This is a genomic window from Streptomyces sp. WMMB 322 (assembly GCF_900090145.1).
Taxonomy (GTDB): Bacteria; Actinomycetota; Actinomycetes; order Streptomycetales; family Streptomycetaceae; genus Streptomyces.
In genome coordinates this window covers 55573-170915 of sequence record NZ_FMHI01000002.1, presented here as the reverse complement: position 1 = coordinate 170915, position 115343 = coordinate 55573, and the positions used below count along the sequence as shown (strand labels likewise).

At 70.1% G+C, this 115343-nt stretch carries 97 protein-coding genes, 2 tRNA genes, 3 pseudogenes and 1 CRISPR repeat array (1 of these 103 running past the window's edge); of the genes and pseudogenes, 61 read left to right on the top strand and 41 right to left on the bottom strand.

The annotated features are described in order from the left end of the window. The first annotated feature begins 98 nt into the window (after nt 1-98). The 4 genes and pseudogenes from H180DRAFT_RS04280 to H180DRAFT_RS04265 all read left to right on the top strand — a co-directional run. A complete protein-coding gene (locus H180DRAFT_RS04280; RefSeq protein WP_055484629.1) occupies nt 99-830 on the top strand; it encodes a 2OG-Fe(II) oxygenase in 732 nt (243 codons plus the stop codon). A 56-nt stretch (nt 831-886) separates the two neighbouring features. Beyond that, nucleotides 887-1660, top strand: coding sequence for an aspartyl/asparaginyl beta-hydroxylase domain-containing protein (locus H180DRAFT_RS04275; RefSeq protein ID WP_055484628.1), 774 nt, complete (start codon nt 887-889; stop codon nt 1658-1660). Between the two features lie 121 nt (nt 1661-1781). Then, complete coding sequence (locus tag H180DRAFT_RS04270; RefSeq protein WP_159033557.1) at nt 1782-2369, top strand: O-methyltransferase; 588 nt, start codon at nt 1782-1784, stop codon at nt 2367-2369. 42 nt (nt 2370-2411) lie between these two features. Then, nucleotides 2412-2834: pseudogene (locus tag H180DRAFT_RS04265) on the top strand (tyrosine-type recombinase/integrase); the annotation flags it as partial. A 116-nt stretch (nt 2835-2950) separates the two neighbouring features. On the opposite strand, the gene H180DRAFT_RS29465 reads toward H180DRAFT_RS04265, so the two are convergent. Then, complete coding sequence (locus H180DRAFT_RS29465; protein ID WP_055484626.1) at nt 2951-3451, bottom strand: hypothetical protein; 501 nt, start codon at nt 3449-3451, stop codon at nt 2951-2953. Nucleotides 3452-3525: 74 nt separating this feature from the next. On the opposite strand from H180DRAFT_RS29465, the gene H180DRAFT_RS04255 reads away from it, so the two are divergent. Together H180DRAFT_RS04255 and H180DRAFT_RS04250 are read left to right on the top strand one after the other, a co-directional pair. Continuing rightward, nucleotides 3526-3939 carry a MerR family transcriptional regulator gene (locus H180DRAFT_RS04255; RefSeq protein ID WP_254665899.1) on the top strand — a complete coding sequence of 138 codons (414 nt, stop codon included), beginning with the start codon at nt 3526-3528 and terminating at the stop codon, nt 3937-3939. 293 nt (nt 3940-4232) lie between these two features. Then, the gene (locus tag H180DRAFT_RS04250) at nt 4233-4643 is read left to right on the top strand and encodes a MerR family transcriptional regulator (protein WP_055484624.1); all 411 of its coding nucleotides are present in this window, start codon (nt 4233-4235) and stop codon (nt 4641-4643) included. A gap of 1217 nt (nt 4644-5860) precedes the next feature. On the opposite strand, the gene H180DRAFT_RS04240 is transcribed toward H180DRAFT_RS04250, so the two are convergent. Continuing rightward, nucleotides 5861-8737, bottom strand: a complete 2877-nt coding sequence (locus H180DRAFT_RS04240) for a TIR domain-containing protein (protein ID WP_055484622.1) — start codon at nt 8735-8737, stop codon at nt 5861-5863. A 256-nt stretch (nt 8738-8993) separates the two neighbouring features. On the opposite strand from H180DRAFT_RS04240, the gene H180DRAFT_RS04235 reads away from it, so the two are divergent. After that, nucleotides 8994-9611 carry a hypothetical protein gene (locus H180DRAFT_RS04235; protein ID WP_254665870.1) on the top strand — a complete coding sequence of 206 codons (618 nt, stop codon included), beginning with the start codon at nt 8994-8996 and terminating at the stop codon, nt 9609-9611. A gap of 36 nt (nt 9612-9647) precedes the next feature. Here the strand turns inward: H180DRAFT_RS04235 and H180DRAFT_RS29695 are convergent, their stop codons facing one another. Further along, on the bottom strand, nt 9648-9809 hold the full coding sequence (locus tag H180DRAFT_RS29695; RefSeq protein ID WP_159033556.1) for a hypothetical protein: 162 nt from the start codon (nt 9807-9809) through the stop codon (nt 9648-9650). A 2071-nt stretch (nt 9810-11880) separates the two neighbouring features. Between H180DRAFT_RS29695 and H180DRAFT_RS04230 the strand changes: the two genes are divergently transcribed. After that, nucleotides 11881-12504 (top strand): helix-turn-helix transcriptional regulator, encoded by a 624-nt coding sequence (locus H180DRAFT_RS04230; RefSeq protein WP_055484620.1) that lies wholly within the window; start codon nt 11881-11883, stop codon nt 12502-12504. Between the two features lie 633 nt (nt 12505-13137). Here H180DRAFT_RS04230 and H180DRAFT_RS04225 read toward each other — a convergent pair. Continuing rightward, entirely contained in the window at nt 13138-14169 is a 1032-nt protein-coding gene (locus tag H180DRAFT_RS04225) for a methyltransferase (protein WP_055484619.1), read from the bottom strand. An 89-nt stretch (nt 14170-14258) separates the two neighbouring features. Further along, a complete protein-coding gene (locus H180DRAFT_RS04220; protein WP_055484618.1) occupies nt 14259-15161 on the bottom strand; it encodes a phytanoyl-CoA dioxygenase family protein in 903 nt (300 codons plus the stop codon). 545 nt (nt 15162-15706) lie between these two features. Here H180DRAFT_RS04220 and cmdF point away from each other — a divergent pair. Genes cmdF through H180DRAFT_RS04200 form a run of 4 tightly spaced genes read left to right on the top strand, consistent with a single transcriptional unit; the run spans nt 15707 to nt 20986 of the window. Then, on the top strand, nt 15707-17314 hold the full coding sequence (cmdF, locus tag H180DRAFT_RS04215) for a tyrosine 2,3-aminomutase (RefSeq protein WP_055484617.1): 1608 nt from the start codon (nt 15707-15709) through the stop codon (nt 17312-17314). 49 nt (nt 17315-17363) lie between these two features. Then, a complete protein-coding gene (locus H180DRAFT_RS04210) occupies nt 17364-18464 on the top strand; it encodes an AMP-binding protein (protein ID WP_055484616.1) in 1101 nt (366 codons plus the stop codon). Continuing rightward, nucleotides 18464-19909: an aldehyde dehydrogenase family protein gene (locus H180DRAFT_RS04205; RefSeq protein ID WP_055484615.1), complete on the top strand. Its 1446-nt coding sequence runs from the start codon at nt 18464-18466 to the stop codon at nt 19907-19909. Before H180DRAFT_RS04210 ends, H180DRAFT_RS04205 begins: the two co-directional genes overlap by 1 nt. 33 nt (nt 19910-19942) lie before the next feature. Continuing rightward, nucleotides 19943-20986 (top strand): alcohol dehydrogenase catalytic domain-containing protein, encoded by a 1044-nt coding sequence (locus H180DRAFT_RS04200; protein WP_055484614.1) that lies wholly within the window; start codon nt 19943-19945, stop codon nt 20984-20986. 136 nt (nt 20987-21122) lie between these two features. On the opposite strand, the gene H180DRAFT_RS04195 is transcribed toward H180DRAFT_RS04200, so the two are convergent. Continuing rightward, complete coding sequence (locus H180DRAFT_RS04195; RefSeq protein WP_074466624.1) at nt 21123-21401, bottom strand: hypothetical protein; 279 nt, start codon at nt 21399-21401, stop codon at nt 21123-21125. A 313-nt stretch (nt 21402-21714) separates the two neighbouring features. Between H180DRAFT_RS04195 and H180DRAFT_RS04190 the strand changes: the two genes are divergently transcribed. Continuing rightward, nucleotides 21715-22161 (top strand): hypothetical protein, encoded by a 447-nt coding sequence (locus H180DRAFT_RS04190; protein WP_055484613.1) that lies wholly within the window; start codon nt 21715-21717, stop codon nt 22159-22161. 356 nt (nt 22162-22517) lie between these two features. On the opposite strand, the gene H180DRAFT_RS04185 is transcribed toward H180DRAFT_RS04190, so the two are convergent. Then, nucleotides 22518-23180 (bottom strand): response regulator, encoded by a 663-nt coding sequence (locus H180DRAFT_RS04185; protein ID WP_055484612.1) that lies wholly within the window; start codon nt 23178-23180, stop codon nt 22518-22520. Then, nucleotides 23177-24304, bottom strand: a complete 1128-nt coding sequence (locus H180DRAFT_RS04180; RefSeq protein WP_055484611.1) for a sensor histidine kinase — start codon at nt 24302-24304, stop codon at nt 23177-23179. Before H180DRAFT_RS04180 ends, H180DRAFT_RS04185 begins: the two co-directional genes overlap by 4 nt. A 257-nt stretch (nt 24305-24561) precedes the next feature. Here H180DRAFT_RS04180 and H180DRAFT_RS04175 point away from each other — a divergent pair, with 257 nt between their 5' ends. Both H180DRAFT_RS04175 and H180DRAFT_RS04170 read left to right on the top strand, forming a co-directional pair. Further along, nucleotides 24562-24942 (top strand): DUF6223 family protein, encoded by a 381-nt coding sequence (locus H180DRAFT_RS04175; RefSeq protein ID WP_055484610.1) that lies wholly within the window; start codon nt 24562-24564, stop codon nt 24940-24942. Between the two features lie 297 nt (nt 24943-25239). Then, nucleotides 25240-25554: a hypothetical protein gene (locus tag H180DRAFT_RS04170; RefSeq protein ID WP_139151358.1), complete on the top strand. Its 315-nt coding sequence runs from the start codon at nt 25240-25242 to the stop codon at nt 25552-25554. A 653-nt stretch (nt 25555-26207) separates the two neighbouring features. Here H180DRAFT_RS04170 and H180DRAFT_RS04165 read toward each other — a convergent pair. Next, nucleotides 26208-26846: a DUF4142 domain-containing protein gene (locus H180DRAFT_RS04165; protein ID WP_055484608.1), complete on the bottom strand. Its 639-nt coding sequence runs from the start codon at nt 26844-26846 to the stop codon at nt 26208-26210. 688 nt (nt 26847-27534) lie between these two features. Here H180DRAFT_RS04165 and H180DRAFT_RS04160 point away from each other — a divergent pair. The 5 genes from H180DRAFT_RS04160 (at nt 27535) to H180DRAFT_RS04140 (ending at nt 34608) form a co-directional block, all read left to right on the top strand. After that, nucleotides 27535-28440: an SCO1860 family LAETG-anchored protein gene (locus H180DRAFT_RS04160; protein WP_368073108.1), complete on the top strand. Its 906-nt coding sequence runs from the start codon at nt 27535-27537 to the stop codon at nt 28438-28440. A 454-nt stretch (nt 28441-28894) separates the two neighbouring features. Continuing rightward, entirely contained in the window at nt 28895-29284 is a 390-nt protein-coding gene (locus H180DRAFT_RS30260; RefSeq protein ID WP_254665869.1) for a TraR/DksA family transcriptional regulator, read from the top strand. A gap of 442 nt (nt 29285-29726) precedes the next feature. Beyond that, a complete protein-coding gene (locus H180DRAFT_RS04150) occupies nt 29727-32159 on the top strand; it encodes an ATP-binding SpoIIE family protein phosphatase (protein ID WP_055484606.1) in 2433 nt (810 codons plus the stop codon). A gap of 207 nt (nt 32160-32366) precedes the next feature. Continuing rightward, nucleotides 32367-32981, top strand: coding sequence for a dihydrofolate reductase family protein (locus tag H180DRAFT_RS04145; RefSeq protein ID WP_055484605.1), 615 nt, complete (start codon nt 32367-32369; stop codon nt 32979-32981). Nucleotides 32982-33300: 319 nt separating this feature from the next. After that, a complete protein-coding gene (locus tag H180DRAFT_RS04140) occupies nt 33301-34608 on the top strand; it encodes a hydroxyacid-oxoacid transhydrogenase (protein WP_055484604.1) in 1308 nt (435 codons plus the stop codon). Nucleotides 34609-34780: 172 nt separating this feature from the next. Here the strand turns inward: H180DRAFT_RS04140 and H180DRAFT_RS04135 are convergent, their stop codons facing one another. After that, nucleotides 34781-35371: a GNAT family N-acetyltransferase gene (locus tag H180DRAFT_RS04135; protein WP_055484603.1), complete on the bottom strand. Its 591-nt coding sequence runs from the start codon at nt 35369-35371 to the stop codon at nt 34781-34783. Between the two features lie 79 nt (nt 35372-35450). Then, complete coding sequence (locus tag H180DRAFT_RS04130) at nt 35451-36665, bottom strand: Gfo/Idh/MocA family protein (RefSeq protein WP_055484602.1); 1215 nt, start codon at nt 36663-36665, stop codon at nt 35451-35453. 199 nt (nt 36666-36864) lie between these two features. Here H180DRAFT_RS04130 and H180DRAFT_RS04125 point away from each other — a divergent pair, with 199 nt between their 5' ends. The 6 genes from H180DRAFT_RS04125 (at nt 36865) to H180DRAFT_RS04100 (ending at nt 43816) form a co-directional block, all read left to right on the top strand. After that, nucleotides 36865-38154: an ROK family transcriptional regulator gene (locus H180DRAFT_RS04125; RefSeq protein ID WP_254665868.1), complete on the top strand. Its 1290-nt coding sequence runs from the start codon at nt 36865-36867 to the stop codon at nt 38152-38154. A 186-nt stretch (nt 38155-38340) separates the two neighbouring features. Next, the gene (locus H180DRAFT_RS04120) at nt 38341-39609 is read left to right on the top strand and encodes an ABC transporter substrate-binding protein (protein WP_055484600.1); all 1269 of its coding nucleotides are present in this window, start codon (nt 38341-38343) and stop codon (nt 39607-39609) included. Nucleotides 39610-39613: 4 nt separating this feature from the next. Beyond that, nucleotides 39614-40609: a carbohydrate ABC transporter permease gene (locus H180DRAFT_RS04115; RefSeq protein WP_074466623.1), complete on the top strand. Its 996-nt coding sequence runs from the start codon at nt 39614-39616 to the stop codon at nt 40607-40609. Continuing rightward, the gene (locus H180DRAFT_RS04110; protein WP_079099826.1) at nt 40602-41531 is read left to right on the top strand and encodes a carbohydrate ABC transporter permease; all 930 of its coding nucleotides are present in this window, start codon (nt 40602-40604) and stop codon (nt 41529-41531) included. The genes H180DRAFT_RS04115 and H180DRAFT_RS04110 overlap by 8 nt, the downstream gene beginning before the upstream one ends. Before the next feature lie 141 nt (nt 41532-41672). Then, complete coding sequence (locus H180DRAFT_RS04105; RefSeq protein ID WP_074466622.1) at nt 41673-42797, top strand: Gfo/Idh/MocA family protein; 1125 nt, start codon at nt 41673-41675, stop codon at nt 42795-42797. After that, a complete protein-coding gene (locus H180DRAFT_RS04100) occupies nt 42794-43816 on the top strand; it encodes a Gfo/Idh/MocA family protein (protein ID WP_055484599.1) in 1023 nt (340 codons plus the stop codon). The genes H180DRAFT_RS04105 and H180DRAFT_RS04100 overlap by 4 nt, the downstream gene beginning before the upstream one ends. A 485-nt stretch (nt 43817-44301) precedes the next feature. Here the strand turns inward: H180DRAFT_RS04100 and H180DRAFT_RS04095 are convergent, their stop codons facing one another. The 5 genes from H180DRAFT_RS04095 to H180DRAFT_RS04075 form a co-directional block, all read right to left on the bottom strand. Next, nucleotides 44302-45987 (bottom strand): glycoside hydrolase family 13 protein, encoded by a 1686-nt coding sequence (locus H180DRAFT_RS04095; RefSeq protein WP_055484598.1) that lies wholly within the window; start codon nt 45985-45987, stop codon nt 44302-44304. Nucleotides 45988-46155: 168 nt separating this feature from the next. Beyond that, entirely contained in the window at nt 46156-47796 is a 1641-nt protein-coding gene (locus H180DRAFT_RS04090) for a glycoside hydrolase family 13 protein (protein WP_055484597.1), read from the bottom strand. A 46-nt stretch (nt 47797-47842) separates the two neighbouring features. Then, nucleotides 47843-48676, bottom strand: a complete 834-nt coding sequence (locus H180DRAFT_RS04085) for a carbohydrate ABC transporter permease (RefSeq protein WP_055484596.1) — start codon at nt 48674-48676, stop codon at nt 47843-47845. Next, nucleotides 48673-49596, bottom strand: a complete 924-nt coding sequence (locus H180DRAFT_RS04080) for a carbohydrate ABC transporter permease (protein ID WP_254665867.1) — start codon at nt 49594-49596, stop codon at nt 48673-48675. The genes H180DRAFT_RS04085 and H180DRAFT_RS04080 overlap by 4 nt, the downstream gene beginning before the upstream one ends. Nucleotides 49597-49754: 158 nt before the next feature. Next, nucleotides 49755-51059 carry an ABC transporter substrate-binding protein gene (locus H180DRAFT_RS04075; RefSeq protein WP_254665866.1) on the bottom strand — a complete coding sequence of 435 codons (1305 nt, stop codon included), beginning with the start codon at nt 51057-51059 and terminating at the stop codon, nt 49755-49757. A 676-nt stretch (nt 51060-51735) separates the two neighbouring features. Between H180DRAFT_RS04075 and H180DRAFT_RS04070 the strand changes: the two genes are divergently transcribed. Further along, entirely contained in the window at nt 51736-52854 is a 1119-nt protein-coding gene (locus tag H180DRAFT_RS04070) for a LacI family DNA-binding transcriptional regulator (RefSeq protein ID WP_368073107.1), read from the top strand. Nucleotides 52855-53139: 285 nt separating this feature from the next. Here the strand turns inward: H180DRAFT_RS04070 and H180DRAFT_RS30255 are convergent, their stop codons facing one another. Continuing rightward, a complete protein-coding gene (locus tag H180DRAFT_RS30255) occupies nt 53140-53511 on the bottom strand; it encodes a hypothetical protein (RefSeq protein ID WP_254665865.1) in 372 nt (123 codons plus the stop codon). Between H180DRAFT_RS30255 and H180DRAFT_RS30250 the strand changes: the two genes are divergently transcribed. From H180DRAFT_RS30250 to H180DRAFT_RS04045, 5 genes are all read left to right on the top strand, one after another. Then, nucleotides 53510-54172 carry a DUF1906 domain-containing protein gene (locus tag H180DRAFT_RS30250; RefSeq protein ID WP_254665864.1) on the top strand — a complete coding sequence of 221 codons (663 nt, stop codon included), beginning with the start codon at nt 53510-53512 and terminating at the stop codon, nt 54170-54172. The genes H180DRAFT_RS30255 and H180DRAFT_RS30250 overlap by 2 nt on opposite strands. Before the next feature lie 217 nt (nt 54173-54389). After that, a complete protein-coding gene (locus tag H180DRAFT_RS04060; RefSeq protein WP_079099823.1) occupies nt 54390-55010 on the top strand; it encodes a SigE family RNA polymerase sigma factor in 621 nt (206 codons plus the stop codon). 374 nt (nt 55011-55384) lie between these two features. After that, a complete protein-coding gene (locus H180DRAFT_RS04055; protein WP_055484594.1) occupies nt 55385-55786 on the top strand; it encodes a peptidase inhibitor family I36 protein in 402 nt (133 codons plus the stop codon). A 62-nt stretch (nt 55787-55848) separates the two neighbouring features. After that, nucleotides 55849-56736, top strand: a complete 888-nt coding sequence (locus H180DRAFT_RS04050) for a hypothetical protein (protein ID WP_055484593.1) — start codon at nt 55849-55851, stop codon at nt 56734-56736. Between the two features lie 167 nt (nt 56737-56903). Continuing rightward, complete coding sequence (locus H180DRAFT_RS04045; RefSeq protein WP_055484592.1) at nt 56904-58556, top strand: long-chain fatty acid--CoA ligase; 1653 nt, start codon at nt 56904-56906, stop codon at nt 58554-58556. Between the two features lie 131 nt (nt 58557-58687). On the opposite strand, the gene H180DRAFT_RS04040 is transcribed toward H180DRAFT_RS04045, so the two are convergent. Then, the gene (locus H180DRAFT_RS04040; RefSeq protein WP_055484591.1) at nt 58688-62485 is read right to left on the bottom strand and encodes a PAS domain-containing protein; all 3798 of its coding nucleotides are present in this window, start codon (nt 62483-62485) and stop codon (nt 58688-58690) included. Between the two features lie 510 nt (nt 62486-62995). Between H180DRAFT_RS04040 and H180DRAFT_RS04035 the strand changes: the two genes are divergently transcribed. Beyond that, a tRNA-Ser gene (locus H180DRAFT_RS04035) sits at nt 62996-63087 on the top strand. Nucleotides 63088-63352: 265 nt separating this feature from the next. Then, a tRNA-Arg gene (locus H180DRAFT_RS04030) sits at nt 63353-63425 on the top strand. Nucleotides 63426-63479: 54 nt separating this feature from the next. Here the strand turns inward: H180DRAFT_RS04030 and H180DRAFT_RS04025 are convergent. The 4 genes from H180DRAFT_RS04025 to H180DRAFT_RS04010 all read right to left on the bottom strand — a co-directional run bounded on the left by H180DRAFT_RS04025 (nt 63480) and on the right by H180DRAFT_RS04010 (nt 66195). After that, the gene (locus H180DRAFT_RS04025) at nt 63480-63668 is read right to left on the bottom strand and encodes a hypothetical protein (protein ID WP_055484590.1); all 189 of its coding nucleotides are present in this window, start codon (nt 63666-63668) and stop codon (nt 63480-63482) included. Between the two features lie 128 nt (nt 63669-63796). Next, entirely contained in the window at nt 63797-64639 is an 843-nt protein-coding gene (locus H180DRAFT_RS04020) for a hypothetical protein (protein ID WP_139151357.1), read from the bottom strand. Next, entirely contained in the window at nt 64639-65187 is a 549-nt protein-coding gene (locus H180DRAFT_RS04015) for an RNA polymerase sigma factor (RefSeq protein ID WP_254665863.1), read from the bottom strand. The genes H180DRAFT_RS04020 and H180DRAFT_RS04015 overlap by 1 nt, the downstream gene beginning before the upstream one ends. Before the next feature lie 480 nt (nt 65188-65667). Continuing rightward, nucleotides 65668-66195 carry a hypothetical protein gene (locus H180DRAFT_RS04010; RefSeq protein WP_139151356.1) on the bottom strand — a complete coding sequence of 176 codons (528 nt, stop codon included), beginning with the start codon at nt 66193-66195 and terminating at the stop codon, nt 65668-65670. 167 nt (nt 66196-66362) lie between these two features. Here H180DRAFT_RS04010 and H180DRAFT_RS30760 point away from each other — a divergent pair, with 167 nt between their 5' ends. From H180DRAFT_RS30760 to H180DRAFT_RS04000, 3 genes are all read left to right on the top strand, one after another. Continuing rightward, on the top strand, nt 66363-66485 hold the full coding sequence (locus H180DRAFT_RS30760; RefSeq protein WP_368073109.1) for a hypothetical protein: 123 nt from the start codon (nt 66363-66365) through the stop codon (nt 66483-66485). Next, nucleotides 66455-66676 (top strand): NUDIX hydrolase, encoded by a 222-nt coding sequence (locus H180DRAFT_RS04005; RefSeq protein WP_055484587.1) that lies wholly within the window; start codon nt 66455-66457, stop codon nt 66674-66676. The genes H180DRAFT_RS30760 and H180DRAFT_RS04005 overlap by 31 nt, the downstream gene beginning before the upstream one ends. A gap of 234 nt (nt 66677-66910) precedes the next feature. Then, nucleotides 66911-67870, top strand: coding sequence for a hypothetical protein (locus H180DRAFT_RS04000; protein WP_139151355.1), 960 nt, complete (start codon nt 66911-66913; stop codon nt 67868-67870). A gap of 102 nt (nt 67871-67972) precedes the next feature. Here the strand turns inward: H180DRAFT_RS04000 and H180DRAFT_RS03995 are convergent. Both H180DRAFT_RS03995 and H180DRAFT_RS03990 read right to left on the bottom strand, forming a co-directional pair. Beyond that, nucleotides 67973-68185: pseudogene (locus H180DRAFT_RS03995) on the bottom strand (cation diffusion facilitator family transporter); the annotation flags it as partial. A gap of 217 nt (nt 68186-68402) precedes the next feature. Continuing rightward, nucleotides 68403-68738, bottom strand: coding sequence for an STAS domain-containing protein (locus H180DRAFT_RS03990; RefSeq protein WP_055484584.1), 336 nt, complete (start codon nt 68736-68738; stop codon nt 68403-68405). A 327-nt stretch (nt 68739-69065) separates the two neighbouring features. Here H180DRAFT_RS03990 and H180DRAFT_RS03985 point away from each other — a divergent pair, with 327 nt between their 5' ends. Then, nucleotides 69066-70109: a PP2C family protein-serine/threonine phosphatase gene (locus H180DRAFT_RS03985; protein ID WP_055484583.1), complete on the top strand. Its 1044-nt coding sequence runs from the start codon at nt 69066-69068 to the stop codon at nt 70107-70109. A gap of 103 nt (nt 70110-70212) precedes the next feature. Here H180DRAFT_RS03985 and H180DRAFT_RS03980 read toward each other — a convergent pair whose 3' ends face one another. The 4 genes from H180DRAFT_RS03980 to H180DRAFT_RS03965 all read right to left on the bottom strand — a co-directional run bounded on the left by H180DRAFT_RS03980 (nt 70213) and on the right by H180DRAFT_RS03965 (nt 75415). Then, nucleotides 70213-71280, bottom strand: coding sequence for a hypothetical protein (locus H180DRAFT_RS03980; RefSeq protein ID WP_175437715.1), 1068 nt, complete (start codon nt 71278-71280; stop codon nt 70213-70215). A gap of 345 nt (nt 71281-71625) precedes the next feature. After that, a complete protein-coding gene (locus H180DRAFT_RS03975; RefSeq protein ID WP_055484581.1) occupies nt 71626-73854 on the bottom strand; it encodes a xanthine dehydrogenase family protein molybdopterin-binding subunit in 2229 nt (742 codons plus the stop codon). Then, nucleotides 73851-74849, bottom strand: coding sequence for an FAD binding domain-containing protein (locus H180DRAFT_RS03970; RefSeq protein ID WP_055484580.1), 999 nt, complete (start codon nt 74847-74849; stop codon nt 73851-73853). Before H180DRAFT_RS03970 ends, H180DRAFT_RS03975 begins: the two co-directional genes overlap by 4 nt. Next, nucleotides 74846-75415, bottom strand: coding sequence for a 2Fe-2S iron-sulfur cluster-binding protein (locus H180DRAFT_RS03965; RefSeq protein WP_074466621.1), 570 nt, complete (start codon nt 75413-75415; stop codon nt 74846-74848). The genes H180DRAFT_RS03970 and H180DRAFT_RS03965 overlap by 4 nt, the downstream gene beginning before the upstream one ends. 295 nt (nt 75416-75710) lie before the next feature. On the opposite strand from H180DRAFT_RS03965, the gene H180DRAFT_RS03960 reads away from it, so the two are divergent. From H180DRAFT_RS03960 to H180DRAFT_RS03950, 3 genes are all read left to right on the top strand, one after another. Then, the gene (locus tag H180DRAFT_RS03960; protein ID WP_055484579.1) at nt 75711-76616 is read left to right on the top strand and encodes an AraC family transcriptional regulator; all 906 of its coding nucleotides are present in this window, start codon (nt 75711-75713) and stop codon (nt 76614-76616) included. A 161-nt stretch (nt 76617-76777) separates the two neighbouring features. Further along, nucleotides 76778-77527, top strand: coding sequence for an SDR family oxidoreductase (locus H180DRAFT_RS03955; RefSeq protein ID WP_055484578.1), 750 nt, complete (start codon nt 76778-76780; stop codon nt 77525-77527). A 181-nt stretch (nt 77528-77708) separates the two neighbouring features. After that, nucleotides 77709-78746 carry a uroporphyrinogen decarboxylase family protein gene (locus H180DRAFT_RS03950; RefSeq protein ID WP_055484577.1) on the top strand — a complete coding sequence of 346 codons (1038 nt, stop codon included), beginning with the start codon at nt 77709-77711 and terminating at the stop codon, nt 78744-78746. Nucleotides 78747-78874: 128 nt separating this feature from the next. Here the strand turns inward: H180DRAFT_RS03950 and H180DRAFT_RS03945 are convergent, their stop codons facing one another. After that, on the bottom strand, nt 78875-79519 hold the full coding sequence (locus tag H180DRAFT_RS03945; RefSeq protein WP_055484576.1) for a dihydrofolate reductase family protein: 645 nt from the start codon (nt 79517-79519) through the stop codon (nt 78875-78877). A gap of 457 nt (nt 79520-79976) precedes the next feature. Between H180DRAFT_RS03945 and H180DRAFT_RS03940 the strand changes: the two genes are divergently transcribed. Beyond that, a complete protein-coding gene (locus tag H180DRAFT_RS03940; protein ID WP_055484575.1) occupies nt 79977-80726 on the top strand; it encodes an alpha/beta hydrolase family protein in 750 nt (249 codons plus the stop codon). A 144-nt stretch (nt 80727-80870) separates the two neighbouring features. On the opposite strand, the gene H180DRAFT_RS03935 is transcribed toward H180DRAFT_RS03940, so the two are convergent. Together H180DRAFT_RS03935 and H180DRAFT_RS03930 are read right to left on the bottom strand one after the other, a co-directional pair. Then, nucleotides 80871-82310 (bottom strand): amidohydrolase family protein, encoded by a 1440-nt coding sequence (locus H180DRAFT_RS03935; RefSeq protein ID WP_055484894.1) that lies wholly within the window; start codon nt 82308-82310, stop codon nt 80871-80873. A 62-nt stretch (nt 82311-82372) separates the two neighbouring features. Further along, the gene (locus tag H180DRAFT_RS03930) at nt 82373-83638 is read right to left on the bottom strand and encodes an MFS transporter (RefSeq protein ID WP_055484574.1); all 1266 of its coding nucleotides are present in this window, start codon (nt 83636-83638) and stop codon (nt 82373-82375) included. 195 nt (nt 83639-83833) lie between these two features. Here H180DRAFT_RS03930 and H180DRAFT_RS03925 point away from each other — a divergent pair, with 195 nt between their 5' ends. From H180DRAFT_RS03925 to H180DRAFT_RS03900, 6 genes are all read left to right on the top strand, one after another. Then, complete coding sequence (locus tag H180DRAFT_RS03925; RefSeq protein ID WP_055484573.1) at nt 83834-84646, top strand: IclR family transcriptional regulator domain-containing protein; 813 nt, start codon at nt 83834-83836, stop codon at nt 84644-84646. A 172-nt stretch (nt 84647-84818) separates the two neighbouring features. Continuing rightward, complete coding sequence (locus H180DRAFT_RS03920; protein ID WP_055484893.1) at nt 84819-85994, top strand: CaiB/BaiF CoA transferase family protein; 1176 nt, start codon at nt 84819-84821, stop codon at nt 85992-85994. A 45-nt stretch (nt 85995-86039) separates the two neighbouring features. Continuing rightward, complete coding sequence (locus H180DRAFT_RS03915) at nt 86040-86861, top strand: citryl-CoA lyase (protein ID WP_055484572.1); 822 nt, start codon at nt 86040-86042, stop codon at nt 86859-86861. A 19-nt stretch (nt 86862-86880) separates the two neighbouring features. After that, entirely contained in the window at nt 86881-87744 is an 864-nt protein-coding gene (locus tag H180DRAFT_RS03910; RefSeq protein WP_055484571.1) for a DODA-type extradiol aromatic ring-opening family dioxygenase, read from the top strand. After that, on the top strand, nt 87741-88100 hold the full coding sequence (locus H180DRAFT_RS03905) for a hypothetical protein (RefSeq protein WP_055484570.1): 360 nt from the start codon (nt 87741-87743) through the stop codon (nt 88098-88100). The genes H180DRAFT_RS03910 and H180DRAFT_RS03905 overlap by 4 nt, the downstream gene beginning before the upstream one ends. A 7-nt stretch (nt 88101-88107) precedes the next feature. Beyond that, nucleotides 88108-89121 carry a quinone oxidoreductase family protein gene (locus H180DRAFT_RS03900; RefSeq protein WP_074466620.1) on the top strand — a complete coding sequence of 338 codons (1014 nt, stop codon included), beginning with the start codon at nt 88108-88110 and terminating at the stop codon, nt 89119-89121. 99 nt (nt 89122-89220) lie between these two features. On the opposite strand, the gene H180DRAFT_RS03895 is transcribed toward H180DRAFT_RS03900, so the two are convergent. Further along, the gene (locus H180DRAFT_RS03895) at nt 89221-89409 is read right to left on the bottom strand and encodes a hypothetical protein (RefSeq protein WP_055484569.1); all 189 of its coding nucleotides are present in this window, start codon (nt 89407-89409) and stop codon (nt 89221-89223) included. Between the two features lie 420 nt (nt 89410-89829). Between H180DRAFT_RS03895 and H180DRAFT_RS03890 the strand changes: the two genes are divergently transcribed. Both H180DRAFT_RS03890 and H180DRAFT_RS03885 read left to right on the top strand, forming a co-directional pair. Beyond that, the gene (locus H180DRAFT_RS03890) at nt 89830-90351 is read left to right on the top strand and encodes a M23 family metallopeptidase (RefSeq protein WP_055484568.1); all 522 of its coding nucleotides are present in this window, start codon (nt 89830-89832) and stop codon (nt 90349-90351) included. Between the two features lie 250 nt (nt 90352-90601). After that, nucleotides 90602-91657, top strand: a pseudogene (locus H180DRAFT_RS03885) (N-acetylmuramoyl-L-alanine amidase); the annotation flags it as partial. A 535-nt stretch (nt 91658-92192) separates the two neighbouring features. On the opposite strand, the gene H180DRAFT_RS03880 reads toward H180DRAFT_RS03885, so the two are convergent. Further along, nucleotides 92193-93023 (bottom strand): YceI family protein, encoded by an 831-nt coding sequence (locus H180DRAFT_RS03880; RefSeq protein WP_055484566.1) that lies wholly within the window; start codon nt 93021-93023, stop codon nt 92193-92195. A gap of 271 nt (nt 93024-93294) precedes the next feature. Continuing rightward, nucleotides 93295-95826 carry an MFS transporter gene (locus H180DRAFT_RS03875; protein WP_175437714.1) on the bottom strand — a complete coding sequence of 844 codons (2532 nt, stop codon included), beginning with the start codon at nt 95824-95826 and terminating at the stop codon, nt 93295-93297. A gap of 807 nt (nt 95827-96633) precedes the next feature. On the opposite strand from H180DRAFT_RS03875, the gene H180DRAFT_RS03870 reads away from it, so the two are divergent. Then, nucleotides 96634-96858 (top strand): hypothetical protein, encoded by a 225-nt coding sequence (locus tag H180DRAFT_RS03870; RefSeq protein ID WP_055484565.1) that lies wholly within the window; start codon nt 96634-96636, stop codon nt 96856-96858. A gap of 171 nt (nt 96859-97029) precedes the next feature. Here the strand turns inward: H180DRAFT_RS03870 and H180DRAFT_RS03865 are convergent, their stop codons facing one another. The 4 genes from H180DRAFT_RS03865 to H180DRAFT_RS03855 all read right to left on the bottom strand — a co-directional run bounded on the left by H180DRAFT_RS03865 (nt 97030) and on the right by H180DRAFT_RS03855 (nt 100408). Then, entirely contained in the window at nt 97030-97890 is an 861-nt protein-coding gene (locus tag H180DRAFT_RS03865; protein ID WP_055484564.1) for an RNA polymerase sigma factor SigF, read from the bottom strand. A gap of 198 nt (nt 97891-98088) precedes the next feature. Further along, on the bottom strand, nt 98089-98880 hold the full coding sequence (locus H180DRAFT_RS03860) for an RNA polymerase sigma factor SigF (protein WP_055484563.1): 792 nt from the start codon (nt 98878-98880) through the stop codon (nt 98089-98091). 426 nt (nt 98881-99306) lie between these two features. Next, nucleotides 99307-99471 (bottom strand): hypothetical protein, encoded by a 165-nt coding sequence (locus tag H180DRAFT_RS29690; protein ID WP_175437713.1) that lies wholly within the window; start codon nt 99469-99471, stop codon nt 99307-99309. A 349-nt stretch (nt 99472-99820) separates the two neighbouring features. Continuing rightward, nucleotides 99821-100408 (bottom strand): hemerythrin domain-containing protein, encoded by a 588-nt coding sequence (locus H180DRAFT_RS03855; RefSeq protein ID WP_055484562.1) that lies wholly within the window; start codon nt 100406-100408, stop codon nt 99821-99823. A 297-nt stretch (nt 100409-100705) separates the two neighbouring features. Between H180DRAFT_RS03855 and H180DRAFT_RS03850 the strand changes: the two genes are divergently transcribed. The 5 genes from H180DRAFT_RS03850 (at nt 100706) to H180DRAFT_RS03830 (ending at nt 105915) form a co-directional block, all read left to right on the top strand. Beyond that, nucleotides 100706-101008 carry a hypothetical protein gene (locus H180DRAFT_RS03850; RefSeq protein ID WP_055484890.1) on the top strand — a complete coding sequence of 101 codons (303 nt, stop codon included), beginning with the start codon at nt 100706-100708 and terminating at the stop codon, nt 101006-101008. Nucleotides 101009-101152: 144 nt separating this feature from the next. Beyond that, on the top strand, nt 101153-102142 hold the full coding sequence (locus H180DRAFT_RS30920; protein WP_074466619.1) for a DUF6098 family protein: 990 nt from the start codon (nt 101153-101155) through the stop codon (nt 102140-102142). A gap of 395 nt (nt 102143-102537) precedes the next feature. Further along, on the top strand, nt 102538-103200 hold the full coding sequence (locus H180DRAFT_RS03840) for a HemK2/MTQ2 family protein methyltransferase (RefSeq protein ID WP_055484561.1): 663 nt from the start codon (nt 102538-102540) through the stop codon (nt 103198-103200). Between the two features lie 172 nt (nt 103201-103372). Further along, nucleotides 103373-104872, top strand: a complete 1500-nt coding sequence (locus H180DRAFT_RS03835) for a glutamate--cysteine ligase (protein WP_074466618.1) — start codon at nt 103373-103375, stop codon at nt 104870-104872. Continuing rightward, a complete protein-coding gene (locus tag H180DRAFT_RS03830; RefSeq protein WP_079099821.1) occupies nt 104869-105915 on the top strand; it encodes an iron-containing redox enzyme family protein in 1047 nt (348 codons plus the stop codon). The genes H180DRAFT_RS03835 and H180DRAFT_RS03830 overlap by 4 nt, the downstream gene beginning before the upstream one ends. Before the next feature lie 206 nt (nt 105916-106121). On the opposite strand, the gene H180DRAFT_RS03825 is transcribed toward H180DRAFT_RS03830, so the two are convergent. Next, nucleotides 106122-106991 (bottom strand): MBL fold metallo-hydrolase, encoded by an 870-nt coding sequence (locus tag H180DRAFT_RS03825; protein ID WP_055484560.1) that lies wholly within the window; start codon nt 106989-106991, stop codon nt 106122-106124. 191 nt (nt 106992-107182) lie between these two features. Next, the gene (locus tag H180DRAFT_RS03820) at nt 107183-107809 is read right to left on the bottom strand and encodes a hemerythrin domain-containing protein (RefSeq protein ID WP_055484559.1); all 627 of its coding nucleotides are present in this window, start codon (nt 107807-107809) and stop codon (nt 107183-107185) included. Nucleotides 107810-108342: 533 nt separating this feature from the next. Here H180DRAFT_RS03820 and H180DRAFT_RS03815 point away from each other — a divergent pair. The 4 genes from H180DRAFT_RS03815 to H180DRAFT_RS03800 all read left to right on the top strand — a co-directional run bounded on the left by H180DRAFT_RS03815 (nt 108343) and on the right by H180DRAFT_RS03800 (nt 113546). Continuing rightward, nucleotides 108343-109161, top strand: a complete 819-nt coding sequence (locus tag H180DRAFT_RS03815) for a SigB/SigF/SigG family RNA polymerase sigma factor (protein ID WP_055484558.1) — start codon at nt 108343-108345, stop codon at nt 109159-109161. Between the two features lie 538 nt (nt 109162-109699). Further along, nucleotides 109700-111035: a CRISPR direct-repeat array (repeat unit 29 nt; unit sequence GTTGCGAGCCCTCCAGGGCTGATGACGAC). A 426-nt stretch (nt 111036-111461) separates the two neighbouring features. Then, nucleotides 111462-112700, top strand: coding sequence for a helix-turn-helix domain-containing protein (locus H180DRAFT_RS03810; protein ID WP_055484557.1), 1239 nt, complete (start codon nt 111462-111464; stop codon nt 112698-112700). Nucleotides 112701-112872: 172 nt separating this feature from the next. After that, entirely contained in the window at nt 112873-113205 is a 333-nt protein-coding gene (locus tag H180DRAFT_RS03805; RefSeq protein ID WP_055484556.1) for a hypothetical protein, read from the top strand. After that, nucleotides 113202-113546, top strand: coding sequence for a hypothetical protein (locus tag H180DRAFT_RS03800; protein WP_055484555.1), 345 nt, complete (start codon nt 113202-113204; stop codon nt 113544-113546). The genes H180DRAFT_RS03805 and H180DRAFT_RS03800 overlap by 4 nt, the downstream gene beginning before the upstream one ends. A gap of 510 nt (nt 113547-114056) precedes the next feature. Here the strand turns inward: H180DRAFT_RS03800 and H180DRAFT_RS03795 are convergent. Further along, complete coding sequence (locus H180DRAFT_RS03795; RefSeq protein WP_139151354.1) at nt 114057-114671, bottom strand: hypothetical protein; 615 nt, start codon at nt 114669-114671, stop codon at nt 114057-114059. A 162-nt stretch (nt 114672-114833) separates the two neighbouring features. Here H180DRAFT_RS03795 and H180DRAFT_RS03790 point away from each other — a divergent pair, with 162 nt between their 5' ends. Then, a protein-coding gene (locus H180DRAFT_RS03790; protein ID WP_055484553.1) for an FkbM family methyltransferase crosses the window boundary here: on the top strand, nt 114834-115343 show its 5' portion. The gene runs 411 nt beyond the window's last position; the window shows 510 of its 921 coding nt (coding positions 1-510); the start codon lies at nt 114834-114836; its stop codon lies beyond the right edge, outside the window.

Genomic DNA, 115343 nt, shown 5'->3' with positions numbered 1-115343 from the left:
GAAACCGGCCGGACGATCAGGAATTCGGTGCGGAAGAACAAATCCAGAGACTCGAAATGACGATACGGACGTCTTGACGATCCCGGCAGGAGTGAACCATGAAGACTGTGGCCCGTGGTGAACGGTTCCGCGTAATCGACGATTTCCTGGAAGCCCCGGATCTGGCTCAGATCCGGAATCTCATGGCTGATCAGGACTTCCAGGAGACGCCCAGCGTCGTCTATCCAGAATCCGACGGGTCCGCCTTCAGGTCACGAGGAGCCGTGCTGCGCCACGACATGGAATCGGAGTCGGCGCAGGGGGGCACGGTCGAACTTCCGCGCGCCTACGGGCGGGTCGTGCGCGAACTCCACTCCCATTCCGACATGTTCGGCGTGCCCGGCGAGGACTGGTCGATCGTCGGGTTCAGCTTCTGGAAGTACTCCGCCGGAAGCCGGCTGGGATGGCACAACGACGTTGCGGCGGGCCGGCGGGGCGAGTTCGTCTTCTTCCTGCACGACGAATGGAAGGCCTCGTGGGCGGGGGAGCTCCTCCTCCTGGACACCGATCCGGGTGCCATCGAGATTGATGAATCCGGAATGTCGCCCTTGGAGATCGTGGAGGCAAAGGTCAGCGTGGCGCCGCCCTGTCTGACGGCCATCGTGCCCAAGCCCAACAGACTGGTACTGGTCGAGGAAGGCACCATCCACTGCATCCAGCGGGTCGACCGGACCGCCGGCCGTGCGGTGCGACGGACCATGACGGGCTTCGTCGCATCCAAGTCCCCGGGTGAGACGGGAAGCGAGAGCCGGAAGATCGACCGGCTCGTCTCTCTGCTCGGCTCGGAGTGACCCGCGGCATCGAGTGCTCGTGGCCGCCCTACGCAGACCGGATGGAGTCGTGACGCATGGAGAAGCTGTGGATCACCGAAGGGCCGCGCGAGTTCGAGAAGTGGCTCTCCTTGGGAAAGGTCGACCCGAAGGACGTCGAGAGGATTCGTGAAGGCCTGGACATCACGGCTCAGGGTCGTATCCGGGAGTTCTCCGGCTCCCAGGACCCGACGATCTTCTTTCCAGGGCTCACATCCCGGCCGTGGTGGGGCCGACACGATTTTCCGTGGCTGGAAGACCTCGAAGGGGCCGCGGAGACCATCACGGACGAGCTGCGGGCGGGGGGCCGCGACACGAGCAGCTCCGTACCGAGTCCGGAACTCGCCGAAGCCGGGCACTGGCGGGCGCAGTACCTGTGCTGCATCGGCAGACCGTATACGAGGAATCTTCCGGAATTCCCGAGGACGTTGAAGGCCCTGGCGCCGATTCCGGGTGCCACTGACAGCGGCATGACCTACTTCTCGACCGTGCTCGGCGGCACCCATATCGCCCCGCACTCGGGGTTCTCGAACGCGCACTTGAGGTGCCACCTTTCGCTGATCACAACCGAGGGGTCACGCATCCGCGTGGCGGACGAGGAACGTGTGTGGCAGGAAGGAAAGGCTTTCGTCTTCGACGACTCGTTCGAGCACGAAGTGTGGAACGAGGGAAGTGAGCGCAGGACTGTCTTGCTGTTCGACTTCTGGCACCCGGATCTCTCCGCTCCGGAGATCGAGGCGCTTCAGCACATGATGGGCGTGTGGCGTCGGATGTTTTCGAGGCAGTTCTGGACACGGCAGATGAATGCCTGATGCGAGCCGGACGGAATACCTACGTTTACAGATTGGTGGAAGTGTGGATTCAGCTGTGTGGGCGGAGACTGAAGCATTTCTGACCCGTTTGATGTGCCCTCCGGACCCTGATCTGGAACGGGTGCTGCAGGTGTCCGCGCAGGAGAACCTGGCCCCGATCAACGTCACCGAGCTCCAGGGCAAGCAGATCAGCCTCCTGGCACGCCTCATCGGGGCCCGTCGCATCCTCGAGGTGGGCAGCCTGGGCGGGTACAGCGCTCTGTGGCTTGCGAAGACGCTGCCCGCCGACGGACGGATGGTGACCATCGACAACAACCCCGTGCACGCCCTGGTGGCCGCGGGCAACATCAAGGAGGCGGGGCTGCACGACCGCGTCGAGGTCCGCATGGGGAACGCCGCGGAGCAGCTGGAGGAGATGATCGAGGAAGGGGCCGAGCCGTTCGACTTCTTCTTCATCGATGCCGACCAGCACAACAACGTGGCCTACTTCGAGAGTTGCCTCCGGCTCGGGCACTCGGGAAGCCTCATCGTCTTCGACAACGTTGTGAGGTCCGGTGAGGTGCGTGACCCTGAAGCCGCGAACCCCGCCGTGCGGGCGACGCAACAGGTGATGGAGTTGGTCGGAAGCCGGGACGACGTCGACGGCGTCGTCTTCCAGACCGTGGGCAAGCGAGGCCACGACGGCATGCTGGTCGCACGGATCGTCTAGCCGCGCCGGCGAGCATGACCGTCCATGCGGCGTTGGCCGGCGCTGAGGATTGCTGCCCTGGCCACACGCCTCGGGGCGTACTTGGAGGGTTTGCCGGAGGGTGCGGACAGGCTGCTATTCACCAACGGGGAAGGGAGCCCCCTGCGCTACAACCAGTGGCGCAAGGCGCACTTCAACCCCGTCGTGTCCGCTGCTGGGCTGACGGACGTTACGCCTCATGACCTCCGGGCGTCGCACGGCACGTGGGTGGCTGATCGGTACGGCGTCATGACCGCCGCTCACCGGCTGGGCCACTCGAATGCAAGCGTGACCACTCGGCACTACGCCCGCCCAGTGGCCGGCCGCGATGCCGAGGTGGCTGCCGCATTCAGTGCCTGGTCCGAAGGGCACGACCGCGCCGAAAGGGCACGCGAGGGGCACGAAGGAGGCTCAGCCGAGGTCCAGAAGCCGAATCCAGTCTCCTGACCTGCGAAAACCGTCCGGCGTCGGACTGTGCTCTGCCTCGTGACGGAGGCCCAGCTAGCAGAGGACATCCGGCTGACGGGCATGACGTGTACGTGTCTCGTGGTCAGGCCGCAGGATCAGGCGAGCGCGACGACGAGGCTGGTCACAGCGATCGTGGCCAGAGCCGCGCGCAGGACGTGGCCGGACTCCCAGCGGTTGCGCAGCGTCGCCCATGCTTCGTAGGAGGCATCGCCGCCGGGTGGGTGTCGGCTTCCGAGCGCGAAGAACCCGGTGCTGAGGCGGTCCAGGTCCTGCTCCTCGAGCCAGATCCGGTTCACCGGGTGCACCCGCAGCCAGTAGACCGCCTGCACGCCGGAGAGGGCCGCGAGCGCGACCGACCGCAGTACGAAGTCGGCCGTCCCGGCATCCGTCACGGCAAGCGCGGCAGCCGCCACCAGCACTCCCGGAATCTCGGCGATGCCTGCTCTGGTGAAGCCCGGATAGTAGATGCGCTGTACCACGGTGTACTCGGCGCGGCTCAGGCGCAGCTTGCCCGGCAGCTCGAGGGCGTGCGCCTCGGCCGGGGCCATCACGACGGTGGCCAGCAGGGCCGCGAGCACGCCGAGGGTGTCGGTCATCGGTTCACTCCTTCCCTCCGCTGCTCACGTTGCGGGTTCAAGCGGCCTTGAAGTCAACTGGAGGTGTGGAGCTGATGGGCATCGGTGAGGCTGCGGAGCGGCTCGGTATGAGGACCTCGGCGCTGCGCTACTACGACGAGCGCGGTTTGGTCCGGCCGGCGCTGCGTCGCGGCGGGCGGCGCATGTACGGGCCGGAGGAGTTGCGCAGGCTGGCTTTCCTGAAGATTGCGCAGTCCTTGGGCATCCGCCTGGACGCTGCTGCGGCCGTGCTGGACGAGCCGGGCCGGCGCTGGCACCGGGTCCTGTGGGAGCAGGCCGTGGAGCTGGATCAGCTCATTGCGCGGGCGGAGGCGGCGAAGCGGTTTCTGGACCATGCCCTGGCCTGCCCCTCCGAGCATCCGGCTCGCGACTGCCCCGATCTGACGGCAGCCTTGGACCGGGTAGTGGCCGGCCTGCCCGTAGAGCAGCTCGACCCCGACCGTCCCTGAGTTGTCACCGTCCCTGAGTTGCCAGGGCCGCGCCTGCTGCAGTGGCGTCGTCCGGCAGGGTGCACCCAGGAATGATCGCGCGGGATACGTCGACGGAGTCTTCCCTCCTGCCCCAACTTGGGCGCGGCTGTTCAGGAGAGAGCGAATCAGCCGTTTGTGCGGGCGTCCCGGGAGAGGGCACACCGTCCTGAGTGCGCCAAGGAGCCCATTCATCGGACGGGCCGTTCACTGCGGGCCGTTGGCCGAACCCGGCCCTTGACCTGGTGTGCACTCCAGGTTGCAAGGTGTCCGCCATGACGACGTCCGAGAGATACGTGAGCATCGGTGAGGCAGCGCGGCAGTCGGGGCTGACCGTGGACACGCTGCGCTACTACGACCGCGAGGGTCTCCTCGGAGAACTCCCCCGCGACACGGGTGGGCGGCGCCGTTTCGACGCCGACGCCCTCGGACTCCTGGACGTGCTGGTCGCGCTGCGCCGCACCGGGATGCCGATCGAGTCCGTGCGCGAGTTCAGCAGGCACGCACGCAGCGGAAACGACGCCACGAGGGCCGCTCGGCTGGCGCTGCTGCGTTCCCACGGCGAACGCGTACGGGCGGACCTGCGTCAGCTCCAGACCGACCTCGAACTCATCGAGTGGAAGGTGGCTGCCTACACGGCGGCCGAGAACGGGGAGGACCCGCCTCCGAGGAAGGACTTGCCATGAACAGGACGACGGCTGCTGTGAACTCATGGTTCGGGCACAGACCGGGCCGCCACCCCATTTCATCGGCTTGGAGGAGAGGGCATGATCCCCATCGAAGGCCCCATGATCGTGAATGCGATGCGCGAGGCGAATTCTGCCCTGCCGAACGCACCCGTAGCTGACGAAGCACCCCGCAGACCACGACGCTCACGGCGATGGCTGGCGCGTTCGCTGCGCTCAGTGGCTGATCGGCTGGAGCCCCCGCGCCATGCAGAGCCCGCATTGCGGCCGGATCTGATGGCGACGAAGTGCCCGGGGTGAATGTTGCGTACGCGCCCTGGCAGCCGAGCACCCCGACATTTCGTCGAACAGTGTGGCCGCCCACAGCTGCGGATCACCGGCCAACCGCTGACGGCAACGCCCGACAACGCCGAAAACCCGCCCCGGATCTCTCCTGAGCGGGTTGCCCGGCTGGCACGCGACCTTCATCTTCAGGGGGCGCCTTGGCAACCGAGCAGGGTTTTGACAGCCTGACGCCCGGAAACTCCGGTTTGCTGTCTTCATCCTCCTCCGGTCCACCTGCCCCGTGTGATGTCTCAGGACATCGGAAATTCCCGGACTCACGGTTGGGGGTTCGGGGGTTTCGTTATGTGCCGTTGCTGTGGGGTGGTCGGCGGGTGGGCTGGTGGTCGCGGGTGGGGTCGATGGTCAGTTCGCGGAGGAGTTCGCCGGTGGCGGCGTTGATGACGCGGACGTGAAGGTCCTGGATGAGCAGGATGGGGCGTGGGTTCGTCCGATGCCGATGTGGCGTAGGCGGCCTGCCACGTGGAGGGTGACGGTTCCGTTAGTCGATGCGGTCGTGGCAGACGCGGTCGTGGGTGTCTGCGCGCTGAGGCCCTGGGATGGCTTTGGGGCCTGCCCTCTACGGCGACTGCAGTGATGATCAACCTGGCTTTCGACACCGTCGAACATCGACCGGGCCTGCTCGAGCTTCGTGGCTCAGCCTGATCGACCGTCAGCTGCCAGGGTGGCTCGAGCTGCTCACCCAGCCGACGGCGTACCTGCGGAGCAGGCGATTCGCTGGCGTTGCCACATGGCCGGGCCCTGGTCGCCCGTGGAGCGAGTCGGGCCGAGGGAGCCCGTAAACAGCGGGCGTTCGGCTTCCAGGTCGTTCGGAATCCGTTTCCGCCTCCCCGCCGGCCTTCCGAAGATGAGGTGGTACGAGGTTCTCGAGTCCCTCAGCGGCAGGGTGCCTGCACGTCCAGGCCGTTCAGGTAACGGTCCTGCTCCCGGGCGGGCAGGGGCTGACTAACCAGGCCGCACAGCAGGTCGTGCCACGCTTCCACACCGACCGTGCGGCGGACGATTTTGTGGTCGGGGCCGAGGGTGAGGATGTCGTTGGCGGGGCCGGGGACGACCTGCATGCCATCTGTGTTCTGTACGGCGCCGGCCGGGGGGTCCGTGGTCCAGACGTCGAGCTGATCGCCGCTGTCCGCGTCCAGGACGCGCACACCCTGGGTGTTCTCGTTCATGAAGCCCTGAAACAGCAGACTGCCGTCCCGGCTGAATGCCACGTCACTGGTGTCGTGCGGTAGGGATCCGGTGGCGCGCACGCGCTGGCCGGAGTCGAGCTGTACGACGTATACATGGCTCTCCCAGTCGGAGAAGGCCGCCTGTTTTCCCTCGTGGTCGACGGCCACGCCCCTGGGCTCGGCTTCGGGCGGCAGGGTGGTATGGGCCGCGTGCTTGAAGGTGTGGTCGCCGTCCCAGTGCCAGGTGTCGACACCACTGTCGGTCTGTAGAACAAGGGTCCTGCGGTCCCCGCTCAGGGCCAGGTTGCCAGAGTCCTTCGTGATTGTGCGGCGGGTGCAGGACCGGGTATCGAGTAGGTGGACGGCGCCGTTCCAGTCTCCGACCACGTATCGGTCGCCCGGGAGGAAGAACACGCCGGGGCGGAGGAGTTCGTCGGAGACTTCGTCAACGGCCACGCGGCAGTCAGTGCGCTTGCCTGTGCGCAGGTTCCAGATGTCGAACCACCCTTTGTCCTCGAACATGTCCTGACTCAGCATGCCGACGTATCGCTTGTCCCCACTGAGCGTGTATGCCGTTTCCTCCAGGTTCACCGACAGGTTGGCGTACGGGATCTCGCCGAGCCGGCGGCCGCTGCCGGGATCCCAGAACTCGGTGCGCCCTTTGGTCCGGCGCACTGCCATCCGTCCGTCGGCCGTCAGGTCCCCGAAGGTGAAGTCCTTGTTATCCAGGGGAACTTGCTGCCCGCGTCGGACTCCGGTGGCGAAGAGGTTGAACTCGCCTCCGTACGAGGCGACGGCCACCTGTGTGCCGTCATCCGACATGGCAATGGTGCTGGCCGGCCGGACCAGTCGGCCCAGTGTCTTGTCCGGCCGCAGCGCGGAGTCGTAGAGCCGGACCGTGCCGTCCTGTCCGCCCACCGCGAAGGTCCCCTTGTCGTCGGCGACCGTCATGTCCTCGTATGGCCCCAAGGAGCGGGCGGCGATGCGGCGGCGTCCGTCCAGGTCCCACACCTCTGCACGCTTCGACGTCCGGGTCAGGGCTTTGCGGGCCCCGTCGAACAGCAGGACCTCGCTGTGCTTCAAGGCTTCTTGGGTGCTCGCTGGTATTCCAGGCAAGGACCGGGCCGCTTCCCACCGCGCCGAATCCGTCAGGAACTGCCGGACCTCCTCACGGTCCCTGTCAACCAGGGTCATCCGGGAGCCGTCAGTGGAGAAGCCGAGCCCCACCCGGGCCGCGCTGACGGGAAGCCGGGTGATTTCGCGCCCGTCGGACACGCTCCACACGACCACGAACGCCTTGCCCTTGGGCGTGTGGTGCGAGGCCGCCACCCAACGTCCGTCAGGCGAGAGGCTGAAGGCATGAAGCCCTGCCAGGGCATTGGGAAGGTCCTTTGTGTGTCCCGTGGACATCGTGCGCAAGAGTTTGCCGGTCCGGGTGTCCCACAGCTGGACTCGGTTGAGGTAGACCTCCGTGGCCAGGACCCGGCCGTCGCGGCTCAGGGCCAAGGGCGTGCCCCCGGTGCGCACCACGCGCGACTGCCGGGCGGAGCGCACGTTATAGAGGCGCACGCGCGGGGTCTTGTCGAACACAGAGAGGTATGCGGCGGTCCTGCCGTCCCCGCTGAGGATGACGTCCGTAAAGGCTGGTCGGGTCGCACCCTCCTGGCCCGTTACGGAGTCGGCGTCCGCCTGCAGCCGTCGTCTGGCGTACGGGGAGGCGGCCACAGCCTGGGCCAGGGCGCGTCGGGACTCTGGGGTGGACCGGGTCTCCTGGGCATAAAGGGCGTACTGCGCTGCCTGGTTGGGACTGGTCTTGAGCAGTTGCCCGGAGCGGGCGGCGAGGGCCTGCGAGGCGGAGATGCGGGCTTGCGCCACGGCCTCGTCGCGCTGTCTGCTGGCGTCGAAGAATCCGTAGACCGCAAGGAGGAGCAGCGTCACGAGCAGGGCGACGCCCGACCAGCTCAGCCGTTTGACGAACCGGACCTGCCGGAAGTCGTCATGCTCCAGCTCTTCCTTGGGACGGCCGTGCAGCGGCGAGGCGAGGGTGGCGACGGCGGCACGGAACGGCGGGTAACGCAGGGAGTGATGGCCTCGTTCCTCGATCTCCCGCAGGTCCACCCACAGCGGCGCGGACGTGAAGTGGCCTGCCAGATTGGATGGCAGGGACGTGGTCTTCTGCCAGTCGAAGTCGCCGGTCTTGTCGTCCCACTCGACCTGACCGCTTGCGACGGCGATCAGCAGGTGCTCTGTGTCACGCTCGCGCAACCAGTAGTCGACTTCCTTGGCTACCCAGGGCGAGGCGGCGGCCTCTGGAGAGGCGAGCAGGATGAGGTAGCGGGAGCGTGCCAGTTCGCGCTGGATCGACTGCCACAGGTCATGGCTTGCCGACAGGCTGATGACGTCGCGGAACACGCTCATCCGCATGGGCCGGAAGCGCGAGACGGCCAGCCGTTCCAAGCCTCGCTGAAGCGCTTTCGCGAGTGGCGCGTTCTTGCTCTGGCTGTACGAGATGAAGGCGTCGCGCTGCTTCACCCCGCCCGGTAACGCGGCTCGCGCTTCAGCCTGTTCCACGGCATCACTCATGGCGCCCCCCGTGCTCCTACTGCGTGTTCAAGCCGTCCTCGACGCGCTGAACCAACTGCCATACGTATCATGCCCGTTGAAGCCGTAAGAGCCCGTCGGCGACAGCTGGCCCGAAACGGGCGTAGCGCCCGGCTTCCGCTAGATTGCTGATCAGTGACGAGGGAGGGCTGGGGGAGCGATGAATCGGTGGCATCCTTTGGTCCGCCGGCTCCGTACTCCCGCCGCGCGAATCTGCATCTCTGTCCTCATAGGTGCTGTGGCCGGACTGGTCGTCTTCGGGGTCACCCAACTGTCAGGCAGAAATCTGTTCGTTGTCACCGGCGCCTTCGCGGGGGCGGTCAGTGTGCTGGCCTTTCAGGTGTACGGACGTGCTGCCAGGCTGACCGAGGTGCGTGTCACTGTGCCGCAGCTCAGTGAGTTGACCTTCGTCGTGAACAACGAGGCCAAGCAGGTGGCTTGGCGGTTGTTCGTCGAGACCGTCACCCGGGTGTCGACCCAGCCGCTGGCCCATGACGGGGGCCTGCTGCGGGAAGCCCTCACGTCGCTGTACGGCCTGTTCGGCACCGCTCGGGAGGCATTGAAGTCTGCGCGTCCCTCCGTGCAGGTCACGGGCGAGCAGACAGTGGAGTATCTCGCCATCACCATGCTCAATCGTGAGCTGAGGCCGTTCCTGTCCACTTGGCATCCCCGACTGCACGCATTCGAGCAGGAAGATCCCAACCGGCCCGAATCGGACTGGCCGGAAGGCGCTGACTGCCGTGCGGAACTCCGCGTCGTACAAGCCAACCTGCGAGAGTATGCACTTGGTTTCGCACGGCTGGCCGGCGTCAAGAACGCCAGGGCGCTGGTGGATGGCGCAATGCAGGGAGAGTGACCCGCGGCAGCGACCGACACGTGGACACGTTTCCCGCTAGGGCACCGGTTCCACGTCGACGGTCGCGCCGGGACAGCAGGCGGCTGGCTGCTCGACCTTCATGAGCTCGGCATGGTCGACGTTCAACTCCAGCGCAGGGTCGTGCTGACCCAGGACCCGGCGTACGTACAGAGCCCGCGCTTCGCCTGCGGCAGCCACTCGGCCGGGCCTTGATCGCCCCCAGAGCCGGGGGTGCCCAGCGTGAGGTGACGAGAGAGCGCTCGGCCCCATGGGCCGTTGGCGTAGGGGACTGATGCAGGGTCTGGTGACACTGTCATCTACCCGTGCATCAGTCCCGTCCATGGCGATCCGGACTGTCCGGCGCCGCCCTGAATCGGGGAGCCCCTGTTCGCCATGTGTGCACGCCGGCGGTCGCCGTGGAGTAGCCGGCACGGCAGGGGCAGGGCGTGTCGTGCCAGGATGCGGTGGGGTTTGCGTGACGGACCGCTCGAATCATGACAGCCGGGGGGAGTTGAAGGTGAGTCAGTTACCACCGAACGTTGGGGTCACCGTCAGGCGCAGGAAGTCATGGGTACGCGTCGCTGCGCGCACCCCGGGACGGCCTCGCAGACTCCTGTGGGCAGGCGTGTTGTTGAGCCTGCTGTTCGTCACCTTTACTGCCAGCATCCCCTACACCGCGTTGCGCGCCGGGTGCGCGCCAGGTGTTGGGTGTGATTGCCCAGGCGTGCCTACGCCGGGCAAGCCCCGACCCGACTGCTCCCAGGCAAGCGAAACGGCCGAAATGATTTCCGCGGTCGGAACGGCGGCGAGCGGGCTCGGCGCCTTGGTCGCTGTGGGCCTCTCCTGGTACGCGACGCGCCGCCGCACACCGCCGATGCCGCAGACACCCCCGGAACCGCCTGAGCCGCCGGGGAGCGAGGGCTACTTGTAGGCGCGGCGCTGGACGGTGACCCGTGCGCGCTGCTGCCTCCGCCGTGCACCTCCAGTGGCGACGCGGGGTGTGCAGGGAGGCATTCACCGATGTGCTGTTTTCCTCGCACCAATGCATTGAAGCAGTCCGATGTCTGCACCGTGACTCCGAGCTGTCCGTGGTGAACGATTCGACGTAAGAGGTCGTGAGCGCGGGCTCAGGGAAAGCTGAGGCTGCGCTTCGCGCCGAGGAACGCGCGGGGGCGGCGGAGACGGGCCGGTCGGGGAGGAGGCCGGCGGTGTCTCCTTCGGGGGCGGCAGGAATATCTCCGGGAATCGGGAAACCGGAGGCGCGGCTTGTTGTTGAATTCTGGCCGACCGTGGGTTCACGGGATTATTCCGTTCCCGGGCGGTTCGGTCCAGCGGTGCCTGATTTCTTCCCTCTCGAAGAATGCAGGGAGTTTTCCGTCCTGCGGTCCCGTGATTCCGGCGTGCTGCAGTGGCGGAAAAATGGCGCGACAGGGGTCGGCCCCGGGCCCGCTCGGGCGCCAGCCATGCCCGTTCGTCCTGCTCAAGTGCCCGTTTGCTGTCCGAGACGGCGCGCCGGCCGACCACTCGTCGAACTGGACATTTCCAGTCCACCAGGGTCATGTAATCGTTTCCCCGAGTCCGCAGATAAACCTGGATGTCGAAGACGGATATTCGGTGCGGCCTTCCAGGCGATGATTTCAGCCAGGCTCTCGGTGAGCGTCCTGCTTTTCCTGGAACGGCTTGGATCGCTGTGCCGGCGAGGGTAGCCTCCTCGCAGGACCAGACCAGGAGGTACTTTGGTTGCCGTTTCTCGCGCCGCGGTGCCCCAGCCGTGGCCGTGTGAGCCCGCGCGGCTGTTTCCAGTGCCGCTGCCGGCATTTTCGGCCTGTTGCAGATCCGTTTTCCGGCATCCCGTTCGGCACGGTCCGCCGTGTCTTTCCATTCATTGAACAGTCGGTGTCGGAGGTCGAAATGTTCCGAGAACTGGTACCGCTGGAGCTGCTCGTGGGCACAAAGCGGTGAGGCGCCCACGAGCAGATCAGGACCGGCATGTGGCGTCGGCGGTCCCCGCCGGCGGCGGGTCGTCCACGGCCGGAAGCAGAAGAGCCCGGGCGGGGTGCGAGCCCGGATCCCCCACAGCATCGTGGCCTGCTCGCGCCCGTCGGCGGCCCGGCTGCCGCGGGGCCGGGGAAGTCCGGCCCCCGGTCTCTCGTCGGTGGCGCACCCAGGGATCTTTACGCGGAGGGGAGGAACCCGCTTGTCCAGCCTGAGCATCACAGAACCCGCAGGACCGGAAGATTCCGCGCACTCCTCAACTGCGCGGCTCGGCTTGCCGGTTCCCGTGGCCGTGCACGCCCCGGACCCCATCTCGCGGGAGGGCGCCCTGAGTCAGCTCCGGCCGCACCCGCACATCGAACTGCGTGAGGAGCCAGGGCCGGGCACCGTGGCTCTCCTGGTGGACGACGTTCTCGACCGTGCCGGGCTCACGCGCCTGCGCCGGGCCGTACGCGGGCAGGGAGCACGAGTGGTTCTCGTGGTGCGGAGGCTGCGGGAGGAGGAGTTCCGCGATGTGGTGGCGTGCGGGGTCGGCGCCGTCGTCTGGCGGCACGAGGCCACCCAGCACAGCCTGGTTCAGGCTGTGCTGGCGACCGCACGCGGCGACGGACACCTCCCCGCCGACCTACTCGGCCGCCTGATCCGCCAGATGGGAACGCCTCCGTCGCGCTCCGCCACCAGCGGCGGCCGGCCCGGCATCCCCGCCCCGGTGCTCGGGGCCCGTGAGGTCGACGTCCTGCGCCTGATCGCCGAGGGCTTCGGCACCGCCGAGATCGCCGCCGACCTGTCCTATTCCGAACGCACGGTCAAGAACGTGATCCACCGCCTCACCACCCGCCTCCACCTGCGCAATCGCGCCCACGCGGTGGCTTACGCGCTGCGGCAGGGATACATCTGACGGGCACATGTGCACGTGCTGGTGAACTCCCGTACGCCGGTGCCGTGATGGGCCGCGGCCTCCTGGTGCGGGGCGGCGTCCCCGTACCTCCGGCGTCGGACCGCCGGACCGGTACCCCGCGGGCGTCGTGGATCCGCAGGCCGAAGACGACGACGCAAGGGGTGAGTTCGGGTCGCAGGTGCGAGCCACCGGCGATGCCGACGGTTGCCGAGGAAGAGGAGGCAAGGATCGCTGCCGACACGGCCCCGGCGATGGGGGCGTCGAGGCGGGCAGTGGCGCACGTGCTCGCTCGGTCCGGCAGCGGTCCCGGGCAACGGACGCCGAAGGAGGTTCGATCGCCCGCCGGAATGCCCGCCGGAATGCCCGCCGGAGTGCCCGCCGGAGTCGCCCGCCGGGCGTCCGCGATGCGGAGCGGCCGTCGACCGTGGTCTGGTCGGGGCGCGACCACGAGAACCGCCCCGGGCGCCCCGACCCGTGCGAACAGAGTCTCCGACTCCGCGGCCCGCACATCGACTCGGCGGCCCGCACGCCGACTTCTCAGCCGCACGCCGACTTCGTCAACCGCACGCCGACGTCGTCAGCCGCACATCGCGGAACATCGTCCCCGGCGGGACGGCCCCCTGCCCGTTGTACTCACGGCTTCCGGCCGATGACGACGCCGTTGGCGGCCGGGGCCTCGAACGGGCGGATCTCGACGTCCGTGAAGCCCGTCTCCAGCAGCCAGGAGCGGTATTCGGCGCCGGTGTAGTTCCGGCCGAACGTCTCCACCAGCATGGACAGGCTCATGAGGGTGGCGTCGAGAGGGCCGTCCTTGGTGTCGGCCACCAGGAGTTCGCTGATCAGCAGGCGCCCGCCGGGGGCCAGTGCGTCGTAGCAACTGCGCAGGATCTGCCGGCACTGGTCGACGTCCCAGTCGTGGAGGATCATCGAGAGCAGTACGACGTCCTGCCCCGTGGGCAGGGGGTCGCTGAAGAAGTCGCCGGCGGCGAAGGAGATGCGGTCCGCGAGGCCGGCCTGCTCGACCTTCTTCTGCGTCAGGTCGCAGACGAAGGGCAGGTCGAAGACGGTCGTGTGCAGGGAGGGGAAGGCGCGGCTCAGTTCGGTCGCGTAGGCGCCCCCGCCGCCGCCCACGTCCAGCAGTGACAGCCCGCCCGACAGGTCGACGGTCTCCGCCAGGGCCCTGGCCGTCGGCCGGGAGATCGCGCTCATGCCCTCCCAGAAGGACTCCACGACCACGGGGTTCTCGTCGTCGAACAGCGAGTCGCGCTGCTCGCTGTCCCAGGCGGTCGGACGGTTGGTGCGCAGCGCCTCGTCCAGCCGCAGCCAGCCCGGGTAGTCGTGGCGGGAGACGATCTCCACCCAGCCGCCGACGTAGTGCTCGCCGCCGCGGAGCAGATACCGGTCGGTCATCTCGGTGTTGCGGTATCCGTCACCGTCGCGCCGCAGCAGACCGAGCGCGGCGCAGGCGGTGACCAGTTGCTCGACCGGACGCTCCTCCAGGCCGAGGACGTCGGCCAGTCGGGCCGGGGTCATGCCCGGGCGTCGGGCGAAGTGCCCGAACACGTCGCGTTCGTGCGCGGTCACGAGGGTCTGGGACACCCACAGGCCGTAGACCATGTTCATGATCGGCATAACGGATACGGGTTGTTCCTGCGAAGCAGTCATCGTCACCTTCTCGGCTCGGCGCGGGTCTCGTCGCGGCCGGTCCGTCCACAACTGTGTCCGGCCGCGGGCTCGTTCGGTCGGTCGGCGTGTCAGACGGTGCGATCGACGACGTCCTGGCTCCACTCGCGTGCCGTTGCGTTGGCGGCGTTGCGCGTGGCCTCCGACGGGACGATCGGGGTGGCCGCCTTGCGGCCGAAGAGAACGTCCATCGGCTCCTCGATGTCGCCGGCGTAACCCATGGCGAAGCAGCCCTGCTGATAGCCGATGACCTTGAGCAGATCCTCGGGGAACGTACGTGCCAGCTCCGGCGGTGCCACGAGGTACTGGTTCTCCTCCTGGCGGACCCAGCCGGAGCAGTAGCTGAGGATCAGCCCCTGCCGGACGGCGTCGGTGCGGTTGTGGCCGCCGCCGTGCACGACCTTCCCGTTGAAGATCAGGACCGAGCCCTTCGGCATTTCGGCGGGTACGGAGTCCTCGTGCCCCACCTCGTCCGGGGAGAGCGCGTTGCTTCCGGGCACCATGCGGGTCGCGCCGTTCTCCTCGGTGAAGTCGGTGAGCGCCCAGAAGAACTGACACATCACGTGGTGGTCGGCCGCGAACGGGAAGAAGTCCCAGATCAGTTCGTCCTTGTGCATCTTCTGTGCGACGGAGCCCGGGTAGGCGCTGATGAGCTGCGTCTGGGACAGCTGGAACTCGGTGGAGGACTTCAGCAGCTCTCGCGCGACGTCCATGCACAGCGGGTGGGTGATCAGCTCCCGGCCGGTGGCGGAGCGCGCGACGAGGCTCCCGGTCCGCTTCGTCCGCTGACCGGCGAACGCGTCCGGGCCGAAGGGTGTGGCCTCGATCCAGGACTCCATCTCGCCGAGCAGGGCGTCCACCGTCTCGTGCGGCAGCACGTTCTCGACGATGGCGTAGCCGTTCTCGCGGACGCTGTGCACCACGTCGGCGAGATCGGCGTCCTTGTCGAACCGGTCGGTGACTTGGGGTTTCACGGTGGTCCTCCCTGTCGTGGATGAAACGGGACCGCGTCGGCGGGAAGCCCCAGGCACGCGGATGATTTCCGTCGGATTCCGGCAGAGACTCCGCCGGGCGAATTCGGACGGCTTCGGAATTCGAATTGCAAGGGGGCATGCCCGCCTGAGGTGCGCCCGGCGCATGCTAGCCAGCCGCCGGCCCCGGAAAAAGACCGGAAAATTGAGGACCCCGCCGGTGCAGACGCAGTCCACATGGGACGGGTGTGCATCCTTTCCCAGGTCAGAGCCGGTGGCGGGTCGTGCGAAGTGCCCCGTGGGCATGTCCTTTCGGGCGCCCGGGTGTGCCCCGACGGTCACATCCATGCCCTCATTCCTCCGAAGTGGCGGGGCCGGAAAGTCACTTCGAAGTGTCCCTGCGTCTGTTCCGGAGACCGTGGCTGCGGTGATGGGATCGATGGGCACGAGAATTCCGCTCGACCGGTGGCACGCCACGCCCGTCGGGATTTCGTCGACGCACGGCTCAGCGGATCCTTCGCATTTCGATTCCAGGGAGAAAGCACGCGATGACCACGATCGACACGGCCACGGAAGCCATTGCCTTCGACGGAGAGACCCTCGGCATCGACGACGTCCGCCGCATCGCGGAGGAGCACGTCTCCTGCTCCGTGAATCCCGAGGTGCTGACCAAGGCCGCGGCGAGCCGGAAGCAGTTCGAGGACATCGTCCGCAAGGGCGCCTCGGTGTACGGGGTGACCACCGGATACGGCGAGATGATCTACATGCAGGTGGAGCCGTCGAAGGAGGTGGAGCTTCAGACGAACCTGATCCGCAGCCACAGCGCGGGTGTCGGGCCGCTGTTCGCCGAGCACGAGGCCCGCGCCATCCTGGCCGCCCGGCTCAACGCCCTCTCACGCGGCTACTCCGCCGTGCGGCCCGAGGTGCTGGAGCGCCTGGCGCTCTACCTCAACGAGGGGATCATCCCCGCGATTCCCGAGATCGGTTCGCTCGGCGCCAGCGGCGACCTCGCGACCCTCTCCCACATCGCAGTCACCGTCATCGGCGAGGGCTACGTACTGCGCGACGGCGCCCCGGTGCCGACCGGCGAGGTGCTGCGCGAACGGGGCATCCAGCCGCTGGAGATGCGGTTCAAGGAGGGTCTCGCGCTGATCAACGGCACGTCCGGGATGACCGGACTGGGGTCCCTCGTGGTCAGCCATGCCCTCGACCAGCTCCACCAGGCGGAGATCGTCTCCGCGCTGCTGCTGGAGGCTCTCAGCTGCTCCACCAGCCCGTTCCTGGCCGAGGGCCACGAACTCGCCCGTCCGCACAGCGGCCAGATCGACTCGGCCGCCAACCTGCGCGCGCTGCTGACCGGCAGCGGGCTGGCCGTCCCGCACGCGGAGCTGCGCGGGGAGGTGGAGAGCAAGCGCGCGGGTGACGACGTGACCCGCACCGACGTCTACCTCCAGAAGGCGTACACGCTGCGGGCCATACCGCAGGTGCTCGGAGCGGTCCGGGACACCCTGCGGCACGCAGCCGGCACCCTGCACACCGAACTCAACTCCGCCACCGACAACCCCCTGTTCTTCCCGGGCAAGGAGGTCTTCCACGGCGGCAACTACCACGGCCAGCCGGTCGCGTTCGCGATGGACTTCACCACGATCGCCCTCACCCAGCTCGGCGTGCTCTCCGAGCGGCAGAGCAACCGCCTCTTCAACCGTCACCTCAGCTACGGGCTCCCGGAGTTCCTCGTCGCCGGCGAACCGGGTCTCAACAGCGGCTTCGCCGGGGCCCAGTACCCGGCCACCGCGCTGATCGCGGAGAACCGGACCATCGGTCCGGCCAGCACCCAGAGCGTCCCCTCCAACGGCGACAACCAGGACATCGTCAGCATGGGCCTGATCTCCGCGCGCAACGCGCGCCGCGTCCTCGCCAACAACACCAAGATCCTCGCCGTGGAGTTCCTGGCGGCCGCCCAGGCCGTGGACCTGAACCGCTGCTACGACCGGCTCGGCCCCGCGGGACGGGCCACCTACGACACCGTCCGCGCGCTGGCGCCGACCCTCGACCGCGACCGCTACATGTCGGACGAACTGGAGGCCGTCGCCGGTGCCGTCGAGCGCGGCGACTTCCTGCGCGCCGTCAACTCGGCCGGGATCACGCTGCGGTGACCAGGCACCCGCACTCGGCAACGGATCCCCACCGCGCACGGGAGGCAGGATGAATTCGGCGGACGCCCTGGCCGTGCTGGACGCACCGCCTGACGCGGACGTGGACCCGGACGAGCTCGTCCGGGCGGCCATGCAGTGGCACTTCTCCCCGGATACGGGCACGCCGTTCTGGCTGGAGCGGCTGGAGCGGCTGGACTTCGACCCGCGCACCGATGTGCGCACCACCGACGATCTGCTGCTGTTCCCGCAGGTCGTCGACGACTTCCGGCACGTGCCGGTGGAGGATCTGCTGCCCCGGGGCTACGGCGGGAGAGCCGAGGTGATCGGCGTCTTCGAGAGCGGCGGCACCACGGGTGCCCCCAAGCGCGTGCTGTACCTCGCGGACTGGATGGAAGTCGAGATGGCGAACGCCATGCGCGCCATGGACGCGCGGGGCTATCCACGCGGGGTGCACTGGCTGTCCATGGGCCCCGCCGGTCCGCACGACTACGCCGAACTGACCGGCCAGCACGCGCGCCGCCGCGGCGGCGTCCGCTTCGCCGTCGACTTCGACCCCCGCTGGGTGCGCCTGTGTCTGCGGGACGGACGGGCCGAGGAGTCCGAGCGGTACCTGGACCACGTGCTCGCCCAGACCGCCACCGTGCTGAGCAGTCAGCGCATCGGGGCGATACAGGCGCCCCCGCCCCTACTGGAACGGCTGGCACGGGACGAGCGGCTGGTGGACATGGTGCGCGACCAGGTCCAGGTGATCACCTGGTGCGGCGCCAGCATGGACCGGGACACCCGGGACGTGCTGCGCGACGAGGTCTTCCCCGGCATCCCGCTGTACGGGCTCTACGGCAGCACGATGGCGCTCGGCGCCGCCTTCGAGCGGACCGCCACCGATGACGGCGACTCCGTCTTCGACTCGCCCTCGCCGCACGTCTCGTACACGGTCGTGGACCCGGACACCGGCAAGCCGGTCGCGGTGGGGGAGACCGGCCAGGTCGTCATGCACCACCTGAGCAAGTCGGCCCTGCTTCCCAACAACCGCGAACGCGACGCGGCGCGGCGGGTGGGCGCGCCGGACGGCTCCGCGGGTCACTCCGTGGCCGACGTGCACCCGCTGGAGACGTTCACCGGCGTCCCCGTGATCACGGGAGCCTACTGATGACTGTGGCAGCGCAGGAGACGGCTCAACAGAGGGCTGCGGCACCGTACTTCATCGACGCCCTCGCTCCGGACGGCTCGTATCGCGCCGGCAGGCGGGAAACCGTCCGGGACGTGACGGGCGCACCCGTCGCGGAACTGACGCTCGCCCCCGGCCTGTTCGTAGCCCGCACTCTGGACCGGTTACGGCACCGGCCTGCGACCGCGCCGGACGCGGGGGACGCACCGGAGGCGCCGGACCGGCCCCGGTCCGGGCTCGCCGAGCGGCTCCGGGCGGCGGCCGCGCTCTTCGCCTCCGGCACCGTCGGCGGGCTGACGCCCGAGGAGCACCATGTGCGGGTGGCCCGTACGACGGGTGTCCCGGTGGCGGTGGTCCGCGATGCGACGGCGACCGTCGCCGGGGTGCTGGCGAACGCGGTCGACGCCGCCCAGCGGGCCCGCCCCCGGGCGGCGCTGCCGCCGGGCCCGCGGGACGTGCCGGACGAGGGCGCCGTCGTATGGCGCCGCCGGGGACGGCTGTTGAGCGTCAACGCCTCCGGCAACCACCCCGCGGTCCACTCGCTGTGGCCGGAGGCCCTGGCGCTGGGCTACCGGGTGGCGGTGCGGCCCTCGCGCCGCGACCCGTTCACGCCGCACCGGCTGGTGCTCGCCCTGCGGTCGGCGGGGTTCGCCGACGAGGACGTGCTCCTGCTGCCCTGCGACCACGGCGCCGCCGACGAGCTGGTTCGCGGCGGCGACCTCGCGATCGTCTTCGGTGGGGACGAGACCGTGAACCGGTATGCCGGCGGCTGGTCCCGGACACCAGTGCTGCCGCAGGGCCCCGGCCGGGTCAAAGTCCTGGTCACGGGGCCGTGGGAGCCGTATCTCGACGTCATCGCCGACTCGGTCGGCGGACTCGGAGGGGTCTCCTGCCTCAACGCCACCGCGGTGCTGGTCGAACGTGACGTCCGGGGCTTCGCCGAGGCCCTGGCGCAGCGGCTCACGAAGCTGCGGCCACTGCCGCCGGAGCGGGAGGAGGCCGGGCTCCCGTGCCTGCCGCTCGCCGAGGCCCGCGCGCTCGGGGACGCCGTGCGGCAACGCGCGGCCGGTGCGGAACCCGTGCTCGGCGGCGGCGTGCACGACCTCGGGGACGGCAGCGCCGCCCTCCTCCCCGCCGTGCATCTGCTGGACGACGCCATGGCCGAACAGACCGGCGTGGAGCTGCCGTTCCCCTGTGCCTGGGTCGCGCCGTGGTCCCCGGAGCAGGGCGCGGCACCGCTGCGCGGTTCGCTCGTGGCGGGCGTCGCCACCGAGGACGCAGGACTGGTGGACGCGCTGCTGGAGGATCCGTCCGTCCGCAACGTCTACGGCCTGGACCGTCCCACCTGGTGGCTGCCGCCGGGGATGCCGCACGACGGGTTCCTGGCCGAGTTCCTCATGCGCAGCACCGCGCTGACCCGAATCTGAAGGGCTCACCCCTATCTGAAGGGAGGACACGCTGTGCGAGCCGTGGTCATTCACGCCCCGGGCGACGTACGTGTCGAGGAGGTGCCCGAACCCCGCGTCGAGGAGCCGACGGACGCGCTGGTGCGGGTGGTGGCGGCCGGCGTCTGCGGGTCGGACCTTTCCGTGCTGCGGGGCCTCTCGCCGCTGCCGCGGCCGGTCCGCAGCGGTCACGAATTCGTCGGGGTCGTCGAGGAGGTGGGCGCCGATGTGGCCGGCCTGCGCCCGGGGCAGTTCGTCCTCGCCCCGTTCAGCACCGCCGACGGCAGCTGCCCGCACTGCCGCCGCGGGGTGCCCGTCGCCTGCGAACGGGGCCAGTTGTTCGGCGAGTTCGGGCCGGACGGCTCGGCGCTCGACGGCGGTCAGGCCGAGTTCGTCCGCGTGCCGCTGGCCGGCACCACCCTGCTGACCGTCTCGGAGCCGCCACCCGACGACCTGGTTCCGCCGCTTCTTGCCCTGACCGACGTGCTCTCCACGGGACACGAAGCCGCCGTGCACGCGGGGGTGGGCCCGGGGGTCACGGTCGTGGTCGTCGGGGACGGCGCCGTGGGCCAGTGCGCGGTCCTGGCCTCCCGCAGGCTGGGGGCCGGGCGGATCGTGGTCATGTCGCGCGACCCGCGGCGGCAGGAACTCGCCCGCGCCCACGGTGCCACCGACGTGGTCGCCGGCCGGGGCGAGGAGGGCGCGGCGGAGGTCGCCGACCTCCTCGACGGCGGCGCCGGACACGTCATCGAGGCGGTCGGCACCCTCCAGTCGGTGCGGCAGGCGATCGGGTGCGCACGGCCGGGAGGCCGGATCGGCTACGTGGGCCTGCCCTGGGACGTGACGCTGCCGCTGTGGGAACCGTTCGGCAAGAACCTCTCCCTCAGTGGCGGCGGCGCGAACGTGCGCGCCACGATGCCCGGCCTGCTCGGCGACGTACTCGACCGCACCCTGCGGCCCGAGCGCGTCTTCGACGCGGTCTTCCCGCTGACCGACGCGCCGAAAGCGTTCCACGCCATGGACGCCCGGCACTGCGTCAAACCGCTCCTGCGCCCCTGACGGGCACGACGCCCGGCGGCGGGGCCGTCGCCGGGTGTCGCCGGGGGGAGCCGGGTGTCGTCGGGGGAGCCGAAGCGACCTGCCGTGCGAACCGGAACGGCCGGCTTGCAGCTGAGGGACGCCGAGCGGGGTCCTGTCAGCCCCTCTTCGCCACCCGGTAGATCCAATAAGAGACAGCCAAGATGAAGTCCACTGCCACCCAGAACGCAACGACGAGACCAGCTCCGATGGTGGCGCCCGCTCCGGCAGCCGCATCCGGCGCTCCGCCGACGACGACCAGTGCGGAGATCAGCCAAATCAGAAAGAGAAGCTGGACAACCAGGAATGTCCAGAGGAAGACCCGGCGCTTCTTACGCTTCGGCGGCGAGGCCGGCGTTTCGGTTCGAGGTGCTGAGGCGCGACTGTCCACCTGCACCGCATGGCCCCATTGAGGCTGAGGGGCTGGGGCCGTTGCCGTGGAGTGTGCGGCATGACGTCCATGGTGACGAACCATTTTGCACTCCGGCATTCGTAAATCCCGAGCAATGCAATTGTAACAAAACGGACAATTATTCCGGGATAGTGACTGCGCGTGAATTGCCGACCTCCGTCCTCCCGTGAGAGCTCAGGATGTTCGTCCTTCCGTGGTAGCTGAGGGGTTACGTAACTGATCGACTCGCGGAACGTAACCGGTTGTCGCACTCTGTGAGCAGGTGTGCTCCGATCAGTGAGCGAGGAAGGAGCGGGCAATGAACCGGACCATCACATCGGGGCTCGCAACTCTGGGGGCGATCGGGGCTCTGACCCTGGGAACGGCGTGCGGCGACGACCAGGACCGGCCCCCTGCACCGGAAGACACCACCAGCGCGGAGCCGTCCCCGACACCGTCGAAGAAGGAGCCGAAGAAGAGCGAACGGGCGGACCTCGTCAGCTTCCGCCTCGACGACCGCTCGAAGGCCGGCGTTCCTGAAATCTGGATCGCATGGACGATCAAGAACAACAGCAGCGAGAAATCCGACTACGAGTGGGACTGGGAGGCAGTCGACGCCAACGGAACTCGGCTGGAGAACAGCACCGAATTGGCGACGAATGTGCAACCCGGCCAGACCACCAAGGGAGAGACCCCCACAACTCTTGAGAGCGCAAAGGGCATCAAGCTCAATATCACTGAGTTCGACCGCACAGCAGCGCTCTGAAGCCCAGGAGTCGGAGGCGCAGTGCACGCCCCGGGCAACACGGCCAGCACCCACACGAGTTGGGCGGACCCGTTGTCGTGGTGCCTGCCCGGCGGGCACCGCGGTTTCCCCGCGGCTTCCTGGTGCCCGGGGCACAGGGCGGGCAGGGGGCTGCTTCGTGCCCTGACTCTCCTCGCCCACCGAGCGCCGCCCACCAGGTCGCTCGGGGATGTGCCTGTTCGCCGGTCTGTTCAACGTCCGTGTCCGTCATGGTCGCTCTCCCGTGCGGGTGACGGTTGTGGATGAGGACGCGGGCACGCTGCCGGCGGTTCGGCGTTGCGACACCGGCTGCGGGGCCCGTCAGAGGATGTGCGCGGTCAGCGGTTTCGCGGGGCCACCAGTCCGGATTCGTAGGCGAGGACGACGAGTTGGGCGCGGTCGCGGGCCCGGAGCTTGGTCATGGCCCGGTTGATGTGGGTTTTCGCGGTCAGCGGGCTGATCACCAGACGCCCCGCGATCTCGTCGTTGGACAGGCCCTGCGCGACCAGTGCGACGGCCTCGCGTTCGCGGCCGGTCAGCTCCTCCAGCCCCGTCCCGGTGCCGGTGGGGAGCGGCCGGCTGACGTACCGGTTGATCAGCTTGCGCGTGATCGAGGGTGCGAGCAGGGCGTCGCCGCGCGCGGCGACGCGTACGGCGTGCAGGAAGTCCCTCGGCACGATGTCCTTCACCAGGAATCCGGCAGCGCCGGAGCGCAGCGCGTCGAAGACGTATTCGTCCAGGCCGTAGTTGGTCAGGATGACGACGTGCACCGCGGCCAGAGCCGGGTCTGCGGCGATGCGCCGGGTCGCCTCGATGCCGTCGACGACGGGCATCCGGATGTCGACGAGCGCGACGTCGGGCACGTGTTCCCTGGCGAGTTCCAGGCCTTCGCCGCCGTCGGCGGCTTCGGCCACCACCTCGATGTCGTCCTCGAGATCGAGAAGCGCACGGAATCCGCTGCGGATGAGCGGCTGGTCGTCGACCAGCAGGACACGGATCACGACGTCCGGTCCAGGGGGAGTTCGGCCTGGACGGTGAAGCCGCCCTCGTCGCGCGGTTCCGCACGCAGCCGGCCGCCGAGGGCGGTGACGCGTTCGCGCATGCCCAGCAGCCCGACGCCGGGAGTCGGCGTGGTCACCGGTGTGGCCTTGCCGTCGTCGTCGATGCGTATCGCGAGGACGTCCGGGCGGCATTCGATACGGACCGACGCCGTGCCGGCGTCCGCGTGACGGGCGACGTTGGTCAGCGACTCCTGAACGATGCGGTAGACGCTCCGGCCCACCGCGGCGGGCACGTGGTGCCGCTCTCCCTCAACCGTCAGCGTCGCCTCCAGGCCGGCCCTGCTTGCCCGTTCCACCAGTTCCGGGACCTCGCCGAGGCCGCGCGGCGGGTCCGTGCCGTCGTCGCGCAGCGCCTCCAGAGTCGCGCGCAGCTCCCGGCTCGCCTCGCGTCCGGCCTCCTGGATCGCCAGCAGGGTCTCGGGCACCTGTTCACCGCGCTTGCGTGCCACGTGGACGGCGACTTCGGCCTGCACCTTGACGACCGAGATCTGATGGGTGAGCGAATCGTGGAGCTCCCGGGCGATGTGCAGCCGCTCCTCGTCCGCGCGGCGCCGCGCGGTCTCCTCGCGGGTGCGCTCGGCCTCGTCCGCCCGCCGCTCGGCCTGCCGCAGCGCCTCACCCGCGGCGCCTGCCGCGATCAGCCAGGCCAGCTCAAGGGCGCCCCGGGCTTGTGCGAACGCCTCGCCCGTGTCGTGCAGGCCCGAGACCATGGCCGCGAGCGGGAGCAAGGCCAGCATGACCACGCTCGCCACCACCGCAGCGGCGTGATGTCCGGCCCGTACGGCCGCGTACACAGCGAACAGGTATGCGACGGCGGGCACGTCGAGACCGGCCGCCTGGTATCCCGCGGAGCACAGCCCGGTGACGGCCAGGACGACGACCGGAGCCCGCCGGCGCGCGGCCGGGGCCAGCCCGCCGACCGTCAGCAGCGCGTACCCGAGCAGATCGGCGCCCGTGGCGGGCTGCCGTACGGACAGCGCGGTGACCAGGAGCGCCACAGTCACGCCGACTGCGATCGCCCAGTCGATGACACCGGCCCGTACACCGGGCCCACCCGCAGGCATGTGCGCACCCTAGCCGGGCGCCGCCGCGGGCGAGTCCCCCTCGCGGACGAGCAACCGCCTACTGCGGACGCGGTATCCGCGCGGCGCCTGCGGTGCCGGCGGCAGGCGGATACCGCCCCGGCGGCAGCGCGAAGTGTCTGCGTCCGCCGGACGACCGGCGGTGGGCCGGACGGACACGATCGGACGAAGTCCAGCCGCAGCAGGAGAAGGCAGCGGGAGATGGCAGCAGGAGAAGCCGGCAGGAGAAGGAGGACCTCATGTCAGTCTCATTCGTGGTCGCCGCACGGGCAGCCGGATACGTCGCGGTCCAGTCCGCCGCCGACCCTGTGTACGGCCTGACCTCCGCGCGGTTCTGGGCCACCTCGGTCGCGTTGCTGGGGCTGGCCGGCGCCGTCGTCGGCGGGCTGGCGCTGGCCCGTTCCGCCCGCCGTACCGGCGACGGCGGGAGAAGGCGCGCCGTGGTGGCCCTGGTGACAGGGGCCATCGCTCTGGCCGGAGGCGCGCTGAACCTGACCGTCGCCGACGGCGGTCCCGGCACCGGGAACGGAGTCGTCGCCGGCGCCCTGGCCCTGGTGCTGGGGCTGACCGGCCTGATCCTCGGCCGGCTCGCCCTCACCCGCTCCCGCCGCACCGGCTGACGGCAACGCATCCGGGCGCGCGTCGGGCCTGCCCCGGGACCGGGCGGACGACGCGGAGCACGGGCGTTCCGGGAACGGCATCGCACCGGTTCGGTGGAGGGTCCGGTCCTCGGACTGGACGGGTGCCCTGGTGCCGGCGCAGCGGGGCGGGGCCCGCGGGGGTGCGGCCCGCGGAGCGGCAGGTGCGCACCGGCACGCACCCGTGGGCACATGAGCGGCCACCTCCGGGGTCGCTGACGCGGCGGAAGCGCTACCGTATGGGCCCTCCCCCCAGACGTGACGCCGGAGGCCCCCGTGTTGAGTCAACTTCTCATCGTCGGCGCGTGGTTGTTCTACATCGTGGGGTTCCTGATGCTGCTGTACGTGCTGGAGTTCTTCCGCAGCAGCAGAACGCTCCTGCGGCTGGTGCTGTGTACGGCCTGCATGATCGTCAGTGGCGCCATGCTCGGCATAGCCGCCCTCACCGAGGTGCCGGACTTCTACTCCGACACCGTCCTGACCCGGGCGCTCGACGCCGCGTCCGGTGTGCTGGCCTACCTGCTCGCCTTCACCGTCCTCGCGGTGTTCGTCGTCGCCGCGGTCAGGAGCCGGCCCGCCTTCCGCTCGCGGTGACGGTGCCGGCCTCCGTGCGTCCTCGGTCCCGGCCCGAACTCTCAGGAAACACCGAGTTCGGCGAGGATCGCCCGGGATTCCGAAGCGGCGGACACTGCCTCTGCCCGGCCCTCTGCTTTCTGCCAGGGACCGGGACCCGTCGGGGCAGGAGCCGTCGGCGGCCCGTCCGGCACGAGGCCCTGGAGAGCACAACAGGTTCAGTCGTGCCCGCACCAGTGTGCTGTCCAGTGCCTCGCCCAGCGCTACGCCCAATCAAGCCCAGCACAGTGGCCGGCACCGGGGGGTCGCCCTCGCCGGAGCCGTTCGTCGCACAGTCGGGCCGAGTGGGGGGAGCCCGACGATGCATGAGCGGGCCGGACGAGCGGCGAGGGCGCCGGCCCCGCACTGCTGCTTCAAAGCGGCCGAAGGAGCAGTGCGGGCCGGCGTTCCGCGGGGTGACCGTGCGACGACCAGCCAGATGCGGAGGGGGACATGAGCAACGGGGGCGGCGCTGATCCGCGGGTCAGCCCGGAATCAGTGAGGCGGGTCATCGACGGCATGAAAGCCGCAAGTCCGCGGCAAGTCCTGAGTGCGGGCCACCTGCAGGTGGCCCGCACTCAGGACATCAGTTCCTCCGGAGCAGTCTGCCGATCACGCCGGCTTCAACGCGCCCGTCACTTCACGTCGTTCAGTTCCTCGAACTTCACCAGGCCCGTGTCCTCCAGGACCGTGATGTGGTCGAGGACGATGGTGTTGGCGCGGGTGGCCAGCGAGCGCACCATCGAGTTGCGGGTCTGGTCGCGTACGAGGCCCACGAGGCCGAAGACGACACCGTGCTGCTTCCGGGTATGGGCGACGAAGATCTTGTCGAAGTCCTTGCCGGAGGAGGTGTCCATGTCGTTGAGGTATTTGCGCTGCGAGCCCGTCGGCTGGTTCGGCAGCGAAACGTTCATCGCACGGCTGCACGCGATGGCGCGCTTGTCCAACTCCTCATGCCCGTCCACGAGATGGTCACCTGCGATCCGTACCGACTCCGTGGTTCCCCGTTCCTGCGCGGAGCGGCCGGCAGGTCCTTCCCACAGACCGGCGGAGCGGACCTTGCGGATGAAGTCACGGTCCATCGGCGTCAGCGGCCCGTACTTCGACTTCCAGGTTCCCCTGCCGTCGTCCTGCCATCCGGCCCTGGCGAGCGCGGTGGCACGGTTTCCCTCGAACCATTTGGAGGGCATCACCAGGGCGGCGAGCGTCGCCACGAGTGCGACCACGATCAGGACGGTGCCGATCGCCCGTCCCGTCAGCATGCTGGACTTCATCGGCCACCTCTCAACGCACGGCTTCCAGTGCGCCTGAGATTAGCGAGGCGGGCGGGGATGCGGCCGGGCATTCTCCCGACCGGACAAGAACTGTTTCCGCCGGGTCCAACGCTGCTATGAGGAAACGGGAATCGGAGGGGCTCCGGGTGGCGACCGGCGCCCGTGCCGACCCGGTCCGCGGCTCCACCGGGATGCTTCCGGGTGTCAGGCCGCGGGCGGCGCGCGGCGGCCGCCGCTCCGAGAGCTGGAGGCCTGCGGATCGTGGCCATGGCAGCGCGGGACGGTAACGATCGGCGAACGGGTACGGAACACGGCCGCCGGACGGGGGTGTTCGAGCAGAAGTCGGCGGCCGTGCCGTCGATGACGGTGGGCCGGCCGACGGGGGGACGCCCGGGCCGGCGGCTCCGGGGCGCGTCCCGCGAGGACGAACAGGGGCCGGTGGGACACGGGGCGACCGGTGGAGGAACGAAGAAGAAAACCGGCGGGGGATGCACCGGTATGCGTCGGGAAAATGGAAGGGCGGGGCGGGCTTCGAAACTACTGACGGCCTTTCACTAAATAGGGTTACCCGGAGTTGCACGGCGATCGCCGGGGCGGCATAGTTCCCCGGACCAAGCCCCGACCGGCCCTGCTGTCCCCTTAGTTCAGCGTCCTCGGCGGCTCCATGTCCCCTGGAAGGTTTCCCTAGTTGATCACGCATGTCTTGAGCCGGCGGGCACGCCGGGCAGCACTCCTGGGTACCGCAACCCTCGTCGGTGGCGCGATGATCTCCGCCCCGGCTCACGCCGCCCCCGCGGACGGGCACTCCGGCAAGAACGGCAAGGCCACCGCCGTCGCGGCCCGCGCAGACCTGAACGTCTCGGTCGTGAACGCCGCCAAGGTTCCGGTCCGGGCCTCCCTCAACTCCGTCAGTGCGCCGCAGGACGCTGACGAGACGCTGCTGACCGCCGAGGTGAACGGCGCCAACAAGGGCCAGCCCCTGAAGCTGGTCCAGGCCGAGGTGGCCCACTCCGGCGCCAAGGCCGGGACCGAGCGGTCCGTGGGCAACGTCAAGCTCGCCGGTCTCCGCGCCTTCGCGCCCGGCCTGCCGACCAAGCCGCTGGTGAGCGCCGACCTTCTCACCGCCACCGCCCTGTGCAAGGCGGGCGAGAAGCCCACCGCCAAGGCCGACCTGGAGAACGTCTCCGTCCTCGGGAAGCCCGTCGAGGTCAACGGCGTCGGCAGCCAGAAGGTCGAGGTGCCCGGCGTGGGAACCGTCGACATCGCCCTGGAGGAGACCACGACGGAGGCCGCGTCGGGGGCCGCCACGGCGCTGAAGCTGTCGTACGAGGTGAACCCGGCCAACCTCAACATCGTGAAGGCGGCCGGTGAGATCGTGCTCTCCGAGGCCACCTGCGAGACGCCCAAGGGCGACGGCGGCGGAGCCGGCGGCAACGACCCCGGCCCGCAGACCGGTGACGACGACGACGGCGGCCTCGCCGAGACCGGAGGCAACTCCGCCACGCCGATCATTGCCGGCGTCGGCGCGCTCCTCGTCGCCGGTGGTGGCGGGATGTACCTGATCCGCCGCCGCAGCGCTGCCCGCAGCAGCTGACACGCAGACGGGACCGGCCCTACCGCGCGGACCGCGCGGACCGCGCGTACCGCGCGGACCGCGAGTCCGCGCGGCGACCGGTCCCCTTCCCCCCGGGGCCCACCGCATCCTTCCCCCGAGGTGCGGTGGGCCTCGGTGTGCGTGGGCGGGCTCTCCGGTGGGCATGCCGGGGCGGGCCCGGCCCGGGATGTTCAGGGGGCTCGCCGCTGTCCTCACTGCGAAGTGCCGGCGGCGGGCACGAAAGTGCCGACGGGCACGAAAGTGCCGTTCCGGCTGTCACGGGGCTCCCGGGGCCGGGGTGGCGCTCCCCGGAGCGAGCCACGGTGCTGCTCCCAGGACGAAGGGTGCCACCGGACTGCCACCAAGGTGCCCCCGGGCTGCCACCAAGTGCCAAGAACCTGCCAAATCCGTGGCCTGCAGGAACAGCGCACAGCAGGGATTTGCTTCTGCCCGTGTGGAGAAACGTCCTGAGAACGCCAAGGATCCCTCGCCGCAGCAGCGGCGGGAGGCGGCCGAGCGGATCGACGAGGCCAGGTCGGGGAACGAGCGGCTGGTGGCCTCGCTGACGCGCCTGTGGGAGGGCGTCGTCGAAGCGTCCGCGCAGGCCAACATCGACGACGAGCACGATCCCGAGGGGGCGACGGTCGCGTTCGAACGTGCTCAGCTGCGGGACGCGCTCAAGCAGGCGCGCGCGGACCTGGCGGAGCTCGACACGGCCGCCGAGCGGCTGCGCACCGGTGAGTACTGGCTCTGCGAACTCTGCGGCCGTCCCATCCCGGTGGCACGGCTCGCCGCACGGCCGACGGCCAGGCGCTGCATCGACTGCGCGGCCAAGCCTTCTTGATCCGGGGCCTCCGAGCCTGGGCCTGCCTGAGCCGCGGCCTGCCTGAACCGGGACCTGCCTGAACCCGGGTCTTCCGAGCCGGAGGCCCTTCGGTCACCGGAGCGAGATGCCCACCCGGTGCGAGTGTCCTCCCCGGGCCGGGCGTCCTCCCCGGGCCGGGCGTCCTACCCGGGGCGAGTGTCCTCCCGGCTTGACCGTCCTCCCCGGGCGAACGTCGTCCAGCGGCGGCCCTCGCCACTGGTGAGCATCGCTCACCCTCCGTACCGGCCGCCCTGCCCGGCCCGGCCGCCGCCCCGGACCCCCGGGGCACGGCTCCACCCCGCGCGGCCAGGGCTTCCCCCGGCGCGGGCTGCCGTTGTCGCAGAGGTGGTGCAGGCTGGAAGCAGCGGCCCGGAGGCGGGCCCTGCCGCCTCGCCCTCCGCGCCGTGGGAAGAGGGCGGTGATGACGCGGCAAGACACGGCGGCTTCGCGACGCGACGAGCCCTGGGAGAGCGACGACGCGGCGACCCCTGCCACGGCCGTACTCGACGAGCGGGGCAGGGTGACCGCGTGGAGCGAGGGTGCCCGCCGCCTGCTCGGCCACCGCCGGGAGGAGATCGTCGGACGGGACGGCGCCGAGTTGTTGGCAGAGCACGCCGACCAGCCGGACGGCCCGGCCCCCGGCACACGAAGCTGGAGCGGGCACGCCGTCCTGCGGCACCGGAACGGTTTCGACGTGCGCGTGGGGCTGCTGGCGCGCCGCCGGGAGACGCCCTCCGGAGCGGAATGGCTCGTGGTGCGCGTCGCGGGCTCACGGCTGATCCCGCACCAGGACGAGACGCTGATGAGGTGGGGATTCGGCGAGTTCCCCTGCATCCTCGCGCTCTTCGACACGGATCTGCTGCTGGTGAGGGCGAACGCCGACATGGAACGCGCCGTCGGCCTCACCCAGGAACAGCTTCAAGGGCTGCGTCCCTCGGAGATGCTCTCGGCGCAGCCCGAACCGGGCAGCGTCGAGGAGGCGATGCGAGAGGCGATGCGGAAGGACGAGCGCCGGCATCTGAGCATGTTCCTGTGGGTGCCGGGCGAGGACCGGGAGCACGCCTGGTCGGTGTGGGTCGCTCCCTCGAAGGACGAGAACGGCCGGCTGCGGGGAGTGTGCTTCAGCGCGCAGGAACAGACGGAACAGTACGCGGCGCAGCAGCGGCTGCTGGTCCTGAACAAGGCCGGAACCCGCATCGGGACCACCCTCGACATCAGCCGCACCGCGCAGCAGCTCTCCGACGTCGCCGTCCCGGAGTTCGCGGACTTCGTCAGCGTCGACCTGCTCACGTTCCTGGAACGCGGTGAGGAGCCGCCCCCCGGTGCCCGCGCGGGGCCTGTCGTGCTGCGCCGTGCGGGCCAGCGGTCCGTGACGGGCGGGAAGCCCGAGGACCTGGTCGTGCCCGGGGACGTGATCACCTATCCGCAGCTGTCGGCCCTCGTCCAGTCGCTGGACGGGAGAAGGACGACCACTGCGGATGCGAGCCGTGACCTGCTGGCGAGGTGGGCGCCTCATGACCCCGAGCGGTCCGCCCGGCTGCGTTCGCAGGGGATCCACTCCGTGATGGTCGTGCCGATGCGTGCCCGCGGGCTGCTCCTCGGAGTCACCGTCTTCATGCGGCACCGGCGCCCGGAGCCGTTCAGCGAGGACGACATGCTGCTCGCGGAGGAGCTCACGGCCCGTGCGGGGGTCTCCCTCGACAACGCGCGGCGCTACATCGCGGAGCGCAACAGGGCCGAGACCCTGCAACGGGACCTGCTGCCGCAGCGGCTGCCGGAGCTGACCGCCGTCGAGACGGCCGCCCGCTACCTGCCCGCCCGGGAGCAGGCGGGTGTGGGCGGCGACTGGTTCGATGTGATTCCGCTGTCCAGCGCGCGCGTCGCTCTCGTCGTCGGCGACGTGGTGGGCCACGGCCTTCAGGCCTCGGGGGCGATGGCCCGGTTTCGCACGGCCGTACGGGCGCTGGCGGACATGGGCTTGCCGCCGGACGAACTGCTCACCCGCCTCGACGACATGGTCACGCGCCTGTCGGACGAGGACGGTGCTGCGGGTGCGAAGTACATCGGCGCGACCTGCCTGTACGCCGTGTACGACCCGGTCTCCCGGCTGTGCACCGCGGCATGCGCGGGCCACCCCTTGCCTCTCGTGGTGGGGCCGTCGGGGGAGGTCGAGGTCGTCGGCCTTCCCACCGGGCCCCCGCTGGGCGTCGGCGGCATGCCGTTCGAGGTGTCCGAGCGGGAGCTGCCGGAAGGCAGCGTCCTGGCCTTCTACACCAACGGCCTGATCGAGACGCGTGACCGTGACATGGACGAGGGGCTCGAACTGTTCCGCCGGACGCTGGCCGGAACGTCCCAGTCCCTCGAAGCGGCGTGCAACCACGTCGTCGCGACGCTGCTCCGCGATCCTCCCCGGGACGACGCCGCGCTGCTGCTCGCCCGCACCCGCGAGCTGAGCCAGGCGCAGGTGGCCACCTGGGACCTTCCGGCGGATCCGGCGGTCGTCGCGCGGATCCGTGACGACGTCGCCTGCCAGATGAGCCGCTGGGAGCTGGAGGAACTGGCGTTCAGCACCGAGCTGGTGGTCAGCGAGCTCGTCACCAACGCGATCCGCTACGGCCAGTCGCCGATCCGGCTGCGGCTGATCCACGACCGGGAACTGATCTGCGAGGTCTCCGACACCGGCATCGCCGCCCCGCACCTGCGTCCTGCCGGTCTCATGGACGAGGGCGGACGCGGCCTGCTCCTCGTCGCCCAGCTGTGCCGGCGCTGGGGCGTGCGGTACGGCGCGCAGGGCAAGACGATCTGGGCGGAACAGAACCCGCCGGGCGACCATTCGCCGCCCCTGGCGATGTGACCGGGCCCGGTGATGTCCGCCGTCCCGGTGTGAGCGCGGTGCGGACGGACCGGCCCGTGACGAAACGGCAGGGCCGTGACGGTGGCAGACCGTGACGGTGGCAGACCGTGACGGTGGTCCGCCGAAAGGCCAAGCCGCCGATGAGTTTTCTTGCGCCGGCCCGTCGGTCTGGGGGAAGGGTCACCACAAGCCGTCCCGGAGGACATCATGAGGAAGATCGCTGCTGGGTTGTTCATCGCGCTGGACGGAGTGGTGGAGGCGCCCGACCAGTGGCACTTCCCTTACTTCAACGACGAGATGGGCGCCGCCGTCGACGCGACAGTCGGCTCGGCCGACACTCTCCTCCTGGGCCGCAGGACCTATGACAGCTTCGCCGGCGCATGGCCGGAGCGTGAGGCGGCGGGCGGTGAGGACGCCGCCTTCGCAAAGAAACTCGGTGACGCACGCAAGATCGTCGTATCGAACCAGAAGCTCCGCTTCGACTGGCGGAACTCCGAGCAGCTGACGGGCGAACTCACCGAAGCCGTCGCGGCGTTGAAGAACGAGCCGGGCGGCGACATCGCCATGAGCGGTTCCGTCTCGGTCGTCCGCCAGCTGCTGGCCGCCGGGCTGCTGGACGAGCTGCACCTCCTGGTGCACCCGATCGCGGTCCGCAAGGGCATGCGTCTGTTCGACGAGGCCGAGACGCCGCTCCCGCTGAGGCTGATCTCGTGGGAGACGTTCCGGACGGGCGTGCTGAACCTCGTCTACGCGCCCGACGCGACGGTCGGCGACGCCACGTACGAGGACGCCAAGGGGCACATGCCGCAGGGCGAGCAGTAGCGGCGACAGCGACGGCGACTGCCAGGAGCCGCGCCCGGGTCTTACGTTCCCGCGCCCAGCCCGCGTTCCCGGCCGGGCCCGCGGTACGGGCGTTCCCGGCCGGTTGCGGCTTCGCCCGAAAGGCGTTCCGCCACGAACTGCCCGTGTGCTCCGCGGAGTCGGGCCGCGCGCACACGTGCGAGCCGCCCGGGTCGCACGGGACGTGGAGCGAGGCCGGAGCGGAGGGTTCGTGTCGCGGTGGTCGCACGGGGGCACCCGCAGTCGAGAGAGCGGAATGGCTGGTTCATTCCGCAACGGCGAGCGTGGAGGCGGACATCCGATGAGCAGTGGCAGCGACGTGGACCCGGTGGACGCGGCCGAGGAGACGATATTCACCTGGGGCGCACCCCCGCTGAAGTTCGGAGCCGGCGCCGCCGACGAAATCGGGTTCGACATGGCGCAGTTCGGGGCGCAACGCGTGCTCGTACTGACCGATCCCGGGATCGCCGCTCTCGGGATTCCGCAGCGCGTGGCCGAGAACATGAAGCGCTACGGCATCAACGCCGAGGTCTTCGACGGCGTGCACATCGAACCCACCGACGCCGCCTTCGAGACAGCCGTGGAGTACGCGCGGGCCCGGGGGCCCTGGGACGGTTTCGTGGCGGTCGGCGGGGGCTCGGCCATCGACACCGCGAAGGCGGTCAACCTGCTCACGTCCTGCTCCGGCGAGCTGATGGACTACGTCAACAAGCCGATCGGCCGGGCCGAAGTGCCCTCGAAGCAGCTCAAGCCGCTGGTGGCGGTACCGACGACCGCCGGTACGGGCGCCGAGAGCACCGCGATGTGCGTGCTGGACATCCTGTCGATGAAGGTCAAGACCGGCATCAGCCACTGGCGGCTGCGCCCCGCGCTCGCGGTGGTCGACCCGCTGCTGACGATGACCCTTCCGCCCGAGGTGACCGCGTCGGCGGGCATGGACATCGTCTGCCACGCCGTCGAGTCGTACACGGCCAAGTGGTACGCCGACTCCGGCCGGCACAGGCCGGAGGAGCGGGTGACGTACTGCGGTTCGAACCCGGTCTCCGACCTGTGGTGCGAGAGGGCGATGGGCCTGATCGCGAAGTCGTTCCGCCGGGCCGTGCACAGCGGGGCCGAGGACGTCGAGGCGCGTACGGACATGATGATGGCGGCGACCTTCGCGGGCATGGGCTTCGGCAACGCCGGGGTGCACATTCCGCACGCCAACGGCTATCCGATCGCGGGCATGGTCAAGGAATACCGTCCCGCCGGCTACCCGCAGGACGAACCGATGGTTCCGCACGGACAGTCGGTCTCGCTGACGGCGCCGGAGGCGTTCCGCTTCAGCTTCCCCTCCGCTCCCGAACGGCATCTGCGGGCCGCGGAGATGCTGGCGCCGCAGACGGAGATGCTTCCCGATCCCGTCGAGCAGCTGCCGCACGTGCTGGTCGATCTGATGCGCGACATCGGCATCCCCAACGGCATCGGCGCCGTGGGTTACGGCGAGAGCGACGTGCCGGATCTGGTGCCGGGGACGATGAAGCAGCAGCGGCTGCTGTCCACCTGCCCCCGCCCCGTCGGTGAGGAGGAGATCGAGCGCATTCTGCTGCGCTCCGTGCAGAACTGGTAGCTCCGCCGCGTCCGTTGACCGCACCGTTGCCCGGTCGACGCCCCGTTGCCCCGCTGCCGGGTCGACGCCGCGCTGCACCGTTGCCCGGCCGCACGTCCTCCCGTCGCCGTACGGGAACCCCGTCCCGTCGCCGTCCGGGAACCCGCCCGCGGGCTTCCGCCCAGCTCCGCCCTCAGCCGGCCTCCACCTGACCGGCGGCGGCCGGGGGCGGCAGGGGCGTGCGGGCGCGCAGGGCCCGCCAGACGACCTCGATGCCCGACTCGCCCGGCGCGGTCGGGCCTTCGATGGCGGGCCGCCGCTCGACCTCGGTGAAGCCGAGGCGCACCGGCACTCCGCCGCTGGCCTCGTTGGCCTCGTCGTTGTGGATCTCGACCACGTGGATGCCGGGCAGGGAGAACGCCTCGCGCAACAGGGCCGCCGCGGCGGCGGTCGCCAGGCCCTGCCGCGTCCACGACGGGTGGATCCAGTAACCGATCTCCAGTCCGCCGTGGCCGATGCGGCGCATCAGGCTGCAGCTTCCCACCGTCGAACCGTCCACCGACACCGCGTAGTTGTACGCCTTGCCCTCGGCCCATTCACGCTCGCACCGGGTCACGAATTCGAGGGACGCGTCAGGGCTGTAGCCGTCGTGGGCCCACGGCATCCACGGCACAAGGTGTGCCAGCGACTCGGTGACCACGCGGTAGTGCACGTCGGCGTCCCGGTACCGCCAGCGGCGCAGCTCCACTCGGTCGTGGCGGAGCCGCTCCGCGGGTCGGTTCATGCGGGGATCATTCCCCGGTGCGGACCGGTCCACAACTCGATTGCCTGCAAAGGCAGTTGCTTTCTCGGCCGGTCCCCTCTCACCGCTGTCCGCGGGTGTAGTACGAGACCAACTCCGCCGGAAGTGACGGGACTTCGACGGGAACGCTCCCGGAGCGCAGTGACTTCGTGGCCGCGTGCCCCGCGGCGACCGCCTCGCGGGCGGCGAGCGGCGACGTCTGCGTCGGCCCGCCTTCCGCGGCGAAGCGGAGGAACTCCTCCACGAGCAGGCGGTCGGCTCCGCCGTGCATTTCCTCCGACCGCGGCACGGGGACGGTGAGGTCGGCGTCGTCGCGGTAGCCGGAACGGCGGGAGTTCCAGACCTTGATGACGGCTCCGTCGAGGTCTCCGAAGTTCTCCAGGCGTCCGTGGTCGCCGATCACCGTGTAGTTGCGCCAGTAGTCGGGTGTGAAGTGGCACTGCTCGTAGCTGACGAGCACGCCGTTGCCGGTGCGGCCGTGCAGCATGCTGATGTCCTCGACGTCGACGACCGGGTTGAGTCCGCGCAGCGCGGTCGGCGGCCAGTTCGCGTCGGGGTCGTTCCACTCCGACATGCGCTCGCCGCCTCGGTCGCGCCGGTCGGATATGCCTCCGTAGACGGCGAGTTCGCCGAGGGCGGTCACCCGGCGCAGGGAATCCCCGGCGAGCCAGTGGATGACGTCCAGGTCGTGAGCGCCCTTCTGGAGCAGCAGACTTGTGGTGTTGCGTCGTTCCGCGTGCCAGTCCTTGAAGTAGAAGTCGCCTCCGTGGCCGACGAAGTGGCGGCACCACACGGCGCGGACGCGGCCGATCGCTCCGTCCAGGACGAGCTGCCGCATGCGGCGAGCGAACGGCGCATGCCGGAGGTTGTGGCCGACGTACAGACGGGTGCCGGTCGTTCTCGCGGTGTGCAGGACCAGGTCGCAGTCCTCGGTGGTGACGGCGAGCGGCTTCTCGACGAAGACGGCGGTCCCGGCGCGCAGTGCGTCGAGCACGCACCGCGCGTGGAGGTGGTCGGGGGAGAGGACCATGACCGCGTCGAGCCCGCCGGCCGCCAGCATCTCCTCGTGCCCCCGGTGCACGGGCACTCCGGGGCCGAAGAGTCTCCGTGCCGCCTGCTGCCCGCGCGGATGCGGGTCGGCGCACGCCACGACCCGTGCCCCGGCTCCGGGGCGGTGGGCGTGCGCTGCCAGCGCCGCCCGCTCTCCCACGCCGACGACGCCGATCCGCAGTTCGTCGCCCGTCAGGCCGCCGCCGGTCCGGTCGTCGCCCGTCATGGGCCGAACTCGCTCATGTTCAGGACTCCTTCGTAATTGCTCGCTCCGAAGCCTTCACGCCCGCTCATATTTATGCAACAGTCCTCAATCAATCAGTTGTACGAGCAGTACGGATCTTCCGGGGCCGGACGGTTACTCCGTTGCCAGGACGGGCCGCAGGCGCCGGAAGGGGCGGGAACGGAAAGAGGGGGTGCACAGGGTGCGAGGTCACGATCTGGCCGCTCTGCGACGGCTGAACACCATCGCCGTGCTGCGCTTCCTGCGCTCCCAGGGGCCGGGCCGCCCGCAGTCGCTCAGTCAGCTCGCCGCCGCCACAGGGCTCTCCCGACCCACGGTCGACCAGGTCGTCGAGGAGCTGACCGCGCAGGGCTGGCTCACCGAGGCGTCCGACCCCTCGGCGGGACGCTCCGGCCGACCGGCCCGGCGTTTCCGGTTCCGGGGCGAGGCGGGACGGGTCGTCGGCGTCGACATCGGTCTGCACAAGGTCGTGCTGCTGCTCTCCGACCTCGCCGGAGACGTCACGGCGAGCCATCGCGAGGAAATGGACCCGGAGATGGGCGGCGCGGAACGCCTGGCCTTCCTCCGCGCCCGCATCGAGCGCTTCCTCGACGACCAGAAGGTGCCCCAGGAGGAACTCTGGGCCCTGTGCGTCGGGGTGCCGGGAGTCGTCGGCGAGTCGGGCCGCATCACTTCCGTGATCGTGCCGGAGTGGTCGGACTTCGAACTGGCGCGACGGCTCGGCGAATCCTTCCCCTGCCGGATACTCGCGGAGAACGACGTCAACCTGGCGACCCTCGCCGAACACTGGCAGGGCGCCGCACAACTCGCCGACGACGTCGTGTGTCTGCTGATCGGCCACCGTTCGTCCTGCGGCGTGATGCTCGGCGGCCGGCTCCACCGCGGTCACCGCGGCTGGGCCGGTGAACTCGGGCTGCACCGCCGGCTCGGCCTGGCCGAAGCCCACGAGGAGCTGTCCTGGCGGGGCGAACGGCCCCTTGCGACCTCTGCACCGGAGGCAGCCGCGACCTCCGCACCGGAGGCAGTTGGGGTCTCCGCACCGGAGGCAGTCGAGGTCTCCCCGCCGGAGGCAGTTGGGGTCTCCCCGCCGGAGGCAGGGGAAGGGTCCGACATCGCCGCCCTCGCCCGCGCCGCCGGCGAGGGGAACCCGGAAGCGCTCGACGTCCTCGACCGCTACGCGGCCCGCCTCGCGCCCGGCATCGGCGCGCTCCTCCTCGCCGTCGATCCCGAACTCGTCGTTCTCTCGGGCGGGATGACCCCCGTCGGGGAGGCGCTGACCCCGCTGCTCACACGGCATCTGCGGGATGTCGCGCTGGACGTGCCGCTGCACGTGCCGCGCATCGCAGTCAGCACGCTGGGCGAGCAGGGCGTGGCGCTGGGCGCCGTGCGCAAGGCGCTCGACAGCGTCGAAGCCCTGCTCTCCGACGCCACCGGTCCGCTGCCCTCCGTGCCGCCGTCCCCGACCCGCTGAGTCGGTCCCGCAGAGCGCGGACCGCCGATCACCACCGGACACGTCCGGACCGACGTCCGAGACCCACGGCCCACGTCCCGACCACGTCCGGCCCCCTCACCCCACGCCGTCGCCCCCAACCCCGTCCCCGTCCCCGTCCCCGTCCCCGTCCCTCTCCGTGCCCACACCGTCCCCCGGGAGTCGCCGATGCGAAGGAGAACACTGCTCGCCGGAGCGCTGGCCGCTGCGCCTGTCGCCGCCGGCGCCGCCACGGGCTGTTCCGCGGGAGGCGCGTCCTCGCGCAATTCCGGCGGCCGCACCACGATCTCGTACGGGATGTGGGACCCGCTCCAGGTCGCAGGCATGGAGAAGATCATCAAGGCGTTCCAGGAGGAACATCCGAGGATCTCCGTCAACGTCCAGGTCACGCCTTTCACTTCGTACTGGACGACCCTCAAGACCGCGATGCGCGGCGGCTCCGCCCCGGACGTGTTCTGGATGAACGCGGTGAACCTCCAGCTCTACGCGTCGGAGGGCGTGCTGCGGCCCCTGGATCCCTTCATCGAGCGCGACGGGTTCGACATGGGCGTTCACCCGGAGGAGCTGCTGCGGATGTACACCTACGAGGGCACGCACTACGGGATGCCGAAGGACTTCGACACGATCGGGCTCTGGTACAACAAGGAGCTCTTCGACAAGGCCGGCATCAAGTACCCGGACGAAAGCTGGACTTGGGACACCGTCCGGGACGCGGCGGCCGAACTGACCGACCCCCGCGCGGGCGTCCACGGCATCGCCGCGGAGATGAGCAGGCAGTACACCTACTACAACACCATTGCCCAGGCGGGGGGTTACGTCATCCGGGACGGCCGTTCCGGCTTCGGCGACCCGCGCACCATTGACGGCCTGCGCTTCTGGACCGACCTGATCGACCGCGGCCACTCCCCGTCGCAGAGCGCGATGACCGACACGAGGGGCCGCCAGCTTTATCTGTCGGAGAAGGTCGCCATGAACTACGACCTCTCCGCGATGGCCTCCCAGATGTACGCGGAGCCCGCCATCAAGGACCACGGCGGCGTCGCCGTGCTGCCCGAGGGGCGCAGGCGCGCCACCACGATCCACGGCCTGGCCGCGGCCATATCCGGCAAGAGCCCCAACGCCGAAGCCGCCTGGCAGTTCGTGAAGTTCCTGGGCTCGCGGAAGGCCGCCGAGATCCAGGCACGCGAGGGGGTGACGATCTCCTCGTACGAAGGCACGCAGGATGCGTGGGTGAAGTCCATGCCGGAGTTCGACCTGAAGGTCTTCACCGACATGCTCGACTACGCCGTCCCCTATCCCGCCTCCAAGCACACGGCGGTGTGGGAGAACCTCCAACCTCAGCTGCTCGGCGGCCCGTTCACCGGCAAGGGCGGCATCGAGGGCGCCTCTCGCACCCTGGCCCGCCAGATGGACCTCGCCCTGGAACAGGAGAAGTGACGAGATGGCTGTCTTTCCCTCCACGGCCGGGGCCCGGAAGGCCGAACGGCGGTTCCGCGAACGAGGGCGCGGGCGCGGCGGCGACGGCACGCGCTCCCCGGCGACGGGTGCCGGTGCCAAGGGGCCGGGCCGCCGCTCGCAGCGGGCCGCGTATCTGTTCATCGCGCCCCTCGCGCTGGGCTTCGTCGTCTTCTACATCTGGCCGCTGCTGGAGACCTTCTGGTTCAGCTTCACCTCGTTCGGGGCCTTCGGCGGCAACTCCTGGGTGGACGGCGAGAACTACGAACGGGTGGTGCGGGACGTCACCGTCGGCAAGGCACTCGGCAACACGCTGCTGTACATGGTGATGGGGCTGATGACGCTGCCCGTCGCCATCGTGCTGGCCGAGCTGATGAACCGGCGCGGGCTGCGCGGCGTCCCCGTCTACCGTGCGCTGTACTTCATGCCGTTCGTGACGCTTCCGGCCGCCGTCGGCCTGGTCTGGAACTGGCTCTACAACGGCGACTTCGGCATGGTCAACGAGGCGCTGTCGTGGATCGGGGTCGACGGGCGCTACTGGGTCTCCGACCCCTCCACGGCCGTGTACGCGATCGGCGCCGTGATGATCTGGTCCCACATCGGCTACTACCTGATCATTTTCACCGCCGGCATCAAGGCCGTCCCGCGGGAGTGCCACGAGGCCGCCGAGATCGACGGTGCCGGGCCCGTGCGGCGCTTCTTCCGCATCACGCTGCCGCTGCTGAGCCCGAGCATCTTCTTCGCGTCCGTCATCTGCGTCATCAACTCCCTTCAGCAGTTCGACCTGATCTTCGTGATGATGAGCCCCGAGAACCCGGCGCTCGGCGAGACGCAGTCCGTCGTGACGCTCTTCTTCAAGTGGGCCTTCGACGAGAACGCCCAGGGCGCGGCCGCGGCCCTCGCCTTCCTCCTCATGCTGCTGACGGCGGCCCTCACGTACCTGCAGTTCCGGCTCCAGAAGAGGTGGGTGCACTATGCCTGAACCGGCCCCCGTGACACCGGCCGCCGCGGCGGCCGCCCTGACGACGGCGCCGCACCCGGCGGCTCCCGCGGCTCCCGCTTCCCGGCACCCGGCGCGCGGCCGGCGGGTCGACCCCGGCTCCGTCGCCACCCATGCGGTGCTCTCGCTGGGCGCGCTGGCGATGGTCTTCCCCTTCCTGTGGCAGCTGCTGACCGCTTTCAAGACCATGCCGGAGGCCGTGCGCGTGCCTCCGACGTTCCTGCCGGAGGCGTGGACCTGGGCCGCGTTCGAACAGGTCTTCACGGCCGTGCCGTTCGAGGAGATGCTGGCCAACAGCCTTCTGAACACCGCCGGCCGGACACTCGGGCAGCTGGTCTTCTGCTCCCTGGCCGCCTACGCCTTCGCGCGGCTGCAATTCCGAGGCAGGAACCTGCTGTTCGCCCTGTTCCTGTCGGTGCTGATGGTGCCGCCGCAGCTTCTCGTGCTTCCGCAGCACGAGATCATGACGAAGCTCGGGCTGCTCAACAGCGTCCCGGCGCTCTTCCTGCCCGGCATGTTCAGCGCGTTCGGCACGTTCCTGCTGCGGCAGTTCTTCCTCGCGCTGCCGAAGGAACTGGAGGAAGCCGCCCGCATCGACGGGGCCGGTCCCTTCCGGATCTTCTGGAGCATCATGCTTCCGCTCGTACGGCCCGCGCTCGCGGCTCTGGCCGTCATCACGGCGATGTGGTCGTGGAACGACCTGCTGTGGCCGCTGGTGGTCAACACCGATCCCGCGAAGGCGCCGGTCAGCGCCGGACTGATCTCCCTGGAGGGGCAGTTCATGACGAACTACCCCGTCATGATGGCCGGTTCGGTCATCGCCAGTCTCCCCATGCTGCTCCTCTATGTGCTGCTCCAGCGCCACTTCGTCCAGGGAATCGCGCTCAGCGGCTCGAAGGGCTGACGGCCCGCAGGGCTGAGCGGCCGGGGCCCCGCCGAAGCGGCCGGGCCCGCCGGTCGGCACAGCCCGGTCGGTCCGCCGAGGGCACTCGACTCCCCTGTGCACACCCGCCATCCGCACACCCGACAAGGAAGGCATTCCCCTATGCCGGAACTCGCAGTGGGGCTCATCGGCGCGGGCGGCATCGCCCGCGCCCACCTGCCCGCGTGGCTCGAACTGGGAGCGCGGGTCACCGTGTTCACCCCCGACGACAGCGGAGGCAAGCTGGCCGCGGAGTACGCGCAGCAGGGCGTTCGGGCGGCGAGCAGCCTCGGCGAACTCCTGGACGAGGCCGAGGCCGTCGACGTCTGCACGCCCACGCACACCCACCGGGAGGTCGCCCTCACCGCGCTGCGCGCCGGGCGCCATGTCGCGTGCGAGAAACCCCTCGCGCTCACTGTGGAGGACGTCGAGGAGATGATCGCGGAGGCGGAGCGCGCGGGCGTACTGCTCTTCCCGGCGCACGTGGTGCGGTACTTCCCCGAGTACGCGGCCATGGCGGATGCCGTCGCCGGGGGTGCGGTCGGGGAGCCGGCGGTGCTGCGGTTCACGCGGACGGGAACCTACCCGGTGTGGTCGCCCTGGTTCGCCGACCCGTCGCTCTCCGGCGGTCTGCTCGTGGACCAGATGATCCACGACTTCGACTTCGCGAGGCTGCTGGCGGGCGAGGTGGCCCGGGTGCACGCGCATGTACGGGGGCATCAGGAGGCGCCCGCGCTCGCCGGCTGCGTCGCCGCGGGCACCGCCGTGCTCACCCACGCGTCGGGCGCGGTCAGCCACGTGCACGGCGTATGGGGGCTGCCCGACACGCAGTTCCGCACGACCTTCCGCATCGCCGGACGCCGGGGAGTGCTCCACCACGACTCCGCTCAGACCAAGGCGTTCCGCGTGATCTCGCAGGGCCGGGCCACCGAGGGCGAGGGCATTCCGGCGACGAACCTCACCGAGAGCCCGTTCCTCACCGAGCTGCGGGAGTTCGCCCGAGCGGTCCGCGGCGGCCCCGCACCGCGCGTGAGCGCACGCGACGGTCTGGCGGCGGTACGGATCGCACTCGCGGCGGCCGAATCGGCGCACACGGGGCGGGCGGTCGACATGGCCGGCGGGAACGACGAAGCGACCGGAGTCCGGGAACCCCGGAAGCATCAAGAGGCGGCTCAAGAGGCGGTTCCAGGAATCCGAGCCGTCCAGGAGGGCCAACAGGCCCACGAGACAGGGGAGGTGACCCGATGAAGGTCGGCGTGCTCTCGTTCGCCCACGTACACGCGGCGGGCTACGCGAAGCTGCTCAGCGGCATGGACGGCGTCGAACTCCTCACCAGCGATCCGGACGCCGGATCGGCGCCCGCGGGCGAGGTGCGCGGCAGCGCGCTGGCCGGGCAGCTCGGGGTTCCGTACGCCGCCACCTACCAGGAGGTGTTCGACTGGGGTCCCGACGCGGTCATCGTCGCCTCGGAGAACTCCGGGCACCGTCCGCTCGTCGAACTCGCCGCCAAGCACGGCGTGGACGTGCTGTGCGAGAAGCCGCTGGCAACCACGGTCGAGGACGGCGAGGCCATGGTCGCGGCCTGCCGCGAGGCGGGAGTACGGCTGGGCGTGGCCTACCCCGTGCGCTTCAGCCACGCCTACGCGGCGCTGCGGGAGGCGGTGCGCAGCGGCGGAACCGGCCGGGTCCTGACCGTCGCCGGAGCGAACAACGGACGGCTCCCGGCGGACGCCCGCGCCTGGTTCACCGATCCCCTGCTGGCCGGCGGCGGCGCACTGATGGACCACACGGTGCACATCGCGGACCTGCTGGACGACCTGTTCGGCGGGGCCCGCGCCGAGGAGGTCTACGCCCAGACGAACAACGTCATGTATGCGGCCGACGGCGTTGAGGTGGAGACCGCCGGCCTCGTGACGGTCCGCTACGACAACGGCGCCGTCGCCACCATCGACTGCAGCTGGAGCCATCCCGACCACCACCCCACATGGGGCGGTCTGGAGCTTCAACTCGTCGGTGAGCGCGCCACGGTGGAGATGGACGCCTTCGGGCAGGTCGTCTCCGGATTCGACGATTCGCGGCGCGAGGGCGTGCTGCTGCCGTGGGGTGGCGACCTCGACGGTGCGATGGTGCGGGCGTTCCTCCACGGGACGGGGCCCCGGTCCGCGGTCCAGGTCGCCGACGGTGAGGCGGGCCTGCGCTCACTGCGCATCGCCCTGGCGGGCTACGCCTCGGCCCGCTCGGGGCAGCCGGTGCGCCTGGAGGGCTGAGCGCGCCCCGCCGGGCGCGCGAACTCCCCGGCCGGGCGCCCGGGTTGTACCGGGCAACCCGGGCGGGCGGCGCGTGCCCACCGGTACCGACGCGACGGCCATGACCTCCGGTGAGCGGCTCTGGCGGGTCCTGTCGCAAGGGTCCTGTCGCAGGACCGCGCGCAGACCGCCGTGCGGTCCGTCATCAGCGGGAGGCTGACCTGGCTGAGTCCCCTCCGTCCGCGTCCCGGCCCATGAAGGAGACCGGTCAGGGGGCGCCGGGCGCAGCCGAGGCGGCGGACGCATGGGACGGAAGCAGCACCGCAACGGAACCGGCACGGCGGCATTCCCCGGGTGGCCGGGGAATGCCGCCGTGCCGTTCATGACGCCAAGCTGCTCGTGCCGCTCGTGCCGCTCGTGCCGCTCATGCCGGGCGAGGCGGAGCCGGGACGCTCAGCCCTGAGGCCCCGGCGGCACGCCCGGCTCCGCGCTGCTTCAGGCGTGCCTCAGCCCTCGGCGGTGCCGCCCCGCAGCCACACCGTCGTCTCCCCGGGGATGCCGTCCCCGGTCAACGGGCCGCTGCTCAGCAGGACTTCGCCCTCGGGCAGCGGCTTGGTGTCCGTGCCGAAGTTGGTCAGGCAGTGCCATCCGTCGGGACGCACGAAGTGCAGCAGCCCGTCCCGCCCCGTCGGCTTTTCGCCGCACCACGTCAGCGTCTCGTCGGTGCCGACGAGCTTGTGCCGCAGCCGCAGCGCCTCGCGGTAGAGCTCCAGCGTGGAGCCTTCCTCGCCCTCCTGCGCCTCCACGGACAGCTCGCCGAAACCGGCGGGCTGCGGCAGCCACGGGTTCTCGCCGCCGAAGCCGAACGAGGCGCCCGTACGCGTCCACGGCAGCGGCACGCGGCAGCCGTCGCGGCCCTTGCGGGTGTGCGAACTGCGCTCCCACGTCGGGTCCTGGAGGTCCGCCTCGGTGAGGGAGGCGACCTCGGGCAGTCCCAGCTCCTCGCCCTGGTACATGTACGCGGACCCGGGCAGTGCCAGCTCCAGCATGGTGGCGGCCCTCGCCCGCCGCAGCCCGCGCTCGGCGTCGGCCTGCGGCTCGGTTCCGCCGCTGAGCAGCCATTCGTTGCTGTCGGCGCCGTCGGGGAGCGCGAAGCGCGAAGCGTGCCTGACGACGTCGTGGTTGGAGAGCACCCACGTCGCGGAAGCCCCGGCCTCCTGGGCCGTGCGCAGCGAGACGTCGATGACCTCGCGGAGCTCCCGGGCGTCCCAACCGGTCTTCAGATAGTTGAAGTTGAAGGCCTGGCCGAGGCCCTCGGGACGTGCGTAGAGCACCAGGCGGTGGTTCTTCACCCACGCCTCGGCGATGCCGACGCGGGGCGGGTCGTACTCGTTGAAGATCTCGCGCCAGTCCCGGTAGATCTCGTGGACCTCGTCGCGGTCCCAGAACGGGTGGCTGCCGTCCTCCATCTCCGCCATCTGCTCGTCGTAGGGCCGCGGGCCCAGGTCGCGCAGCGGGTCCTCGAGGTCCTTCATCAGGGCGTTGGCCACGTCGATGCGGTAGCCGTCCACGCCGCGGTCCGACCAGAACCGCAGGGTCTTGCGGAAGTCCTCGCGCACCTCCGGGTTCTCCCAGTTGAGGTCCGGCTGCTCCGGCGCGAAGAGGTGCAGGTACCACCAGCCGTCGGGCAGCCGGGTCCAGGCCGGGCCGCCGAACGCGGACTCCCAGTCGGCGGGCGGCAGTTCACCGTTCTCGCCCTTGCCCTGGCGGAAGACGTAGCGCTCCCGCTCGGGCGATCCGGGCTCGGCGCGCAGGGCCTGCTGGAACCACTCGTGGTCCTCCGAGGTGTGGTTGGGGACGATGTCGATGATCACCTTGATGCCGAAGCGGTGAGCCTCGGCGACCATCGCGTCGAAGTCCTCCAGCGTGCCCAGACGCGGGTCGACGTTGCGGTAGTCGGCGACGTCGTAGCCGCCGTCCGCCAGCGCGGACGGGTAGAAGGGGCTCAGCCAGACCGCGTCGACGCCGAGCTCGGACAGGTACGGCATCCGGGAGGTGATGCCGGGTATGTCGCCCAGGCCGTCGCCGTCGGAGTCGGCGAAGCTGCGGGGGTAGATCTGGTAGACGGCGGCCTGCCGCCACCAGTCGGGGCCGTCCTGGCGGTGCGGTGCGGCTGCGGTGCGGTCGGTCACGTCAATCCTCGCTCGTGCGGTCCTGTGCGGATCAGCGGTCTGGTGTCGATGGGGCGGGCCGGGTGGCTCAGGGGCTCGCGGAGTCGTCGAGCAGGAGCCGCCGGCGACCTGGACGGCCTCCCGCGCCCGGGGGAGCCCCGGACCCGGAAGCCGTACGGACGGCGGTGCTTACAGTGCGAGCCACACCGCGGAGTCCGGAGCCAGGCAGCCGTCCTCCAGCTCCCGGCTCGCGAGCAGCACCTTCTCGTGCTGCGGCAGCCGGTACGGCTCGGCCGAGAAGTTGACGACGCACGCGAAGTCCGGGTCACGGTCGAAGGCGAGCACTCCCTCGGGGGCGTCCCGCCAGGTCAGGCTGCCCTCACCGAGGGCAGGGTGGTCGCGGCGCAGCTGCAGGGCGCTGCGGTAAAGCTCCAGCATCGATGCGTCGTCACCGGTCTGGATCCCGACGCTGTGCTCCTTCCAGTACGCGGGCTGCGGGAGCCAGGGCTCGCCGGTGGCGTCTTCGGGGCTGAAGCCGAACGGCGCGGTCTCCCCGGACCACGGGATGGGCACGCGGCAGCCGTCACGTCCCCGGTCGGTGTGCCCGGACCGCTCCCACATCGGGTCCTGCAGGGCGTCGTCGGGCAGGTCCTCGACCTCCGGCAGGCCCAGTTCCTCACCCTGGTAGATGTAGGCGCCGCCGGGGAGGGAGAGCATCAGCAGGGCTGCCGCGCGGGCCCGCCGCGTTCCGAGTTCGAGGTCGAGGGGGCCTTCGGGCCGGAAGCGCTCGTTGGCCACCCACTTCTTCACCTGCTCGCGGCCGAAACGGCTCGGGGGGCGCGCGACGTCGTGGTTGGAGAGCACCCAGGTGGCCGGTGCGCCGACCGCGCCGAGCGTGGCGAGTGAGTCGTCGATGACCGCCCGCAGCTGCTCGGCTCCCCAACTGGCCATCAGGAAGTCGAAGTTGAACGTCGTGTGCAGACCGTCCTGCCGTACGTAGGCGGCGAGCCGCTCGGGGGTCTCCGCCCACGCTTCGGCGACGAACGACCGGTCGCCGGGGAACTCGTCGGCCACCCGACGCCACGCGCGGTAGATGTCGTGCACCTCGTCGCGGTCCCAGTGCGGGTGAGGCACCCGTTCCCGGGGCTCCGGGCCGTCCGGGTCGACGCGGGGCGGCAGATCGGGCAGCTCGGGGTGCTTGATCAGGCCGTGCGCCACATCGATGCGGAATCCGTCCACGCCGCGGCTGAACCAGAACCGCAGGATGTCCTCGAACTCCGCCCTGACCTCCGGGTGTTCCCAGTTGAGGTCCGGCTGCTCGGGGGCGAACAGATGCAGATACCACTGGCCGTCGGGCACCCGGGTCCAGGCGGGGCCGCCGAACACCGACCTCCAGTCGTTGGGCGGCTCGGCGCCTTCGGGGCCGCGGCCGGCCCGGAATATGTAGCGTTCCCGTTCGGGGCCGCCCGGCCGCCCGGACAGCGCGGCCCGGAACCACTCGTGCTGGTCGGAGGTGTGGTTCGGCACGATGTCGGGGATGACGCGGAGGCCGTACTCGTGGGCCTCCTCGATGAGTTGCTCGGCCTCGGCCACGGTGCCGAACTGCGGGTCGATCTCACGGAAGTCCGCCACGTCGTAGCCGTGGTCGGCCATCGGCGACTTGTACCACGGGTTTATCCAAATGGCGTCGACGCCGAGCGACTTGAGGTACGGCAAGCGAGAGCGAATGCCCGCGATGTCTCCGACTCCGTCGCCGTTCCCGTCGGCGAAGCTGCGGATGTACACCTGGTAGATGACGGCACTGCGCCACCAGGGTGCGGTGCTTGACATGCTGCTGCATGCTCCTTCGGGTAAGTGATTCGCGGAGAGGACCGGGCTACTTCGCGGAACCGGAGGTGAGGCCGGAAACGATGCGACGCTGGAAGACGATCACCAGGACGACGAGCGGGATGGTGACGAGAACGCCCGCCGCCATCTGGCTGCCGAACGGGACCTCGAACTCCGAGGCGCCGGTGAACTTGGAAACCGCGACAGGAGCGGTCTGCATGTCCTCCTTGTTCGTCATCGTCACGGCGATGAGGAATTCGTTCCAGGCGATGATGAAGACGATGATCGCGGTGGTGAACAGGCCCGGCGCGGCAAGCGGAATGATGATCTTGCGGAACGCCTGCCCCCGCGTGCAGCCGTCGACCATGGCCGAGTGCTCGAGTTCTTCCGGCATCTGCCGGAAGAAGGTCGTGAGGTTCCATACCGCGAGCGGCAGCGCGAAGGACAAGCTCGGCGCGATCAATGCCTGATAGGTGTTGATCCAGCCCAGGTCCGTGAACAGCTTCAGCAGCGGGACCACGATCGCCACCACGGGAAACATCGAGGTGGCGATGATCACCGTGAGCACGACGCGCTTGAAGCGGAACCGCAGACGTGCCATGGCGTAGGCGGTGAAGGTGGCCAGCACCAGAGCCAGAGCCGTGGTGACGCCGGCCACGACGATGCTGTTGAGCATCGCCCTGGTGAACGCCTGGGAGGGGTCGAAGACCGCGATGTAGTTCTCGAAGGACGGGTGGGTCGGCAGCGGCGTCTTCTCGAAGATGTCCGAGGTTCGCCGCAGGCTGGAGACCACCATCCAGTAGAACGGGGCCAGGCAGTAGGCGACCACGACGGCGACACCCGCATACGGAAGCCACCTGCGGATTTTTACCGGGATGTTCATGCCGACACCTCCGTGCGACGTCGTGTCAGCCACCGGCGGCGGCGCTTGGGGGTGGGGGTGCCGTCGTCACGGACGAGATCGGTGCCCAGCAACCGGACGAAAGCGAGCGCGATCAGGAAGACATAGATGAAGAGGACCACCGCGTACGCCGCGGCCGGTCCGAACCGCACATTCGACGCCTCGTCCTGGGCCAGCATGGACAACGTCTCCACAGATGCCTTCTTCGCGCCGATGAGGACGTAGGGAAGTTCGAACATCCGCAGCGCGTCCAGCGTCCGGAACAGCACGGCCACCAGCAGCGCGGGCTTCACCAGGGGCAGGGTGATGTTCCAGAACTGGCGCAGTGCGGTGGCCCCGTCGATCTTGGCGGCCTCGTAGACCTCTTTGGGGATCACCTGGAGGCCGGCCAGCACGAGCAGACCGATGAACGGCGCGGTCTTCCACACCTCGGCGATGATGACCGCGACCTGGGACTGGAATCCCTCCGTGGTCCACAGGACCTGTTCGCCGATGATCTTGTTGGCCACGCCGTTGCTGTTGAATATCCAGCGCCACAGGATCGCGGAGATGGCGGTGGGGATCGCCCAGGGGATCAGGATGCTGGCACGGACCAGCGCCCGGCCCTTGAAGGCCTTGTGCATGATCAGCGCCATGGCCACGCCGATCACCGTTTCCAGCGTGACCGTGGTGACCGTGAAGAACGAGGTGTTCCAGAAGGCGTTCCAGAACCGGGAGCCGGCCTCCCCGAAGATGTCGGCGTAGTTGGACAGGCCCACGAACGGTTCCGTCTTGCTGACGAACCCCGTCTTCGGGTCCAGACCCGCGGTGCCGTAGAGCGAGTCCCTCAACGCCAGGATCGTGGGGTAGAGCACGACGATCGTCAGCACCAGCAGCGTGGGGGAGACCAGCAGTGCGGCCATCCGCGCCGATCCCGACGTCGCCCCGGGCCGCCGGCGCTTGGCCGGCGCCGGCGGCCCGCTGGGCGAACTGCCGCCCGAGCGGTCGTGCGACGACCGATCCGCACTGGCTGTCGCACTGCCGCCGGGGTTATGCGTTTCCACCATGAGCCCGCTGCTCCTTACTGCTGCGCCGTGGGCTTCTGAAGGGCCTTCTGGAGGTCCTTCAGGGCCTCCGCACTGCTCTTCGTGCCCGTCATGGCGGCGTAGGCCTCCTTCTGCATCGCGCTGCTCGCGTCGCCGTAGTTGACGACGCGGGGACGCGGCTGGGCAGTCAGGATCGACTTCTTGAGCGTGGGCAGGTACGGGAACTTCTTCACCATCTCCTCGTCGGTGTAGAGGCTCTCGTAGGGCGGGGCGAGAGAGGCCTCTTCGAGGGCGAAGCGGGCCTTCTCCTCACTGGTGAAGAACTTGATGAAGTCGATCGCCGTGGCCTTGTTCTTCGCCGAGGACGACAGGGCGAGGTTGTGGCCGCCGAGGCTGGAGGTGCCGGGCCCCTTCAGGCCGGGCAGAGGGGCCACGTCGAACTTCCCCGCGACCTTGCTGGAACCGTCGTCCTTCGATGCGAGGGAGTGCACGTACGGCCAGTTCCGCATGAATATCAACTTGCCGCCCTGGAAGGCCTGTCGGCCTTCTTCCTCCTGGTAGGTGGTGGCTTCCTTGGGGATCGTCTTGTCCTTGACGGAATCGGCGAGGAAGTCCAGGCCCTTCTTCGCCTCGGGGGTGTCGAGGTTCGGCTTGCCCTTCGAGTCGAGCACGTCGCCGCCCGCGGAGTTCACGGCCTCGGAGAAGTTGACCGTCAGACCCTCGTACTTCTGGTGCTGCCCCGCGTAGCAGGACATTCCCTTCCCCTCGGGGAGCTTCTTGACCTTGTCACAGGCGTCCTTCATCTCCGCCCAGGTGGTCGGGGCCTTGTCGACGCCGGCCTTCTTCAACAGGTCGTCGCGGTAGTAGAGAAGACCGCCGTCCGAGGCGTGCGGGATCGAGTACTGCCCGCCCCGGTACTTCCCCGTCTCCACGACGGGCTTCATCATCTTGTCCAGCGGGAACTTGTCCGCGGGCAGCCGGTCGATCCACTGATGGGCTGCGAACTCCGAAGTCCACACGACGTCGAGGGACAGCACCGTGTACGCGTCGGACTTCGTCTGCGCGTTCTGGATCATCTGCTGACGCTGCGCGTCGGCGTCCGTGGGCAGCTCGACGAAGGTCACCTTCTCCTTCGGGTGCGCCTTGTTCCATTTGTCGATCACCTTCTGAACGGACCCGCCGGCGTCCTTGCCCGCCACGTACTTGATGGGGCCGCGACCCTTGAACGAGGGGTTCTTCTGAGCGGCGTCATCGCCGCCGGACGAACCGCAGGCGGTGGCCATGAGGCCGGCAAGAACGACGGCCGAGCACTGAACCGCCCTGGTAGCACTGGTCTTCACGTTGTCTCTCCTAACGGTGGAACCGAATCGGGCGGATCGTTCCGGCACGCAGCCGCCGACCCGTTTTCGGCGAACGAGGGCTAGTCCCCGTCGGGACGAAGGCGCACAGTCGTCCGCCGGTCCTCGGCGGTGCGAACTCTGCGGGTGGAAGCAGCGATGACGGCGACATCCGTCCCGTCGTCACGGTTGCCCCGGCGGGTCACGTAGGTGAAGGTCCGGGCAACGAACTCTCCATCGATAACGGCCGGATGCGGGCCATCGGCAGCGGAGCGGTCGCTCCGGGGACAGCGCCGGGTGACCTTCTCGGAACTCGCTGCAGCCATGCGAATCTCATCCCTTCACCGGCCGCACTTTCAGACGGTGTGCATGGACGCTCAAACACCCGATAGAGGCGCTGTCATAGACGGATTGAACGACCGAACTGCAGGTCAAAGCCATGAAGACGCCCGCCATGCGTGCATGGCGTTGACTACTTCAAGACAGCGCGTTCAACGTATGGATGCATATGCGGGAAGTCAATGGGTGTCACGCAGGGATCTCGCAGAACTCTGCTACGAATTGTCCGTTTTGGTGTGAGAAAAGCCAAGCATTCAAAGGTTGAACTGTCGTCAGCTTCCCGTGGCAGCGCTGTCATCAACTGCTGATGAAAGGGGCTTCCCGTGCTAGCGTCCCCGTCATGCCACCAGCACAACGGCACCCCACGATGGTTGACGTCGCCGAACGGGCCGGGGTCTCCCCTTCCACCGTCTCCCGCACGCTGCGCGGACTCTCCACCGTCTCGCCCGAAGTCCGCGTCCGGGTCGAACAGGCGGCCCGCGAACTGAACTTCGCGGTCTCGCGCCAGGCCGCCAGCCTGGCCACCGGCAAGACGGGGGTGGTGGCCGTGCTCACGCCCGTTCTCAATTCGTGGTTCATGGGCTCGGCGCTGGACAGCCTGGCGCCGATACTGCGCGCGGCGGGCATGGATCTGCTCATCTACGTCACACCGGACATGGCCGAACGCGCCGACTTCTTCGAACGCCTCCCGGCCCGGCGGAACGCCGACGCCCTGCTGGTGTTCTCCTTCGACCTCACCGAGGAGGAGGCTGCGCGTCTGGACGACCTGGAGATTCCGGTCATCTATGTGAGCCAGCACGCCGAGGGACGAGCGAGCGTGTACATCGACGATGTGGCCGGGGGACGCCGCGGTACCCAGTATCTGCTCAACCTCGGGCACCGCCGTATCGCCTTCGTGAAAACGGTCGGTCCGAGCGGGTTCAGCTTCAGCTCGAACGAACGGCTGACCGGTTACCGTCAGGCGCTCACCGAAGCGGGAATCCCCCCGGACGACGATCTCGTGGTCACCGCCTCCAGCTTCGGCGACAAGCGAAGAGTCGTGGAGGCGGTCGGGCAGCTGCTCAGCCTGCGGCAGCCCCCCACCGCGATCTTCGCCGAACAGGACCAGGCTGCCGTCTCGGTCCTCTGGACCCTGCGCAAGAGCGGCATCGACGTCCCCGAGCGGATGTCCGTACTCGGCTTCGACGACCACGAAGTCGCCCGTTGGTCGGACCTGTCCACGATCGCCCAGTCGCCCTCCGACATCGGACGTGTCGCCGGCGAACTGGCTCGTTCACTCGTCAACGACCCCGATGCCGACCGGGGCCAGCACATCGTCCTGCCCACACGCCTGATCCTGCGGGCCAGTACGGCGCCGTTGGCGCACGAGGAGACGCCGTCGCCCCAGTGCGGCGCGGACTCGCCCGACGCGGACTCGCCCCACGCGGAGTCCCCCCGTCGCTCCGGCGACGGCCCCTGACGGTTCGTCGGCGAACGGCGCGACCGACCGCCGGAGGCCGCCCACGGTTCGTGCGGCGAACCGCCGTCGCCATCACCGCAGTTGCAGTAGCGGTACGCGCGGCCGCGGGGCGCACCCGCAGGACCGGACGGCGGCAACGGGCCCGGCGGCCCGGCCCGTTCGGGCACCCGGCCCGCACCGCGGCGGCCACGGGGCGGCCCAGTCGGGCGAAACCGCCCGGGATGCGGCGAGCCTGAGCGGTGCCGCCGGCGAAAGCCCGTTCACTCGGCCCATGTGGCATAAAAATCACATCATTCGCAGAGCTGCCGTCTCTTTCGCCTCGATCACCGTGCTCACCGGTCTCGCCGGTGCCGACCAGCCCGCCGCGCACGCCGCGAGCGCCGGGAGCGGACAGTCGCCCGCCCCGGCCTCGATCCCGGCCTCCATTCCGGCCTCGATCCCGGCCTCGATCCCCGTGCCGGCTTCGACTTCGACCTCGGTCCCGTCCTCCACCGCGCCCCGCGCCTTCACCCCGACGGCCACCGCGACCGCCGCTCCGAGGGGCCGAACCGGCTCGGGCTCGAACGGGCGTCTCAGGCGCGACCCCCGCCTGCCAGGTGCCGAGATCTTCCAGGGCGAGGCCTTCGACACCTGCCACACCCCTTCGTCCTCCCTCATGCGCGCATGGCACGGCACATCGCCGTTCGGCGCCGTCGGCGTCTACATCGGGGGCCATGGCCGCGCATGCCCGGACCAGCCGAACCTCACCGACTCCTGGGTGCGGTCCGTGGACCGCATGGGCTGGAAGGTGCTGCCCATCTACGTCGGTTCGCAGTCGCCCTGCGTCGAGGCCGAACGCAAGCGCCGGTACGCGATGAGCCACAAGGCGCCCGGACGGCGCGGCGAGCGCGAGGGACGCGACGCGGTGGCCGCCGCCGAGAAGCTGGGCATGGCCGAGCACAGCGCCATCTACCTCGACATGGAGGCCTACGACAACTCCTCGACCCGGTGCGCGGCCACGACGCTCCGCTTCGTCCAGGGATGGAACCGTGCGGTGCGGAAGGCGGGCTACCACCCGGGCTTCTACAGCAGCGCGAACTCCGGCATCGCGCACATGAACGGAGCGCGCAAAGCCGGCAGCAAGGACCTTCCGGCTGCAGTGTGGTTCGCGGACTGGAAGGCACCGGCGTCCCTGAACCACAAGTACCTCGACGCCGGAGCCTGGCACCCGCACCGCCGCATCCACCAGCACGACGGCAACGTGACCCGCACCTACGGCGGCCGACGCCTCAACATCGACCGCAATCTCGTGGACGCCCCCGTCGCCGTCGTCCCCTGAGCCCCGTCAGAACACCGTCCTGCACCGCTGTCCCCGATCCGCACCACGGCGGGGCGCCCGCAACCCGGAGCCGCGCCCCTGACGCACCCCGAACCCGGCGTACGACCGAGTCCACCCTGCGGAGGTGACTCCGGCACCGCCTCTCCCCCCAGAGGGGGAGGCGGCTTCGGGACCTCGGGGCGATCCGCCGCGGTCCGCCCGCTCCTAGCGTTGGACCATGACCACGCCTGGTACAGCCGGGAAGGCCGGCAGCGACTCTCCGTCCATGACGCCGCTGACGTTCACTTCGTACGTGCGGGCCCGCGGGCCGGTGCTGCTGCGCACGGCGCGCTCGCTCACGGCCAACCCCTGCGATGCCGAGGACCTGCTTCAGACGGCGCTCACCAAGACGTACCTGGCCTGGGAGCGGATCGAGGACCACCGGGCCCTCGACGGCTATGTGCGCAGGGCCCTGTTGAACACGCGCACCTCGCAGTGGCGTAAGCGCCGCGTCGACGAGTTCGTCTGCGACGAACTGCCCGAGCCCGAGCCGCAGCAGGGACCCGACCCCGCCGAGGCGCAGGCCGTGCGCGACGCGCTGTGGCACGCCGTTCTCGGGCTGCCCGCCCGGCAGCGGGCGATGGTCGTGCTCCGCTTCTACGAGGATCTGAGCGAGGTGCAGACGGCCGCCGTGCTCGGAGTCTCCGTGGGGACGGTCAAGAGCGCCGTCTCCCGTGCCCTCGCGAAACTCCGGGAGGACCCGCAGCTCGCGGCGGACGTCCTGGGCGGTGACCTCCCGGAGCCGGCGGAGCCCGCGGGGGCGACTGCGGCCATGGAGCCGGAGGCTGCCGCCGCCTGAGCGGCATCGGGCCCGGCACCGGACGGCGAGGCCGTCCGGTGCCGGGCGCTGCTGCATGTGCATCGCTCTTCCGGGGCGTACGGCCGGAATTCTGTTCTCCGGTGAAATGGCTGACATGCACATTTCTTGTCCCGTCGAATGGGGAATTCCGCATTTTCTGCGTGGCGGATGTGGCGGATGTCGGGCACTGTTGCGGAATTTGAAATTCCCATGCCGAGGTTGCAGTCGTGTGAAATAAACGGCCTTGACTTCCGCGTGCCGATGCCCTTGAGTTGTTCTCGGCCGCAGAAGAAATCGGGGGAGATTCCGAAAATCGGATTTATTGTCTCCGTGCGGCCGGAGTGACGCAATCACATTCGAACAGAGGGGGATGTATGAAGCGCGCAATCGCAACGGCAGTGGGGATCGCCGCGCTCTGTGCAGGGGGAGTGCTCGCGGCGCCGACCGCCGTCGCCGCCCCGGGTGACAGTGCCGTCGCCTCCGAGGCGTCGGTGAATGCCGCGAAGCTGCACATCTACCGTCACGACGACTACAAGGGCGGGTACCACGGCTTCGCCAAGAGCGACAGGGACTTCACCAACAACCTGTGGACCGGCGCTGCGAACAGCGTCAACAACGGCGCCAGTTCCATGAGGAACAAGACCTCGCGCGCCGCCGTCCTGTACGACGGCCGGGGCTTCACCGGCCGCACGTACTACGCGAAGAAGCACTCCAGCGACTCGGACCTCTCCAACAACGGGTTCGACAACCGCGCCAGTTCACTCAGGTTCCTTTGACCGACCGGCGCTGGTGGCCGCTGTGCACAGCGGCCACCAGCGCCTCACGGGAAGGGGGGCCCGTGTCGCGCCGTACGATCGCGGTCGTTTCGCTGCTGTTTCTCACCGTTTCCTGCGGCGGTGTGGAAGAGGGCGGCAAGGCGGCCGAGCGGAAGGAGCCGGCCTCGGCCGGCGGCATGCCCAAGGCGTCCGCCGAAACCCGGCTGCTCGTTCTGCCATTCGACAGATATGTGCTGTCCTTGAAGGAGCATTACACCGTCTCGGATGCTTCCGATCTGCTCATCGAGAAATGCATGCGGAAAAAGGGTTACGAGTGGAAGAGCGTCGAGCGTCCGCCTGATGCGGTCGACGTGAAGAACCGCCGCCGGTACGGGGTCGTGGAATCAGCCGTTGCGGAGAAGTTCGGCTATCACGCACCGGAAGAATTGATGAACCCGTACGAAGTGAAGGAGCGGGAGGCTTCGCGCGAGAAAGAACTCTCACCCGGTGCGAAGACGGCGGCACTCTCGGGCGACGGCTGTGCTGTGAAGGCCGATGAACGGCTCTCGGGCGGCCGCGAGCCGGACTACGACAAGCTGAGCGAAATCGATGCGCGCATATTCGAGAAGTCCCAGAAGGTGCCCGAGGTCGAGCGGGCCATGGAGGCGTGGAGCGCTTGCATGCGCGAGAAGGGCTTCGACTACGACAAGCCGGCCGAGGCGGTGAACGACGCCCGCTGGTGGTCGAAGGGCTCGTCGGACGAGTCCGCCGCTGCCTCCCGGCGGGAGAGGGCCACGGCGTCGGCCGACGTCCGCTGCAAGGACCGGACGGGCCTCGTAGGTCTCTGGTTCTCCGCCGAGAAGAGGCTCGAACGAGAGCAGGTCGAGAAGACCCCCGAGTTCTTCCGTGAACTCGCCTCAGTGAAGAAGGAGAACCTGCGGAACGCGCGTGCGGTCATCGGCCGAGGATGACGGCTGCTGTCGTACCGTCCGCCTGCCCGGGGCCCGGGCCCGCCGGGGGGCGGGGGCTGCGGGTTCGGGTTCCGCCCCGAAGAACTGGCCTCGCAGTAGTGACGTACCGCGCGGTATGCGTCCAGAATCGCAGCACAGTACCCGTCCGTAACTCGGGGAGGCCCCAGGTGCTCAGCACAATGCAGGACGTACCCCTGCTCGTTTCACGCATCCTCCGTCATGGATCGACCGTTCACGCCGAATCACGGATCACGACCTGGACGGGGGAGGGAGAGCCGCGCAGGCAGAGCTTCGGGGAGACGGGTGAGCGCGCCGCCCGGCTCGCCCACGCGCTCCGCGACGAGCTGGGCGTCGTGCGCGAGGACCGAATAGGCACCCTCATGTGGAACAACGCCGAGCACGTGGAGGCGTACTTCGCCGTCCCCTCGATGGGGGCGGTGCTGCACACGCTGAACCTCCGCCTCCCCACGGACCAGTTGGTGTGGATCATCAACCACGCCGCCGACCGCGTCATCGTGGTCAACGGCTCCCTGCTGCCGCTGCTCGCGCCGCTGCTGCCCTCCCTGGAGACGGTCGAGCACATCGTCGTCGTGGGGCCCGGCGACATCTCCGTGCTCGAGGGCTGCCGCCAGCCCGTGCACGACTACGAGCAGCTCCTCGAGGGCCGCCCCACCACGTACGACTGGCCCGAGCTGGACGAGCGCGAGGCCGCCGCCATGTGCTACACCTCCGGCACCACCGGAGACCCGAAGGGCGTCCTCTTCTCCCACCGCTCCATGTACCTGCACAGCATGCAGGTCAACATGACGCAGTCCATGGGCCTCACGGACGCGGACACCGCGTTGCCGGTCGTGCCGATGTTCCACGTCAACGCCTGGGGACTTCCCCACGCGACCTTCATGACCGGCGTGAACATGCTGATGCCGGACCGCTTTCTCCAGCCCGGCCCGATCGCCGAGATGATCGAGGCCGAACGTCCCACGTACGCCGCCGCCGTCCCGACCATCTGGCAGGGACTGCTGAGCGAACTCACCGAGAAACCACGTGACATCTCGTGCCTGCGCATGGTCACCATCGGCGGCTCGGCCTGCCCGCCCGCGATGATGCGGGCCTTCGAGGAGGAGCACGGCGTGCGCGTCTGCCACGCCTGGGGCATGACGGAGACCTCGCCCCTGGGCAGCTTCGGCCACCCGCCGGCGGGGCTCAGCCCGGAGGAGGAGTGGCCCTACCGCATCAGCCAGGGGCGCTTCCCCGCCTCCGTCGAGCCGCGGCTCGCCGCGCCGGACGGCACCTTCGCCCCCTGGGACGGCCGGTCGCCGGGCGAACTGGAGGTGCGCGGCCCGTGGATCACCGGCGCCTACTACGGCGGCGCCGACGGCGAACCCCTGCGCCCCGAGGACAAGTTCAGCCCCGACGGCTGGCTGCGCACCGGCGACGTCGGCGTGATCACCCCGAACGGCTATCTGACGCTCACCGACCGCGCCAAGGACGTCATCAAGTCCGGCGGCGAGTGGATCTCCTCCGTCGAGCTGGAGAACGCGCTCATGGCGCACGAGGCCGTCGCGGAGGCGGCGGTCGTGGCGGTGCCGGACGAGAAATGGGGGGAGCGGCCCCTGGCGACCGTCGTCCTCAAGGAGGGCGTGGAAGGCGTCGGTTACGAGGATCTGCGCGACTTCCTCGCCGAGCGCATCGCGCGATGGCAGCTGCCGGAGCGGTGGGCGGTCATCCCGGCGGTGCCGAAGACGAGCGTCGGCAAGTTCGACAAGAAGGTGCTGCGGCGGCAGTACGCGGCGGGAGAGCTTGACGTCACCCGGATGTGAGGAGGGGACGGGACGGGGCCGGCCCGGCAAGCCGGCCCCGTCCCGCCACGTCCGGCGCCGGGCGGGCACCTCGGCGAACCGGCCGCGCCCGCCGGGGTCGACGCGCGGAGATCATGTTCCGGGCGGGACGCTCACTGAGCGCCGATCTTCCTCAGCATGTCCACGATGCGCTGCTGGACCGCGTCGCTCGTGGACCGCTCAGCGAGGAAGAGGACCGTCTCGCCCGTGGCCAGCCGCGGCAGGTCCGCCGGATTCATGTCGGCCGACGTGTAGATGACGAACGGCGTGCGGCTCAGCAGCCCGTTCACGCGAAGCCAGTCGATGATCCCGGGCCGCCGCGTGCTCACCTGCATCGCGTCCATCACCACGAGGTTCGGCCGCATCTGCGCCGCCACGTTCACCGCGAGTTCGTCCGTCTGCGCGTGCGCGACCTGGATTCCGCGCCTCTCCAGGGAAGCCGCCAACGCGCCCGCGATCGGCGGCCGTTCCTCGACGAGCAGCACACGCGGAGGGTGCTGCTCGCTGTCGCGCGGGGCGAGGGCCTTCAGCAGCACCGCGGGGTCGGCGCCGTACGCGGCTTCCCGGGTCGCCTGCCCGAGGCCCGAGGTGACCATGACGGGCACCTGGGCCGCGACCGCCGCCGTACGCAGCGACTGCAGCGCGGTACGGGTGATCGGGCCGGTGAGCGGGTCCACGAACAGCGCGGCAGGGCGGGCCGCGATCTGCGCCGCGACCTCGTCGCGAGAATGCACGACGACGGGACGGTAGCCGTGCGCGGCGAGAGCGTGCTGCGTCGCGGCGTCCGGCTCGGGCCACACCAGCAGCCGCCGCGGATTGTCCAGCGGCTCAGGCGGCAGCTCGTCGTCCACTCCCTGGGCTGGAACAGGAACACCACGCCCGTCGCTCATCTCGACGGGACTGTTCGGCCCGTCCAGCGGCTCCGGGCCCTCGGCCGAGCCCGCCGCCGGGGCGCCGATGGTGAACTCGCGCGCCGGTGGCTGGTTTCCGCGGCCCGGCGCCGGCCCACGGCGGGCCTGCCCCGGACGCCCGGCGGGCTGCTGCCCGCCCTCCCGCGCGGGCTCCGCCAGCTTGCGGCGCCTGCCGGAACCGGGCGGCGTCGACGGGGTGGACGGTATGGCCGTCCCCGGCGCCGGCGTGTGCCCCTGGTGCGGCGAGGGCACCGCGCGGGGCACGGAATGCCCGTAGGACTGCGGCCCGCCGGGCCTCTCCGCCGTTCCCGGTGCGACGGGCACCCCCTGGCCGAGCGTCTGCACACGGTGGTGCCCGGTCTCGTAGGACGCCTGCTCCTCGGCGCTCGGGGCGCCGGGCATCGGCAGCCCCCGTGGCTGCTGCGGAATGTTCTGCGGCAGCGGGCCGCCGCCGAGGATGGGGCTGGCGGCGACCACCGAGTGCTCCACCGGCTGCTGTTCGGGCTGCTCGGGCTCCTGCTCCGGCGGCGGGGCGCTCTGCTGGGCTGGCACCTGCTGGGCTGGCACCTGCTGGGCGGGTACCTGTTGCGCGGGCACCTGCTGGGCGGGCACCTGCTGGGCGGGCACCTGCTGCGGCACGGCACCGTTCTGCTGCCCGGCCGGCACCGCCTCCCCGGCAACGGCACCTGCACCGTTGCTCCCGGGCTGCGGCTGACCGGGCGGGGCCGCGTACTGGGCGCCCTGCGGGACCGCTTCGCCCTCGGTCTGCGCCCGCGCCAGCCTGCGCGCCCTGCGGCCCCCGGACTGCGCGGCGCCTTCGTCGCCCTGACCGGACTGTCCCTGCTGCGGCTGTACGGGCTGCGCCTCCGGCGGCGCCGCCTGGCCCGGCTGCTCCTGTACGGGCCGGCGTCCCCTCCGTCCCGTGCCCGGCTGAGCCTGCTGCTGCGCGGGCAACCGCTGAACGCCCGCGGCGTCTTCGCCGTCCGCGGCGTGAGCCTGCACGCCGGCGCCGTCCGTACCGGGTGGCGGCGGCGAGAGCGTCCGCCGCGCCCGCCTGCCCGCACCCGCCTGCTGCGGCACTGCCGCACCGGCATGCTCCGCACCTTCGGCGGAGTCACCGGCGGCGGCAGGAAGCTGAGGAACGGCCCCGCCCTGTGCGGCGGCGGCCTGCTGCTGGTGCTGGTGCTGCTCCTCGGCCGCGCTGGGGCGGCCACGGCGACGGCCGGTCGGCGCCCCTCCGTCCGAGGCCTGCTGCTGATCCTGCGCGTTCCGTGCCTGGAACTGGTCGGGAATGCCCGCGGCCGGCGGCACGTCCGAGACGTCGCCCGTACCGGTCCACGCCCCCGCGGCCTGCTCCGCCGCCGGCGCCTCCGTGCCGCGCACGGGCTGCGCGGGCACCGGCATCACCGTCGTCTCGTGCCCGTCGCGGCCTCGCCGGTCGGACCCGCCGCCCGTGGCACCGGCCCGGTCACCACCGGCGGACGTCTCGGCAGCGCCGCCCCCGGCGTCCGCCTTGAGAGGCACTTCCAGCACATACGCGCTGCCGCCCGCGCCGGGCACCTCGTGCGTCTGCAGCACACCGCCGTGCCGCTCCACGGTGCCGCGGACGATGGGCAGATGGACGGGGTTGCCCCCGCTGTAGGGCCCGCGCACCTCGATCCGTACGACGTCCCCGCGCTGCGCCGCGGCGACCACGATCGTCGTGTCGGCCCCGGGCGTCACCACCGTGGTGTTGCCCGTCGCGTCCACACCGGCCACGTCCGCGATCAGATGCGCCAGCGCCGTCGTCAGCCGCTCCCCGTCCACTTCGGCCTCGATCGGCGGCGCGTGCACCGCGAACTGTGCGCGGCCCGGCCCGATCAGCTCGACGGCGCCCTCGACACCGTTGGCCACGACCGAGTCCAGAGACGTCATCTCCCGCCGCAGCTTCTCCCGGCCCGCGTCGAGGCGCTGGTAGCCGAGCACGTTGTCCACGAGCGTCGTCATGCGCGCGTAGCCGGCCGCGAGGTGGTGGAGGATCTGGTTGGCCTCGGGCCAGAGCTGCCCGGCCGGGTCGGCTGCCAGCCCGGACAGCTCGTCCCGCAGCCGGTCCAGCGGCCCGCGCAGCGAGTCCTGCAGCACGGCCAGCAACTGCTCGTGCCGCGAGGCCAGCGCCTCCTGGGCGCGGCGGTCGCTGAAGGTGACCACGGCCCCGACGAGCTGGTCCCCGTCGCGCACCGGAGCCGTCGTGATGTCGACGGGCACCGCCTGCCCGTCCTTCGCCCACAGGACCGTGCCGGCGCGCACGCGGTGCTTGCGGCCCGATTTGAGGGTGTCGCTGAGAGTGGTCTCCTCGTACGGCAGCGGACTGCCGTCGGGGCGGGAGTGCAGCAGCAGCGAGTGCAGCTCCTGACCGCCGAGGTCCCCGGCGCGGTAGCCGAGGATCTGCGCCGCCGCCGGATTGACGAGGACGATCAGCCCTTCGGTGTCCACGCCGAGGACGCCCTCCGACGCGGCTCGCAGGATCATCTCCGTCTGCCGCTGCTGGCGGGCGAGTTCGGCCTCCGTGTCGAGGGTGCCGGTGAGGTCGCGCACGACGAGCATCAGCAGCTCGTCGCCCGTGTAGGAGTGGCCGGGGCCGTGGTCGGCGAAGGCAGCCTCGAAGGCGGAGGCGTACGGCGTGCGCCCGTCCTCCAGGTTGGCGCTCGTGACCTCGACGTAGAACTCGCTGCCGTCGGTGCGCCTGGCGACCATGCGGGTCGGCCGCTGGCGCTGCTCGAGTTCGGCGGCGGCCTCGTCCGGCCTGCGCATCGAACCCGGAATCCGTTTCGAGTCGAATTCGGGCAGCAGGTCGAGCAGCCCTCGCCCCACCAGCGCGGTGCCGGGGGCCTCGAACGCTTCGAGCGCGATGGTGTTGGCGTTCACCACCGTGCCGTTGCAGTTGACCAGCAGCAGCGCGTCAGGCAGTGCGTCGAGTATGGCGGCGAGACGAGCAGCGCCTCGGGATGGCCGGCTGCTCACGACGGAATTTCCTCCCTGCTAACACGGTGCCGGTGACCGGTCGCCCGGTCCTGTCCGTCCGGTCACGGCTGCCAGTGTGCCGCTGACCCCGGGCATGCCACCAGAGGGAAGTCTACGGGCAGAGGCCGTTCCGGCGGCCAGTGCTGTGCGGAGTGCACAAGACGGCGGCGAGGCCCGCCGCCCGCACTCCGCCGGGCCGCGACCGCCGCCCGGGGCCCGCCCGCGGGGCCCCGGGCGGCGAATCCGGTGACGAGAGCCGGGGAGCGGTCGACGGCGTCGAGTGGAGGCGTCGCGCGGATGGTTGTGCCACTGCTCCAACGCACCGCGCGGGCCGCGGCCGCCGGCGTCCCGCGTCAACCTGCGGAACGTTCCCGGTCATCGGCGGTCGGTGCCGCGAATCGCTTTGCCGGGCGGCATCGGAACCGAGTACGGTAGGGCCGATTGGAGACAGCCGGTGAGGCTGTGCCATCATCAGCACGCACCGATCCGTCAGCGACGGCGGATGTGCCTGGAGGCTTCGCCTAGTCTGGTCTATGGCGCCGCACTGCTAATGCGGTTTCGGGGTAACCCCCTGATCGAGGGTTCAAATCCCTCAGCCTCCGCTTCCGGTCCCCAGGGGCCGCAGCCGATCTCCGAGATCACCGAACCCCGGCTTCCGAAGCCGGGGTTTCGTGTGTCCGGCACCGGGTCTGCGCACGTCGCCCGAGACGCGTCGCCGGGAGGGCGCCGAAGCGCGTGACGGAGGGGGTTCGCGAGAGGGTTTCCGCAGCTCAGAAGGGGTATGGCTTACCGATTTCGCCTCTGGGTGCCGTTCATGTAATGTTGTTCCCGCAACATCGCAGGGTTGATCAACAGCCCACGCGGCAAGCGCTCGTAGCTTAACGGATAGAGCATCTGACTACGGATCAGAAGGTTGCAGGTTCGAATCCTGCCGAGCGCGCAGCAGGTCAGAAGCCCCTCGGGAGATCCCGAGGGGCTTCTTTGATCTTGCTTGCTAATCGTGGTGCTGATTCGAGGTGTCGTCGTCCTCGTCCTCGTCCAGCGCGCTCTCGAAGACCTCGGCGGCGTCGAGGGCGCAGTTGTCGATCTCGTGTGTGTACACACGCAGCGTGACGAACTGATGTTCGTGGCCGTCCGGGTGCCGCTCCGCTCTGCGCCCGTTCTGGATCTCTGCGCTGTTCACTGTCGTTCGGCGTCGTCATCTGCGGAGGCGTCGATAGATGGCTCCGCGGCTCACGCCCGAACGCTTCGGTGATCTTCCTGGTCGATGTGGCGCCCCCTGCCGGGGGCCACATCGGCAATGGAGTTGGATCAGCAGGTGACGGCCTGTGCGCACTCCTCCAGCGCGTCCTTGACCTCCATCCCCCAGTGCGCGTCGCCACGGTCCGCTGACTTTCGGGCGATCGAGTACTTTCCGCGGCGTTCGGGCAGTTTCCCGCGCGGCGTCGGTGGTGCCGGTGATGGCGCGTCCTCGTTGATGTCCTCCACCAAGCTGGCCAAGTCACCGTCGATCAGGGGGAGATCGAGATCGTCATCGACGAAGCCGACCACCGCGGGCACGAAGTCGATGAGCACTCGTACGTGCTTGGGCAGGCTGCGGGTGCCCCGCAGGGCGCACAGGATGTGCAGGGCGGTGGCGATCTCCAGCCGGGTTGCTTCCTTGTCGAGGGTGGCGGGACTGATGGCCGTGTGGTCATACCACCACTCGGCTTCTTGTTCTTCGCCGACGGACCGGTGGTAGAGGTACAGGCTGTAGGAGGAGAGGTGATCGGAGGCGCCGGCCGCGTACTGCCACCAGAAGCGGGCGCTGTCTTCGCAGTCGGCCAGGTAGAGGATGCAGCCCAACACCCGGGCGCCTTGAGGCTCCGGCAGGGAGCTGTCGTGGAAGGAGCCGAGGTGGTGGAACGCACCGGGCCGGGTGAGGACGGCTTCGCATAGCACTCGCAGATTGCGGGCGACCGGGTCCACCAGGTGCTGGCAGCCGGGCGGAATCGTCGGCGTCCGGGGGGACGCGGGCGGCGGAGCGACGCCCGCCCGGCGTGCTGCAACGCGCGCGGCAACGCGGCGTTCGGCGGCTTCGATGTCGGCTTGGGTGTAGGGATCGGTTGGCACGAGACGTGCCTTGGCCAGCAGTCGGTCGATGTAGTCGCTCATCAGCACTCCCCTTCTTCATTGGCTTCCGGGTCCAGCAGCTCGCGCAGTTGCCGTTTGCCGGCGCGGTTGGTGGAACGGACCCCTGCTTCGGTGATTCCGAGACGGGCGGCGGTCTCGGCGATGCTGTAGCCCTCAAGGTGCAGCATCACGATTACGTCCTGCCGGCGGGGCGGCAGGCTCGCCATGGCACGGAAGAGACGCCAGTTGTCCTCGAACTCGCCGATCGGGTCGTGCGCTTCTTTCATGGCGGCGGTCTCGAACGCTGCGGACTCAAGCAGGGAGGGGCGACGGCCGCGGGCACGCGCGTGGTCGATGACTCTGTTCCGCAGTACCCGCCAGGCGTAGGCGGCCGGATTACGCATGCTCAGCACGTCGGTCCAGCCCAGCAGGAGCTGCTCGAAGGTCTCGTCGACCGCTTCCTCGGCATCGGCGCGGCAGCGCAGCTCCCGCAGCGCGAAACGTACGTACGCCGGGCGGGACATGCTGTGGAACGCACTGAAGTCCAAGGGAACTTGGTCGGTCATCCTGCTGCCGGTCTGGCCGGACACCTCGGGCCCTTCCCGCGTCACCGCTCATTCTCCTGACAGTGCCGCCGGCGCTGCAGCTCGCTCACACCGGTCCTGACGCCGACGGCTGCGACGCGACGCAGGGCTGCGAGGGCTGTGGGCCCGAACACGCGCAGGCAGAGTGCAGTTATCGCCAAGTCCCTGGCGTGTTGGTCGAGTTGGTAGTTCACGGACCTTTGGGTCCTCTCGTGTGTGGATGGGAGCCTGCCCCCGCGACCGGCCCAGAAGGTGCGATTGCCCTTCTGGTCCAACGGCGTCCGCCGATGCCGATTCGTGCACTCGAAGAGTCATAAAATCTTACGGACCGTTGCTCTCCGACTACTTGCTGAGTGAACCGTCGCTGCAGCCGTCCCCTCCCCGCCGGGCAGGACCGCGCTCACCGCATATGACAGATACTCATCTCAGTTGCTGCCGTGGCTGCACGAAGTCACGTACAACTGGTCCTCGCTGTACGGGTCGCGTTCATGAGCGAAACCGCGACAGCCAGCCGCCCCGCCCTTCCTGGTGCTCCTGACGCTCCTGCTCGGCTTCTTCGGCCTCCGCGGCCTGGATGGCCAGCGCTTGGCACTTCTGGCACAGCGTGGGAAACCAGCGGGGTCCGGGCGGATACTCTGCGGCCCCCTTCCACCGCGCATCAGTGAACTTCTCCCCGCAGCGGGCGCAGACCGGCCGGCGGGCCTCCCGCTCGGCGGCCAACTGTTCCTCCCGCCGCTGCTGTTCTGCTCGGTACGCCTTCGCGCGGGCCTCATCCTCTGCGTACGCACGTTCCTCGGCCGCTTCCCTGCGGGGGTTGCCGACGGCGTCCAGCAAGCTCTGGTGGCGTTTCCGGCCGAAGCGCCAGAACGCCGACCCAGCGGATCCGTGCTTCTGGAGCTGCTGAAGCGTGGTCGCCACCATCGGGATCTGCTCGTCGTAGATGTGGTGATTCCCCCCGCGGGTTCTCGCCTCGCCCTGCCACAAGTGGCGGGTCAGAGCGGCGACTCGTTCCATGGTGGCGTCTGCCGGGCGCGGGCCGAGCTGATTGGAGACGAGTAGCACGGGCGGGTGCGGCCGATCGCTGAGATGACCGGGTGGCGCAGTCCAGCGTTGCCTCCACATCGCCGCAGGGATACCGACTCCCGTCTTCGTGAGGACGGCGAGTCCCCCGGGAGGCGTGCATCCGCGAGGTCCGCGAGGAACTGGGCATCACACCGCCGATCGGCCGGCTACTGGTGGTCGACTGGGCACCGAACCCGGGGAGGGAGACAAAGTGCTGTACCTCTTCGACGGCGGGCACCTGACCGAAAGCGAGTTCGAACGCGTGGCCTTGCAGCCGGACGAACTGGCCGGCTTCGACTTCTGCGAAGTCCGCACGTGGTCCGACCGCACGATTCCACGCCTTGCTCGCCGCATCGCGGCTGCGGCAGCCGCTCGGCGCAGTCGAAGCGTCGCTTACCTGGAGCATGGCGAGTCGGTACAGCCGCTCAACTGACGGATTCACGAATCGCTGGGGCCGAAGTGGTCACTCACTCCTCGGCTATGGGCTGTTGCAGTACTCCGTGGGCGCGCTGGCTCGCTTTGTGTGGTTTGGGGCAGGGGGAACGGCGTAGCTCCAGGTGACTGGGTTGGATCGGAACGTGGTCGAAGCGGCTGGAAAGTGCCGAGTCGTCCCAACTCCTTTTGGGGAGAAATAGGCCCGTTGATCGGTTAACGGCAAGGGGGCTCAGTGGCACGAAGGCGCGACACCGAAAAGATCGTCAACGACCTGAGCGAGATACGGCGGAAGCTTGACGAACCCGTCAGCGGTCTTCCCGCCCTCCAGAAGCACCAGGAGGAACTTCGTCGCAAGGTGCTGGAAACCGTGTCTGCCGGCACCACTGGGCTGCGGGAAGAGAACCGGGAGCTCCGGCGGCGGCAAGAGCGGATGATCAACGATCTGGCAGATACCCGCACTGCCATGGAGGCATTGCGGCGCGAGGTCGCACAAGCCGAGTCGCACACGCCCATGACATCCACCCTCGACACAGCAGCGGCCGTTGAAGTGCAGCCCCAGGAACCGGAGCTCATGGAACTCCGCGCCGACGCCAGCATCTACGAGCCGAAGGAAAAGAAGGTGGACAACGACGAGGGCTCAGTTGGCCACAGTGACCGCGAGATCGAGGATCGACAGCAACCCAACGGCGATCCTCCTGCCGAGCCTCGGGAGGACGCTGCAAAGCCTGACACAGAAGCGTCTTCGAGTGCCGTGTCGCCACCGATTCAGGCAGCCGCCTCGCATGCTGACGATGAGGAAGAGCTGAAGCGAAAGCACTATCAAAGCTTGCTCTCAGCGGCTGCCATCGCGTCGGCTCGTTTCATCTGTCATCGGGAGACCTGGGGCTTTCTCATTGAGCAGACGGCTCCGCATCGACACTTTCGCCTCCCGGATCGGGTAACCGACGCAGAAGACGGACGGATCGAGACGTACTTGTCCGGCAGATCCCTGCTCGCGGTACTGGTCACCATGCGAAGGCTCCTCGACGCCAATCACAGGGGCGAGGACGATGACACCGCCGATTGGGCGCTGGCGTTCGCTGTCTATCAGCGGACGTCACTTGCCGTGACTGACTGCCGGATAACCCCCGACGGCGACCAGGTCACGACGATCGTCCTGGACGATCGCTGCGCGTCAGTCGACGCTGCCTGACACCACACGCGCTGCTGAAATTCTCAGCTTCAAATCAGCAGGACGGCCCGCGTGATTCCACGCGTCCCGCGGGTCGTCCCGTTCGCGATGCCGCTTGTGTCACGTGGTGAGGCCGAGGACGGCGAGGGAGATCCACAGCGTGCGCATTCCCTCCCGGGAGGTCTCCATCGCCGCGTCCACCTTGTCGCTCGCCTCGTGGCTGTGCGGTGTGGCGAGGTGCGCGAGCCGATGCCGAAGTCCCGCTGTTCGGGACCTGTGACTGTGTCTGTGCCCGTTGTCGTGGTCGGTGGTGTGGTCGTGCTGCTTCCCCTCCATGACAGACCACCGTGGCACGGGGATTCCATTGCAGCTTCAGCTGTCATGCCCATCCTGACCAGCTGCGATACAGTCGCAATTACCCTTGGGGGGTATCAGCGCGCCCTGCTCGCCGACCGAGCGTGCCCCAGATCTGAACCGCTTTGCTGATCTTGCGGCTGGCGGCGGTCCGATGCGGGCCCGGACCGCCACGCCGGCTCGTCGGCTGCTGCGCCGCTCACCCCAGAAAGTCGCGAGGAAGCCTGACGGCATTGCGTGCTTCGCGCACGGATTCACTGGCACTGGTGATCCGCAGATACCCGCCGGCGGCGCTCAGACCCTCTTGCAGGCCGGCCACGCCATGCAGCGCGCCGCTTTCGCACTGGCTTATGCCGGCCATGTCCAGGCGGATGCGGCGTTGATTGCGGCTGAGGCAGTACCAGACGTAGTCACGGAGTGTATGCATGGTCAGGACATCGAGTCGTCCCGAGAGCAGAAGAATGTCTTCACCGCCCTGCACCCCAGCCAGCACGGTGACGGTGAGCGGTGACCTGTTCTCATTCGGACGATTCACTGGGCTGGGACTTCCTTGCGGCATTGCACTTACCGCCTGAAGGATGTGGATGTGTCTGAGGGCGCCTGGAATCCAGGATACGTACCGGGCGGGGCGCGAGGGGCTCAGTAGCAGGTCACCCCCGGCAGGGAGCGGCGGCACGAGAACGCGAATGCCGGCAGACCGGCACGGGGGCGGGGCCATCGGCCCGAGCGGGGATACGGCTGCCCCGAGCACACGCCGAAAATGACGCGGCTGCCCGTCGAACCTCTGTCTCTTGCCGTCTCAACCTAAAGTGACGTAGTCCTCTATGAACTTCTCATGCCTTTGAGAGCTCCTGTGGTGCCGATGAGAACGCGCGACGGCGGTCTTCTTCTGTTCCTGCTGCCGTACATCGCCATAGGGCTCGCCGTGGCCGCGGATCTCGCCGCCGGGCCGTCTCTCGGGCTGCTCCCTCTGATCGCCATCGGTCCTGCGTTCGCCACCTTGACGGGCGGGCTGCGCCATGTGGCGAGTGTCGCACTGCTGTCGTTGGTCCTGTCGGTGCTTCTCAGCCTGTATGACGGCCTGTTCGGGACAGAGCGCGGTATCACGGTGCTGGTCGCAGTACTGGGCACCAGCATTGCGAGTCTGTTGGCCACGCGTTTGCGGCAGCGGCAGCATCAGAAGCTGGCCCGTGCCCGCGCCGTCGCCAAGGTGGCGCATCGGATCCTGCTGGGGGACGTGCCCGAGACGCTGGACGGCCTTCAGGCGGCCGTTTCCTACAGCTCGGCGACCCGGGACGCCCGGGTCGGGGGAGATTTCTACGAAGCGGTCCGCTGCCGTGACGGAGTGCGGGCGGTCGTGGGCGACGTCCAAGGCAAAGGACTCAACGCGGTCGAGAGGGCTGCGGTGGTGCTCGGCGCGTACCGGGTGGCCGCCTACGACGAAGTCACGCTGGCCGGAGTGGGCAGGTGCATGGAACGAGCTGCGGGACGGAACCTGTCGGAGGAGGCGTTCGCGACGGTGATCCTCGCCGAAGCGAATGCGGACGGCGCCGTGACGCTCATCAACTACGGCCATCCCTCACCGCTGATCGTGCGTGGCGACGGCACGGCCTGTTTCGCGGAACCGGCCGAACCTGCACTGCCGCTCGGCCTCAGCAACCTCGGAAGGGGCCACCCCACGCCGTACCGTGTCGTACTCGACCCCGGCGACCAGATGCTGCTCTACACCGACGGGATCACAGAAGCACGCAACGCCGCCGGCCGGTTCTATCCGCTCGGGGAGCGCGCCTCACTGCTGAGGGCACCGGATGCCTGCAACGCCCTCGAGGCCCTGCGCAGCGATGTGGTCGCACACACCGGCGGCCCGCTCGCCGACGACGCCGCCATGCTGTTGCTGCGCCGCTGACGATCATCACGGGACAAGGAGCGCCCGTGGCGGCGGCAGGACTGCTTTCAGACGGCCGCCGGAACGCTTCCGGCGCCGTCGTCCCCCTCGTCGCCTTCGTCCGCTAGCCCTGCTGCCCGTACCGACCCTGCTGGTACGGATGCGGACCCGGTTGCTGAGGGGGCCCGTACTGGGGCCCGTACTGGGGCTGGGGCTCGGGAGGGGTCTTCGGGGGCGGAGCCGGCTGCCCGTACTGAGGCGGTCCCTGCCCCGGGGGAGCCGGTGGCGGCTGATGCCCCTGTTGGTGGGCATGCGGTCCACCGTGGCCGTACGGCCCCTGCGGTGCCGGCTGCCGGGGCGGGAACTGCCAGTGCGGCGCGGGGGGTTGCTGAGGCTGACCGGCCCCTGGCACAGGGGCCTGCGCCGGCTGCGCGGCCGGAGCGCCGGGAGCCTGCTGGGGGAAGCCGGAGCCCTGCCCGGCACTCTGTCCGGCACCGCCGAACTGCGCACCGAACTGTGTGCCGAACTGCGCACCGAACTGCGCACCGAACGGATTGTGCGGGCCCGGCAGTCGGCTGCCTGGCGGCAGATAGCGCGTGCGGCCGTTCTCGTCCCGCACCGGAGTGAGGCCGGCCTGGCGGAGGACGTTCTCGAAACGGGCGTTCCGTTTGCGGTTCCACAGGAAGCCGCCGCCCAGTGTCAGCAGAAGCAGCACGCAGACCACGATGCCGACGACCGGGTTCGTCCCGGCGGACAGGTTGCGCAACACCAGGACGGCGCATCCGGCGGTCAGTCCGATACCGGCCATGAGCATGCGCTTCTCGGCGCTCTTGCCGGTGAGGTCGAAGTTGATCCGGGCCTTGAGGAGCTCCAGATGGGGGGCGGCGTCCGGAAGCGGAGTGAGCTTCCCGCCCGGCTGCATCCCCGGCAGATCGCCGCCGTTGCCCGCCTGCGGGAACCGTGCGTGGTTGTCCGCCGCGCGGCGCTGCGCCTCCGGGTCCGGGTCGCGGTGGATGGTCAGCACCACCTTGGGCGCCCGCCCGCCGGTCTGGTGGGTGTCCCCGTACATGAAGCCGAACTGCTCGGCGACCAGCACCAGTCGGGCCAGCCCGGTGACCCTCCCCGTCCGGCTGACCACCTGCACGGTCGGTGCAACGGCCATTTCGCGCAGCATCTTGTCGACCTGGCTCACGTGCTTCCCCTCCCCCTGGGTGAACGTCCCGGGCAGCATACGGTCCGGCTCCGAGAGCACTCCTGCGCGGGTCGCGGCGGCCCGGTGACGCGGCTCGGATGTGCCCGGTCGTCCGCCGCCGCGGGGGCTCCCTCGTCGTCCACAGCCTGTGCATGGGGCGGCGACGCACAAGGCGGGCGGCACAGGCCGTGCACGCGCAGGCGTCGCAACTCGGTACTCGCAACTCGGGACCTCGGTACTCGGGGCCTCGGTACTCGGGGCCTCTGGACCTGGCAGCCTCGGCAGCGGAGCGTCCCGTTCAACTCCTGGCCCGGCGGGGTGCCGAGCTCACCGGAAGTCGTCCGTTCACGCTTCCATCGGCGGCAGGCCGGGCAGCACCTTTTCGAGCGTGACGGGGAAGTCGCGCACGCGTGTTCCTGTGGCGTTGAAGACCGCGTTCGCGACGGCCGCGCCGGCTCCGCAGATGCCCAGCTCTCCGGCGCCCTTCGCGCCCAGGGCGTTGGCCTTCTCGTCGTACCCGTCGAGGACGGTGACGTCGACGTCGGGGATGTCGGCGTGTACCGGCACGAGGTACTGCGCGAGGTCCCGGGTGGTGACGGCGCCGGACCGGGGGTCCACGAAGGCGTCTTCCTCGAGGGCCGCGCCCACGCCCCAGATCATGCCGCCGATCAGCTGCGATCGGACGGTCTTGGCGTTGAGGACCCGCCCCACGGAGAAGACGCCCAGCATCCTGCGCAGCCGGATCTCCGCGGTGTCGGCGTCGACGCCGACCTCGGCGAAGTGGGCGCCGTAGGTGTGGATCGAGTAGTCCGCATAGTTCGGGTCGTCGTCCATGAGGGCGATCTCGCCCTCCGCCTGGACGCCTTCGGGATGGTTGCGGGCGACGATCTCCCTCATCGGTTCGGATCTGCCGGCGATCCTCAACTCGCCGTCGGAGAACAGTGCATCGTCCGGGTCCAGGCCGTGCAGCGGGGACCGGGCGTCGCCGCACGCCGCCGACAGCAGCTTCTGGCGCAGGGACTGGCAGGCGCGGTGGAGCGCGTTGCTCGAGTTCGAGGCGCCCCAGGAGCCGCCGGACCCCACGCTGGAGGGAAAGTCGGAGAGCCCGAGGTCGACCCGCACCTGATCGGGCGTCAGTCCCAGTGCCTCCGCTGCGACCTGGGTGAGGATCGTGTAGGTGCCCGTACCGATATCGGTCATGTCCGTCTGCACAACTGCCGTGCCGTCGGCCCCCATCCGCACGCGCACAGCTGTCGGCCCCTGGAAGTGCTTGCGGATGCCGGCGGCCACGCCGTAGCCGACCAGCCACCGTCCCTCGCGGACACTCGCGGGCGTCGTGGGACGACGCTCCCAGCCGAACCGGCGGGCCCCTTCACGGAGGCAGTCGACAAGGCGCCGTTCGCTGAACGGCACGCCCCGCTCGGGGTCTGCGGTGGGCTCGTTGCGGATCCGCAGCTCGACGGGGTCCATCCCGAGCGCGTGGGCCAGCTCGTCCATGGCCGATTCCACCGCGAGCAGTCCCGGGGCTTCACCGGGAGCGCGGACGTCCGCGCCCTGCGGCAGGTCGAGCGGCGTCATCCGGTGGGTCGTGGACCGGTTGGGTGCGGCATAGAGGCTGCGGGTGGTGGCGGCCGTCTGCTCGGGATACTCCCTGTCGGGCCTGGTGTGCATGATGACGTCGTGGGCGATCGCCTCCAGCCGCCCGTCACGCGCGGCGCCCAGCCGGACCCGCTGGCTGGTCGCGGGGCGCAGGCCGGTGAGGTGGAAGACCTGCTGCCGTGTCAGTGCGACCTTGACCGGCCGGTCCAGGGCGCGGGCGGCGAGCGCCGCCAGGATCGCCTCCGCGTGGAGGCCCAGCTTGGATCCGAAGCCCCCGCCGACGTACGGGGTGACGATGTGGACGCGGGCAGGTTCGATGCCGAGTGTGGCGGCGAGCGAGGCCTGCGCTGCGTCGACGATCTGACAGCTGACGTAGACGGTCAGGTCCTCCCCGCGGGGCTCGGCCAGACACGCGTGCGGCTCCATCGGCATGGACAGCTCGTACGGCGTAGTCCAGCACTGATCGACCTTCACCTCCGAGTCGCCGAACGCCCGGTCGAAGTCACCGACAGCGGTATCCGTGGCCAGACCGGCGTTGACCGATTCCGGGGCGTACGCCTCGTCCTGGTGGGCAGCGAAGTCGAATCGTCCCGGCTCGACGGCGTATTCCACGTCGACCAGGTCGGCCGCCGCCCTGGCCTGCTCGAAGGTCGCCGCGACGACCAGCGCGACCGGCTCGCCGTAGTGGTGGATCCCGGGATCGGCGAGCACCGGCTGGGCGCGCCAGTACTCGGCCGGGACGGACATGTCGCGAGCGCCCTGGGCGGGGGCGTTGTGATGGGTCATCACCATGTGTACGCCGGGGGCGCCCTCGGCGCTTTCGGTGTCGATCCGCGCGATCCGGCCCTTGCCGATGGTCGCCCCGACGATGAACCCGTACAGCGGCGGGGTCTCCACCCAGTGCTCGTAGGCGTACGTGGCGCGGCCCGCGACCTTCCGCGGGCCGTCGACGCGGTTCAGGGCCTGTCCGATCATCTCGCGTCTCCTCCGCCTGCCCGGGCAGCCTGCGCAAGCGTGCGGCACAGCGTGCGCGCGGCCAGATCGATCTTGAAGTCGTTGTGTCCCCGTCCCACCGCGTCCCGCATCGCGGCCTCGGCGGCCGCGCGATAGGTGGCCATCGTCGCGGGACGGCCCGTCAGCTCGTCCTCGGCCTCGACGGACCGCCACGGCTTGGGCGCCACGCCGCCGAAGGCCACCCGCGCATGGCTGATCGTTCCGTGCTCGGTCGAGAGGACGGCCGCCACGGAGACCAGCGCGAACTCGTACGACGCCCGGTCGCGCACCTTGCGGTAGATCTGCCGGCCCGGAGGGGGCGGGGGCAGCAGCACGGCCGTGATCATCTCGCCGGGCCGCAGCACCGTCTCGATGTGCGGGGTGTCGCCCGGCAGTCTGTGGAAGTCCGTCACGGCCACGCGGCGTACGGTCTGCTCGGCGTCGAGCAGTTCCACCTCCGCGTCGAGCGCGGCCAGCGCGACGGCCATGTCCGAGGGGTTGGTGGCGATGCAGGAGGTGCCGGCGCCGAGGATCGCGTGGATCCGGTTGAACCCGCCGACCGCCGAACACCCGGACCCGGGGTTCCTCTTGTTGCAGTCCGCAGCGGTGTCGTAGAAGTACGGGCACCGCGTGCGCTGCAGCAGGTTTCCGCCGGTGGAGGCCTTGTTCCGCAGCTGTCCCGACGCGCCGGCGAGCAGCGCCTGCGACAGCACCTCGTAGCGGGTGCGCACCCGGGTGTGGGCGGCCAGATCGGAGTTCGCCGTCTGGGCGCCGATGCGCAGTCCGCCGTCGGGGAGCTCCTCGATGTCCCGCAGCGGAAGCCGGCTGATGTCGACCAGGTGGCCGGGTTTCTCGATGTCGAGCTTCATCAGGTCGAGGAGGTTGGTGCCGCCGCTGATGAACTTGGCGTCGGCCCTGGAGACCGCGTCGACGGCTGCCTCTGCGGTCATCGCTCTTTCGTAGGTGAACGACCTCATGCCCGACCTCCGTCCGCGGCGTCGCGGATGGCCGCGACGATGTTCGGATAGGCGGCGCACCGGCAGATATTGCCGCTCATGCGCTCCCGGATCTCCTCGTCGCTCAGCTCGACCCGGGGCGACGCCACGTCAGCGGTCGCGTGGCTGGGCCAGCCGGCCGCCACTTCCGAGAGCATGCCGACCGCCGAGCAGATCTGCCCCGGCGTGCAGTAGCCGCACTGGAAGCCGTCGTGCTCGACGAAGGCCCGCTGCATGGGGTGCAGGCCCTTGATGCCGTCCAGGCCTTCGATCGTGGTGATCTCGTCGTCCTCGTGCATCACGGCAAGGGTCAGACAGGAGTAGACGCGCCGGCCGTTGATCAGCACCGTGCAGGCGCCGCACTGTCCGTGATCGCAGCCCTTCTTGGTTCCGCTCAGTCGCAGATGCTCGCGGAGCGCGTCCAGCAGCGACGTGCGCGGGTCGACATCGAGCTGCCGTACCTGGTCGTTGACACTCAGCTTGATCGCGGAGGTCCTGTCCCCGTCGCCCTGGCTCTGCTCGGCGCCGTTCGTTCCTGATTCGTTCATCGCAGCCCACCTTCCTCGCCGATCATCGGACGGGCGTCGTGTCACGGGGGTGCTGCCACGCCGAGCCCGAACGCGGGAGCCTGTGTGCTCCACGGGGGGCGGGCCGTGCCGGGCCGGGCGCCGGGAAGTCGCGGACGGGGGTAGGCAGTTGCCGGCGCCCAGTTGCCGGACGATGGAACGAGGAGGGCCCCATGGAAGGGTGCTGACCTGCTGAAACAGTGGAACTCTGCTCGCAGGTGCCTGCACGATCGTCTCGGCCCCGGGAGCACAGGCCGAATCGTGCTGCAATGGACGCATGCCTCTCGAAGAGCTTCGCGCCCTGCTGGCCCGGCATGCCCGACCCGACTGGACCACTGCCGTCGACGGTGTCCTGATCTCAAAGGTCGAGCGGGAGGATCCCCCCGCGCCGTCGATGTCCGGCACGGTGCTCGCCGTCATCGCCCAGGGCGCCAAGCGCCTCGCCCTGGGCGGCCGGGTCTACGAATACGGCGCCGGGCAGTATCTGGTCGCCTCCGTCGACCTGCCCGTCACGGGGCACTTCACCCGGGCCGACCCCGAGCGGCCGGCGCTCGGGTTCGGCATGGTGCTGGAACCGTCCGCCGTGGCCGAGCTGCTGCTTCAGGCCGGTCCCGGAGACGCGCCCCGAACCGGTACCGGTGCGCCGTCGGGGATCGCCGTCAGCGACGCACCGCCCGCGATGCTCGACGCGGTGGTCCGGCTGCTGCGCCTGCTGGACGAGCCCCGCGACCGCGCGGTACTGGCGCCTCTGATCAAGCGCGAGATCCTGTGGCGCCTGATGACCGGCGAACAGGGCGCGGCTGTGCGGCAGCTCGGCCTCGCCGACAGCGGCCTCAGCCACATCTCCCGTGCGGTGCGCTGGATCCGCGAGCACTACGCCGAGCCCTTCCGGGTCGAGGACGTGGCGCGCCTGTCCGGCATGAGCGTTTCCGCCTTCTACCGCAACTTCCAGGCGGTGACCGCGATGAGCCCCATCCAGTTCCAGAAGCAGATCCGGCTCCAGGAGGCCCGGTTGCTGCTCGTCAACCACCCGGGCGACGTCACGGGAGTCGGCCACCGTGTCGGCTACGACAACGCCTCACAGTTCAGCCGCGAGTACCGCCGCCAGTTCGGCGAACCCCCGAGCCGGGACGCGGTCCGCCTGCGCGGCGCGGTGCGCACTCCCGCGGGCGCGCTGACCTGACCTGCCCGGTGCGGGAGTGCGAGAGGATCGTGCAAGACTCGGGGAGGATGCTTCTAACGTTCGTGCAGGTCAGAACGCTTCAATGGAATCACGAACTCTCCCGGGGAGCAGGAAAGTGACTGATGGCTCCGCGGGTCCCGACACATCGTGAGGATCACGCCATGAAGACCGTTCTGATCACCGGTACCTCCTCCGGCTACGGCCGGGAGACCGCTCTGTACTTCCACGAGCAGGGGTGGAACGTCATCGCGACGATGCGCACCCCTCGTGCCGGCGTACTGCCCGAGTCGGACCGGCTCCGCGTCGTCGAACTCGACGTGACCAAGCCCGAGACCATCACCGGGGCGCTCCGGGCGGCAGGGCCCGTCGACGCCCTGGTCAACAACGCGGGCATCCCCTCGATCGGCGTGTTCGAGGCGACGCCCATGGCCCGGGTGCGAGAGGTCTTCGAGACCAACACGTTCGGTGTGATGGCCACGACTCAGGCAGTGCTGCCCCAGTTCCGCGAGCGCGGTTCCGGCGTGGTGGTCAACGTGACGTCCAGCGTGGTGCTGGGCCACATGCCGCTCACGGCCGTCTACAAGGCGAGCAAGGCGGCCGTCGAGGGATTCACCGCCTCCCTCGCGCTCGAACTCGAGCCCTTCGGCGTGCGGGCGAAGACCGTCGAACCGGGTGCCTGCCTGACGACGAACTTCGGCGAGACGGCACTGGACGGCCCGTCCCTGGAGGAGGCGGTCCCGGAGCCCTACCTCGCGTGGGCGGAGAAGACGATGGGCGAATTCATGAACCAGGACCTGTTCACCAAGGAGAGCGACGTCGCCGAGACGGTGTGGCGTGCCGTGCACGACATGACGGGCCAGCTGCGGTTCCCCGCCGGCCCCGACGCGGTCCGGCTGGCCCAGGCGAAGTGACCGGGCGGCGGGAACACCGGCCGTCGGGAGCCCGGCCGAGACCCCCGGGGCCGGACCCCCCGGGGCCGGGCCGCCTCAGCCTTCACGAACCGGCCGAGGCGGCGCCGCCGTTCGCGAACCGGAAGAGGGCGTCGTGGGAGGTGTATCGCCTGACCGGGCGAAGTCCTGCACAGTTCGCCCCATGCGGAACCTTCCTCTCTTCCCCGCGTCGTTGGTCGGCAGCTATGCGCAGCCCGAGTGGCTCATCGACCGGGCGAGACTGGCCGACCGGTTCCCTCCCCGGGTCCGCGCGCGTGAGCTGTGGCGGCCGGACCAGGAGCACCTGGCGGAGGCACAGGACGACGCCACCCTGCTCGCCATCCGGGCGCAGGAGCGAGCGGGCCTCGACATCGTCACCGACGGCGAGATGCGCAGGGAGAGCTACTCCAACCACTTCGCCACCGCGCTGGAAGGTGTCGACATCGACAACCCCGGTGAGGCGCTGGACCGCAGCGGCCACCCGAATCCCGTGCCGCGTGTGGTGGGCCCGATCAGCCGGCCCGAGCCGGTCCAGGCCGGCGACGTGCGATTCCTGCGGGCCAACACCGACCGCGTCGTCAAGGTCACCGTGCCCGGCCCGTTCACGATGTCGCAGCAGGCGCAGAACGACCACTTCGGCAGCCCCGAGGCTCTGGCGATGGCATACGCCGAGGCGGTCAACGCCGAGGTGCACGACCTCTTCGCCGCCGGTGCCGACATCGTGCAGCTCGACGAGCCGTACATGCAGGCCCGCCCCGAGGCGGCACGGGAGTTCGGCCTGAAGGCGCTGAACCGGGCGCTGGAGGGGGCGCCGGGGACCACCGCGGTGCACATCTGCTTCGGCTACGCCGCGATCATCCACGAGCGGCCCTCGGGTTACTCCTTCCTTCCCGAACTGGCCGACTGCGCCTGCGATCAGGTCTCGATCGAGACCGCACAGTCCGGTCTCGACACCTCGGTGCTCAAGCACCTGCCGGGCAAGACGGTGATCCTCGGCGTCATCGACCTGTCCGACCACGCGGTGGAGACCTCCGGGACCGTGGCGGCCAGGATCAGGCGTGCGCTGCCGTACGTCGATCCGGAGCGCATCGTGGTCGCGACGGACTGCGGCATGAAGTATCTGCCGCGGCAGTCCGCGGAGGGCAAGCTCCGTGCGATGGCCGAGGCCGCGGAAGTCCTGCGCGCCGAGGTCGGCGGGTAGCGCTCTGACCGGGAAGGTCCGCCGGCTCGGTGGGAGGGGGCGGCGGCTGTGGCGCAGCGTGGTTCGCGGGAAGGTCCGCCGCTGGGCTGACACCCCCCGGCGGGCCCTTGCGCCGTCCGCCTCTTGTGTCACCTGCGCCAGAAGAGGTGGTGTGTCACTCCGCTCGCGCTGGGCACGACCTCGAGGTGGTACCGGTCGAGCAGCTCGTCGGGGGACTGCCAGAGCCGCAGTCCGGACCCGAGCTTCACCGGCGAGACCGCCACATGCATGGTGTCGACGAGGCCGGCGTCGAGGAACTGCCGGATGGTGGTGACCCCGCCGCCGAGCCGGACGTCCTTGCCCTGTGCTGCCTCCCGGGCCTGTTCGAGCACCGTGACGGGGTCGCCGCCGACGAAGTGGAAGGTGGTGTCGGAGAGCGTGAACGACGGGCGCCCGTGGTGGGTCAGGACGAAGACCGGGGTGTGGAACGGGGGTTCGTCTCCCCACCAGCCGCGCCAGTCGTGGTCCTGCCAGGGCCCGCGCTGGGGCCCGAACTTGTTGCGGCCCATGATCTCAGCGCCGATGTTGTGCGCGAAGTCCCGCGTGAAGTAGTCGTCCAGGCCCCGGCTCCCGCCGGGTTCCGTGCGATTGGGCCAGCTCGCGGTGGCGCCGGCCCAGGCGAACAGCCTCTCTGCACCGTCAAGGCCGAAGGGACTCTCGAAGCTCTGGTCCTCACCGGCGCCGATTCCGTCGCTCGAGACGTTGAAGTTCTGGACCCTCAGCAGCTGAGCCATGTGTCCTCCTGTGCAGTCGACAACGGTGCTGAGACTCTCCGGGCCGCGGAAACTCATCGCGTCCGTGACCGGCCGGAACCGGGCCAACTGCACTGCCCGCACGGGAGGTTCGCACTGGTCACTGGTCAGGCCGCGTGAGCGGGGAGGGCCTCCCTGCGGACACGTCGTCCCGCCGCGTGTTACGGGGCCGTGTTCCCAGCCTTGTGCGGCCAGGGCTCGAGGGGCGCCCGCCGAGGGCGCCGACGGCCCCCGAGGCCCGCCGAGGGGCGGGGTGTCCGGCCCGGGGACGTCTCTGGCGGGGCGGCGGGGGTGAGGTCCTCGTGATACTTTCGGCGTCGCCGTGCGCTGCTGCAACCGAGGAGGTGAGACCGATCAACGCTCTGACAGTTCGGGACTCCCTCCGTCGCACGCCTTGAGGGAGTGCCCGCGGTAGGCATCCCGAAAGGCCTGCGACGCAATGCACTTCACCTCTGAGACGTCGTCCGAAGGCGTCCGCGAACAGCTCTTCACCCTTGACGGGATTCCCGGCGCGCTGTGGACGCCGGAACGCGCCGTCGGTACTCGTCCCCTCGTCCTGCTGGGACACGGCGGCGGCCGGCACAAGAAGGCGCCCGGCATCGTCGCCCTGGCCACCCGGTTCGTGGCCGAATGCGGTTTCGCCGCCGTCTCCGTCGACGTGCCCGGCCACGGCGACCGGCCCAAGGACGAGGAGTACGACAGGATCGCGCGCGCGAACCAGGCGCGTGCGGATGCCGGAGAGGAACTCGCCCCGCTGATCGCCGGGTTCCAGGCGCTCGTGGCCCGGCAGACCGTCCCGGAATGGCGGGCGGTCCTGGACGGGGTGCAGGAACTCGCGCACGTCGGCAGCGGTCCGGTCGGATACTGGGGCGTGTCGCTGGGGTGCGGCCTGGGCGTTCCGTTCGTTGCCGCCGAACCCCGTGTCCGTGCGGCCGTTCTGGGGTTGGGCGGGGCGCCGGAACTGGCCGGGGCCGCCGCGCGGATCACCGTCCCGGTGGAGTTCCTGGTGCAGTGGGACGACGAACGGGTGCCCAGGGCCCGGAGCTTGGAGCTGTTCGACGCCTTGGCGTCGGACGAGAAGACGCTGCACGCCAACCCCGGCGAGCACGGGGAGCTCCCGGCGTTCGAACTGGACAGCACACTGCGGTTCTTCGCCCGGCACCTCGGCCCGCACCGCCGCCGTCCGTAGCACCGCACCGCCGTCCGTAGCACCGGGGCGCCGTCGCTGGCACCGGGGCGCCGGCCCGGGAACCGCTCCGGGTCGGCGCGTTCGGCGACTCCGGCCGGCGCCGGTCGCCGGCACCGGCCGGGGTTCCCGGAGTCCGGAGCGCGGCTAACCTGCCGCCTTGTGCGTGGCGTCGGTGCGGAACCCGGTGTACGTGTACGGGTTGTCCAGCACCTCGGTCTCGGGGATGTCCGGGTTCATGCCCTGCCGCCATGCCTCGTCGCCGAGGGCCCCGCGCAGGTGGTCGACGGTGGCCTCGACGGTACGGCGGACGGCCGGGAGGTCGACGTCGACGAGCCTGTGGTCGTGCTTGACCACCCGGCCGTCGACCATGACCGTGTGCACGTCGGCCCGCTGGGCCTGGAACGCGACGTGGCCGTACGGGTTGAGGACCGGGAACATCGCGGGCGAGGCGTCGTTCTTGATCAGCACGATGTCGGCCTTCTTCCCGGCTTCGAGACTGCCGATCCTGCCGTCCAGGCCGAGGGCCTTCGCCCCGCCGCGGGTCGCCCACTCGACGACCTGGTCGGCACGCAGCCGGCAGTGGGTCACCGTGTCGCCGGCGGCGTGCGCTTCCAGGTGCTCGCGCGCGCGGTCGGCTCCGAGGGTCGCGCGCATCGCCGAGAAGAGGTCGCCGCTCCACCAGGCGCTGGTGTCCATGGAGAGCGCGACGGGTATGCCGTGCGTCCTCAGCACCCACGTGGGCGGGTAGCCCTGACCGCAGCTCTGCTCGCTCTCGGTCGACACCGACACCGTTCCTCCGGTGGCCGCGATGCGGTTGTAGGAGTCGGCGTTCAGCGTCGCCGCGTGCACGTAGACGGTCCCGGGCGTCATGAAGCCGTGGTCGTGCATCAGACGGATGCTGTCGTCGTTGGTCGCACCCCACACACCGGCGTGCGTCGTGACCGGGGCGCCGAGGTCGCGCGCCACCTCGAACGCGGCCCGCTCGGGGAACTCCGGATCGCCGGTCACGTCGAAGGCCATCTGGAAACCCAGCATGTCGCTGCCCGTGAATCGCCTCTCGACGAACGCGCGGAACTCCGGCCTCGCCGACCACTCCCACGGCGCGGCCTGGATGTTGCCGTAGGCCAGGACGAACCTCCCGGGCACGGCCTCCAGGGCGTCGACGGCGGCCTCGGCGTGGTCGGTCGTCTGCAGTCCGTGCGACCAGTCGACGGTGGTGGTGACCCCGGCGTCGAGCGCTTCCACGGCGGACAGCAGGTTCCCGGCGTGGATGTCCTCGGGACGGAAGAGTCTGCCGTGTTCGAGGTAGTACCAGACGAAGTACTGCGTCAGCGTCCAGTCGGCGCCGTACCCGCGCATCGCCGTCTGCCACATGTGCCGGTGGGTGTCGACCATGCCGGGCATCACGATGCCGTCGGTGGCGTCGATCTCGACGGTGCCCTCGGGGACCTCCAGCCGCCTGCCGACGGCCTCGATGCGCTGACCGGTCACGAGCACGTCAGCGTCGGCGAGCACCGACCTGCGCTCGTCCATCGTCAGAACGGTGCCGTTGCGGAAGACGACGGCACGTTCCGGCCCGGACATCCACTGAGGCGAACCGCCGAGTGTCATGTTCGTCCCCTCCACTCTTGTGCACGTTGGGGTGGCTACTTCTTCGGAGAGGCGTAGGGCACGAGCATCCGCGACGTGCGCACCACGCTCAGTGCGGCGATCCCGAGTACGGGCAGCAGCGTCAGTTGCCACAGTCCGGCGCCCTGCCACCCGAGCCGGCCGACCAGCCAGGCGAAGATCAGGCCTGAGAAGGCGGCGCCGACGTAGTAGGTGAGCATGAACATCCCGGCCCCGCGTCCTACGTGCTCGGGACGGACCGCCCGCTGCATGGCGGTGGTGCAGTTCGTGAACAGGACGCCGCTTGCGAAGGTGCCGATCAGGAAGGCCAGTACGTAGTGCGCCGCCGGTGAGGTCACGACCTGGTAGGCGAGGAAGGTGCAGCCGGCGGCCCCGGCGAAGCCGACGGCCAGCAGCATGCGCTGGTCGTAGCGGTCGCCGAGCCAGCCGGCCGGCAGGGCCATCATGGCGCCGAAGCCTGCCATGGACAGCGCGAACGCCGCCTCGCCCGCGGAGAATCCGAGCTCCTTCGCGAGGAAGGTCGGGTAGAGGCCGAGGAACCCGTAGAAGACCAGCCCGGAGACGACGCAGGCCACTCCCAGTCCCACGGTGTTGCGGTTGAGCGGGTTCGCGGGCACGTGGTCGTAGCTCTGCGACGCGGCGCCCGGTGTGCCGACCGCCTCGGTCAGCCTCTTGGAGACCGACACCACGATGAGCAGCGACATGACCACGCCGATCGCGGCGAAGACGTAGAACGGCCCGCGCCAGTCACCCCACGCGGAGACGATCTGCGTTCCGACGAGCGGGCCGAGGAAGATGCCCAGACCGAACGAGACGCCCACGACCCCGGCGGCCACCGCCCGCCTGTGGAAGAAGAACGCGCCGACGACCGCGTACAGGGCCGCGGCGTGTATGCCCTCTCCGATGCCTGAAAGCAGCCGGTAGGCACTCATGTCCACGAATCCGCCGGCCAGCGGGACGCCGACGGTGCCGGCCGAGTACATCAGGACGGCGATCACGAGGATGTTCCGCCGCGAGAGCCGGTCCACGAGGAAGCCGCCGAGGAGACCTGCGGCCGCCAGGCCCAGCGTGAACCCGGTGGCGAGCGTGCCGCCCTGTTCCAGGCTGAACCCGAACTCGCCGCTGATGTCCGGCAGCAGCGGATAGAAGATCTGCCGGTCCATCGCGTTGAGCATGTACGAGAGACAGAGGACGCCGAAGCCGACGACGACCACTCTCCGTGTGCTGCCGGAACTTCCCGGCGTGTTCCCGGTCTCCACCTGCTGCTGCGGAACGCTCGTCACGGCGTACTCCTCGGTGTCCGGTGTGCGGACAGTCGTCCGTGGAGCAGTAAAGTAAGAGCGGGCCCGCACGGTGTCAAGGTCACGGCACTGCGGGGACGTGCCGCGTGGTTGACTGAAAGGTCCGCGAGGCTCGCGACCGCGCGTCGGAGCCCGGAGACGTGCCGTCCGGAGACGCAGCCAGCCGCAGGAGTGCCGATGCCCCGCCGCGACCCTGACCCCGACTTCATCGAGTCGATCGCTCGGGGCTTCGACGTGATCAAGGCGTTCGACCAGCACCGGCCGGTGATGTCGCTGAGCGAGGTCGCCGCGGCCGCCCGGCTGGCGCGTCCGACGGCCCGGCGGATCCTGCGCACCCTGGAGTCGCTCGGTTACGTGCGTACGGTCGACGCCGGTTTCGCCCTGACTCCGCGGGTTCTCGAGCTCGGACTGACGTATGTGCAGGGCATGGGGCTGTGGGACGTGGTGCGCCCCCACATGGAGAAGCTCGTGGCGCAGACCCACGAGTCGAGTTCCATCGCGCAGCTGGACGGCTCCGACATCGTCTACGTGGGCCGGGTCGCCGTCCCCAAGATCATCACGCTGGCCGTCCAGATCGGCACGCGCTTCCCGGCGCCCGCCACGTCGCTGGGGAAGATCCTGCTGGCCGACCTCGGCGAGGACGAGCTGGAACGCACGCTCGCCGAGCCGAGCCGCGCGGGCGTCGTCGCGAAACGGCAGCCCGAACGGACCGAGCTGGACGCCACGTTGCGCCAGGTGCGGGCGCGTGGCTGGGCTCTGACCGACGAGGACCTCGCCGCCGGCATCCGGTCGATCGCGGCGCCGCTGCGGGACGGCACCGGCAGGGTCGTCGCCGCCATGAACGTCACCGTGCACGCGGCCGAGACGTCGGTGGAGACCCTCACCGGGGAGTACCTCCCCTTGCTGCGGGAGACGGCGAGCGCGGTGAGCGCAGAGCTGGCGCTCCATGACGCCCTGCCGCGCACCGTGGCCGAGTCCGAGGTCTCCTGACCGCTCGCGGCCCGGGGCCGCTCCTGCCGCTCCTGCCGCTCCTGCCGTCCCTGCCGCTCTTGCCGCTCTTGACATCGGCAGTGCGTGTGCCGATGCTGGCGGAGTCCGGACAGTTGTCCGTAGAGCGGGCAGGGAGGGAACTCTCTTGGTGGATGTCTCGGCGGATGTCTCGGTGGATGACGCACATCCGGAGCAGGGCCAAGGGCGCCGGCCCCTCGAAGGGCTGCTCGTCGCCGACTTCTCGCGCATCCTGGCCGGCCCGTACGCGAGCATGCTGCTGGCCGACATGGGCGCCGACGTCGTCAAGGTGGAGGGCCCCGACGGCGACGACACCCGGACGTGGTCGCCCCCGCTGCGCGACGGCGTCGCGACGTACTACCTCGGCATGAACCGCAACAAGCGGTCCATCGCACTCGACTTCCGCGACCCGGACGACCGGGCGCTCGCGCAGGAGCTGGCCGCACGGGCCGACATCGTGCTGGAGAACTTCCGCCCGGGAGGGCTCGTCAAGTTCGGCCTGGACTACGACAGCGTCGCTGCCGCGAACCCGGCCGTCGTCTACGCCTCCATCAGCGGGTTCGGCTCGGGCGGCGGCGCCGCGCTGCCCGGCTACGACCTCATCGTCCAGGCCATATCGGGCCTGATGAGCCTGACGGGCGACCCCGACGGGCCGCCGTTCCGCTCCGGGATCTCCGTGTTCGACGTGATGTCCGGCATGCAGGCGACCATCGGAGTCCTGGCGGCACTTCAGCACCGCAACCACACCGGCCGCGGACAGCACGTCGAGGTCAACCTGCTCGCCACGGCCCTGTCCGGGATGGTGAACCACACCAGCGCCTACGTCGCCGGGGGCGTCGTCCCGCACCGCATGGGCAACGCCCACCCCAGCCTCTTCCCGTACGAGCCACTGCCCACGGCCGACGGCGATCTGATCATCACGGCAGGAAACAACGGGCAGTTCGCCACTCTGTGCAAGGTGCTGGGTGTGCCGGAGCTGGCCGAGGACCCGAGGTTCGGCACCAACCAGGAACGCACCGCCAACCGCGACCAGCTCCGACCGCTCCTGGTCGAACGCCTGCGGAGGCGGGGGCGGATGGACTGGTTCCGTGAACTCCTCGAAGCCGGCGTCCCGTGCGGGCCCATCAACTCCGTCGAGGAAGGCGTCGCGTTCGCCGAGCAGTTGGGCCTGGACCCGGTCGTACGCGTCGGAGAGGGCGACGGCGCGGTCCCCTCCGTGCGCAACCCGGTCACTTTCTCCGAAAGCCCCGCTCGCTACGACCTTCCGCCTCCCGCCCTCGACGAGCACGGCGCGGAGCTGCGGGCCTGGCTCACCGGGCCGCGCCGCTGACAGGCCGCTGACAACAGGACACCGACACCTCGAGGAGCTCCCGGAGTGGACAACGGCTCACCTCCCGCCGCACCGTCATATCCGACGTCGCTGGGCACGTCGGACGCCGAGACGATCTCGCTGCTCGGGCACGACCTGGCCGACGACCTGATGGGCAGCGTCGGCTTCGGCGAGCTGGCCATGTGGCTGGTGACGCAGCAGCGGCCGACGCCCGGCCAGGTCCGCCTCTTCGAGGCGGTGCTCGTGGCGCTCGCCGACCACGGGTTCACCCCGACCGCCATCGCCGCGCGGCTGACCTATCTGTCGGCCCCGGACTCGGTGCAGGGCGCGCTGGCGGCGGGCCTTCTCGGCGGCGGATCCCGGTTCCTCGGCGTGACCGAGGACTGCGGCGGTTTCCTGGCCCGCGCCCTGGAGGAGCACCGGGACGGGCTTCCCCGGGACCCGGAGGACGAAGCCGGGTGGGACGTGCCGGCGCGGGCCGCGGTGCGCAGGGCCCGGGAGACCCGCAGCATCGTTCCCGGGCTCGGCCACCCCGTCCACAAGGAGCGCGACCCACGCACCGCGAGGCTCCTGGCCATCGCGGCGGAGGAGGGCCTGAAGGGCCCGCACCTGCGGCTGTTCGAGGCCATCGGCCGGGTCCACCCCGAGGTACTGGGCAGGCGCCTGCCGCTCAACGGCGCCGGAGTGTGCGGAGCGGCGCTGGCCGACCTGGGTCTGCCGGTCGGCCTGCTGCGGGGGTTCGCGCTCCTCGCCCGCACCGCCGGACTGCTCGGGCAGCTTGCCGAGGAGACCCGCCGACCCGTCGCCGGCGACATCTACATGTCCGTGGACCGCAACGCTGTCTCCGTGCCACCGGAAACAGCCTGACCGAACCGAGGGAGCTGCCATGGCCGAGGTCGTCGCGGTGATCGCCTCCACGCATCACCCCTTCTACTACAGGGCGAGCACGTCCACCGGGGACGAGCGGCCGCCGTTCGCCGACGAGTGGGTGGCGAAGATCGAACGCTTCCGCGAGACGCTGACCCGAGCGCGCCCCGACGTGCTGGTCATGGTGGGCAGCGACCACTTCCATCAGCTGTGGCTGGACAACATGCCTCAGTTCCTCGTCGGCAAGGCGCCCTTCTACGACGGGAACTTCTACAACGAGGAGCGTGAGTTCGGGCTGCCCCGGATGCTGCTCGACGGGCATCGGGAACTCTCGGGGCACATCCTCCGGCAGGGGCTGGACGCCGGATTCGACCTGGCCTTCAGCGAGGAGCTGCGCATCGACCACAGCGTCACGTGCCCGATCATCACGCTGCGGCCCGAGGCGGACCTGCCGATCGTGCCCATATACACGAACATCTTCGCGCCGCCCCTTCCGCAGCCGAAGCGCTTCGTCCAACTGGGCCGCGCCATCAGGGAGATCGTGGAGTCCTGGCCCTCCGACCAGCGCGTGGCGGTCATCGGGACCGGCCATCTGTCGCTGGAGCTGGGAGGGCCCCGCCAGTTCGGCGAACACGGCCCCGACCCCGAGTTCGACCGCAAGGCCGTCGACTGGATCGCCAACGGCGACCTGGAGGGCTGCCTGAGCGAGGTGAGCCTGGAGAGCCTGCACGCTCCCGGGAACGCCACGCACGGATTCATGGACTTCATGCTGATGATGGGCGTCGCCGGTGAGAACGCCAAGGCCGACCACGTCGACAGCCTTGACCTCTTCCACACGATGGAGGCCTACTTCACCTGGTATCCGAACGGAGCACCGGCATGAGCAAGTACCTGGTCGACAAGTTCCTCTACACCATCGACCGCGACCCCGAACTGGTCGAGCGCTACCGGGACGATCCACGCGGGACCGTCAAGTGGTGGGAAGCGGAGCACGCGGGAAGCATTCTCAACTGCGTACGGGCCGAGACCACGACGTGGCTGAAGTTCGAGCGGGAGGAGCGCGAGGCGCTCGCCGCGCACGACTACCCGAAGCTGTTCGAGCTCGGGGCCCACCCCTTCCTCACGCTCACCCTGTTCATCGCCATGTTCGAGCGGGACCACGAGCCGCTGGGATTCCAGAAGGAATACGCCCGCAGGCTGGCGCACTTCGAGCTGCCCTACCCCGACTACGCGACCTGAGGCAGCAGTGCGAGCAGCCGTCATCGAACGCCACGGCACGGCACCCGCGATCGGGGAACGTCCCCCGCCCGCAGGGGCCGAGGCACATGCGCTGGTCAGCACGACGGCGGCTCCGGTCACGCCGCTCGACGTCCTGTGCGCCACGGGCACGTCGTACTTCGGACCGCCACCGCTTCCCTACGTGCCCGGCGTCCAGGGCGTCGGCGTCGTCCAGGACGCGCGGGGCGTGCCCGCCGGAACCCGGGTCTGGTTCCCCACGACCGCCGGCATGGCGCCGGGCGACGGCAGCATGGCCCAGCAGGTGCTCCTGCCCGAGACCGAACTCGTGGCCCTCCCGGACGGCGTCGAGGACACACTGGTGGCGGCGCTGGGGCTGTCCGCCATCGCCGCCTGGGCGGCGCTGATTTGGAAGGCCGGCCTGCGGCCCGGTGAGAAGGTCCTCGTCCTCGGCGGAGGCAGCGTCGTCGGCCAGGTCGCGATCCAGGCCGCCCGGCTTTCCGGCGCGGGCCGGGTCGTGGCCGCCTCCCGTTCGAGCCGCGCGCAGGAGCGGGCGAGGACGTGCGGCGCGGACGCCGTGGTGGCACTGCGCGACGACGACGAGCCCGACGAACTGGCCGGGCGCCTCACGAACGCCTGCGCAGGGAACGCCGACGTCGTGATCGACCCGCTGTGCGGCGTGCCGGCCACGGCGGCGCTGCAACTCCTGGCGCCCGGCGGCAGGTTCGTCAACCTCGGCAGCTCGGCCGGTGACAGCGCGACCTTCACCTCCGCCACCCTCCGCAGCCGTTCGGCCCGGCTCCTCGGCTACACGAACAACGAGATCAGCACGGCGCGGAAGGGCGAGGCGCTGCGGGCGCTGCTCCAGCACGCCGCGGCGGGACGCCTCCGGGTCGACCACGAGGTCGTTCCTCTCGACCGGCTCCCCGGCGCATGGGAGCGACAGGCAAACGGACTTGCCGAACGGCGCATCGTCGTGGACCTCACGGCGCAGGACGGGAACGGGGGGCCCGGCGGGCCGTGAGCGGGGCCGTCACCGGGCCGCCGGAGGGCGCCCGGCCGTGCGCCGCGCCATGACCGGCGGCGATCCGGTACGAGCGGCCTCGCCGCAGGAACAAGCCCGTCAGGCCCTTTCGGGCTTGCGGGCCAGCAGGCAGGCGTGCGGTCTGTTCGCCCGTCCGCCGGGCTCCTGCTCCAGCCTCGCGGCGACGACGAGTCCCGCCTGCTCCAGCAGGCCGGCCGTACGGTCGTAATCAGCGGCGACCGTGTCGTACGACTCGCGCGCGGCGGTCAGGAAGGAGGGCTCTGCCATGCGGGCGAGCCTAGAAGCCAGGGAACTGACAGGCCATGACACGACCTTGAGCTGACCTGCGTGGCACGGACACGAACCACCCCGTTCTGCAGGGAAGTCGGAACACCGCCCGGGGCGAAGCCGGAGCGCGAACGCCCGGCCTCCTCGGGCCGCTCCCGTACCGCTGCGGATTTCGTACCTCAACACCCCTGCGGGGACAGGTCAGTTCGTCCACAACGTGAGACGGCACTTTCTTCCAGAGGTCGGACCGGAGAAGAACGAGCCCGGATTCACGGGAGTTGGGCAGGTACGTACGCCCGATTTCCTTCACGTGACACAGAAAGTGTCACGTGTTGGCCGAACGGGGTTGTCGCGTACATGGCCCCCTGCGTCTACTGGCGGTCGCACGGAATCCGTCTCCGTCCGTGGAAGGAACCCCCCATGCACAGTCCCCGGAGCAGCCGCACCAAGCGCTCTCTGATCGCAGCCGCCGTCGCCGGCGGCTGCGCACTCGCGACACTCGTGGCCGTGCCGGCCAGTGCCGGCACCAGCGACGGCGCGAAGGCCGCCTACCAAGCCTCCTGCCCGGTCGACGCCGAGATAAGCCAGGGGCACCACGAGGGCCATGACGGCGTGGACCTCGCCGCCCCGATCGGCACGCCGATCTTCGCCGCCGGCCCGGGAGAGGTCACCGAGTCCGGTCCCGCCTCCGGCTACGGCCAGTGGGTGCGCATCAAGCACCCGGACGGCTCCGTCACCGAATACGGGCACATGAACGAGCGGTTCGTCCAGGTCGGCGACACCGTGGAGGGCGGCGCCCGGATCGCGTCCGTCGGCAACGAGGGCCAGTCGACCGGCCCGCACCTGCACTTCGAGGTGCACCTCGACGGCGGCACGGGCGTCGGCGACGACCCGCTCGCGTACATGTCCGAGCGCGGCGTCTCCCTCCCCTGCAAGCCCTGAGGCCCTGACCCCCCGATGTCCTGACCGGGTGTTCCGGCCGGCGGCGGCGACGTGCCGCCCCGGTCCCGGACCCCGGTCACCCAGGAAAGACGCCGAAGCTCTCCCGGCACCACCACGCGTGCCGTGAACGGCGTACGGGCGTACCACGCCACCCCCCCGTCACCGGCCGGACCCGGCGCGCCGGCCGGCGACAGGAGCTCCAAACCCCCCACCACGCGCCGGAGTTGGATCCAGAGAGGCAACAGAGCCGATGAACACACGGAAGAGAGTCCTGGCAGCGGCCGTCGGCGGCGCGCTCGTGGCGAGCCTGGCGGTGGCGACGCAGCAGGCCACCGCCGCGCCCCCCGCCGAAGAACCCACGATGAACGAGGCGTTCACGCAGGCGGCCGAGGAGTTCGACGTGCCGCGCAGCCTCCTCGTCTCCGTGGGCTACGCCGAGACCCACCTCGACGGCCACAACGGCGAGCCCAGCCAGGACAACGGTTTCGGCGTCATGCACCTGGTCAGCAACCCCGAGCGGAAGACCCTCGAGCAGGCCGCGGAGATCGCCGGCGAATCGAAGGCCGACCTGAAGAAGAACGACGCCGCCAACATCCGCGGCGGTGCCGCCGTCCTCCGCGCCAAGGCCGACAAGGCCGGTCTGAAGGCCGCCGACCGCAAGCGCGTCGAGGCGTGGTACCCGGCGGTCGCCGCCTACGGCGGTGCCGAGAGCGCCTCCCTCAAGCGCCTGTACGCCGACGCCGCCTACGACTTCGTCAGCAAGGGCATCCCGGCCAAGGGCACCAAGGTCCGCTTGTCCGCGCAGAAGGTCACGCCCGAGCGCGGCAAGCTCGCGAAGGCCGCGGCCCCCGGCACCGGCACCAAGAGCGAGGACTACCCGCCGGCGATCTGGAACCCGGCCGACCCGGCGAACTACAACACCGGCCGGAGCGCGGCGATATCCCAGGTCGTCGTCCACGTGACCCAGGGCGCGTACGCCGGCACCATCAGCTGGTTCAAGAACCCCGAGTCCCAGGTCAGCGCCCACTACGTGGTGCGGTCCTCCGACGGCGAGATCACGCAGATGGTGCGCGACGCCGACACCGCATGGCACGCCAGGAGCGGCAACGCCTCCGGCATCGGCATCGAGCACGAGGGCTTCGTCGACGACCCGTCGTGGTTCACCGACGCCATGTACCGCTCCTCGGCGGCGCTGACGAAGCACCTGTGCGACAAGCACGGCATCCCGAAGGACCGCGCGCACATCGTGGGACACAACGAGGTTCCCGGAAACGACCACACGGACCCCGGTCCCAACTGGAACTGGGACACGTACATGGGCTACGTGAACAGCTGACGGACGAGCGGCGCCAGGGCGCCGCCGAACCGTGATTCGGTGACCCGGCCGACCGCCGGGCCGCCGAGTCGTCCATACGAGGGCCCCCGGGGCACTCCGGGAGCCGGGCCCGGAGCCCGGGGGCCCTCAGCCGTTCCCAGGACGCGCGTTCCCGCTCCCGGGCCCGGACCGCCGCCGCGTCGCCGGCGTTCCCGGGCCTCCGGACGTTCACAGTCGCTCGACCGTTCACAGCCCCTCGACCGTTCACCGCCACTTGACCGTTCACAGCCCCTCGGCTGTTGTCAGCACCGCAGGCGGTCCCGACGCGGCGTCACTGCTGCGTCCTCGACTCAGCGTCGGCGTCCGCGTGTTGGAGGGAACGCGGCGGACCGCTGCGGTCCGCATGTCCTCGGCCGCCCCGCCCGGCCCGGCCCGGCCCGGTCCAGGCCAGGGACGGCTGCCGCACCCAGAGGCGTTGCCGACCAGAGGCGTTGCCGCCCAGGGCGTTGCCGCGACGGGGCCGCCCCTAAGCGAGGTCCGGCAGCTCCTCGCCCTGCACCGCCTGCACGTCCAGCTCGATCCTGAGCTTCGTGCCGATCGCCGCGATGCCGGCCGCCAGGATCTGGTTGTAGTTCATCGCGAACTCCTCGCGCTTCAGCTCAGCCGTCGCGCGGAAGGCGGCCCTCGTGCCTCCCCACGGGTCGGGCCCGTATCCCAGGTACGTCAGGTTCAGCGAGACGTCCCGTACGACTCCGTGCATCGCCAGCCAGCCGTGCACCGTCCAGCGGTCGGTGCCCGCCGGCTCGACGGCGTGGCTGCGGTAGGTCAGCTGCGGGTGGCGCTCGACGTTCAGGAAGTCCTCCGAGCGCAGATGCGCGTCACGGATGCTGTTGCCCGTGTCGATGCTCGCGGCCTGGATGACGGCCTCCACCGAGGACTTCTCGGGCTCCTCGTCGATCTCGATGCGGGCCTGGAAGTCGGTGAAGCGGCCGTGCACGCTGGATATCCCCAGGTGCTGCGCCGTGGCACCCACCGTCGAGTGGACGGGGTCGACGGTCCACGGGCCGGGCGGCGGGAGTTCGGTGCCTCCCTGCCGTACGAGTACGAGCGTCCCCAGGTCCGCTCTGCCGGAGGCGGTGACCAGCGCCGTGGCGGCGGCGGGCGCATAGCCGACAGCGGTGGCGATCACCGTGTACGGGCCCGCGGGCAGTGCCTCCTCGCTCTGTGCGAGGCCGTCCTCGTCGGCTTCGACACGGAGGACCTGAACTCCCGTCATGTCGGTGACGGTCAGCACGGCGTGCTGTACCGGCCACCCTTCACGGGTGTGGATCTGCGCCCGTACGCCTGCGCCTGCCATCTGTCGATTCGCTCCTTCTCGCTCGGGCCCGGTCTGTCCGGCCCGCCCCGTGACGAACCCGGGAACCGGGGGCGTCCCGCCCGGCGCCCCGGGTCAGTCTTCCTTCCGCGTCGCCGACGCGGGAAGTGCGTTGCGGGATCTTCCGGTTCGGCTCCGCGCACCTCTTGGTCCCGTGCGCGGGCGGCGTCCGCTTTGTGTCTCTTCCGCGCCGCTTCCGGCCGTCCGGGCACCCCGTGAACCGCTCAGGGGCGCCCGGACGACGGGACGGGTCTCACTCGTCCGGGTGGTGCAGCTCGATGTCGTGGGAGTCCGGACCGCTGCCGTCGACACTCAGCGCGCTGGCCACCGGCGGGTAGCCGCTGGCGATGATCGAGTACTCGCCCGCGTCGAGGTCCGTGAAGCCGTATGCGCCGTCCTCACCGGTCGTGGCGGTGGCGACGACGTTCCCCGCCGCGTCTACGAGCGTCACCCGCGCGTCCGCGAGCGGACTGGCGTCGACACCGGCTCGGATGACGCCCTGCACGCGGGCGCCTGCCTGCAGCTCGACGTCGATGCGGGTGATGCCCTGCCCCTCGATGTCCACGGGCCGGGCGACGGGCCGGAAACCGGGCGCGTTGACTGCCAGGGTGAACGTCCCGGTGACCAGCTCGTCGAAGGCGAACTCGCCGCGCTCACCGGTGCGTCCGGTGGCCAGCACCTCGCCGCGCTCGTCCGTGACGACGACCATCGCCGAGCGCACCGGCTGCCCGTCGCCCGAGCCGCGTACACGCCCCGCGAGACCGCTGGTGGCCGCCAGCAGCACGTCGTGGCTCAGCGGCTCGTCGCCGACGGTGAGCGTCGTCGCCTGCGGCTGGTGGCCGTCGGCGGCGGCGATCAGGACGTAGGTCCCGGGCCCGGGGGTGTCCATGCCGTAGCGGCCGTCCGCCCGCGCCACCGACCGGCCGAGCTGACGCCCGCTCAGCGAGATGAGCGTCACGGCGGCGCGCGGCACCCCTTTGCCCTCCGCGTTCCGGACGGTGCCGAGCACGCAGTGCGGGGTGCCGGCCAGGGGCTCGTCGGCGTCGGTGGGGCCGGGTTCCGCGGGCTGGTATCCCGGCGGGATGAAGTCGCCGGCGTCGCCCTGGGGGGCCGCTCCGCCCGCGAACGCGGCGTCCTGCTGGAGGAGTTCCCCGGTGGCGGACTCGCCGTGGCTCATGCCCGGCTTCGTCTTGAGCGGCACCTCCTTCACGCACAGCACCAGCAGCAGGCCCAGCAGCGCCACGGGAGCCGCGTACAGGTAGATGTCGCCTATGCCGTGCCCGTACGCGGACTCGATGACGTCGCGCACCGGTGCGGGAAGCTTCGCGAGGTCGGGGATCTCGCTGCCGGCGCCGCCTGTCGGGCCGCCGTGCTGCACGCCCAGCCTGTCCAGGCCGTCGTCGACGTAGTCCGAGATGCGGTGGGCGAGGACCGCGCCGAGCACGGAGACACCCACGGCACCGCCGAGCGAGCGGAAGAAGTTCACCGACGAGCTGGCCGCGCCGAGGTCCGTGGCCTCCACCTGGTTCTGGGTGGCGAGGACGAGGTTCTGCATCATCATGCCGACGCCGACGCCCACTCCGCCCATGTAGAGCGCCAGATGCCAGTACTCGGTGTCGTGCCGCATCGTCCCCAGCAGGCCGAGGCCCGCGGTCAGCAGCACTCCGCCGGAGCAGAGCCAGATCTTCCACTTGCCCGTACGGCTGATGACCAGCCCGGAGAGGGTCGTGGAGAGGAACATCCCGAGAATCATCGGGATCGTCATGACGCCCGCCATCGTGGGCGATTCGCCGCGCGCCAGCTGGAAGTACTGGCTGAGGTAGACCGTCGCGCCGAACATCGCGATGCCGACGAACATGGACGCCAGCGACGTCAGCGCGATGGTGCGGTTGCGGAAGAGCCTGAGCGGGATGATCGGTTCCTTCGCCCTGGACTCGACGAGGACGAAGAGCAGGGTCAGCGCCAGCGAACCGCCGACCATCGCGTAGCTCTCCCACGACAGCCAGGCGTACTTGTCGCCGGCGAACGTCACCCAGACCAGCAGCAGCGAGGCCGCCGACGCGACGAGGAGGGCGCCGGCCCAGTCGATCTTCACCTTGCGTTTGATCACCGGCAGGTGGAGCGTCTTCTGCAGCAGCAGCAGTGCGATGACGGCGAACGGGATGCCCGCGTAGAAGCACCAGCGCCAGCCCAGCCAGTCGGTGTCGGTGATGACACCGCCCAGCAGCGGCCCGCTCACCATCGCGACGGCGAAGGACGCGCCGATGTAGCCGGTGTAACGGCCGCGCTGCCGCGGGGAGATCATCGCGGCGATCACGGTCTGGGTCAGGGCGGAGATGCCGCCCATGCCTATGCCCTGCACTGCACGTGAGGCGATCAGCATGCTCGTGTCCTGCGCGAGACCGGCGCTGGCCGAGGCGAGCACGAAGACGACGATGGCCGTCTGTATCAGCGCCTTCTTGCTGAACAGGTCCGCGAGCTTGCCCCACAGCGGGGTCGACGCGGTCATGGTCAGCAGCGACGCCGTCACCACCCAGGTGTACGAGCTCTGCCCGCCCCCGAGATCCGAGACGATCTTGGGCAGAGCGTTGGCGACGATCGTCGAGGACAGGATGGCGACGAACATGCCGAGCAGCAGCCCGGACAGCGCCTCCATGATCTGCCGGTGCGTCATGGGCGCGGCGCCCCCCGGTCCGGAGGAGGCTGACGCGTGGTTCTGCGAAGCGTCGCCCACCCCGCCTCCGGAGCCGGCGCCCTGCACACCGGATGGTGTGGTCGTGGCCATTCTTTCCCTAACTCTTCTTCAGTGCGGTGCAGTGTCTCTTCGTCTGCTGTGGTCGCCGCGAAAGCCGCGGTCGATGCCGTTGCTCCGCTCGCTGCGGCCGGTGGCTGTACGGGCCGGGCCGGCCGTGCCGTCCCAGGGCTCCGCCGTCCGGGCCGGCGGGTGCCGCCCCGCCGCGACCGGGGCGCGGCGGTCTTCGAAGCCTCCCCGCGGGCGTCCCGGCATCTCCTTCAGCGTGCGATGTCCTCCCCGGTCTCCTCGGTCCAGTCGTGAAGAAGCCCTCCAGGGTCCGGTCGTGGCCTCGGAGAGCGTGTCCAGTTGTCGGGCGCCCCGCTCGGTGAGGCGCGGCAGCCGGGCGCGTCCGTCCCCGCGGGCCGGGCGCGCTCGATCCACCCGCGCACCACCGCGTGCGACGTGGCGCCTGGTGACAGACATGTCTACCGCCATCGGCTCCGCGAGACGACCCATACGCATCTCGTCCGGTGTGAAGATGCGTCAACACCGTGGCGGGGGCGGCCGGTCGGATGTCCCCGCGGCCCGTGTACGGGCTCCCGCCGGACGCAGCCGGGCCCGGTCCGGGTTCCGGGCCGGGCCCTCATATTCGCTGGGTGCGGCCCGTACGGACACCGTTGTCGAGGAATCGTTGCTTTGGGCAACTATAATTTGCGGCAGTTGCCGTACGCAAATGATCAGGGCGCAAGCGGAGGCAAAGAATCAGCAAAGAGCCGTGGTTTCCGGGGTCCCCTTCCGGTCCTGACCGCCGGGCCGGGGCTGTCCCCGCCCTCAGGGCGTTCGCTATCGTCCTGCCCTATGGCTCACAACCCGCATGCACCGCAAGGCCCGGACCCGTCCCAGGACGCGGCCGGCAGCACCCAGATGTTCCGCGCGTTCGTCGACGAGGAGAGCGGCGGCGCGGGCGCACAGCGACACGGCGCACCGGAGATGTCCTCCTCCGGCCCACGGATGGGGATCGTTCTCGCTGTCGTCGCCGGCATCGCGGTCGTCGCGGCCGCGGTCTATCTGGCCGTGGCCTGACCGAGCCCGTTCCTTCCGTACTCGCGTCCCCGGCCCCTTTTCCCGGCCCGCGTTCCTTTGGTGCCGTAGCGCCGTGGCCGCGCCGGCCGCCGGGCCCTTCCGCCCGGCGTGCGGCGCGAAGGGCGGCCCGTACGTCACCGGCGCGTACGGGCGGAGCGCACGCGCCGGCGCTCACTCCTCCGCGATCAGCCCCTCACGCAGCTGCGCGAGCGTGCGCGTCAGCAGTCGCGAGACGTGCATCTGCGAGATGCCGACCTCCTCGCCGATCTGTGACTGCGTCATGTTGGCGAAGAAGCGAAGCATGATGATCTGCCGCTCGCGCGGGGGGAGTTTGGCGAGCAGCGGCTTGAGCGACTCGCGGTACTCCACGCCCTCCAGCGCGCTGTCCTCGTAGCCGAGCCGGTCCGCGAGCGAGCCCTCGCCGCCGTCCTCCTCCAGTGCGGGGGAGTCCAGGGAGGAGGCGGTGTAGGCGTTTCCGACGGCCAGCCCGTCGACCACGTCCTCCTCCGACACCCCGAGGGCGTGGGCGAGTTCGGGGACGGTCGGAGAGCGGTCCAGCGTCTGCGACAGCTCGTCGCTCGCCTTCGTGAGCGCCAGGCGCAGCTCCTGAAGCCGCCGCGGGACCCGCACCGACCAGGATGTGTCGCGGAAGAAGCGCTTGATCTCGCCGACCACCGTCGGCATGGCGAACGTCGGGAACTCCACGCCGCGCTCGGCGTCGAAGCGGTCGATCGCCTTGATCAGGCCGATCGTGCCGACCTGGACGATGTCCTCCATGGGCTCGTTGCGGCTGCGGAAGCGCGCCGCGGCATACCTCACGAGGGGCAGGTTGAGCTCGATGAGTGTGTCGCGCACGTAGGTGCGCTCCGTGCTGTCTTTGTCGAGCGTGGCGAGCCGCAGGAAGAGCGAGCGCGAGAGGGTGCGCGTGTCGATGGCATCGTGGTCTGCGGGGGCCTCGGGGGTTCCCAAGGCGTCGACGTCGTCGGTCGTGTTCTCGATGAGCACCTTCGAGCTGCCCAGTTCTACGGACATGCCACCCCCTTGAGGTCGCGGACGGTTCGCAGCGGCGCCCTCGTGTGAGGGAGGCACCTCCCCCTGCATACCGGAAGCGCCGTCGCGTCAAACGCAGCTCTTGCAGAATGTCACAAGTAGGCAACGCGACGTAGCCCCATGTCGATAAAACTGCACAGCTGAGGAAGTTGGGTCGCCAACTTGCCTCACTCTGCTCGGTTATGCCTCGATTCGATTTGCGGCCCGGAGGCGGGCGAAGCTGCGTGACAGAAGTCGCGAAACGTGCATTTGGGACACACCCAACTCGGCGCTGATCTGTGACTGCGTCAGGTTCCGGTAATAGCGCAGGAGCAGGATGCGCTGTTCGCGTTCGGGCAGCTGGACGAGCAGGTGCCTTACGAGGTCCCGGTGTTCGACGCCGTCCAGTTCCGGGTCCTCGTAGCCGAGGCGGTCGAGCAGGCCCGGCAGGCCGTCCTCGCGCTCCTGCGCCGCCTCCAACGACGTTGCGCGGTAGGAGCGTCCGGCCTCGATGCAGGCGAGCACCTCCTCCTCGGTGAGCTTCAGACGCTCCGCGATCTCGGTGGTGGTGGGCGAGCGTCCCAGCGCCGTGGTCAGGTCCTCCGTCGCGCTGCTGACCTGCACCCACATCTCGTGCAGGCGTCTGGGCACGTGCACCGTGCGGACGTTGTCGCGGAAGTACCGCCGGATCTCCCCGATGATCGTCGGCATGGCGAACGTCGGGAACTGCACGCCGCGGTCGGCGTCGAAGCGGTCGATGGCGTTGATGAGTCCGATGGTGCCGACCTGGACGACGTCCTCCATGGGCTCGTTGCGGCTGCGGAAGCGTGCCGCCACGTAGCGCACCAGGGGAAGATTGGCCTCGATGAGTGCGGTGCGCACCCGTTCGTGTCCGGCGGTGCCCGGTTTCTGGCCGGCCAGCTGCTCGAAGAGCTCCTGGGTCAGCGCCCGGGCCTCCGCGCTGCGGCTCTCGCGGGTCTGGGTCGCCGCCACTCAGCCACCACCTCTTCGGGTCCGGGTCTGTTTCGATCCACGCATCGGCCAAAAGCGGTCATAGCATCACAAGACATGTGCAACGTGCGCAAGCACCGTAAATTGCCGTGTTGGTGCGGAGTTGAGCAATTTCACCGGTGCCCGCAGGGGCCGCCGAGCGCGGATCCGCGTACGGCGCGCGGGGCCGTGCGGTGCCCGGCTCTTCGGGCGCGCGGGGAGACGGGGCGCTCGCATCGGTGACGGGCGAGGGCCGAATGCCGAAAGCCGGCGGGACGTCCCGGCGGGGCGTCCCGCCAGGAGGTCCCGGCGTGCGGAGTCCGCGGGCACCTGAACGGGGCGGGCGGCTGCCCGGCCGGTGAGGGCCGCTGCGTCTGCGGACCTGGGGGCCTGCTGTGAAAGGGGAGCGGCAGCGGCGCCCTCAGGGCGCTACCTGATCACCTCGGTCATGAAGTTGCCCAGTCCGTGAGCGGCGCTGGATATCCCCTCGAACCCGACGTGTACGAGTTCCGTGGCCCTGTCGGGGGAGGTGATGATCGTATACAGAGCGAACACGGCGAGGGCGTAGATCGCGACCTTCTTCGCCTGGTCCATCCAGCTCCTCCCTGGGTTGCGCCCGTCCCCCTCTTAGCAGTCGGGTGAGTCTAACCACCGGTGCGGGCGGCCCGATCCGTACGTACGGCGGCAAAGCGGCCGCAATCAGGGCTCTTTGACCGGAGCTGCACGCGTCGTTCCCCGATCGTTGCACCGGATTCACACGCCGTGCCCGTCGAGGGGGCCGCAGGCATGCGCCGACGGCTCCGCACGTGTGCATCGGCTCCGCACGTGTGCCGGGGTTCCGCGCGTGTGCCTCTCCGCGTCGCCGGCGTCATGTCCTGGTGCTCGTGCTCCCCGGGTCTCCCGCGGGGAGCCGCAGGGGGCGGCCGGTCCGGCGCGCCCCGTGTCAGCGGGGGGCCCGGCTGCCGCTCAGCGCGTCCCTGGCCCGGTCCACGAGCGACTCGAAGGGTGCGGCCGCCCACTGCGCCGCCGCCGCTCCCGCCGTGGCGGGATGCGGGTGCGTGGGCGCGGCCCGCTCCGCCCTCAGCAGCCTCCTGCCCATCCTCTGCCGCTGCTCCTGCGAGCAGCCGTCGCGTACTGCGGGGAACTCCTCCAGCTCCTCACTGTCCGCATGATCGCGGAAGGCCTTCTCGAACTCCGTGAGCTTCGCCTCGAATTGGGAACGTTCCGGGTTCATCTGCTCCAGTCCGGCGAGGATCCGTTCGGCCTCCCTCTCCTCCGCGTTGCGCGCCGCCGCTTCGTCCTCTCCCGCGGTCCTCCGCGCGACGGGCCGCAGGATCATCTCCTCGGCCGCCTCGTGCACTGCCAACAGGGCCCTGAGCTCAGCGAACTTCGCCCGCCTCGCGTCGCCCAGCGTCACGTGCACCTCTGCCAACAACTCCCGGATACGGGCGTGTTGGGTCAGCAGGATGCCGATGATGTCGTCCTGCGGGAGCTTCGCCGCCTCGGCGCGTTCAAGTGCTGCGTTGCTCACGGGGGCCACCCTCCGTCCGCCGCCGGCTTCGCGCCGTCGCTCCGTGGCGTGTGCGAAGGGCCGCGCGGCGGCAATCGTCTCGCTCGCGTTCCGGGTCACCTCGCCGGGCCCGCCGCAAACACCGCCGGGGCCGGGGCCCGGGGCCGGGGGCCACGGCCGCCGGTCCCGCCCGTCGCAGTGCTGCGCCCGCAGGCATCCGGACGCCGCGTACGCGGGCGGATTCCCCCGCAAGGAGCGGCACTTGGACCGGGTTCCGGGAGGGTGTTCGAACCCGCGGCCAGGGACACTCGCGGAGCCATGGCAGGGGAGAAGGATTTCGCGGTCGCGGCCTCCAGCGAGTGGACCGACGACGAGGACGGAGTGCGGCTGCCCGCCGGCGAGGCTCACGCGTGGGTGCCGGGGCAGAACCAGACGGTGTGCGGACTTCCCCTCCGCCGCGCACAGCTGACCCGGTTTCCGCACGTGACGTGGGCGGACGCGCTGCCCGAGTCCGGAGGCGGCGCGGACCGCGTCAAGCGGCTGTGCCCGCGCTGCCGGTCCGCCGCCGCGGGGCGTACCGCGGGCCGCGACTCGTGGCGGCGCGTCAACCCCCGCCCCTGAGGCGGAGCGGATGCGGTCGCGGTCGCAGTGGCTGTGGGGCGCGGTCCGTCGTCCCGTCATCCCGGCCCGTCGCCGCGCCCCGTCGCGGCGGCCCGCGAGGACGGGAAGCGGACTGCGAGGGACGGGGCGGGGTAGTCGGGCCGGGTGCATGACGAGCTGCCCACCTACACCTCGCTGGACCAGCTGGTCCAGCTCGTCGAACGTGGCGATCCGGTCTACGTCCGCTGGTCCCGGGGCCCGTACGCGGACCGTCTGCTCAGCTCCGGGAGCAGGGACGAGCTCACAGGGACGGAGCTTCCCGGGCTGTCCGCGAACCCGTTGTGGCCGGAAGCCTGGTGGGGAGACCGGCCGACGGCGCTGTGGGTGGCGCGGCGGTTGTACGACTACAGCCATCTGCGCCAGGACAAGGGCCCGGGCATCAGCCCATGGGTGCTGCTGGGCGACGAGGCGGGGCGCGGGCCCGACAACGAACCCCTCGTGCGCCGCATCCGCCCCGTCGCATGGATCGCGGGCAGTGTGATCACCGACGCCGAGGCCGAGGTCGCCCGCCAGCAGGGGCGCTGGGGCCCCATGCGGAGGCCCTCCGCCTTCTCCGAGGGAGCATCACCGCCGCGGACGGCGCCGGGGAACACCCTGAGCGGGACAGCGCTGCCCGGTGCTGCGCCCGGAACACCGGAACGAGAGCGCCGGGGGAACGGCCGGGGGAGCGGCCGGGGAACAGCCGAGGGAATGAGGGGTGGACCGGTGGCGGACCGTGAGCGCAGTGAGCTGCCCGGGCCCGACGAGCGGAAGGCCCTCACCGTCCGGCTGGCCCGGCAGGCACGGGAGCTACGGGCCGAGATCGCGGCTTGCGAGGCGTCCGGGGCGCACCTTCACGACGACTGCGAGCTGGACGTCGCGGATGCCGCCGCCGCGAGAGGCTCCGAGGACCGGCTCCATACGCAGGTGGAGCAGGCGCGGCAACAACTCGTGCGCACGGAACGCGCACTCGCGCGCCTCGCGGACGGTTCTTTCGGCGTGTGCGCGCACTGCTCACACCCTGTGGGAAAAGAGCGCCTTGCGGCGATCCCGACGGCGGAACTCTGTGTCGCCTGCAAGTCCCACAGCGAGGAGGGCGGCCGGCCGGAGGGGTGACCACCGGGTTCACCGGGTTCACCGGTTCACGGGGTCCTCCGTCTTCAGCTTCCTCGCCCGTGAGCGGGGGAACCGGGGCGCTCTCCCGGACGGCATGGACGTGCCCCGCGCGGCGTGCTCCGCGGGCGACGGCGTGCGGACCGCAGCGTGGGGCGGGACCGGCGGGGCACGCCGGTGCCGCGCCGCTCAGTGGGCCGGGGCGCCCGCCGTGCTATGTCGGGCCGGACCACTTCCGCACGTGTGCGGCCGCAGCCCGGCGGCGCGCGGCGCGGGTTGCCCCACCCACGGTGGTGCTGGTCTCACCGGGCGCCGTTTCCGCTGCTCAGGGCGCTCCGGGCTGCCAGGGCGCCGGGGGTGAGCTGTTTGGGGCGGGGCGTTCGAGAAACACGGGCGCCGTGTGGCTGCTGAGACCGCCTGGGGTGTACGCCCCGCAGGGCGATTCGGAACTGTTGCTGAAAGCACTCCGGCGTGCTCCCGTCCCGCCCGGGGCGCGGATGCTGGACGTGTGCACGGGCACCGGCGTGGTGGCCTTCGGCGGCGTCCGCCTCGGTGCGTCCGAGGTGCACGCCGTGGACCTTTCGCTCCGCGCGACGCTTACCGCCCGGTGGAACGCCCGGATCCGTCGGCTTCCCCTCACCGTCCACCGCGGTGACTTCCTCGAACGGGCCGAGGGGCGTTTCGACGTGGTGACGGCCAATCCGCCCTACGTGCCCACCGCGTCCACGGCACCCCCCGCCAAAACCAAGGACCGTGCCTGGGACGCCGGTGACGACGGCCGGGACTGCATCGACCGCCTGTGCCGCGCTGCACCCGGTCTGCTGGCCGAGGGCGGTGTGCTGCTGATGGTTCATTCGGACATCTGCGACACCGGACGGACGATCGGACTGCTCCAGGGAGCCGGGCTGAAGGCGTCCGTCGTGTCCCGCAGAGCCCAGCCGTTCGGTCCGGTCCTGCGCCGGCGCGCGCCGTGGCTGGAGTACAGGGGGCTGACGGCTCCCGGTCAGCGAGAAGAGGAACTGGTGGTCATACGTGCCGATCTCGTCTCACCCGGAGCCTGATCCCGTGCATGCACCGGAACCTCGTCCGGGGACCGGTCCGGAACCCCACCCGGAACCCCGTCCCGGGAGCGGGTCCCGTCCCGGGACCAGGCCCCGCCCCGGGCCCGAGTCGCGCCCCGAGGCCTGCCCCGAGCCCGGCCCCGCCCCCGGCAGCAGGCAGAAGCCGCGGCGCGTGGTGATCGACCAGGGCGGCCCGGTCCTGGTCGAGGGGCCGGTCGAGGTGGAGCTCGGCCAGGGCCGTACGGCCGTCTCGGACCGCTTCCTCGTGGCGCTGTGCGCCTGCCGCCGCAGCCGCAACTACCCCTGGTGCGACACCAGTCACCGCCGCCGCCCCCACCAGCGGCAAGGCGCCGCCCGCGACGGCGACGCCGGCGGGGAGCGCGGCCGTTCCACCCCCGGTCGAGCCGCCGCCCCTCCGCAGCCGCCCTCGAGTCCGTCACCCTCCGCGAAGACCCCTCCCGCGCCGGGTGTTCTCGCGCCGGGTGCTCTCACGCCGGGTGTTCTCACGATGGGTGTGGAGGAGGAGTTCCTCCTCGTCGACGAGGTGACCGGCCGCTCGGTGCCCGCCGGCGCCGAAGTCATCGCCGAAGCGGGCAACGGGCCCGCACTGCCGGACGGCACGCGAATCAAGCCCGAACTGCTCGCCGGTCAGGTCGAGTTGACGTCCGGCGTCTGCGAGGGCCTTCCCGCGTTGGCGGAACAGCTGAGCGCGGGCAGACGGCTCCTGGCCGACGCTGCGCGCCGTACCGGGCGAAGGCTCGTCTCCGCGGGGACTCCCGTGCACGTGAGCGACCGGGCGACCCTCACGACCGGAGAGCGCTACGAGCAGATCGGGCATCTGTACGGCGGACTTCTCGCCGACTACGAGGCGTGCGGGTGCCACGTGCACGTGGGCGTTCCCGACGAGGAGACGGCCGTGGCCGTGGTCAACCACCTGCGCCCATGGCTTCCGTCCCTGCTCGCCCTGTCGGCCAACTCCCCCTTCCACGCCGGGCGGGACACCGGCTACGCGAGCTGGCGCATGGTGCTGCAGTCGCGCTTTCCCGGCTCGGGCGTGCCGCCGTACCTCCCGTCCGCGGCTGCCTGCCGCAAGCAGGTCGAGCAGCTCGTCGAGTGTGGCGTGCTCGCCGACGGACGGCAGAGCTTCTGGCTGGCCCGCCCCTCGCCGGTCTTCCCGACGGTGGAGTTCCGCGTCGCGGACGCCGCCGCCACAGTGGACGAGGCCGCGTTGCAGGCCGCGCTCTCACGCGCGCTGGTGCACACCGCGCTGACGGACCTGTCCCGGGGGAGGACGGCGGTGAACGTGCCGGACCAGGTAGCGGCGGCAGCTCTCTGGTCGGCCGCCCGCCACGGACTCGACGGCCCCGGCGTCCATCCGCAGCAGGAACGGAGAATGCCGGCGCTCGCTCTCGTCGAGGAGCTGCTGGGCCACGTGACCCCGGCCCTGGAGGAGAGCGGCGACCTGCCCTGCGTACGGCATCAGTTGCGCCTCCTGGCGAAGGAGGGAACCGGAGCACGGCGGCAGCGGGCCCACGCCGCCACGGCCGAAGGCAAGGACGCCGTCCTCGGACATCTCGCCGCGCAAACCGTACGGCCGCCCGAAACCGTCCGGTCGCACTGCACCCAGACCCCGTCGCCGGACCCTTCCGCGACGACCCGGAGGACCTCATGACCGCCCCCGCCGTCCACGGGCCCGCCCAGCTGCACGGGCCCGCCCGCCTGTACGGCCCCGCAGCCCTGCCCGGTCCGCGGGGCCCGCTCTCCGCGGCCGTACTCGACGCGCTGCTCCGCGCACCCGGCTCCGCGCACCCCGAGGAGTGGCCCCCGGTCGCCGGCGTGGGCCCCTACAGCGAAGATCTGCACCTCGCCCTGCACCTCTGCTACGAGCTGCACTACCGAGGACTGCGCGGCGTCGCGACCGCATGGGAGTGGGATCCCGAACTGCTGCGGCTGCGCGCCCGGTTGGAGCGGGAGTTCATGGACGGGCTGCGCACGGACGCCGCCGGAGGGGACGACGTCACGAGCGAGCTCGACGAGCTGCTGGCCGAACCCGTGGGCGGGGCCGGAACCTCGCGTCGTCTCGCCGAAAGCGGTGAGTGGTGGCAGATGCGGGAGTACTTCGTCCACCGGTCCGTCTACCACCACAAGGAAGCCGACCCCCACGCCCTGGTGATCCCCCGGCTGCACGGACGGGCCAAGGCCTCGCTGGTCGCCGTCGAGTACGACGAGTTCGGCGCCGGGCGTGCGGAGGATGTGCACGCCCAGCTGTTCGTCGATCTCCTCGGGGGCGCGGGTCTCGAGCCGGGTTACCTGCACTACCTCGACGACGTTCCGGCGCCGGCGATCGCGATCGTCAACATGATGTCGATGTTCGGCCTGCACCGCGGGTTGCGGGGGGCTCTCGTCGGTCACTTCGCAGCGGCGGAGACCACCACGGCGCCGAGTTCGCGGCGCATGGTCCAGGCCCTGGAGAGGCTGCGGGCGGACCCGGCGTGCGTCCACTTCTACAGCGAGCACGTCGAGGCCGACGCGGTCCACGAACAGGTGATGCGCCGGGACGTGATCGGCGGTCTCCTCGACGACGAGCCCGAACTCGCTCCGGACGTGGTCCTGGGCATCCAGGCCACCGGCCTCCTGGAGGACCGGCTGGCGCATCACCTCGACACCGCGTGGGACCGGAACACAACCTCGCTGCTGCGGCCCTTGGACGAGTGAACGACACGTCGGAGGCCCTGGTCCGCCGGGGACACATGTGGGCGGGGCCTCCCGGCACGGACCGCCGGAACCGTCCGGGCCATCCCGGGACCCGGACACGGAATCGTCCGGTCCGTCCCCGACCCGGTCCGTCCCCGGCCCGGACCGACCCCGTCCCCGACGCCGGCACCGTCCGGACCGGACCCGGCCCGGAACCGCCCGGAACGTCAGCGTGCGTACCGCTCGCTCCCGGCGGTCTCCACCACACGCGCTCCCGGCCCGACCGTGACATGCGATCCGCGCGGGCAGTGCAGCAGCCGGCCGCCGAATCCCCGCCTGTCGGCCTCCCGGAGGAACGAGGAGAGCGGCGACTTCATCACGGTGTAGTCGTCGTAGTGCACGGGCATGGCCAGAGCGGGGTCCAGCAGGTCGAGCAGCTCGCCGCCCTGCCGTCCGTCCATGGTGACGACGAAGCCGCCGGGCAGCCGCGTACCGCCGAGGTGGACCACGGCGAGGTGGATGTCGGGGTAGCGCTCGCTGATCTCACGCAGTCCGTCGAAGGGGAGGGTGTCCCCCGAGACGTAGACGCGCAGGCCGATCTCCCCGTCGGGGGAGCCGAATTCGAGGATGCTTCCCATGACGGGCGGCAGCAGCCGCCGCAGCGCAGCACTTCCCGCGTGGATGCCGGGCACGGAGGTGATGCGGACCCGTGCCCCGTCCTTGAGCAGGTCGTGGCCCTGCCACAGGTCCAGGCCGACCGCACGGTGGAAGCCGTGCAGCCCCTGGAGGCGTCGGGAGGCGTGGGGAGTGGTGACGACGGGGACGCCGCGGTCCAGGCGCCGCCTCGCCACCCGGTCCCAGTGATCGCCGTGCAGGTGGGAGAGGACCACGGCATCCGGACGGGCCGGGATGCCGCCGGCCGGGGCGACCGGCCCCTTCAGGCGCCGTGAGACCAGCCCGTACCCGAGGTGGGCGAACTGCCCGCGGTGCAGGAAGTTCGGGTCGGTCAGCAGCGTGAAGAGTCCGTAGCGCAGCAGCAGGGTCGCGTTGCCCACGAAGTGGGTCTCCGCCGCGCCGTGCGGCACCGGCACCGTCATGACACCCTCCTTCGTCCGGCCCGCGGACGCCGGCCCCGACCGGTCCGGTGGACTGCCTCCACGACCAGGTGCCGCAGGAGACCCTCCGGGTACCACGGGAGACCGGCATCAGGCGTGCGCGGGGCGCCGGGCCCGCGCACATCGCGGGCCGGATGCCGCGGGCCCGGCCGTCGGCGTTCCCCGTGGGCCGGTCAGCGGTCCTCCCGGCCGAGCGAGGCCGGGCCCGTACCCATCAGGCCCTCCGACGGCGACGAGAGCGCGTCCCTCGCCCGGTCCAGCAGAGAGGCGAACGGGCCGACGGCCCACTGGGCGGCGGGGGAACCGGCCGCGGCCGGGTGCGGATGCGTCGGGGCGGCCTTCTCCGCCGTCAGCAGCCTCCTGCCCATGCTCCGCAACTGCTCGGCCGAACACCCGGCACGCAGGGGCGGGAACTCCTCGTGCTCCTCGCGACCGGCGTGTTCGCCGACGGCCCTCTCCAACTCGCCCAGCTTCGCCTCGAATCGGGGGCCGGCGATGTCCAGCCGCTCCAACTCGGCCAGCGCCCTGTTCGCTTCCGCCTCCTCCTCGTTGCGGGCGTCCGCCTCCTTCTCTCCGGCTTCCTTCTCGGCGACCGGGCGCAGGATCATCTCCTCGGCCGTCTCGTGGACGGCCAGCAGCGCCCGCAACTCGTCGAACTTCGCCCTCTTCGCCTCGCCCTGCGCCCTGTGCACGTCGGTGAACAGGTCCCGGATGCGGGCATGCTGGCTCAGCAGGATTCCGATGACGTCGTCCTCCGGAAGCAGCGCCGCTTCCGCGCGTTCCTGGGCCGCGTTGCTCACGAGTACCCCCTTGGTTCGTCCTGTTGGCCTGTCGGCCTGTCGGCGGCCTGTCGGTCAGTTCCGGGACCGCACAACGCCCCTTCTCGACGGTCCGGTTGAGAACCGGACCTCCGGGTGACTCACCTGCTTCAGCGGAAACCGGTCGCGCGCAGCCGACCGCGATCTGGCCGAAATCCCCGCCCCGCACCGCCGGTTCCGACTCCCCGGAGGCAGCCGCGGCACGGGTCGTCGCCGTGCACTCGTCGAGTGCCCGTCCAGGAGCCGTGCAAGACGAGGCGAGTGCTCAACACCCTTCTGGCCAGGGCAATATGACGCGGCAACACGAATTCGGATCGCTCACGTTTGCCGGTGACGGACCCGGGCAGACGGCGACCAGCAGTGCTTCGGCAAGAAGGCACATCCGCGGGAGCGGGACTCTGTCCCGGCCCCGGACCGTGAAGCGGTCCGGCCCGCTCGTGTCCTTCTCCCGCGGTGTCCGCTCGGACGCAGTACACCGGAGGGAAGAGGACACAAGGACGATGTCACCTGTACAGATGCGCACTCGGCGAGCCCGTCACCCCCACCATGACGCTCCTGACACCACTGCGGACTTCAGCCGCATCGTGGCGCTCCCCGAAGGGCCGGAGAAGGTAAGGCTCAAGCAGCAGGTGGTCGAGGCATGGATGCCGATGGCGGAGCGTCTCGCGCAGCGGTTCCGTAATCGCGGGGAGTCGCTGGAGGACTTGCAGCAGGTCGCCTCGCTGGGGCTGGTGAAGGCCGTCGACCGCTACGACCCCGACCGCGGGTGCGCCTTCGAGAGCTTCGCGATCCCCACCATCGTCGGCGAACTCAAGCGTCACTTCCGTGATCACACGTGGGGGCTGCATGTGCCGCGCCGCGTACAGGAGTTGCGCAACCGCGTGCGTACGAGCCGCCGCGAGTTGAGCCTGGAGGCGGGTGACCGCAGCCCCACCGTCGCGCAGATTGCCGAGCACGCCCGCATGTCCGAGGAGGACGTACTGGTCGGGCTGGAGGCGCTGGAGAGCTACTCCGCCCTTTCCCTGGACGCCGAACTGCCGGGCTCCGACGACGGATACACCCTGGCTGACACCCTCGGCCGCGCCGAGCCGGGCTTCGACCGCGTCGTCTTCCGTGAGGCGGTCAAGCCACGACTGAAGCGGCTGCCCGAACGGGAGCGCCGCATCCTGTACATGCGCTTCTTCTGCGACATGACGCAGACGAAGATCGCCGACCAGCTCGGCGTCTCACAGATGCACGTCTCCCGGCTGCTCAGCCGCACCTGCCGCCGGCTCCGTGAAGAGGTCGACGCCGACCTCGAACCCCGGAGCGAACGGGAACTCGCCGCGGCCTGACTCCCTGCGGAGACCGCAGGGCGGAAGGGTGCCCACCCACCTGGGCGCCCACGCCGAAGGGCCGGACCCCCGCTGGGGGTCCGGCCCTTCTGACCTGCGGTAGCGGTGGGATTTGAACCCACGGAGGGTTGCCCCTCACTCGCTTTCGAGGTCTGTTCGCGCTGGTGAGGGTGTCGTTCGCGGAAGTTCGCGAGCGTCCGGCCAGGTCTTTGCCAGTGCCTGCGGCAACGGATGAACGGCTGCGGATGCTCGTGTACGGGGGTGAATGAGACGGAAACTGAGACGGAGACAGGGCGCAGCACGTCCCGAAAGTGGCGTCCGACGGCGCTGGACGAGAAGGCTGGTGGCCCGCGCTACCGGATGCGCTGCGGGGGAGGACCGACGCCTCGGCTGAGCACGCGGAACTCGCCTTCTGTGCGTAACCGCCGTAACCGGCTGGGGGCAGCGGTCGGCGGTCCAAGAGACCGAGGAAAGCCCAAAGCGAGGGAGCGCTTGGCCGCGGCGCGGGGAGGTGGCCAGCACGCTCCCGATGCTGGGGTCTACGAGCCCTCCAGGGCTGATGACGACAAGTGTTCGGCGCCGACGGCTGGCGGCGCGTCCTGTGTTGCGAGCCCTCCAGGGCTGATGACGACGACGGCGGCCTGCCCGAACAGCGCCTGAACACACAGGTTGCGAGCCCTCCAGGGCTGATGACGACCTGGGCGGCACTCTTGGCCTGGTCCACCACCCCGTGTTGCGAGCCCTCCAGGGCTGATGACGACCGGTGTGCGGCAGCCGCTTGATGTGGCGTTGCAGCCAGTTGCGAGCCCTCCAGGGCTGATGACGACCCGCACCACCCTGCCGGCCGGGCAGTACGACTGCCTGTTGCGAGCCCTCCAGGGCTGATGACGACACGGCAGGCCCGCACGGAGCGTACCGACCCGGACAAGTTGCGAGCCCTCCAGGGCTGATGACGACATGATGATGACCGGCAGTAGGACGCCGACGAGGGGCAGTTGCGAGCCCTCCAGGGCTGATGACGACACGAGATCCACGGCGTGTGAGATGGCCCGTTCCAGGCCGCCGTTGCGAGCCCTCCAGGGCTGATGACGACGTCCGCGTTGCGGAGGCTGGCATTGATGTCCACGTTGCGAGCCCTCCAGGGCTGATGACGACTGCTGTTCGAGCGCATCTGTCTGGGTGCCAAGGAGCGGTTGCGAGCCCTCCAGGGCTGATGACGACCGGTTGGCGCGGCGGACGGCGGCGAGAAACGCTTGTTGCGAGCCCTCCAGGGCTGATGACGACTACCGGCCGCCCCCTGCTGCTGGCTCCGCACCCACGGTTGCGAGCCCTCCAGGGCTGATGACGACCGGTTGGCGCGGCGGACGGCGGCGAGAAACGCTTGTTGCGAGCCCTCCAGGGCTGATGACGACTACCGGCCGCCCCCTGCTGCTGGCTCCGCACCCACGGTTGCGAGCCCTCCAGGGCTGATGACGACCGGAGCCCGCGCCCGTCGGCCCGCCCACCAAGGCGTTGCGAGCCCTCCAGGGCTGATGACGACCATCACGGACCTGTGGTTCGTGACCGGGCAGCTCGTGTTGCGAGCCCTCCAGGGCTGATGACGACGAGGAGGAGCAGCCACCACCCAACCGGGCGAGGCCAGGTTGCGAGCCCTCCAGGGCTGATGACGACCCGACGTAGCCCGCGTCGAGAAAGCCACCCGCAAAGGGGCCGTTGCGAGCCCTCCAGGGCTGATGACGACTCTTCGGAGAGCTTCTCCGACGAGATCAGCCGCAGGTGTTGCGAGCCCTCCAGGGCTGATGACGACGTGCGGTAGTCGTAGGGCCGTGCTGTGACCGGAAGCGCGTTGCGAGCCCTCCAGGGCTGATGACGACCCGAGGGTAAAGCGCCAGGTCACGCTGCCTTTGCAGGAACGCGGACGGTGCGATTCTGCAGCGACTCGTCGGTAGTGTATCTGCCCTGGTCAGAGCGTTGCCCGCGTCCCCTTTTGTCGGAGCAGCCGCATCTGCGGGCGTCCACTCCATTCTGGCGCTGGCTAGCGTGGGTGCTGCGCGTAGGTTGTCCGGGCTGCTGTCACTGCGCGGTAGCCCATCCGTGAGCCAAACGGCCGCCGTCGTTATGAGAGGCACTCACATTGTCCGTTCCTGGCGACGTCGGCGAGATCCCCTGCTGGCGGGGTCCAGTCAAGGAGATGCAGCACGCGTGAAGACGCTACAGCGAGTTGTACTCCGGAGACACAAAACTGACTCTGCCTCATACTCTGTTGAGTGCCGCCGCCACACCGGAGAGGGGCCAGAGCCATGTCGCACCCCGACACCACCCCTGAACCCATCGCATTCGGGGAGCGCTTGCGCATCCTGAGAACGCGTCGCGGCATGACGCGTCCGGTGCTCGCGGGGCTGTTGGGCAAGTCGCCGTCGTGGTTGAAGCAGGTGGAGCGCGGGGACCTTCACATTCCTGCGCTGCCGATGGTGCTGCGCATGGCAGAGGTGCTGCGAGTGCGGGACCTGTCGGACCTCACCGGGGACGCCCGCGTGCCTACGGCCCTGTTCGTCGGTCCGGGTCATCCGCGCCTGTCTGGTGTGCGGGCGGCCGTGGACGCCTTCCCCCTCGCCGGCGACGATCGGCCGGCTCCGGAGGCTGCGCACCTTCAGGCGCGTATCGCCCACGCATGGAGCGCCCGGCATTCTGCCCCGAACCACCGGGACGTCATCGGGACGTTGCTGCCTGATCTGATCCGCGACGGGCAGCTTGCAGTGCGGCAGGCCCGAACGTCTGCGGAGCGGCGCTCCGCTCAGGCTGCGCTCGCCGAGGTGTACTGCCTCGCTCAGTTCTTCCTTGCCTACCAGCCCGATTCGGCGCTGCTGTGGCGGGTGGCGGAGCGCGGCATTGTCGCGGCCCAGGAGTCGGAGGACCCCCACGCGCTGGGCATGGCTGCATGGCTGACGGCCGAGGCGCACCGCGATGCCGGACATTACGACGGCGCGGACGCGGTGACCATGAAGGCCTTGCGGTGGCTTGAGGCCCGACTGCCGGATGCCGACGATGAAGTGCGGGCCATCGCGGGAGCGTTGGAGATGGCGGCCGGCTACACGGCGGCGCGCCGCGGGGACACCGGCAGCGCCTGGGGCTGGTGGGACAAGGCCGACCGAGCCGCCGCGCGCCTTCCCACCGACTACTACCACCCCGTCACCAGCTTCTCCCGGGCGGTGATGGGAGCCCACGCAGTCACGCTCGCCGTGGAGTTGCATGCCGGCAACGAGAGCGTGCGTCAGGCCACACGAGCCGATGCGGGCTCGATCCCTTCCCGACCGCGCCGGGCTCGTCACCGCATCGAAGAGGCCCGCGCCTACCAGCTGGACGGGAAGCCCGAGACGGCTCTGGAGACTCTGGACAAGGCGTACGCCAACGCTCCGGAGACGATCCGGTACAACGGCTACGCGCGCCGCATCATCCTGGAGGAGACGGAAGCGAAGGCGCCTGAACGGCGGCGCCGCGCATCCGAACTCGCCGTAAAGGTCGGCGTGTTGGCGGCCTGATGGCAAGGGGCAGAAATCCTGCCCCTGCTCCACGGTAGGCACTCTTACCGTCAGTGAGTAACTGATCACTCACGCGACCGAGGAGTGTGTCTCCGTGCTCTCCATGCGCAGAATCCCCGTGCTGCGTACCCCCTTACCGGCCAGGCCCAGTCCGGAGCCGAGGGATGCGGGGGTGGACTGGGACGCTGTACGTCTGCCTGCCTATCTCGGTGACCGGGTGCTGGCCAGACTCGGCGACGACTGCGGCGCGGTGATTCGCGACCCGTACGCCCATCTCCTGTACTGGCTGATCAAGCCCGGAACCGCTGACGACTGGTCGTTCTCGGACGAGGCGCAGGTGCGCATCCTCGGCAAGGGCAGCTGCGTCGTGGTTCCACCAGTGGATTGCGACCGCTCGGCCGTCGTGTACTGGGCGCGTCCGATCGTCAACGGCCGGATACTGACCAGTTCCTGGCCGCTGTATGCCGCCGTGCGGACGGTTATCCGCGCGGGGGTGGCGCAGTGACGATCCCCTCAGCGCAGATGCGTCTCACCCTCGCCCAGGCCGGCGACCGTTGGGATGCCGTACGAGTCTCGACGAATGTCGGCACGCAGGTCATGAAGAAGCTCGGCGGTGCCTGCGGCGGGGTGGTGGCCGACGGCCGAAGCATGTGGTTCTTCGTGTACCCCGGAGAGGGGCACGGGCTGGACATGCCCGGCGTCACCTCGTACCTGCGCGGTGACCACGTCCTCATCCCCGCCGACAAGGTGACCACTCCGCCGGGCCCGCACTGGACCCGCACCGCGGCGCAGCGGTGCACGCCGGCGACGCGGTTACTGGACGCACTTCGGCAGGTTCTCCGGTGAGCGGCGACAGGTCACCCGGTCCCTGCGCCGTACACGGCGAGTTGTCCGAGGACGCAGTGCCAGCCGACGACGACCGCTGCGGCGCCGCGGCACGGTTCACGCAGCACGTCAAGGCGCTGGAGGAGCGCGCGGTGGGGGTGCGGACGTCATGAAGCAGATCCTCATGGTGGTCGGCATCTGGATTCTGACCGCCGCAGTCATCATCCCGCTCCTGTACAGCGGGAGGGCCACGCCGTGAGTACCGACGAGACCCCCGTCCCGGGGACGTCCACACCCCCGGGACGGGATGACGCCGCGAAGTCCACCCATCCGCAGTTGATGTCGCCGGCGCTCCTGGCGGTTTGGCCCGGTCAACCCCCGGCTGTGCCTCGCCTCCGGCCATGCCGGCACTCCCGAGGAACGAGTGATGCCTGACCCGCCCCGGTGCCGCTGCGGCGCGAAGACGAAGCAGCTCGGCAACGGCCTCTTCCACTGTCCGCGCTGCAAGAGGGTCACGACCCGGAAGTGACCTCACCCAGTGCTCGCCCCGGGGTCAGACGCGTCCCGGGGCGAGCCGCCTGAGCTGGGCCCCTGCTCGTCTGAGGGCGGCTTGTCGCTGCTGCGCTGAGCCGGCGGTAGCAGGAGATCCCTCTCCGGGTGGCTCTCACCCGTCACGTTGCCCTGCACGCCGAGATCCACCCGTGCAGCGTCGTGGAACTGATTGATCGCTTCGAAGGCCGCCCGATGCTTTGCGCGCCACTCGGCCAGCGTTCCGGACTCCCTGCCCGTTGCCTGCCAATCGACCTTGTTCGCCGCCGCGTTGAGGCGGTGACCCGCTTCCACCACCTCGTCACCGCCGAGCAGCATGACCCGCTCGAAGGCACGGCCGCGCAGCCGGCCCGCCTCGTACATCTCGGCGAGCATCTCCGACTCCTGCTTGTGGCTCTCGCGTATGCCTTCTTTGTCCTCGTAGAGCTGGACGGCGAGGAAGATGCCCGCGCGAACGCGGTCGACGTAGCCCTCGTACGCGTCGAGCTTCTTGTCGTCCCAGCGCGTCAGCAGCTCGTGCCGGTTGCGACTCCGCTCCAGCATGTAGTTCGTCACGTGCGTCATCACGGCGCCCAATAAGACGGCGCTGATCGTCACGAGCTGCTCGCCGGTGTCCAACTCATCCCCCAGGCACGGAACTTGTCGTCCAGATGTCCAGAGGACTGTACGGGGTGAATGCCGCGCCGACCCAGCGGGCCGGAAGAGTGCGGCTCGAACCTGCCGGTACGTTGATGACCTGCGACGAGGTGGGGGAGCTGGATGAACGTGGACGGTCGGCGGCTCTTCCATGTCCTCGGACGGGGCTATGTCCGCCACGCGCCCGGAGTGCTGGGCAAGAGGGCACTCGCGCGGAACTACCTGGTGCCCCAGCTCCGCGAGCATCCCGTACGGCGACCTGCCCGGACACGCTCCGGTGCCCGATTCCTGGTCGACACCGAGGACTTGATCCAGAGGCACCTGTACCTCTTCGGCGTCTGGGAACCGCACCTCACCCACTGGCTCAAGCAGCGGCTGAAGCCGGGGGACGTCTTTGTGGATGTGGGCGCCAACGTCGGCTACTTCAGCGTGCTCGGCTCGTCTCTGGTCGGTCCGGAAGGGACGGTCGTCGCCATCGAGGCCTCGTCGACGTTCCATCGCCAGCTTGTGCAGCAAGCCCAGATGAACCGCTGCCGGAACCTCCGTACGGTCAATGCCGCGGTCTCCGACAAGGACGAGACCGTGACGTTCGTCCAGGCGAGCTCACGCAACACCGGCGCGACCAGCACCGTC

Coding starts and splice junctions, on each gene's coding strand:
- H180DRAFT_RS04280 (WP_055484629.1), top strand. CDS start 99: ATGAAGACTGTGGCCCGTGGTGAACGGTTCCGCGTAATCGACGATTTC.
- H180DRAFT_RS04275 (WP_055484628.1), top strand. CDS start 887: ATGGAGAAGCTGTGGATCACCGAAGGGCCGCGCGAGTTCGAGAAGTGG.
- H180DRAFT_RS29465 (WP_055484626.1), bottom strand. CDS start 3,451: ATGACCGACACCCTCGGCGTGCTCGCGGCCCTGCTGGCCACCGTCGTG.
- H180DRAFT_RS04255 (WP_254665899.1), top strand. CDS start 3,526: ATGGGCATCGGTGAGGCTGCGGAGCGGCTCGGTATGAGGACCTCGGCG.
- H180DRAFT_RS04250 (WP_055484624.1), top strand. CDS start 4,233: ATGACGACGTCCGAGAGATACGTGAGCATCGGTGAGGCAGCGCGGCAG.
- H180DRAFT_RS04240 (WP_055484622.1), bottom strand. CDS start 8,737: ATGAGTGATGCCGTGGAACAGGCTGAAGCGCGAGCCGCGTTACCGGGC.
- H180DRAFT_RS04225 (WP_055484619.1), bottom strand. CDS start 14,169: ATGACTGCTTCGCAGGAACAACCCGTATCCGTTATGCCGATCATGAAC.
- cmdF (WP_055484617.1), top strand. CDS start 15,707: ATGACCACGATCGACACGGCCACGGAAGCCATTGCCTTCGACGGAGAG.
- H180DRAFT_RS04210 (WP_055484616.1), top strand. CDS start 17,364: ATGAATTCGGCGGACGCCCTGGCCGTGCTGGACGCACCGCCTGACGCG.
- H180DRAFT_RS04205 (WP_055484615.1), top strand. CDS start 18,464: ATGACTGTGGCAGCGCAGGAGACGGCTCAACAGAGGGCTGCGGCACCG.
- H180DRAFT_RS04190 (WP_055484613.1), top strand. CDS start 21,715: ATGAACCGGACCATCACATCGGGGCTCGCAACTCTGGGGGCGATCGGG.
- H180DRAFT_RS04180 (WP_055484611.1), bottom strand. CDS start 24,304: ATGCCTGCGGGTGGGCCCGGTGTACGGGCCGGTGTCATCGACTGGGCG.
- H180DRAFT_RS04175 (WP_055484610.1), top strand. CDS start 24,562: ATGTCAGTCTCATTCGTGGTCGCCGCACGGGCAGCCGGATACGTCGCG.
- H180DRAFT_RS04165 (WP_055484608.1), bottom strand. CDS start 26,846: ATGAAGTCCAGCATGCTGACGGGACGGGCGATCGGCACCGTCCTGATC.
- H180DRAFT_RS04150 (WP_055484606.1), top strand. CDS start 29,727: ATGACGCGGCAAGACACGGCGGCTTCGCGACGCGACGAGCCCTGGGAG.
- H180DRAFT_RS04145 (WP_055484605.1), top strand. CDS start 32,367: ATGAGGAAGATCGCTGCTGGGTTGTTCATCGCGCTGGACGGAGTGGTG.
- H180DRAFT_RS04140 (WP_055484604.1), top strand. CDS start 33,301: ATGAGCAGTGGCAGCGACGTGGACCCGGTGGACGCGGCCGAGGAGACG.
- H180DRAFT_RS04135 (WP_055484603.1), bottom strand. CDS start 35,371: ATGAACCGACCCGCGGAGCGGCTCCGCCACGACCGAGTGGAGCTGCGC.
- H180DRAFT_RS04130 (WP_055484602.1), bottom strand. CDS start 36,665: ATGACGGGCGACGACCGGACCGGCGGCGGCCTGACGGGCGACGAACTG.
- H180DRAFT_RS04120 (WP_055484600.1), top strand. CDS start 38,341: ATGCGAAGGAGAACACTGCTCGCCGGAGCGCTGGCCGCTGCGCCTGTC.
- H180DRAFT_RS04115 (WP_074466623.1), top strand. CDS start 39,614: ATGGCTGTCTTTCCCTCCACGGCCGGGGCCCGGAAGGCCGAACGGCGG.
- H180DRAFT_RS04110 (WP_079099826.1), top strand. CDS start 40,602: ATGCCTGAACCGGCCCCCGTGACACCGGCCGCCGCGGCGGCCGCCCTG.
- H180DRAFT_RS04105 (WP_074466622.1), top strand. CDS start 41,673: ATGCCGGAACTCGCAGTGGGGCTCATCGGCGCGGGCGGCATCGCCCGC.
- H180DRAFT_RS04100 (WP_055484599.1), top strand. CDS start 42,794: ATGAAGGTCGGCGTGCTCTCGTTCGCCCACGTACACGCGGCGGGCTAC.
- H180DRAFT_RS04090 (WP_055484597.1), bottom strand. CDS start 47,796: ATGTCAAGCACCGCACCCTGGTGGCGCAGTGCCGTCATCTACCAGGTG.
- H180DRAFT_RS04085 (WP_055484596.1), bottom strand. CDS start 48,676: ATGAACATCCCGGTAAAAATCCGCAGGTGGCTTCCGTATGCGGGTGTC.
- H180DRAFT_RS04080 (WP_254665867.1), bottom strand. CDS start 49,596: ATGGCCGCACTGCTGGTCTCCCCCACGCTGCTGGTGCTGACGATCGTC.
- H180DRAFT_RS04070 (WP_368073107.1), top strand. CDS start 51,736: ATGCCACCAGCACAACGGCACCCCACGATGGTTGACGTCGCCGAACGG.
- H180DRAFT_RS30250 (WP_254665864.1), top strand. CDS start 53,510: ATGCGCGCATGGCACGGCACATCGCCGTTCGGCGCCGTCGGCGTCTAC.
- H180DRAFT_RS30255 (WP_254665865.1), bottom strand. CDS start 53,511: ATGAGGGAGGACGAAGGGGTGTGGCAGGTGTCGAAGGCCTCGCCCTGG.
- H180DRAFT_RS04060 (WP_079099823.1), top strand. CDS start 54,390: ATGACCACGCCTGGTACAGCCGGGAAGGCCGGCAGCGACTCTCCGTCC.
- H180DRAFT_RS04055 (WP_055484594.1), top strand. CDS start 55,385: ATGAAGCGCGCAATCGCAACGGCAGTGGGGATCGCCGCGCTCTGTGCA.
- H180DRAFT_RS04020 (WP_139151357.1), bottom strand. CDS start 64,639: ATGAGCGACTACATCGACCGACTGCTGGCCAAGGCACGTCTCGTGCCA.
- H180DRAFT_RS04010 (WP_139151356.1), bottom strand. CDS start 66,195: ATGGAACGAGTCGCCGCTCTGACCCGCCACTTGTGGCAGGGCGAGGCG.
- H180DRAFT_RS03985 (WP_055484583.1), top strand. CDS start 69,066: ATGAGAACGCGCGACGGCGGTCTTCTTCTGTTCCTGCTGCCGTACATC.
- H180DRAFT_RS03975 (WP_055484581.1), bottom strand. CDS start 73,854: ATGATCGGACAGGCCCTGAACCGCGTCGACGGCCCGCGGAAGGTCGCG.
- H180DRAFT_RS03970 (WP_055484580.1), bottom strand. CDS start 74,849: ATGAGGTCGTTCACCTACGAAAGAGCGATGACCGCAGAGGCAGCCGTC.
- H180DRAFT_RS03965 (WP_074466621.1), bottom strand. CDS start 75,415: ATGAACGAATCAGGAACGAACGGCGCCGAGCAGAGCCAGGGCGACGGG.
- H180DRAFT_RS03960 (WP_055484579.1), top strand. CDS start 75,711: ATGCCTCTCGAAGAGCTTCGCGCCCTGCTGGCCCGGCATGCCCGACCC.
- H180DRAFT_RS03955 (WP_055484578.1), top strand. CDS start 76,778: ATGAAGACCGTTCTGATCACCGGTACCTCCTCCGGCTACGGCCGGGAG.
- H180DRAFT_RS03950 (WP_055484577.1), top strand. CDS start 77,709: ATGCGGAACCTTCCTCTCTTCCCCGCGTCGTTGGTCGGCAGCTATGCG.
- H180DRAFT_RS03945 (WP_055484576.1), bottom strand. CDS start 79,519: ATGGCTCAGCTGCTGAGGGTCCAGAACTTCAACGTCTCGAGCGACGGA.
- H180DRAFT_RS03940 (WP_055484575.1), top strand. CDS start 79,977: ATGCACTTCACCTCTGAGACGTCGTCCGAAGGCGTCCGCGAACAGCTC.
- H180DRAFT_RS03935 (WP_055484894.1), bottom strand. CDS start 82,310: ATGTCCGGGCCGGAACGTGCCGTCGTCTTCCGCAACGGCACCGTTCTG.
- H180DRAFT_RS03925 (WP_055484573.1), top strand. CDS start 83,834: ATGCCCCGCCGCGACCCTGACCCCGACTTCATCGAGTCGATCGCTCGG.
- H180DRAFT_RS03910 (WP_055484571.1), top strand. CDS start 86,881: ATGGCCGAGGTCGTCGCGGTGATCGCCTCCACGCATCACCCCTTCTAC.
- H180DRAFT_RS03905 (WP_055484570.1), top strand. CDS start 87,741: ATGAGCAAGTACCTGGTCGACAAGTTCCTCTACACCATCGACCGCGAC.
- H180DRAFT_RS03895 (WP_055484569.1), bottom strand. CDS start 89,409: ATGGCAGAGCCCTCCTTCCTGACCGCCGCGCGCGAGTCGTACGACACG.
- H180DRAFT_RS03890 (WP_055484568.1), top strand. CDS start 89,830: ATGCACAGTCCCCGGAGCAGCCGCACCAAGCGCTCTCTGATCGCAGCC.
- H180DRAFT_RS03880 (WP_055484566.1), bottom strand. CDS start 93,023: ATGGCAGGCGCAGGCGTACGGGCGCAGATCCACACCCGTGAAGGGTGG.
- H180DRAFT_RS03875 (WP_175437714.1), bottom strand. CDS start 95,826: ATGGCCACGACCACACCATCCGGTGTGCAGGGCGCCGGCTCCGGAGGC.
- H180DRAFT_RS03870 (WP_055484565.1), top strand. CDS start 96,634: ATGGCTCACAACCCGCATGCACCGCAAGGCCCGGACCCGTCCCAGGAC.
- H180DRAFT_RS03865 (WP_055484564.1), bottom strand. CDS start 97,890: ATGTCCGTAGAACTGGGCAGCTCGAAGGTGCTCATCGAGAACACGACC.
- H180DRAFT_RS29690 (WP_175437713.1), bottom strand. CDS start 99,471: ATGGACCAGGCGAAGAAGGTCGCGATCTACGCCCTCGCCGTGTTCGCT.
- H180DRAFT_RS03850 (WP_055484890.1), top strand. CDS start 100,706: ATGGCAGGGGAGAAGGATTTCGCGGTCGCGGCCTCCAGCGAGTGGACC.
- H180DRAFT_RS03830 (WP_079099821.1), top strand. CDS start 104,869: ATGACCGCCCCCGCCGTCCACGGGCCCGCCCAGCTGCACGGGCCCGCC.
- H180DRAFT_RS03825 (WP_055484560.1), bottom strand. CDS start 106,991: ATGACGGTGCCGGTGCCGCACGGCGCGGCGGAGACCCACTTCGTGGGC.
- H180DRAFT_RS03815 (WP_055484558.1), top strand. CDS start 108,343: ATGCGCACTCGGCGAGCCCGTCACCCCCACCATGACGCTCCTGACACC.
- H180DRAFT_RS03810 (WP_055484557.1), top strand. CDS start 111,462: ATGTCGCACCCCGACACCACCCCTGAACCCATCGCATTCGGGGAGCGC.